This window comes from Catenulispora sp. GP43 (assembly GCF_041260665.1).
GTDB lineage: Bacteria > Actinomycetota > Actinomycetes > Streptomycetales > Catenulisporaceae > Catenulispora.
Genome location: NZ_JBGCCT010000013.1, coordinates 55,348 through 170,690, shown reverse-complemented (window position 1 = coordinate 170,690; position 115,343 = coordinate 55,348). Strand labels below are relative to the sequence as shown.

Annotated in this window: 100 protein-coding genes and 2 pseudogenes (2 of these 102 only partly in view); 47 read left to right on the top strand and 55 right to left on the bottom strand. The window is 70.1% G+C overall.

The genetic code is table 11. The features are described 5' to 3' along the window. Positions 1 to 607: the 3' portion of an acetylxylan esterase gene (locus tag ABH926_RS26145; protein WP_370368399.1), read on the top strand. 365 nt of this gene lie to the left of the window's left edge; 607 of the gene's 972 nt are visible here — the last part of the coding sequence; its start codon lies off the left edge, out of view; the stop codon is at positions 605 to 607. Here ABH926_RS26145 and ABH926_RS26140 read toward each other — a convergent pair. Continuing rightward, positions 604 to 2,103, bottom strand: a complete 1,500-nt coding sequence (locus tag ABH926_RS26140; protein ID WP_370368398.1) for a glycoside hydrolase family 43 protein — start codon at positions 2,101 to 2,103, stop codon at positions 604 to 606. The genes ABH926_RS26145 and ABH926_RS26140 overlap by 4 nt on opposite strands. Before the next feature lie 26 nt (positions 2,104 to 2,129). Then, positions 2,130 to 3,827 carry a hypothetical protein gene (locus ABH926_RS26135; protein WP_370368397.1) on the bottom strand — a complete coding sequence of 566 codons (1,698 nt, stop codon included), beginning with the start codon at positions 3,825 to 3,827 and terminating at the stop codon, positions 2,130 to 2,132. A 395-nt stretch (positions 3,828 to 4,222) separates the two neighbouring features. Here ABH926_RS26135 and ABH926_RS26130 point away from each other — a divergent pair, with 395 nt between their 5' ends. Then, a complete protein-coding gene (locus tag ABH926_RS26130; protein WP_370368396.1) occupies positions 4,223 to 6,430 on the top strand; it encodes a carbohydrate-binding module family 20 domain-containing protein in 2,208 nt (735 codons plus the stop codon). A gap of 13 nt (positions 6,431 to 6,443) precedes the next feature. On the opposite strand, the gene ABH926_RS26125 is transcribed toward ABH926_RS26130, so the two are convergent. After that, a complete protein-coding gene (locus tag ABH926_RS26125) occupies positions 6,444 to 7,097 on the bottom strand; it encodes a LysE family translocator (RefSeq protein WP_370368395.1) in 654 nt (217 codons plus the stop codon). Positions 7,098 to 7,360: 263 nt separating this feature from the next. On the opposite strand from ABH926_RS26125, the gene ABH926_RS26120 reads away from it, so the two are divergent. Continuing rightward, the gene (locus tag ABH926_RS26120; protein ID WP_370368394.1) at positions 7,361 to 8,332 is read left to right on the top strand and encodes an alpha/beta fold hydrolase; all 972 of its coding nucleotides are present in this window, start codon (positions 7,361 to 7,363) and stop codon (positions 8,330 to 8,332) included. 21 nt (positions 8,333 to 8,353) lie between these two features. On the opposite strand, the gene ABH926_RS26115 is transcribed toward ABH926_RS26120, so the two are convergent. Next, the gene (locus tag ABH926_RS26115; protein ID WP_370368393.1) at positions 8,354 to 9,097 is read right to left on the bottom strand and encodes a glucose 1-dehydrogenase; all 744 of its coding nucleotides are present in this window, start codon (positions 9,095 to 9,097) and stop codon (positions 8,354 to 8,356) included. A gap of 94 nt (positions 9,098 to 9,191) precedes the next feature. Here ABH926_RS26115 and ABH926_RS26110 point away from each other — a divergent pair, with 94 nt between their 5' ends. Next, the gene (locus tag ABH926_RS26110) at positions 9,192 to 10,082 is read left to right on the top strand and encodes a LysR family transcriptional regulator (RefSeq protein WP_370368392.1); all 891 of its coding nucleotides are present in this window, start codon (positions 9,192 to 9,194) and stop codon (positions 10,080 to 10,082) included. Between the two features lie 46 nt (positions 10,083 to 10,128). Here ABH926_RS26110 and ABH926_RS26105 read toward each other — a convergent pair whose 3' ends face one another. From ABH926_RS26105 to ABH926_RS26080, 6 genes are all read right to left on the bottom strand, one after another. After that, positions 10,129 to 11,037 (bottom strand): carbohydrate kinase family protein, encoded by a 909-nt coding sequence (locus tag ABH926_RS26105; protein ID WP_370368391.1) that lies wholly within the window; start codon positions 11,035 to 11,037, stop codon positions 10,129 to 10,131. 40 nt (positions 11,038 to 11,077) lie between these two features. Beyond that, positions 11,078 to 12,406: an alpha-glucosidase/alpha-galactosidase gene (locus ABH926_RS26100; protein WP_370368390.1), complete on the bottom strand. Its 1,329-nt coding sequence runs from the start codon at positions 12,404 to 12,406 to the stop codon at positions 11,078 to 11,080. 35 nt (positions 12,407 to 12,441) lie between these two features. Then, positions 12,442 to 13,350, bottom strand: a complete 909-nt coding sequence (locus ABH926_RS26095) for an SIS domain-containing protein (RefSeq protein WP_370368389.1) — start codon at positions 13,348 to 13,350, stop codon at positions 12,442 to 12,444. Between the two features lie 74 nt (positions 13,351 to 13,424). Further along, positions 13,425 to 14,240 carry a carbohydrate ABC transporter permease gene (locus ABH926_RS26090; RefSeq protein WP_370368388.1) on the bottom strand — a complete coding sequence of 272 codons (816 nt, stop codon included), beginning with the start codon at positions 14,238 to 14,240 and terminating at the stop codon, positions 13,425 to 13,427. After that, positions 14,240 to 15,238: a carbohydrate ABC transporter permease gene (locus ABH926_RS26085; protein WP_370368387.1), complete on the bottom strand. Its 999-nt coding sequence runs from the start codon at positions 15,236 to 15,238 to the stop codon at positions 14,240 to 14,242. The genes ABH926_RS26090 and ABH926_RS26085 overlap by 1 nt, the downstream gene beginning before the upstream one ends. Positions 15,239 to 15,247: 9 nt before the next feature. After that, positions 15,248 to 16,570 (bottom strand): ABC transporter substrate-binding protein, encoded by a 1,323-nt coding sequence (locus ABH926_RS26080; protein ID WP_370368386.1) that lies wholly within the window; start codon positions 16,568 to 16,570, stop codon positions 15,248 to 15,250. 360 nt (positions 16,571 to 16,930) lie between these two features. Between ABH926_RS26080 and ABH926_RS26075 the strand changes: the two genes are divergently transcribed. Next, positions 16,931 to 17,740: a DeoR/GlpR family DNA-binding transcription regulator gene (locus ABH926_RS26075; RefSeq protein WP_370368385.1), complete on the top strand. Its 810-nt coding sequence runs from the start codon at positions 16,931 to 16,933 to the stop codon at positions 17,738 to 17,740. 206 nt (positions 17,741 to 17,946) lie between these two features. Here ABH926_RS26075 and ABH926_RS26070 read toward each other — a convergent pair whose 3' ends face one another. The 3 genes from ABH926_RS26070 to ABH926_RS26060 all read right to left on the bottom strand — a co-directional run bounded on the left by ABH926_RS26070 (position 17,947) and on the right by ABH926_RS26060 (position 22,642). After that, positions 17,947 to 18,387: a hypothetical protein gene (locus tag ABH926_RS26070; RefSeq protein WP_370368384.1), complete on the bottom strand. Its 441-nt coding sequence runs from the start codon at positions 18,385 to 18,387 to the stop codon at positions 17,947 to 17,949. 81 nt (positions 18,388 to 18,468) lie between these two features. After that, entirely contained in the window at positions 18,469 to 21,069 is a 2,601-nt protein-coding gene (pepN, locus tag ABH926_RS26065) for an aminopeptidase N (protein WP_370368383.1), read from the bottom strand. Positions 21,070 to 21,211: 142 nt separating this feature from the next. Continuing rightward, positions 21,212 to 22,642 carry a DUF5123 domain-containing protein gene (locus ABH926_RS26060; protein WP_370368381.1) on the bottom strand — a complete coding sequence of 477 codons (1,431 nt, stop codon included), beginning with the start codon at positions 22,640 to 22,642 and terminating at the stop codon, positions 21,212 to 21,214. A 179-nt stretch (positions 22,643 to 22,821) separates the two neighbouring features. On the opposite strand from ABH926_RS26060, the gene ABH926_RS26055 reads away from it, so the two are divergent. Both ABH926_RS26055 and ABH926_RS26050 read left to right on the top strand, forming a co-directional pair. Beyond that, positions 22,822 to 23,694 (top strand): endo alpha-1,4 polygalactosaminidase, encoded by an 873-nt coding sequence (locus ABH926_RS26055; RefSeq protein WP_370368380.1) that lies wholly within the window; start codon positions 22,822 to 22,824, stop codon positions 23,692 to 23,694. 101 nt (positions 23,695 to 23,795) lie between these two features. Continuing rightward, positions 23,796 to 25,109 carry a cation:proton antiporter gene (locus ABH926_RS26050; protein ID WP_370368379.1) on the top strand — a complete coding sequence of 438 codons (1,314 nt, stop codon included), beginning with the start codon at positions 23,796 to 23,798 and terminating at the stop codon, positions 25,107 to 25,109. A gap of 37 nt (positions 25,110 to 25,146) precedes the next feature. Here the strand turns inward: ABH926_RS26050 and ABH926_RS26045 are convergent, their stop codons facing one another. Continuing rightward, complete coding sequence (locus ABH926_RS26045; protein ID WP_370368378.1) at positions 25,147 to 25,836, bottom strand: SDR family oxidoreductase; 690 nt, start codon at positions 25,834 to 25,836, stop codon at positions 25,147 to 25,149. Between the two features lie 111 nt (positions 25,837 to 25,947). Here ABH926_RS26045 and ABH926_RS26040 point away from each other — a divergent pair, with 111 nt between their 5' ends. The 6 genes from ABH926_RS26040 (at position 25,948) to ABH926_RS26015 (ending at position 29,776) form a co-directional block, all read left to right on the top strand. Then, the gene (locus ABH926_RS26040; RefSeq protein ID WP_370368510.1) at positions 25,948 to 26,421 is read left to right on the top strand and encodes a winged helix-turn-helix transcriptional regulator; all 474 of its coding nucleotides are present in this window, start codon (positions 25,948 to 25,950) and stop codon (positions 26,419 to 26,421) included. Positions 26,422 to 26,520: 99 nt separating this feature from the next. Beyond that, positions 26,521 to 27,027, top strand: coding sequence for a nucleoside deaminase (locus ABH926_RS26035; protein ID WP_370368377.1), 507 nt, complete (start codon positions 26,521 to 26,523; stop codon positions 27,025 to 27,027). 113 nt (positions 27,028 to 27,140) lie between these two features. Next, positions 27,141 to 27,392, top strand: coding sequence for a hypothetical protein (locus ABH926_RS26030; protein ID WP_370368375.1), 252 nt, complete (start codon positions 27,141 to 27,143; stop codon positions 27,390 to 27,392). Positions 27,393 to 27,609: 217 nt separating this feature from the next. Then, a complete protein-coding gene (locus ABH926_RS26025; RefSeq protein WP_370368373.1) occupies positions 27,610 to 28,395 on the top strand; it encodes a hypothetical protein in 786 nt (261 codons plus the stop codon). A 44-nt stretch (positions 28,396 to 28,439) separates the two neighbouring features. Further along, a complete protein-coding gene (locus ABH926_RS26020; protein ID WP_370368372.1) occupies positions 28,440 to 29,120 on the top strand; it encodes a hypothetical protein in 681 nt (226 codons plus the stop codon). Then, on the top strand, positions 29,117 to 29,776 hold the full coding sequence (locus ABH926_RS26015; RefSeq protein WP_370368371.1) for an HD domain-containing protein: 660 nt from the start codon (positions 29,117 to 29,119) through the stop codon (positions 29,774 to 29,776). The genes ABH926_RS26020 and ABH926_RS26015 overlap by 4 nt, the downstream gene beginning before the upstream one ends. A 32-nt stretch (positions 29,777 to 29,808) precedes the next feature. Here ABH926_RS26015 and ABH926_RS26010 read toward each other — a convergent pair whose 3' ends face one another. Continuing rightward, positions 29,809 to 30,258, bottom strand: a complete 450-nt coding sequence (locus ABH926_RS26010; protein WP_370368370.1) for a hypothetical protein — start codon at positions 30,256 to 30,258, stop codon at positions 29,809 to 29,811. A gap of 12 nt (positions 30,259 to 30,270) precedes the next feature. On the opposite strand from ABH926_RS26010, the pseudogene ABH926_RS26005 reads away from it, so the two are divergent. After that, positions 30,271 to 31,017: pseudogene (locus ABH926_RS26005) on the top strand (MFS transporter); the annotation flags it as partial. A 3-nt stretch (positions 31,018 to 31,020) separates the two neighbouring features. Here ABH926_RS26005 and ABH926_RS26000 read toward each other — a convergent pair. From ABH926_RS26000 to ABH926_RS25980, 5 genes are all read right to left on the bottom strand, one after another. Beyond that, a complete protein-coding gene (locus ABH926_RS26000; RefSeq protein WP_370368369.1) occupies positions 31,021 to 32,457 on the bottom strand; it encodes an arabinofuranosidase catalytic domain-containing protein in 1,437 nt (478 codons plus the stop codon). A gap of 47 nt (positions 32,458 to 32,504) precedes the next feature. Next, positions 32,505 to 33,530, bottom strand: coding sequence for an ABC transporter permease (locus tag ABH926_RS25995; protein WP_370368367.1), 1,026 nt, complete (start codon positions 33,528 to 33,530; stop codon positions 32,505 to 32,507). Continuing rightward, positions 33,527 to 35,176 carry a sugar ABC transporter ATP-binding protein gene (locus ABH926_RS25990; protein ID WP_370368366.1) on the bottom strand — a complete coding sequence of 550 codons (1,650 nt, stop codon included), beginning with the start codon at positions 35,174 to 35,176 and terminating at the stop codon, positions 33,527 to 33,529. The genes ABH926_RS25995 and ABH926_RS25990 overlap by 4 nt, the downstream gene beginning before the upstream one ends. Positions 35,177 to 35,178: 2 nt before the next feature. Beyond that, positions 35,179 to 36,330 (bottom strand): substrate-binding domain-containing protein, encoded by a 1,152-nt coding sequence (locus tag ABH926_RS25985; RefSeq protein ID WP_370368365.1) that lies wholly within the window; start codon positions 36,328 to 36,330, stop codon positions 35,179 to 35,181. A 101-nt stretch (positions 36,331 to 36,431) separates the two neighbouring features. Next, positions 36,432 to 37,475 carry a LacI family DNA-binding transcriptional regulator gene (locus tag ABH926_RS25980; protein WP_370368364.1) on the bottom strand — a complete coding sequence of 348 codons (1,044 nt, stop codon included), beginning with the start codon at positions 37,473 to 37,475 and terminating at the stop codon, positions 36,432 to 36,434. 251 nt (positions 37,476 to 37,726) lie between these two features. Between ABH926_RS25980 and ABH926_RS25975 the strand changes: the two genes are divergently transcribed. The 6 genes from ABH926_RS25975 to ABH926_RS25950 all read left to right on the top strand — a co-directional run bounded on the left by ABH926_RS25975 (position 37,727) and on the right by ABH926_RS25950 (position 50,796). Next, complete coding sequence (locus ABH926_RS25975; RefSeq protein WP_370368363.1) at positions 37,727 to 38,614, top strand: DUF4132 domain-containing protein; 888 nt, start codon at positions 37,727 to 37,729, stop codon at positions 38,612 to 38,614. Further along, complete coding sequence (locus tag ABH926_RS25970) at positions 38,611 to 43,614, top strand: DNA-binding protein (protein WP_370368362.1); 5,004 nt, start codon at positions 38,611 to 38,613, stop codon at positions 43,612 to 43,614. The genes ABH926_RS25975 and ABH926_RS25970 overlap by 4 nt, the downstream gene beginning before the upstream one ends. A gap of 58 nt (positions 43,615 to 43,672) precedes the next feature. Then, positions 43,673 to 44,839, top strand: coding sequence for an AAA family ATPase (locus tag ABH926_RS25965; RefSeq protein WP_370368361.1), 1,167 nt, complete (start codon positions 43,673 to 43,675; stop codon positions 44,837 to 44,839). Further along, on the top strand, positions 44,836 to 48,381 hold the full coding sequence (locus ABH926_RS25960) for a DUF5682 family protein (RefSeq protein WP_370368360.1): 3,546 nt from the start codon (positions 44,836 to 44,838) through the stop codon (positions 48,379 to 48,381). The genes ABH926_RS25965 and ABH926_RS25960 overlap by 4 nt, the downstream gene beginning before the upstream one ends. Continuing rightward, entirely contained in the window at positions 48,378 to 50,261 is a 1,884-nt protein-coding gene (locus ABH926_RS25955) for a hypothetical protein (protein ID WP_370368358.1), read from the top strand. The genes ABH926_RS25960 and ABH926_RS25955 overlap by 4 nt, the downstream gene beginning before the upstream one ends. Positions 50,262 to 50,343: 82 nt before the next feature. Next, positions 50,344 to 50,796 (top strand): hypothetical protein, encoded by a 453-nt coding sequence (locus tag ABH926_RS25950; RefSeq protein ID WP_370368357.1) that lies wholly within the window; start codon positions 50,344 to 50,346, stop codon positions 50,794 to 50,796. A gap of 40 nt (positions 50,797 to 50,836) precedes the next feature. Here the strand turns inward: ABH926_RS25950 and ABH926_RS25945 are convergent, their stop codons facing one another. The 7 genes from ABH926_RS25945 to ABH926_RS25915 all read right to left on the bottom strand — a co-directional run bounded on the left by ABH926_RS25945 (position 50,837) and on the right by ABH926_RS25915 (position 57,633). Further along, positions 50,837 to 51,667: a hypothetical protein gene (locus ABH926_RS25945; RefSeq protein WP_370368356.1), complete on the bottom strand. Its 831-nt coding sequence runs from the start codon at positions 51,665 to 51,667 to the stop codon at positions 50,837 to 50,839. 62 nt (positions 51,668 to 51,729) lie between these two features. Beyond that, positions 51,730 to 52,341 (bottom strand): GNAT family N-acetyltransferase, encoded by a 612-nt coding sequence (locus ABH926_RS25940; protein WP_370368355.1) that lies wholly within the window; start codon positions 52,339 to 52,341, stop codon positions 51,730 to 51,732. A gap of 71 nt (positions 52,342 to 52,412) precedes the next feature. Further along, complete coding sequence (locus ABH926_RS25935) at positions 52,413 to 53,132, bottom strand: GGDEF domain-containing protein (RefSeq protein WP_370368354.1); 720 nt, start codon at positions 53,130 to 53,132, stop codon at positions 52,413 to 52,415. A 15-nt stretch (positions 53,133 to 53,147) separates the two neighbouring features. Next, on the bottom strand, positions 53,148 to 53,363 hold the full coding sequence (locus ABH926_RS25930; RefSeq protein WP_370368509.1) for a DUF5999 family protein: 216 nt from the start codon (positions 53,361 to 53,363) through the stop codon (positions 53,148 to 53,150). A 169-nt stretch (positions 53,364 to 53,532) separates the two neighbouring features. After that, complete coding sequence (locus tag ABH926_RS25925; protein WP_370368353.1) at positions 53,533 to 56,508, bottom strand: AAA family ATPase; 2,976 nt, start codon at positions 56,506 to 56,508, stop codon at positions 53,533 to 53,535. Between the two features lie 168 nt (positions 56,509 to 56,676). Further along, positions 56,677 to 56,871 (bottom strand): hypothetical protein, encoded by a 195-nt coding sequence (locus ABH926_RS25920; RefSeq protein ID WP_370368351.1) that lies wholly within the window; start codon positions 56,869 to 56,871, stop codon positions 56,677 to 56,679. 150 nt (positions 56,872 to 57,021) lie between these two features. After that, complete coding sequence (locus ABH926_RS25915; RefSeq protein WP_370368350.1) at positions 57,022 to 57,633, bottom strand: sugar O-acetyltransferase; 612 nt, start codon at positions 57,631 to 57,633, stop codon at positions 57,022 to 57,024. Between the two features lie 122 nt (positions 57,634 to 57,755). Here ABH926_RS25915 and ABH926_RS25910 point away from each other — a divergent pair, with 122 nt between their 5' ends. Further along, positions 57,756 to 59,045, top strand: coding sequence for a peptidase S8 (locus tag ABH926_RS25910; protein WP_370368349.1), 1,290 nt, complete (start codon positions 57,756 to 57,758; stop codon positions 59,043 to 59,045). A gap of 124 nt (positions 59,046 to 59,169) precedes the next feature. Here ABH926_RS25910 and araA read toward each other — a convergent pair whose 3' ends face one another. From araA to ABH926_RS25870, 8 genes and pseudogenes are all read right to left on the bottom strand, one after another. Next, positions 59,170 to 60,663: an L-arabinose isomerase gene (gene araA, locus ABH926_RS25905; protein ID WP_370368348.1), complete on the bottom strand. Its 1,494-nt coding sequence runs from the start codon at positions 60,661 to 60,663 to the stop codon at positions 59,170 to 59,172. Next, entirely contained in the window at positions 60,660 to 61,370 is a 711-nt protein-coding gene (locus ABH926_RS25900; protein ID WP_370368347.1) for an L-ribulose-5-phosphate 4-epimerase, read from the bottom strand. The genes araA and ABH926_RS25900 overlap by 4 nt, the downstream gene beginning before the upstream one ends. Further along, positions 61,367 to 63,058, bottom strand: a complete 1,692-nt coding sequence (locus tag ABH926_RS25895; protein ID WP_370368345.1) for a ribulokinase — start codon at positions 63,056 to 63,058, stop codon at positions 61,367 to 61,369. Before ABH926_RS25895 ends, ABH926_RS25900 begins: the two co-directional genes overlap by 4 nt. Before the next feature lie 53 nt (positions 63,059 to 63,111). Further along, complete coding sequence (locus ABH926_RS25890) at positions 63,112 to 64,152, bottom strand: LacI family DNA-binding transcriptional regulator (protein WP_370368344.1); 1,041 nt, start codon at positions 64,150 to 64,152, stop codon at positions 63,112 to 63,114. Between the two features lie 58 nt (positions 64,153 to 64,210). Continuing rightward, positions 64,211 to 65,449, bottom strand: coding sequence for a multiple monosaccharide ABC transporter permease (gene mmsB, locus ABH926_RS25885; protein WP_370368343.1), 1,239 nt, complete (start codon positions 65,447 to 65,449; stop codon positions 64,211 to 64,213). Further along, complete coding sequence (mmsA, locus tag ABH926_RS25880; protein WP_370368342.1) at positions 65,449 to 67,074, bottom strand: multiple monosaccharide ABC transporter ATP-binding protein; 1,626 nt, start codon at positions 67,072 to 67,074, stop codon at positions 65,449 to 65,451. The genes mmsB and mmsA overlap by 1 nt, the downstream gene beginning before the upstream one ends. An 8-nt stretch (positions 67,075 to 67,082) precedes the next feature. Then, positions 67,083 to 68,216 carry a multiple monosaccharide ABC transporter substrate-binding protein gene (gene chvE / locus ABH926_RS25875; RefSeq protein ID WP_370368341.1) on the bottom strand — a complete coding sequence of 378 codons (1,134 nt, stop codon included), beginning with the start codon at positions 68,214 to 68,216 and terminating at the stop codon, positions 67,083 to 67,085. A gap of 252 nt (positions 68,217 to 68,468) precedes the next feature. After that, positions 68,469 to 68,678: pseudogene (locus ABH926_RS25870) on the bottom strand (integrase); the annotation flags it as partial. Positions 68,679 to 69,088: 410 nt separating this feature from the next. Here ABH926_RS25870 and ABH926_RS25865 point away from each other — a divergent pair. The 9 genes from ABH926_RS25865 (at position 69,089) to ABH926_RS25825 (ending at position 79,238) form a co-directional block, all read left to right on the top strand. Further along, on the top strand, positions 69,089 to 71,977 hold the full coding sequence (locus tag ABH926_RS25865; protein ID WP_370368340.1) for an AAA family ATPase: 2,889 nt from the start codon (positions 69,089 to 69,091) through the stop codon (positions 71,975 to 71,977). Positions 71,978 to 72,150: 173 nt separating this feature from the next. After that, complete coding sequence (locus tag ABH926_RS25860) at positions 72,151 to 72,354, top strand: DUF5999 family protein (RefSeq protein ID WP_370359720.1); 204 nt, start codon at positions 72,151 to 72,153, stop codon at positions 72,352 to 72,354. Positions 72,355 to 72,370: 16 nt separating this feature from the next. After that, on the top strand, positions 72,371 to 73,039 hold the full coding sequence (locus ABH926_RS25855; RefSeq protein WP_370368338.1) for a GTP cyclohydrolase IIa: 669 nt from the start codon (positions 72,371 to 72,373) through the stop codon (positions 73,037 to 73,039). A 228-nt stretch (positions 73,040 to 73,267) separates the two neighbouring features. Continuing rightward, positions 73,268 to 74,470 carry a branched-chain amino acid ABC transporter substrate-binding protein gene (locus tag ABH926_RS25850; RefSeq protein WP_370368337.1) on the top strand — a complete coding sequence of 401 codons (1,203 nt, stop codon included), beginning with the start codon at positions 73,268 to 73,270 and terminating at the stop codon, positions 74,468 to 74,470. 13 nt (positions 74,471 to 74,483) lie between these two features. Beyond that, positions 74,484 to 75,377, top strand: a complete 894-nt coding sequence (locus ABH926_RS25845; RefSeq protein WP_370368336.1) for a branched-chain amino acid ABC transporter permease — start codon at positions 74,484 to 74,486, stop codon at positions 75,375 to 75,377. After that, positions 75,377 to 76,384 carry a branched-chain amino acid ABC transporter permease gene (locus ABH926_RS25840; protein WP_370368335.1) on the top strand — a complete coding sequence of 336 codons (1,008 nt, stop codon included), beginning with the start codon at positions 75,377 to 75,379 and terminating at the stop codon, positions 76,382 to 76,384. Before ABH926_RS25845 ends, ABH926_RS25840 begins: the two co-directional genes overlap by 1 nt. Then, entirely contained in the window at positions 76,381 to 77,199 is an 819-nt protein-coding gene (locus tag ABH926_RS25835; protein ID WP_370368334.1) for an ABC transporter ATP-binding protein, read from the top strand. Before ABH926_RS25840 ends, ABH926_RS25835 begins: the two co-directional genes overlap by 4 nt. Continuing rightward, a complete protein-coding gene (locus ABH926_RS25830; RefSeq protein WP_370368333.1) occupies positions 77,192 to 77,902 on the top strand; it encodes an ABC transporter ATP-binding protein in 711 nt (236 codons plus the stop codon). Before ABH926_RS25835 ends, ABH926_RS25830 begins: the two co-directional genes overlap by 8 nt. Positions 77,903 to 77,966: 64 nt before the next feature. Further along, on the top strand, positions 77,967 to 79,238 hold the full coding sequence (locus ABH926_RS25825; protein ID WP_370368332.1) for an NAD-binding protein: 1,272 nt from the start codon (positions 77,967 to 77,969) through the stop codon (positions 79,236 to 79,238). Between the two features lie 6 nt (positions 79,239 to 79,244). Here ABH926_RS25825 and ABH926_RS25820 read toward each other — a convergent pair whose 3' ends face one another. Next, on the bottom strand, positions 79,245 to 80,504 hold the full coding sequence (locus ABH926_RS25820) for a M6 family metalloprotease domain-containing protein (RefSeq protein ID WP_370368331.1): 1,260 nt from the start codon (positions 80,502 to 80,504) through the stop codon (positions 79,245 to 79,247). A gap of 186 nt (positions 80,505 to 80,690) precedes the next feature. Next, positions 80,691 to 81,641: a LysR family transcriptional regulator gene (locus ABH926_RS25815; RefSeq protein ID WP_370368330.1), complete on the bottom strand. Its 951-nt coding sequence runs from the start codon at positions 81,639 to 81,641 to the stop codon at positions 80,691 to 80,693. Positions 81,642 to 81,742: 101 nt separating this feature from the next. Here ABH926_RS25815 and ABH926_RS25810 point away from each other — a divergent pair, with 101 nt between their 5' ends. From ABH926_RS25810 to ABH926_RS25775, 8 genes are all read left to right on the top strand, one after another. Next, positions 81,743 to 83,446: an ABC transporter substrate-binding protein gene (locus ABH926_RS25810; RefSeq protein ID WP_370368329.1), complete on the top strand. Its 1,704-nt coding sequence runs from the start codon at positions 81,743 to 81,745 to the stop codon at positions 83,444 to 83,446. 2 nt (positions 83,447 to 83,448) lie between these two features. Next, complete coding sequence (locus ABH926_RS25805; RefSeq protein ID WP_370368328.1) at positions 83,449 to 84,435, top strand: ABC transporter permease; 987 nt, start codon at positions 83,449 to 83,451, stop codon at positions 84,433 to 84,435. Continuing rightward, on the top strand, positions 84,432 to 85,424 hold the full coding sequence (locus ABH926_RS25800) for an ABC transporter permease (RefSeq protein ID WP_370368327.1): 993 nt from the start codon (positions 84,432 to 84,434) through the stop codon (positions 85,422 to 85,424). The genes ABH926_RS25805 and ABH926_RS25800 overlap by 4 nt, the downstream gene beginning before the upstream one ends. Next, positions 85,421 to 86,239 (top strand): ABC transporter ATP-binding protein, encoded by an 819-nt coding sequence (locus ABH926_RS25795; RefSeq protein WP_370368326.1) that lies wholly within the window; start codon positions 85,421 to 85,423, stop codon positions 86,237 to 86,239. The genes ABH926_RS25800 and ABH926_RS25795 overlap by 4 nt, the downstream gene beginning before the upstream one ends. After that, entirely contained in the window at positions 86,236 to 87,213 is a 978-nt protein-coding gene (locus tag ABH926_RS25790; RefSeq protein WP_370368325.1) for an ABC transporter ATP-binding protein, read from the top strand. Before ABH926_RS25795 ends, ABH926_RS25790 begins: the two co-directional genes overlap by 4 nt. Then, a complete protein-coding gene (locus ABH926_RS25785) occupies positions 87,210 to 88,469 on the top strand; it encodes an alpha/beta fold hydrolase (RefSeq protein ID WP_370368324.1) in 1,260 nt (419 codons plus the stop codon). Before ABH926_RS25790 ends, ABH926_RS25785 begins: the two co-directional genes overlap by 4 nt. A 33-nt stretch (positions 88,470 to 88,502) precedes the next feature. Further along, positions 88,503 to 89,723 (top strand): peptidase M6, encoded by a 1,221-nt coding sequence (locus ABH926_RS25780; RefSeq protein ID WP_370368323.1) that lies wholly within the window; start codon positions 88,503 to 88,505, stop codon positions 89,721 to 89,723. A 99-nt stretch (positions 89,724 to 89,822) separates the two neighbouring features. Continuing rightward, on the top strand, positions 89,823 to 90,767 hold the full coding sequence (locus ABH926_RS25775; RefSeq protein WP_370368322.1) for a dihydrodipicolinate synthase family protein: 945 nt from the start codon (positions 89,823 to 89,825) through the stop codon (positions 90,765 to 90,767). A gap of 95 nt (positions 90,768 to 90,862) precedes the next feature. On the opposite strand, the gene ABH926_RS25770 is transcribed toward ABH926_RS25775, so the two are convergent. From ABH926_RS25770 to ABH926_RS25755, 4 genes are all read right to left on the bottom strand, one after another. Further along, entirely contained in the window at positions 90,863 to 91,405 is a 543-nt protein-coding gene (locus ABH926_RS25770; protein WP_370368321.1) for an SRPBCC family protein, read from the bottom strand. Beyond that, a complete protein-coding gene (locus ABH926_RS25765; RefSeq protein WP_370368320.1) occupies positions 91,402 to 91,779 on the bottom strand; it encodes a VOC family protein in 378 nt (125 codons plus the stop codon). Before ABH926_RS25765 ends, ABH926_RS25770 begins: the two co-directional genes overlap by 4 nt. Then, complete coding sequence (locus ABH926_RS25760; protein ID WP_370368319.1) at positions 91,776 to 92,096, bottom strand: ArsR/SmtB family transcription factor; 321 nt, start codon at positions 92,094 to 92,096, stop codon at positions 91,776 to 91,778. The genes ABH926_RS25765 and ABH926_RS25760 overlap by 4 nt, the downstream gene beginning before the upstream one ends. Before the next feature lie 483 nt (positions 92,097 to 92,579). Further along, entirely contained in the window at positions 92,580 to 94,034 is a 1,455-nt protein-coding gene (locus ABH926_RS25755) for a glycosyltransferase family 2 protein (protein ID WP_370368317.1), read from the bottom strand. Between the two features lie 568 nt (positions 94,035 to 94,602). Between ABH926_RS25755 and ABH926_RS25750 the strand changes: the two genes are divergently transcribed. Beyond that, on the top strand, positions 94,603 to 96,021 hold the full coding sequence (locus ABH926_RS25750) for a glycosyl hydrolase family 28-related protein (RefSeq protein ID WP_370368316.1): 1,419 nt from the start codon (positions 94,603 to 94,605) through the stop codon (positions 96,019 to 96,021). A gap of 301 nt (positions 96,022 to 96,322) precedes the next feature. Here ABH926_RS25750 and ABH926_RS25745 read toward each other — a convergent pair whose 3' ends face one another. From ABH926_RS25745 to ABH926_RS25735, 3 genes are all read right to left on the bottom strand, one after another. After that, positions 96,323 to 97,396, bottom strand: a complete 1,074-nt coding sequence (locus ABH926_RS25745; RefSeq protein ID WP_370368315.1) for a hypothetical protein — start codon at positions 97,394 to 97,396, stop codon at positions 96,323 to 96,325. Between the two features lie 509 nt (positions 97,397 to 97,905). Next, positions 97,906 to 98,367 carry a peptidoglycan-binding protein LysM gene (lysM, locus tag ABH926_RS25740; RefSeq protein WP_370368508.1) on the bottom strand — a complete coding sequence of 154 codons (462 nt, stop codon included), beginning with the start codon at positions 98,365 to 98,367 and terminating at the stop codon, positions 97,906 to 97,908. Positions 98,368 to 98,506: 139 nt separating this feature from the next. Next, complete coding sequence (locus ABH926_RS25735) at positions 98,507 to 99,499, bottom strand: anti-sigma factor RsbA family regulatory protein (RefSeq protein ID WP_370368314.1); 993 nt, start codon at positions 99,497 to 99,499, stop codon at positions 98,507 to 98,509. A gap of 413 nt (positions 99,500 to 99,912) precedes the next feature. Here ABH926_RS25735 and ABH926_RS25730 point away from each other — a divergent pair, with 413 nt between their 5' ends. After that, complete coding sequence (locus ABH926_RS25730) at positions 99,913 to 100,254, top strand: STAS domain-containing protein (RefSeq protein WP_370368313.1); 342 nt, start codon at positions 99,913 to 99,915, stop codon at positions 100,252 to 100,254. Between the two features lie 36 nt (positions 100,255 to 100,290). On the opposite strand, the gene ABH926_RS25725 is transcribed toward ABH926_RS25730, so the two are convergent. The 3 genes from ABH926_RS25725 to ABH926_RS25715 form a co-directional block, all read right to left on the bottom strand. Next, positions 100,291 to 100,848, bottom strand: coding sequence for a type 1 glutamine amidotransferase domain-containing protein (locus ABH926_RS25725; protein WP_370368312.1), 558 nt, complete (start codon positions 100,846 to 100,848; stop codon positions 100,291 to 100,293). A 597-nt stretch (positions 100,849 to 101,445) separates the two neighbouring features. Next, complete coding sequence (locus tag ABH926_RS25720; RefSeq protein ID WP_370368311.1) at positions 101,446 to 102,444, bottom strand: PHP domain-containing protein; 999 nt, start codon at positions 102,442 to 102,444, stop codon at positions 101,446 to 101,448. 205 nt (positions 102,445 to 102,649) lie between these two features. Further along, positions 102,650 to 103,300 carry a glutamate-cysteine ligase family protein gene (locus ABH926_RS25715; RefSeq protein ID WP_370368507.1) on the bottom strand — a complete coding sequence of 217 codons (651 nt, stop codon included), beginning with the start codon at positions 103,298 to 103,300 and terminating at the stop codon, positions 102,650 to 102,652. Positions 103,301 to 103,583: 283 nt separating this feature from the next. Here ABH926_RS25715 and ABH926_RS25710 point away from each other — a divergent pair, with 283 nt between their 5' ends. Both ABH926_RS25710 and ABH926_RS25705 read left to right on the top strand, forming a co-directional pair. Beyond that, on the top strand, positions 103,584 to 103,907 hold the full coding sequence (locus ABH926_RS25710) for a hypothetical protein (RefSeq protein WP_370368310.1): 324 nt from the start codon (positions 103,584 to 103,586) through the stop codon (positions 103,905 to 103,907). 131 nt (positions 103,908 to 104,038) lie between these two features. Continuing rightward, positions 104,039 to 104,371, top strand: coding sequence for a MarR family transcriptional regulator (locus tag ABH926_RS25705; RefSeq protein ID WP_370368309.1), 333 nt, complete (start codon positions 104,039 to 104,041; stop codon positions 104,369 to 104,371). 157 nt (positions 104,372 to 104,528) lie between these two features. Here ABH926_RS25705 and ABH926_RS25700 read toward each other — a convergent pair whose 3' ends face one another. Together ABH926_RS25700 and ABH926_RS25695 are read right to left on the bottom strand one after the other, a co-directional pair. After that, the gene (locus ABH926_RS25700; RefSeq protein ID WP_370368308.1) at positions 104,529 to 104,651 is read right to left on the bottom strand and encodes a hypothetical protein; all 123 of its coding nucleotides are present in this window, start codon (positions 104,649 to 104,651) and stop codon (positions 104,529 to 104,531) included. Positions 104,652 to 104,769: 118 nt separating this feature from the next. After that, positions 104,770 to 105,207, bottom strand: coding sequence for an Hsp20/alpha crystallin family protein (locus ABH926_RS25695; RefSeq protein ID WP_370368307.1), 438 nt, complete (start codon positions 105,205 to 105,207; stop codon positions 104,770 to 104,772). Positions 105,208 to 105,316: 109 nt separating this feature from the next. On the opposite strand from ABH926_RS25695, the gene ABH926_RS25690 reads away from it, so the two are divergent. From ABH926_RS25690 to ABH926_RS25680, 3 genes are all read left to right on the top strand, one after another. Further along, on the top strand, positions 105,317 to 105,658 hold the full coding sequence (locus ABH926_RS25690) for a hypothetical protein (RefSeq protein WP_370368306.1): 342 nt from the start codon (positions 105,317 to 105,319) through the stop codon (positions 105,656 to 105,658). Between the two features lie 237 nt (positions 105,659 to 105,895). Next, positions 105,896 to 106,090 (top strand): DUF2304 domain-containing protein, encoded by a 195-nt coding sequence (locus ABH926_RS25685; protein WP_370368305.1) that lies wholly within the window; start codon positions 105,896 to 105,898, stop codon positions 106,088 to 106,090. Positions 106,091 to 106,714: 624 nt separating this feature from the next. Further along, positions 106,715 to 107,089 carry an SsgA family sporulation/cell division regulator gene (locus ABH926_RS25680; RefSeq protein WP_370368304.1) on the top strand — a complete coding sequence of 125 codons (375 nt, stop codon included), beginning with the start codon at positions 106,715 to 106,717 and terminating at the stop codon, positions 107,087 to 107,089. Positions 107,090 to 107,153: 64 nt separating this feature from the next. Here ABH926_RS25680 and ABH926_RS25675 read toward each other — a convergent pair whose 3' ends face one another. Beyond that, positions 107,154 to 108,221 carry an ATP-binding protein gene (locus tag ABH926_RS25675; RefSeq protein WP_370368303.1) on the bottom strand — a complete coding sequence of 356 codons (1,068 nt, stop codon included), beginning with the start codon at positions 108,219 to 108,221 and terminating at the stop codon, positions 107,154 to 107,156. 408 nt (positions 108,222 to 108,629) lie between these two features. Continuing rightward, a complete protein-coding gene (locus ABH926_RS25670; protein WP_370368302.1) occupies positions 108,630 to 108,833 on the bottom strand; it encodes a cold-shock protein in 204 nt (67 codons plus the stop codon). Positions 108,834 to 109,867: 1,034 nt separating this feature from the next. Here ABH926_RS25670 and ABH926_RS25665 point away from each other — a divergent pair. Beyond that, positions 109,868 to 110,128: a MerR family transcriptional regulator gene (locus ABH926_RS25665; RefSeq protein ID WP_370368506.1), complete on the top strand. Its 261-nt coding sequence runs from the start codon at positions 109,868 to 109,870 to the stop codon at positions 110,126 to 110,128. Between the two features lie 296 nt (positions 110,129 to 110,424). On the opposite strand, the gene ABH926_RS25660 is transcribed toward ABH926_RS25665, so the two are convergent. Both ABH926_RS25660 and ABH926_RS25655 read right to left on the bottom strand, forming a co-directional pair. Then, positions 110,425 to 110,559, bottom strand: coding sequence for a hypothetical protein (locus ABH926_RS25660; protein ID WP_370368301.1), 135 nt, complete (start codon positions 110,557 to 110,559; stop codon positions 110,425 to 110,427). A gap of 436 nt (positions 110,560 to 110,995) precedes the next feature. Further along, positions 110,996 to 111,511 (bottom strand): hypothetical protein, encoded by a 516-nt coding sequence (locus tag ABH926_RS25655; RefSeq protein ID WP_370368300.1) that lies wholly within the window; start codon positions 111,509 to 111,511, stop codon positions 110,996 to 110,998. 390 nt (positions 111,512 to 111,901) lie between these two features. On the opposite strand from ABH926_RS25655, the gene ABH926_RS25650 reads away from it, so the two are divergent. Beyond that, positions 111,902 to 113,950 (top strand): choice-of-anchor P family protein, encoded by a 2,049-nt coding sequence (locus tag ABH926_RS25650; protein ID WP_370368299.1) that lies wholly within the window; start codon positions 111,902 to 111,904, stop codon positions 113,948 to 113,950. Between the two features lie 263 nt (positions 113,951 to 114,213). Here ABH926_RS25650 and ABH926_RS25645 read toward each other — a convergent pair whose 3' ends face one another. Beyond that, positions 114,214 to 114,438: an STAS domain-containing protein gene (locus tag ABH926_RS25645; protein ID WP_370368298.1), complete on the bottom strand. Its 225-nt coding sequence runs from the start codon at positions 114,436 to 114,438 to the stop codon at positions 114,214 to 114,216. Positions 114,439 to 114,606: 168 nt separating this feature from the next. Then, on the bottom strand, positions 114,607 to 115,343 hold the 3' portion of the coding sequence (locus tag ABH926_RS25640; protein ID WP_370368297.1) for a PP2C family protein-serine/threonine phosphatase. Its footprint extends 535 nt past the window's final position; the window shows 737 of its 1,272 coding nt (coding positions 536-1,272); the start codon falls outside the window, past its right edge — the gene reads right to left on this strand; its stop codon occupies positions 114,607 to 114,609.

Here is a 115,343-nt window from a genome sequence, read left to right as displayed (position 1 = left end):
CGCCTGGCAGGTCGGGGACACCCCGGACGAGGGCCCGGCCGGCAACTCCCACCCGGGGTTCACCACGCGCGGGGTGCTGGACCGCGACACGTACTACTACCGGCGTCTGTACACCGACGCGGTGCGCGCGCTGGAGACCGCGCGGACGCATCCGTCCGTGGACCCGGCGCGCGTGCTGGTGGCCGGCGGCAGCCAGGGCGGCGGCATCGCGCTGGCCGTGGCGGGGCTGGCCGACGACGTCGCCGGCGAGGTGGCCGGGGTGGTCGCCGACGTGCCGTTCATGCAGCACATCCGGCACGCCACCGAGATCACCGACGGCTACCCGTACAAGGAGATCGCAGAGTTCTGCAAGGTCCACCGGGACAAGGTGGAGCGGGTCTTCGAGACCATCTCCTACGCCGACGGCGTGAACTTCGCGGCGCGCGCCACCGCCCCCGCGCTGTATTCGGTGGCGTTGATGGACGACATCTGCCCGCCCTCGACCGTCTTCGCCTCGTTCAACCACTACGCGGGGCCGAAGGAGATCGAGGTCTATCCGTACAACGGTCATGAGGGCGGCGGGGCCCATCAGGTAGCGCGCGCCTTGGAGTTCGCCGCGAGGATCTAGTCGATGTGGTCGATGTCGCCGATGTCCCCGATGTAGTCGATGTAGTCGATGTAGTCGAAGCGGACGGCTCCGCTGGCGGCATAGGCACCGATGACCCGGCCGGTGAAACCACCGGCCACCTCGGTGGACAGGTACCGGCCGTCCAGCTCGGCCAGCGCGGCGAACTCGCGATCCTGACCCTGGATGCCGAGCACGACGGTGTCCGGCCCGGTGCGGGGGTCCTGGATCTCGGTATTCGCGATCACGTCGATGCCCAGCACCACCGGCCCGGCGGGAACCGCCGCGGTCGCCACGACGGTGCGCAGCGGTCCGATCCGGGCGATCACCCGCACCTGGCCGGCCGACGCCTCGATCTCGTAATGGTGGCGCTCGTCGAGGCGGACGGCCAGGCCGCCGACCCCGTCCGCGGCGTCCGCCAGGGTCCTGATCCGGCAGGAGAGGTGCTGCTGGCGGCGGCCGAGGAACACGACGTCGGGGTCGTCGAGGGAGGCGCCTCGGGCACGCAGCGTCAGCCAGCCCGGCCGCTCGCCGGTCGTGCAGTCGCCGTCAAGTCGCTCGCGGATGGACAACCACTGCGGTGCCAACTGGCTGTCGTCGAAGTCGTCCCGGCCCGGCGCGGGCATCGTCGGCGCTCCGCTGGTGAGCTCGCCCACCACCGGCCAGCCGTCGTCGGCCCAGGTGACCGGGGCCAGGAACGTCTCGCGGCCCAGGACGTGCCAGCCGGGGGTGCCGCCGCCGGGGCGGACGCCGAGCAACACCATCCACCAGGATCCGTCCGGTGCCTGCACCAGATCGGCGTGGCCGGTGTTCTGGACCGGGTCGTCGGTGCTGCGGTGTGTCAGGATCGGGTTGGCCGGGCACGGTTCGAACGGCCCGCTCGGCGCCGGTCCGCGGGCGATCGAGACGCCGTGCCCGCGCTCGGTGCCGCCTTCGGCGATCAGCAGGTACCAGTACTCCCCGATCCGGTACAGGTGCGGGGCCTCCGGCGCCTTGGCGCCCGGCGTCCCCGACCAGAGGCGGCGCGGCTCGCCGAGCGTCTGGCCGGTGGCCGGGTCGAGGCGGATCTGGGAGACGCCGGCGACCGTGCACCAGCAGGCGCCGTCCTCGTCCCACGCCAGATCCGGATCGATCCCCGGCACCCCGGGCAGCATGACCGGCTCGGACCAGGGGCCGGCCGGATCGGTGGCGGTGACCAGCAGGTTGCCCTGGCCGGGGCTGGCGTTGGTGACGATGAGGTGGAACCGGCCGTCGTGGTATCGCAGCGTCGGGGCGTAGATCCCGCCGGAGGAGGCGGCGCCGGCCAGCGGCAGCTGACTCGGCCGGTCCAGCACGTTGCCGATCTGTGTCCAGGTCAGTAGATCGGTGCTGTGGAAGATCGGCACGCCGGGGAAGTACTCGAAGCTGGAGCACACCAGGTAGTAGTCCTCCCCCACCCGGCAGATGCTCGGGTCGGGGTGGAAGCCGGGCAGGACGGGGTTCGTGATCATGTCGCTCATGATGGCCTCGGTGGGCTCGGCCGCTCTCAGTTCCCTGTCCCGTACTGCTTGATGATGCCGTCGTAGAACGTGCGCAACGGATCGCCGCCGGCCGTGACCCAGGTGCTCAGCGCCGCCTGGTAATCCGCCACGGTCTTGCGGCCGTACTTCACGTCGGTGATGACCGACTCCAGCGCCGTGTTCGCCTTGGCGGTCTCTTCGGGCTCGGTGATGTTCATGGCGTAGAACAAGGGCTTGTAGGCGTGCTGGACGGCGTCGGCCTGCCAGGCCGCGTAGTCCTTGGTGATCTGGTTGTAGCCGGAGTTGAAGGTGATCGACTGGCAGTTGGCCAGCTGGTCGTAGGTGTCGGTGACGACCTTGTTGCCCTCGTCGTTGAGCGCCGGCCCGGCGGCGGTGACGGTGTAGGTGGTGCCTTCCCTGCCGTACCGGGACACCAGGTACTCCTGGGTGCCGAACGGCGCGGCCAGGTAGTCCGCGATCCGCAGCAGCTCCTTGACCTGGGCGTCGGTGAGCTTCTTGGTCAAGTACGAGAACATGCCGGCGCCGGCGCCGAGCCCGATCGAGGGCTTGCCGCCGTCGAAGGCGAAGACCTTGAAGCCCTGGCGCTCGTAGTCCCGGTTCGCGGCGATGCCGCTGAGCGCGTCGGCCTTGTTCCAGGCGCCGGTACCGCCCGCGGAGATGACGGACTTGCCGGCCCAGAAGCGGTTGTCGGCCTTGGAGGAGTCGCCGGACAGCGCGTCGGGGTGCATGTATCCGCTCTTGGCCACCTTGCTGGCGAAGGCCAGGTACTCCAGGAACTGCGGCTGCTCGTACTTGCTGATCAGCTTGCCGGAGCTGTCCTGCTTGAAGCCGGTGCCGGTGGTGGAGGCGGTGATGTTGAAGACCTGGAACAGGTAGACGCCGAGGTCGTCGAACGCGTACTGGCCCTTGGAGGTGTCGGTCAGCTCCTTGCCGAGCTCGAACAGCTTGTCGGCGGAGGTGACGCTCGAGGCGTCGATGCCGGCGGTCTTGAAGATGTCGCCGCGGTAGTAGATCATCCCGGCGAACAGGCCGGCCGAGGTCCACAGCGGGATGCCGTAGAGCTTGCCGTTCCACACCCCGGCCTGCCAGCCGCCGGTAGGGATGGCGGCGAGGTTCGGGTAGTCGAGGATCTTGTCCCCGGCCAGGTACGGTGTCAGGTCCTTGAAGTACTTGTCGACGCCCTCGGCGAAGTTCTGGATCCCCTGGGTGTTCCAGCCCGGGATGTCCAGCCAGTCCGGGACGTTGCCCGAGGCGAAGCGGGTGGCCAGCATCGTGGCGTAGGTGGTGCCGTCGGCGGGCTCGTCGGTCAGCGACGCCCCGATGGCCTGGTTCACCGCGGTGTAGTAGTCGTTGCTCGCCGGCGGCACCGAGCCCCACAGCGGGGTGACCGCCCGATAGCTGCCGCCGGCGCCGACCGGGCCGGTCACCGACTTGGCCGGGGTGGCCGGGAAGGCCAGGAACCCGGGATCGCTGGCCGCGCCGTTCACCCCGGACACCGGCGGGATGTCGGGCGTGACCAGGGTGGACGCCTTGTAGGTCGGCAGGACCGACTTGACGGCGGCGGGAGCCGCGGCACCGCTGGCCTTGGCCGCGGCCTTGCCGGAACCGCAGGCGGACAGCAGCGGCGCGGCGGCTATCGCGCCGCCGAGGGCCGCGGAGGTCTTGAACACCTGGCGGCGGGAGAAGACGTGCGGACTCGCCATGGGACCCCTCCATCGGGACGGATGTGTGTGTCTGGGCGCCGACCGCAAGACTGTCGAAGCGCTTCAACATTGCGACGAGGTTAAGCCCGCGACATGGTCGGCACAAGAGTGTCACGGCAAGCGAAGCGCTTCGATGACTTGCTCGCGGCGACCCCTCAAGCCCCGATGTCCGGGTGCGCCCCTTACCCGTCTTGCAATCAGGGGCCTGTCGGAGCCGGTGTCGTCGTGATGACCTGCGGCTGTCGCCAAGATCTCTTGCAAGTTTCAGAAAGTTGACGAAAGGACGTTGACTCCCTCGCCGGGCCGGGAGCACTCTTCCTGGTGCGCCTCCAGGTCAGCGGCCGCGGCCTTGCCATCCCGTCGGTTCTCCGAAGATCCCGAAAGGCTCCTCGTCCATGAGTTCGTCCCTACGGACGCGTCCGCGCGCCCGGACATCAGGCCTGGCCGCACTGGCCGCGGCGGGCGCGCTGGTCGCCAGCGCGGTCGCTTTCAGCACGTCTTTCAACCCGGCCCACACAGCGCGCGCCGCCGATGCCGCTGCCGCCGACTCCTCGGCGTCGTCGAACGACGTCATCGCGAACCTCTTCGAATGGAACTGGCCCTCCGTCGCCACCGAGTGCGCGACCGTCCTGGGGCCGAAGGGCTACGGCGCGGTGCAGGTCGCGCCGCCGCAGGACTCGATCCGGCTGGCCGGCTCGTCCCACTCCTGGTGGGACGTTTACCAGCCGGTGGGATACGACCTGAACAGCCGGATGGGCAGCGAGGCGCAGTTCGCCTCGATGGTCTCGGCGTGCCACGCCGCCGGCGTGAAGGTGTACGTGGACGCGGTCCTGAACCACACCGCCGGGTCGAACCAGACCTCGACCGACTCCTATGGCGGCGACTCGTTCAACCCGGCGACCTACACCTACGGCTCGATGGGCTATACGAGCTCGGACTTCCACTTCGACCCGCCGTGCCCGAACTCCGACCTGAGCATCAAGGACTGGAACAACGTCACGCAGGTCCAGGAGTGCCAGCTGCTGTCGCTGTCGGACCTGTACACCGAGCAGGACGACGTGCGCACCAAGCTCGCCGGCTACCTGAACAAGCTGGAGGGCTACGGCGTCGACGGCTTCCGGATGGACTCGGCCAAGCACATCGCGCAGGCCGATATGGCCGCGATCCTGGCCAAGACCAACGACACGAACGCCGGGATGCGGCCGTACGTCTTCCAGGAGGTCATGCCCGGCGGGAGCGGCGCGCTCGCGCCAGCGGCGTTCGAGGGCAACGGCAACGTGCTGGGCTTCGACTACGCCTACGGCATCCGCAGCGCGTTCCTCGGCTCGATCAGCAGCCTGCAGAACTTCGGGCAGGGTTTCGAGCCGTCGGCGTCGGACGCGGTCATGGTCACCAACCACGACCTGGAGCGCAACGGGACAGCGCTGAGCTATAAGGACGGCGCGACGTACACGCTGGCCACCGAGTTCGAGCTCGCGTACGGCTGGGGCAGCACGCCGTCGGTGTACTCCGGGTTCGACTACAGCGACAACGACCAGTCGCCGCCGGCCGACGCGAACGGTTTCGTGACCGGGACGGTGTGCGGGACCGGGGTGTGGGAGTGCCTGGACCGTAATCAGGGGGTGGCGAATCTGGTCGGGTTCCACAACGCCACGCGCGGGCAGGCGGTCGGGAACTGGTGGAGCGACGGGAACAACGCGATCGCGTTCTCACGCGGGTCGGCCGGGTGGATCTCGGTGAACAACGAGAACTCGACGGTGAGCAACAGCTACCAGACCGGGCTGCCGGCCGGGACGTACTGCGACTTGGTGCATGGGGACTTCGCCAACGGATCCTGCACGGGGCCGACGGTTGTGGTCAGCGCTTCGGGGACTGCGACGGTGAGCACTGCGGCCAAGGATGCGGTCGCCATCGATGTCGACGCGATGGTCGGGTCTTCGGGGCCGCCGCCGAGTTCTTCCTCTTCTTCTCCCTCCTCATCTCCTTCTTCCCCCTCCTCCTCGTCGACACTTCCGTCTGGGCAGGTCGCGGAGACGTTCACCGTGACCGGCGCCCCGAGCAGCGCCCCGATCTACCTGGTCGGTTCGCTGCCGGCACTCGGGAACTGGGCCCCGGCCTCGGCGATCCCGCTGGCGCAGAACGGTTCGCAGTGGTCGGCGACGGTCACGCTGCCCGCTTCGACGGCGTTCCAGTACAAGTACATCGCCAAGGACGCCAATGGGAACGTCACGTGGGAGCTTGACCCGAACCACAGCGCGACCACCGGCACCGCCGCCGCGACGCTGACGGACACCTGGCACGGGGCGAGTTCGACGGTGAGCGCGACGTTCTCGGTGAACGCTACGACGCGGTACGGGCAGAACGTCTACGTCGTCGGCTCTATACCGGCGCTGGGGAGCTGGAACACGTCGAACGCTGTCGCGCTGTCTTCGGTGTCCTACCCGGTGTGGAGCGCGACGGTGACGCTGCCGCCGAACACAGCGTTCTCGTACAAGTACATCAAGAAGGATCCGGACGGCTCGGTCGAGTGGGAGTCCGGGGCCAATCGCACGTACAGCACCGGGGCTTCGGGATCGGTGACGGTGAACGACAGCTGGAAGTAGTCGCCGGTCTTGCTCATCGGGCCTTCGCAGTGGTCGAGTGCGAGGGCCCGCTGACCGCCGCGGCGATGCCCAGCCCGATGTACACGCACCCGGCGACGATCTGCTGGCGCCGTACCACCTTCGGCTTGCGCAGCAAGGTCTGCGCGACGCCGCCGGCCAACGCCGCGTAGCAGCAGTCGCTGACCAGCGTGATCGCCACGACGAGGGTGCCCAGGACGAGCATCTGCGCGGCCACCGCACCGTGCCCCTGGTCCACGAACTGCGGCAGGAACGAGAAGAAGAACAGCGCCGCCTTGGGATTGAGCACCCCGACGACCACACCCTGGCCGTACAGGCGCGACAGGGGCTTGGGCGCCACGTCCCCCGCCTCGGAGGGCACCGACCGGTCCACCAGCCGCCGTACCCCGAGGTACACCAGGTAGCCGGCCCCGGCGAAGCGCACCACGTTGTAGGCGATCTCCGAGGTCGCCAGCAGCGCCGACAGCCCGAACGCCGCCGCGAGCACCAGCGCCAGGTTCCCGCACGCCACCCCGAGCCCCGAAGCCATCCCAGCCCGCCGGCTCTGGTCAACGCTGCGCGTCACAATGAACACCACCGCCGGCCCCGGCACCAGCGCGAAGATCAGCGCCGCACCCGCGACGAGCATGAGTTGCGACAGCGTGACCATCGGGCCTCCCGCGGTTGTTCGGGCGCGGTGCGGGGGTCACCGGCGCCAGGTGGGCGATTATGCGCGGGGGTGGGCTTCGGGGCCAGTGGTTTTCGGGGGCGGCGTGGCGGCGGTCAGGAGGACATGCCCTGGACCATCGGCCAGCAGATCGGCCGCTACGCGTGACGCCGCGCTGGGCCTTTGCCGGAACGGCAACGGCCTTTGGCGCCGCACGACGACCCAGCGCATGATCGCCATGTGTCAGCAACACCTCAGGAGGCATCATGAAGCACCGCGTCGTCGCGTCGCCGGCAGGACGGATCCATCTGGTGGAGCAGGGGGTCGGCCCGCTCGTGCTGCTGGTGCACGGCTTTCCCGAGTCCTGGTACTCCTGGCGGCGGCAGCTGCCGGTGATCGCGGACGCTGGGTACCGGGCCGTGGCGCTCGATGTCCGCGGGTACGGCCGGTCGTCGAAGCCCGCGGATCCGGCGGCGTATCGGATGGTGGAGTTGGTCGAGGACTGCGCCGCCGTGGTGGAGGCGCTCGAGGAAAGCAATGCTGTCGTCATCGGGCACGACTGGGGTGCGGGCATCGCGGCGAACGCGGCGCTGCTGCGGGCGGACGTGTTCCGGGCTGTCGGGATGCTGAGCGTCCCCTACGCGCCGCGCGGCGGGCCGCGCCCCAGCGACGTGTTCGCACAGATGGGCGGCGAGGAAGAGTTCTACGTCAGCTACTTCCAGGAGGCCGGGCGGGCCGAGGGTGAGATCGAGCCCGATGTGCGGGGCTGGCTCGCCGGGTTCTACGCGGCGCTGTCCGCCGACACCATGCCGGGGCCCGGCGAGCCGTCGCCGTACTTTGTAACAAGGGGTGGCGGCAACGGCGGCCGGCTCCGCGACCGCTTCCCCGCCGGCCGCCTCCCGGCCTGGCTCACCGAAGCCGACCTCGACCACGCCGCCGCGGAGTTCGAGCGCACCGGCCTGACCGGAGCGCTCAACCGCTACCGCGCCGTGGACCGCGACTGGAAGGACCTCGCCGCGTTCGACGGCGCCCCGATCACGCAGCCGTCCCTGTTCATCGGCGGTGCCCTGGACGCCTCCACCACCTGGCTGGCCGACGCGATCGAGGCCTTCCCGCACACGCTGCCCGCTCTCAGCGCCGCACACATCCTCGACGGTTGCGGCCACTGGCTCCAGCAGGAGCGCCCCGAGGAGGTCAGCCGGCTACTGGTCAGCTGGCTGGAATCCCTGCGGGACTGAGGCGGCAGAAGGAAGAGGGGATCACAGCTGTGTGACGCCACCATCCACGACCAGCTCCGCGCCGGTCGTGAAGGTGGCGTCGAACGCCAGGAACGCGAAAGCCTTCGCGATCTCCCGCGAATCCCCGACCCGCCCCATCGGGTTGCCGGCCCGAAACTGCGCCACGACCTCGTCGGCGGTCTCCTTCGGCATCACCTTGGCCAGGATCCCGGTGTCGATCGGACCCGGGCTGATCGCGTTGACCCGAACCCCGCGCGGCATCAGCTCTGCCGCCAGGCTCCGCGTCATCGACCGGACGGCGGCCTTGCTCGCCGCGTAAGCGCTGATCGCCTCGATGCCCTTGACGTTCGCCACCGACGTCGTCAGCACCACCGCGCTCCCCTCGCGCAAGAGCGGTGCAAGCTTTTGCACCGTGAAGTAAGCGCCTTTCACGTTCGTGGCGAACACCTCGTCGTACACCGCCTCGGTCATCGCCTCGAACGGCATGAAGCGCGTGATCCCGGCGTTCACGAACACCGCGTCCAGCGCCCCGAACTCCGCCTCGGCCCGCTCGGCGAGCGCCTCCAGGTCGGCCAGGTCGGCGACGTCGCCGCGCACCGCCACTGCGGCGTCGCCGAGCTGCTCTTGCGCGGCTTCCAGCGCCTCGGGCGTGCGGCCGGTGATCATCACCCGTGCTCCGGCGTCCACCAGCATCTGCGCCGTGACCAGCCCGAAGCCGCTGCTTCCGCCGGTGATGACCACGTTCTTGCCCTCGTATTCGTTCATGGACGCCAGTCAAAGCCCGGCCCCGGGCCGCCGTCCAAGACCTGGTCGGGATGGGGTCATGCCGCAGTCGTATGACCCGACGTACGCTGGACGAATGGATCTCGACCTGCGGCTGGTGCGCTACTTCACCGCCGTCGTGGAACACGGCGGCTTCGGCAAGGCGGCGGCCGCGGTGCATGTGGCGCAGCCGGCGCTGAGCCGCCAGATCCAGCGGCTGGAGCACGAGCTCGGCGCGCGCCTGTTCGACCGCACGCCGCAGGGCGTCAGCCTCACCGCGGCGGGTGAGGAGTTCCTGCCCTATGCACGAACCCTGCTGACCACGGCGCAGCGCGCGGCGCAGGCGGTGCGGGCCGCACCGGCCGGCACGCTCGTGATCGGCCATGTCGGCGACCTCGTCGTCACCCCGGCCGTGCGGGAGCTGCGCCGACGCCATCCCGGCGCGCTGGTCCGCAGCCGCCACCTGGAATGGCGCGACCTGGACGCGCTGGCGCAACACCGGGTCGACGCGCTGGTCACCAGGCTGCCGTTGCCGCAGGCCGCCGGCGGACTCCGCGTCACCGTGCTCTACGACGAGCCCCATGTGGCCGTGCTGCCACGCAGTCACCGGCTGGCCGGCAAGGATTCCCTCGACCTCGCCGATCTCGCCGACGAGCGCCTGGTCCCCTGCCGCTACAGCCCGGCGATGTGGGGCACACCGATTCCGACGGCGGCCGGGCCGCCGGCCGTGAGCGGCGAGGACAGCTTCGAGGACAAGCTCGAACTGGTCGCCGGCGGCCACTCGGTCGCCGTGCTCCCGGCCGGCGAGCGCCGCAGCACCTTGCGGACCGATCTGGTGACCGTCCCGCTGCACGGCATCGAGCCGTCCCGGGTCGTGGCCGCGACCCGTGCCGAGGACGACTCCGCGCTGGCGGAGTCGTTCCACGAGGCCGCTCAGGCCGCGATCGGCGGCGGCGCCAGCGGCTCGGAGACGCCGGTGGCGAAGTAGCGCGCCTCGAGTGCGTCCAGGGCGACGCGCACCGCGCCGAGCACCTTCAGCCAGGGCTGAGGCCGAGCGCGACGGCCTGCTCCCACGTCGGCTGAGCGGCGGTGCCGCCGAGGCCTTGCGTGGACAGGGCGCCGCAGGCGCACCCGACGGCGAGGGCCCGATCCAGGCCCTCGCCGTTGAGCAGCGCGGCCAGGAAGCCGGCGTCGAAGCTGTCGCCGGCGCCGACGGTGTCGACGGGCTCGAGCGGGGCGAGGCGCGCGGTGTGGGTCTGGCCGGCGTGCTGGGCCGCGGCGCCGTGGCGGCCTCGTTTGACGACGGGGGTGACGCCGCTTTCCGCGAAGGCCTTCAGCGCCTCGTCCACGGACGTGGTGCCGGTCAGGGCCAGGGCTTCGGCCTCGTTGGGCAGGACGTAGTCGCAGGCCTCGAGCAGGCCGGGGGCCAGCTGCCAGCGGCCGGAGGGGTCGTGGTTGGTGTCGAGGGAGGTGGTCGCTGTCGCGGTGCGGAACAGCTCTGGGAGGCGGGCCGCCAGGTTCGGTTGGAGGAAGTAGGACGCGGCGTGGATGTGCCGGGCCGGGGGCAGCTCCCGGGGGTCGAAGGCGGCCAGGCAGCCGGGGGCGGTGAGGATGGCGCGGTCGCCGTCGGGGCCGCCGAGGCAGACGGTCAGGGCGGTGGGCAGGTCGGGATGGCGCGTGACGGCGGTGATGTCGACGCCGGCGGAGGTGAGCGTGTCCAGGACGAAGTCGCCGGCGGCGTCGCGGCCGACCTGCGCGGCCAGCGCGGTGGAGATGCCGAGGCGGGCGGCGCCGTGGGCGACGATGGCCGCGGAGCCGCCGAGGGCGAGGGTGCCGGACGCCACCAAGGTCTCGGCCTGGCCATACGGCGGAACCGCTGGAGCGCCGGCGAGCAGGACATCAGGGTTCGCATCGCCGACGACGAGGAGATCGAAGGCGGTCACAGCAGGCTCAGCCCCGAAGCTGATGCTCCGCCGAACTCCCTCACCGAGCACCCCCCGCCACCACCGGCGCGCGCCGCAGCGGCTCGGGCAGCGCATCGCCGTGCGCCTCGACCATCGCGTCGCACAGGCTCCAGATCTCCTCGACCGTCAGCGTCGCGGCCGTCGCCGGGTCGGCCATCGCCGCGTGCCGGATGTGCCGGGGGTCGCCTTCCAGCGCCGCGGCCACCACCAGGTCGACCACGTTCAGGAAGTGCCGGTTCGGCGCGGCCAGTTGCGGCGGCAGTGCTCCGACGTGGTGCGGGTGCACGCCCAGGCGGTCCAAGGTCGCCGGGACCTCCACCGCCGCCCCCTCTGGCAGGTTGCTGATCAGGCCGGTGTTGGGAGTGGTGACCTGGATGGTGCGGGGTGTGCCGGTGACCAGGCTGTGGATGACCTGCGGGGCGTATTCGGCGGCGTCGCTCTCCCAGCCGCCGACCGGGTCGCCGCCGTCGGCGACCACCTTGCGCAGCTCCTTGTACTCGGCCAGGTTCTCCGCGCTGATGCCGATGTAGTCGCCGACGGGGATGCGCAGGCGGGCGATCTCGCTGGTGTGGCCGAGGTACCAGGGCACGTATTCGCTGGAGTGCTCGCTGGTCTCGGTCGGGTAGTAGCCCAGGCGGCGGTACATGTCGACGCGGACGCGGCGGGCCAGGTCCGCGTCGGCGGCGATGGCGGCGTCCAGGTCCGGGTAGAGGTCGCGGCCGCGGTGCTGCCAGCGCAGGATCCAGGCCTGGTGGTTGACGCCGGCGGACAGGACGTCGACCTCGTCGTGCGGGACGCCGATGATGTCGCAGAGTCCGCGCACGGTCCAGTACACCGAGTGGCACAGGCCCGCGACCTTCAGCTTCGGCGCGATCGCGGTCAGGTACTGGATGTTCATGGCCATCGGGTTGGTGTAGTTCAGCAGCCAGGCCTGCGGGCAAACCTCGGCCATGTCCTCGGCCAGGGACTTCAGCACCGGGAAGGTGCGCAGGGCGCGGAAGATGCCGCCGACGCCCAGGGTGTCGCCGATGGTCTGGCGCAGGCCGGCGGCGGCCGGGATCTCGAAGTCGGTGACGGTGGCCCGGTGCCCGCCGACGGCGATCATGTTGACCACCGCGTCGGCGCCGGCGAGCGCCGCGCGGCGGTCGGTGGTGGCCGTGACGGTCACCTCGGCGCCGGTGGTGCGCACGGCGTGGTCGGCCAGGGCGGCGGCGACCTGCAGGCGTTCGGGGTCGATGTCGTGCAGTGCTATGGCCGCTCCGGACAGCTCGGGGTAGGACAGGATGTCGTGCAGCAGCTGCCGGGTGAAGACCACCGAGCCGGCGCCGACGAAGGCGATGCGGATCACGCGGGATTCTCTTTCGGGAGATTGGTGGAGAAAGATCAGGCTGAGGCGGCGGTAGCGGCCGAGGCGTTGGGCGGGCGCAGGATCACCGAGCGGGTCAGGTGCCGCGGGGCGTCCGGGTCCAGACCACGCCGGACGGCCAGTTCCAGGGCCAGGCGCTGGGCCTGGACCAGCGAGGCGAGCGGGTCGAGGTCCTGGCGGACCCACAGCCCGCCGGTGGCACCGACCTGTTCGGCCAGGCCCTCGGGGGCGGCGCCGAACATCCAGACCGCTGAGTTCTCGTCGGTGATGGCGATCGGGCCGTGCCGGTAGTCCATGGCCGGGTACGACTCCGACCAGGCCAGCGCCGCCTCGCGCATCTTCAGCGCGGCCTCGGCGGCCAGGCCGGTGGTCCAGCCGGCGCCCAGGAACGTGAACTGGGTGCGGTCGGCCACCCCGGCCGGCAGCGGCCCGCCGACCGCCGTCTCGGCGTCGGCGATCGCCTGCGTCACGTCCTCGCCGAGGTGCGCGCGCAGCAGGATCAGGGTGGTGGTGGCGAAGCGGGTCTGGACCACCGAGCGCTCGTCGGCGAAGTCCAGCACGATCGTGGCGCCGGCCAGCGCCGGGGCCGGGGAGTCGGCGACGCCGGTGATCAGGGTGGTCGGCGCGGTCGCGGCGGCCAGGACGTCCAGGACCTCGGTGGTGGTGCCGGACCGGCTCAGGGCCAGAACGCGGTGGTAGTCGCGGCCGGCCGGCAGCTCGGAGGCGGTGAAGGCGTCGGTCTCCCCGGCGCCGGAGGCCTCGCGCAGCCCGGCGTAGGCCTGGGCCATGAACCAGGACGTCCCGCAGCCGACGACGGCCACGCGTTCGCCGGGCTCGGGCAGGCCCGCCGCGGTGCCGGCCAGCTCGGCGGCCCGCCGCCAGCTGCGCGGCTGGTCGGCCAGTTCGGCGGTGACGAAGGAAGACATGTGACTCCGTTCGGGGAAGACGTTCGGGTACGGCGAAAGAGGAGCGGCGGAGAGGAGCGGCGGGAAGGCGCGGTTCAGCCCTTGAGCCCGGACATGCTCATGGTCTGCACGAACTGCCGCTGGGCGATGAGGAAGCCGAGGATCAGCGGCGCGGTGGCCACGACGTTGCAGGCCATCAGCTCCTGCCAGTCGATGTGGTGCGCGCCCTGGAAGTTGATCAGCCCGAGCTGGATGGTGAACTTCGACGGGTCGTTGATCGCGATCAGCGGCCACAGCAGGTCGTTCCAGGAGTTGAGCAGCGTGAACACGGCCAGGGTGGCCAGCGCCGGCCGGGCCAGCGGCAGCACGATGCGGAAGAACACCCCGAAGGTGGTCAGCCCGTCGATCCGGCCGGCCTCCTCCAGGTCCTTGGGCAGGGACAGGAAGAACTGCCGCATCAGGAACACGCCGAACGCCGAGGTCAGGAAGGGCACGAACGCCGCGCCGAGGGTGTCGATGAGCCCCAGGTGGGTGAACATGAAGTAGGTGGGGATCATCAGCATCTGCGTCGGGATCATGATCGTGGCCACCAGCGTCACGAACGCCACGGTCCGCCCCCGGAAGGACAGCCGCGCATAGGCGTAGCCGCCGAGGGAGCACAGGATCAGGTGGCTGACGATCGCGATGCCCGAGACGATCGCGGAGTTCAGCATCCACCGCCCGACCGGCGCGTCGCGGAACAGCCGCACGTAGCCGCTGATGTGCAGCGCGGAGGGGAAGAACCGGGGCGGGAAGCGGTTGATGTCCGCGTTCGAGGTGAACGAGGCCAGCAGCATCTGTGCCAGCGGCAGCAGGAACACCAGGGACAGCGGCATCAGGAGCAGATGCCAGCGGCTGAACTTGCGCGTCATCAGAAGGCCTCGATCTTGCTGCGCCGGGCGTACGCGAACAGTCCCAGGGTGATGATCAGGGTGGCGCCGAACAGCGTGTAGGCGGCCGCCGATCCGTATCCGTAGCGGGAAAGGTTGAACGCCTGGTTGTAGATGAAGTAGACGATGGTCTGGCTGGCGCCCAATGGCCCGCCGTGCGTGGTGGTCAGGACCAGCTCGAAGATCTGCAGCACCGAGATGGTCTCCCAGACGCCGACGAACACCGTGACCGGCGCCAGGCTCGGCAGGATCACGTGCCGGAACTGCTGCCAGCGGTTGGCGCCGTCGATGCGCGCGGCCTCCAGGCAGTCGGTCGGGATGTCCTGGAGCGCGGCCAGGTAGACGATCACCGAGAACGCCAGGTCGGTCCACAGGTAGATCAGGGCTATGACCCACATGACCTCGTGCCGGTCGGCCAGGAACCCCTGCTGCGGCAGGTGCAGCACCCGCAGCAGGTTGTTCGCCAGGCCGAACTGCTGGTCGAACACGAAGTTCGCCAGGATGCCGGTGGCGGCGGCCGAGACGACCAGGGGCACGAACAGCGCGGTGCGGTAGAACGCGATGAAGCGGATCCCGCGGTTCAGCGCGATCGCCAAAAACATGCCCAGGACCAGCACCACCGGGACGTACAGGACAGTGAACAGCACGGTGTGGTTCACGGCCGACTTGAAGTCCGGGTCCTGCACCATCAGGCGGTAGTTGTCCCAGCCGATCTGGCGCGCCGGGGTGATGCCGTTCCAGTGCTCGCGGGAGATCAGGAAGGCCCAGGCCGCGGGGAACAGGGTCAGGCCCAGGATGATCAGGGTGGCCGGGGCGGCGAAGGACCAGCCGGTGAGGTTGGCCATGACGCGCCGGCGGCGCGCGGTCCACTTGGGCTTGGCGGGGGCCGCTCCATCGTCGATGTCTGCGACCGGGGCGTTCCGCCGCCGAGCGCCTCCCCCGGCCTTCTCGTGGTCGGAGATCAGGATTCCGTGTTTCATCGGCGCGCCTCAGTCCGCTTGCGCCAGCGCGACGTCGGCGGCCTTGGCCGCGTCCTGCAACGCCGACTTGGGATCGCCCTGCCCTTGCAGCACCTTGGCGATCGCCTGCCCGACGGCCTGGGACAGGCCGACGTAGCCGGGGACGGTCGGCCGGGCGGTGGTGGCGTTCTTCAGGTTGTCGAAGAGGGTCTGCGCGCCGGGGTACTGCTTGGCGTAGGCCTGGAACTCCTGGCTGGTGGCCTCGCTGCTGCGCAGCGGCAGGTTGCCGGTGGCCAGGTTGAACTGCGGGTCGGTCTCCTGCGAGGTCAGCCACTGCGCGAACTGGTAGGACCAGTAGGCGCGGTTCGCGTCGTGGTGGTCGTACAGGGTCCAGATGTCGGGGCCGGAGATCGTCTGGTGGTTGTCGCCGTCGAAGGACGGCAGGTAGGTGACGCCGTAGTCGAGGTTGGCAGCGACGTTGTCGGACAGCTGCCAGGGCCCGCTCATGATCATGCCGATCAGGCCGGACTTGAACAGGTCGGCGTACTTCTGGTCGTCCTGCGAGAGGTACACGGACTTGTCGGTCACGGCCATCTGCTGCAGGAACGTCAGCGCGGCCACGCCGGCGTCGGAGTCGAAGGCGGACTTGGTGTTGTCGGAGTTCAGGACGCTGCCGCCCTTCTGCCACAGCAGCGGCCAGAAGTGCCAGGTTGTGTCCTCGGTGCCGGAGACCGAATAGGCGGTGCCGTATATGTTCTTGGCCGGGTCGGTGAGCTTCTTGGCCGCAGCGCGGAAATCGTCCCAGGTCCAGTTGTTCGTGGGCTCGGGGATGCCCGCGGCCTGGAACAGCTTCTTGTTGTACATCAGGGCCAGGTTGTCCACGACCGCCGGGAAGCCGATCACATGGCCGTTGGGCGTGGCGGTCTGCCGGGCCGCCGGCGGGAACTCCTCCCACTTCACCGACGGGTCCTTGACCTTGTCGGTGATGTCCAGGGTGCGGCCGGACAGCTGCATCTGCGTGGCCCAGCTGCCGAAGTTGTACGAGATGTCCGGGTAGGTGCCGCTGGTGAAGGCGGCGGTCAGCTTCGGCAGCAGCTGGTCGGTGGTCGGCGCGCCGGGCGAGATGTCGACGGTGACGTTCGGGTGGGACTGGTGGAACTGCTTGGCCAGGCCCTCCAGGAGCTTCTCGGGGGCGACGTCCTGCCCGGTCCACACGGTGATGGTGACCGGCTTGGCCGGATCCGCGGCCGCCTTGGAGGAGGACGACGACGAGCAGCCGGCGGTCAGCGCCAGCGCGGCGACGGTGACGGCCGCGGCTGCCGAGCGGAGTGTGCGTGTCGTTCTTGGGTGCACGGGAGGCCTCCCAGGCGGAGAAGACGGAGGGAACGGGGACGGAAGAGTTCCGTCATTCAAGAACCCCGCACACCGAACTCACAAGATCCACGCACGTTTCGCTCACCGGGGATGCTCGCAGACGCACGCAACGTCGCGCGTTGAGCAAGTTCTTGGCAGCATCCGGGCGCACGCGTAGCATCGGGGGCAGTCGCCGTGCAAACGCGACGTCAGAGGTACGCCCATCCGGTATGTCGGCGCGTCCGCCGCGAGCCCGGACCGAGTCGCCAGGACCGCGTGCGCATCGCCGCGCGGCTTCCGAGGCGGGGTCGTGCCCACCAGCACTGTGGAGCTCACCGTGAGCCTCATCGATGCCCGCTGATGTCCGATCATCACAGCAAGCACATCCCGACCATGCACCGTTCCGACCGCGTCACCGCGATCCTGGACCGGCTGGCCTACGGCGGCAGCGTGGACGTCGCCACCGCGGCGCGCGAACTCGGCGTCTCCGTGGCCACCATCCGCCGCGACCTGACCCTGCTGGACGACCAGAACCTGCTGGTCCGCACCCGCGGCGGCGCGGTCGGCCGCGACGTCGCGTACGAACTGCCGGTCCGCTACCGCGACAACCACGGCCGCGCGGCCAAACAGGCCATCGCGCGCATGGCCCTGCGAGCCCTGGCCCCGGGCCGCCACGTGGTGGCGGTCAACGGCGGCACCACCACCAGCGAGGTGGCCCGGCTCCTGGCCACCCGCACCGAGCTGACGGTGGTGACCAACGCCCTGAACATCGCCGGCATCCTGGTCAACCGCCCGAAGGTGAAACTGGTGGTCACCGGCGGCGTGGCCCGCTCCAACTCCTACGAGATGGTCGGCCCCTGGGCCGAGACCATCGTCGGCCGCTTCAACGTGGACACGGCGTTCATAGGCATCGACGGCATCAGCGCCGCCAGCGGCCTGTCCACCCACGACGAGGTCGAGGCGCACACCAACGCGGTGATCATCGGCCGCGCCCGCCGCGTCGTGGTGGTCGCCGACGGCTCGAAGATCGGCCGCACGCACCTGGCACACGTGGTCGGACTGGACGCGATCGACCAGCTGGTGACGGACACGAGCGCCGATCCGGCGGAGCTGCAGGCGATCGCGGCGCAGGGGGTGGCGGTGCGGATCGCGGAGCCGGTGCGGCGGTGAGGGCTCTCGGCGGGCGGCGGGCTGGGGCGGCGGGCTGGGCGGCGGCGAGCGGCGGGCAGGTACTGCGGCGCAGGAGCGGCGGCCGGCAGCGGGATGGTGCGGCGAGCGATCGTGGCCCAGGCGGTCAGGCGCTGATGGCGCAGACGGTCAGGCGCAGATAGTGCTCTCGGTGCGCAGCGGGCTGCCGGGCCATCGCGCTGGTTCGGTCATGGCCGCTCCGGCTGCGGCCTCACAGGTTCCGACCGCAGGCCGACCGCCGAGTGCTGAAGGACCCCGGCCGGGACGTTCGCCCCGCCCGCGGCCCTCCGAGTCAGGGCGACGAGACGCTCACGGGCCTCCTGCGCGGGTTCGCCGAGCACGATCGCACTCAGCACGATCTCGAGCATGACGCAGTCGTACTCGTCGTCCACCGGGCGGTGACGCTCGCGGTCGCCCTCGGCCACGGCCTCGGTGATCCGACGGCCGCCGCCCTCCGCCGCGCCGAACGTCGCTGCGTAGACTCCGAAGCCCGTCCAGCTGCGGTGCAGGTAGACGACGTCCTCCTCGGCGAACACGTTCCACTTCTCGTCCATGTCCCGAGCGCGGTACCCGGCCTGGATCCGGTCCCAGTCGTCGTCGGACCAGATCCGGTCCGGCACAAGGGGCATCGGTCGAGGCCGCGACATCGGGTGGAGGCGCCGGAACGACGACCGGGACAACCGCTGGTGCTCAGACATCAGAATTCCCGCTCAGCACCCTGCGGCCCGGTCCACAGCCTGCGCCTGCAAACCCCGCGTGACCGTGTCCGCGGCCTCGATGACCAGCCGCCGCAGGGCCGGCGCCGGCTGTCGCGCGGCCAGCCAGGCGTCGGTGGCGTCCAGGGTGGCCTGCTCGATCGCGGAGGCCGGGTACAGGCCGGTGGCGATCTGGGCGGCGATCTCGTGGGTGCGGGATTCCCAGATGCCTTCCAGCACCGTGAAGTACGTCGCGAGGTACGGCTTGAGTAGTTCCTCGCGCTTGTCGGCCGGGACCGATTGGAAGCCTGCGATGACCGAGGCCACGGTGTGGTTGGCCAGGGTGTCCCCGTCCACGACCGACGCCCACGCCTCGGCCTTGGCCTCGGCGGTCGGCCGTGCGGCGCGGGAGCGGAGGGCGTAGCGCTCGCCGGTGGCGGTCTTGTCGCGCTCCAGCTCGGCCTCGATCTCCGGGACGTCCGCCTTGCCGCCGACCACCAGGGCCATCAGCAGGGTCCAGCGCAGCTCGGTGTCGACCGTCAGGCCGTCGAGCACTATCGAGCCCTCCAGCAGGGCGGCAATGGACGCCAGCTGCTCATCAGTGGCCGCATTCTCGGCGAAGGAGCGGACCCAGGCGAGCTGGAAGTCCGAACCGGGCTCGGCGGCCTTCAGGTGCTCCCAGGAGGCGTCGGCCACCAGCGCCTGGCCGGTCGGGCGCCACGCCGGGTCGGCGAACAGCTCCACCGCGGACTTGGCCTGCCGCTGCAGCAGCTGCGCCACGCCGATGTCGGACTCCCGGCCGATCCCGCTCAGCACCAGCTTGAGGTAGTCGCGCGCGGCCAGCTCGGCGTTGCGCAGCATGTCCCAGGCAGCGCCCCAGCACAGGGTCCGCGGCAGCGACTCGGCGAAATCACCGACATGCTCCGCCAACGTCGCCATTGAATGCTCGTCCAGGCGGATCTTGGCAAAGGTGAGGTCGTCGTCGTTGAGCAGCACCAGCGCCGGGCGGGCCTTGCCGACCAGGTCGGCCACGTCGGTGCGGGCGCCGGTGACGTCCAGCTCCACCCGGTCGGTACGCACCAACGCGCCCTCGACCATGTTGTACAAACCGATCGCCAAACGGTGCGGACGCAGCGTCGGGAACTGCTCGGAGAAGCCCTCCTGCTCAACGGCGAAAGAGGTGAAGTTGCCCGCGTCATCGACCTCATACACCGGCCGCAGAGTGTTCGGACCAGCGGTCTCCAACCAGAGCTCCGACCATGCCCTCAGGTCGCGGCCGGAGCTCTCCTCAAGCGCGGCGAGCAGGTCGGCCAACGTGGTGTTGCCCCAGGCGTGCCGTTCGAAGTATCGACGCAGCCCCTCGAAGAACTGCTCGTCACCGACCCAGGCCACCAGCTGCTTCAGAACCGAAGCACCCTTGGCATAGGTGATGTCGTCGATATTGCCCTTCACGTCCTCGAGGTTGCGGATCTCCGCGACGATCGGGTGCGTGCTGGGCAACTGGTCCTGGCGGTAGCCCCGAGTCTTGTTGGCGTTGGCGAACGTCGTCCACGCGTCCTTGAAACGGGTCGAGGCGACCTGCGCGTAAAAAGCACTGAAGGTGGCGAACGACTCGTTCAGCCAGAGGTCGTTCCACCACTGCATGGTGACCAGGTCACCGAACCACATATGCGCCATCTCATGCAGGATGACCTCGGCGCGCGTCTCGTACGAGATGGCCGTGACCTTCGACCGGAAGATGAACTCCTCGCGGAACGTGACACACCCGGGATTCTCCATCGCACCGAAGTTGAACTCCGGCACGAACAACTGGTCGTACTTCCCGAACGGATAGTCGCGGTCGAACTTCTCGGTGAAGAAGTCGAACCCCTGCCCGGTGACCTCGAAGATCTCCTCCGGACGCAGGTACTCGGCCAGCGATGCCCGCACCGCCACCGCCAGCGGGATCTTCTGCCCGCGCTTGGTGGTGTGCTCCGAACGCGCGACGTGGTACTTCCCGCCGGCCACGGCCGTGACGTACGACGAGATCCGCGGCGTCGGCTCGAAGACCCACACCGCGGCGCCGTCCCCGTGCGAGTGCGGCTCCGACTGCGACTGCGACTCCGGCGTAGGCGAGTTAGAGAAGACCTGCCACGTCTCCGGCGCCCGCACCGTGAAGGCGAAGGTGGCCTTCAAGTCCGGCTGCTCGAACACCGCGAACGCCCGCCGCGAGTCCGGTGAGGCGAACTGCGTGTACAGGTACACCTCGCCGTCCACCGGATCGAACATCCGGTGCAGACCCTCGCCGGTGTTCATGTACGCGCAGTCGGCGACCACCCGCAGCACGTTCTCCGTCCGCAGGTCCGTCAGCGCGATCCGGCTGTCCTGGAACGCCTCGGCGGGATCCAGGTCCCGGCCGTTGAACCTGATCGCGCGGACGTTCGGGGCGATCAGGTCGATGAAGGTCGACGCGCCGGGGGTCCGCGCGGTGAACACCACCACCGTTTCCGACGGATATGTCGCGGCCTCCGGATCGGGGGCCCCCGACCAGTCCAGACTCACCTCGTAGGACTGAACGTCCACCAGCGCCGCGCGCTCACGCGCTTCCTCGTGGGCCAGGTTCGTACCGCGCCTCACCGCATGGCTCCTTGTCGATCGTCATGAGTTCCCCCGATCCTGGCACGGCATCGGGATGAACGCTGGCGTTAACGGGAGCGCATGGTCGTGGACCGGCAGCCCGGCGACCGGGCTGCCGGTGAAACCGGTGAAAGTACTTAGCTCAGCAGGTCCCTGAGAAGGCGCTGTGCGCGTCCAAACCGGTGGCGGAGCGGTAGGCGGCGAACCCGGTGTAGGTCGTGCCGTGCCAGCCCCACTGCGCGGTGTCCGCGCCCGCCGCCGCAGCCGAGTAACGGTTGCCGTCAACGACGTCCCCCTGCCCGGAGGTCGAACGCGCGACGGTGCCGATCAGCAGGGTACCGGGGCCGGCGGCGCAGATCGTGTTGCCGGTGATCGTGTTGCCGCTTTCGTGGAACTGGATCAGGAACTCCGGCGAGCCGTCGTGGTCGGTGTTGTCGTTGCGCAAAGTGTTGCCGGTGAAGGTGTTCGCGAAGGACTTCCCGGTCTGCACTCCCCCGCAGTCCTGGCCGCCGTCGCAGTAGCCGCCGGTGGTGATGCCGACGTAGCGGCTGTCGCTGACCGTGTTGCCCTCGACGGTGACGTGGTCGGCGGCGCCGCGGGCGTTCTCGGCGGCCACCTCGATGCCGATGTCGTCGGCGTGCGCGGTGTTGCCGGCGATGTCGATGTGGGTGCCGCCGTCGACGTACACCCCGTCGGCGCAGTTGCACCAGCCGCTGGAGGACCAGTACGCGGGGTTGCCGGCGGAGATGATGTTTTCCACGGTGTTCCCGCTGATCACGCCGTTGCGAGCACGGTTGAGGTCGGTGTAGCGGTAGGCCGGCGGCAGCGTCGGTTCGAAGCCGATGGCGTCGATGCCGATGTTGTTGTCGTCGTGGATCCGGTTGCCGGCGATGCGCCAGCCGTCGACGTTGCCGTTGACCACGACCGACTCGCTCGCGCCGAGCTTGAGGTGGTCCACCTCGTTGCCGTCGATGGTCAGGCCGCTGATGGACCGCGTCGGGGAGTCGCCGTAGGCGGCGATGCCGTGCGCGTTCATCTCCATGCTGCCCAGCGTGCCGTTGTCGTTGCCCATGGCGTGCACGTGGTCGGCGGCTATCGTGACGCCGGTGTCGCCGCCGTGGACGTAGATGCCGATCGGCATAGCGTCGATGGCGGCGGTGCGGTAGCCGGTGATCTCCAGGCCCCGGACGGCGACCGCCGTGCTGTCGGCGATGTCCACCATCGCCGAGCGGCCGGTCGGGACCTTCAGCGTGGAGCCGTCCAGGACGGGGTGTTCGCCGGGGGCCGCAGTGACGGTGACGCCGGTGACGCCGTGCAGGCTGAAGCGCTGCGCGTAGGTCCCGCCACGCACCACGACCGTACCGCCGCCGCCGGACAGCGCGGTGACAGCGTGCTGAATCGTGGCGAACGGCGCAGCCTGCGTACCGCTGGAGGAGTCCGAGCCGCTCGGTGCGACGTAGAAAGTGGAAGTGCCGGCCGTGGAGGTGCCGGCCGCGTGCGCGGGCGCCGACAGCGCGGCAGATGGCAGGACCAGCGCGGACAACGCCGCGAGGGCCAGAACATGTGACTTCATACCGCCCAGAGCGTGGGCATCGCACTGGGCGCCGTCAACGAAAACTCAGCCGGCATGCGCGATTGGGCCCAGTCGCTCACGCGGGCTGCGCGTTTGGCGTCCACTGCTCGACGCTGCCGCGACGCCGCTGCTAAAAAACGGCCCACAACACGAGAACAGCCACATCTCGAGGAGGAATCATGACCCTGACTCCATCGGCCAAGCGCCTCGCCGCGTCGGCGGCCGGCGTCGCCCTGGCCGCCGCGGCGACCGTCGCGCTGGCCCCGGCCGCGTCGGCCACCCCCGCGCTGCCGAGCCCGGTCGCCTGCAACGGCTGCTGGCAGCCGAACGTGCATACGTCCTGGAACTGGGTGCTGTCCACGGTGCCCAGCGCACCGTTCCGCAACGTGCAGATGTACGACGTGGACGGCTTCAACAACACGGCCGCGAACGTCTCCGCCCTGCACTCCGCGGGGATCAAGGCGGTCTGCTACCTGTCCGCCGGAACGTACGAGAACTGGCGCCCGGACGCTTCGCAGTTCCCGTCCTCGGTGCTGGGCAGCGGCAACGGATGGCCCGGCGAGAAGTGGCTGGACGTCCGCGAGATCCAGAAGTCCCACAGCGTGCTGCGCACGATCATGGACGCCCGGCTGGACATGTGCAAGCAGAAGGGCTTCGACATGGTCGAGCTCGACAACGTCGACGGCTACACCAACAGCACCGGATTCCCGCTGACCGCCGCCGACCAGCTCTACTTCAACGCCACGCTGGCCGACGACTCGCACGCCCGCGGCCTGAGCGTGCTGCAGAAGAACGATGATGAGCAGATCCCACAACTGCTGCCCTACTTCGACGGCGCCCTGAACGAGCAGTGCAACCAGTACAAGGAGTGCACCACCGCGCAGAACGGCGACTACGGCTACGACCAGTACGTGGCCGCCGGCAAGCCGGTGTTCCAGGCCGAGTACAAGCTGGCGACGTCGTCGTTCTGTTCCAAGGACAACGCCAACGACTTCAACGGCGTGCGGTTCGACATCAACCTGGACGACAAGACATTCCAGCCCTGCCGCTGAGCTGACGGAACACCCGGGAAGGCGAGCGTGTCGATGAGGGGACACGCTCGCCTTCCCCTTCCTGCGCCCTGATTCGCCCCATATGTCAGTAACCTCATGGTATGCTGCCCCTGATCGTGTCCAGCCTGGCCGTGATGCTGGCCTGGACGTTCGCCGCCCGCAGACTGGCCCGGTGGCAGGTCAACGGCCCGCTGTTCATGGTGGCCGGCGGGGTCGTCGCGGGGCTGGCCGGCGGGACCGGCTTCGCCGAGCGCCTGGACACGCACCTGGCCGAGCGGATCGTCGAGCTCGTGCTGGCCGTGCTGCTGTTCGTGGACGCCACCGTGGTGCGCGGGGGCTTCCTGGCCGGCGAGCGGGGCGCGGTCATCCGGCTGCTGTTCGTCGCGCTGCCGCTGACGGTGGCTTTCGCCTTCGTCCTCGGACTGCCGCTGCTGCCGACGCACTCGTGGGCCGTGGTCTTCGTCATCGCCTGCGTCGTGCTGCCGCTGGACTTCGCCTCGGCGCCGCACCTGCTCAAGGACCGCAATGTGCCGCTGTGGGTGCGGCACGTCCTGGCGATCGAGAGCGGATACAACGACGGGCTGTTCTCCCCCGCGTTCGCCTTCGCCATCTTGCTGATCGGCGAATCCGGGCACGGCGGTTCGCCGGAGGAGGCGGTGCGGCAGGCGCTGCCGGCCGCGCTGTACGCCGTGCTCGTCGGCGTCGGGCTCGGCGCGGTCACCGGTGCGGCGCTGCGCTGGTCGGAGCGGGTGGGCTGGTCGAGTCCGGAGTCGGTGGGCATCGCCACGCTGCTGCTGCCGATCGTCACCTACTCGATCGCGGTGTATGTCGGCGGCAACGGCTTCGTCGCCGCGTTCCTGGCCGGTATCGCCTACAAGCGCGGACGCGTCGGGTTCCGCGCCAACGACGTACACCTTTCCGAATCCGAGTTCTCCACCGTCGACGCACTGGGCACCGTCTCGGCGCTGATCGTGTGGTTCGTCTTCGGCGCGGTCGCGGTGCTGGTGTTCCAGATCGGCGTGCCTGGCGACGTGATCCTGTACAGCGTCCTGGCACTGACGCTCATGCGGATGGTCCCGGTGTACCTGGCGATGCTCGGCACCGGCGCGACGTTCCTGGACCGCACGCTGCTCGGCCTGGTCGGGCCGCGCGGCACCACCTCGATCGTGTTCGGGCTCCTGGCCTACAACGCCGTCCGGGACGAGGATTCCGATCTGGCGCTGAGCACGATGACGATCGTGCTGCTGGGGAGCCTGGTGCTGCACGGGGTGGCGGTGCCGCTGGCCGTCCAGCGGGCGGCGGCCCTGCCAGGCCGCGGGTCGGCGGCGGACCAGCAGGACCAGCAGGACCAGCAGGACCAGCACGCCGGTGTGGAAGGGGTCGTCGAACGCGCCCCGGACGGCTCGGCCGACTGAGGCGGCCAGGTCCGGCCGCATCCCTGTTCAATCCCGGTCAGGCGAAGGTGCCGCTGGTCAGACCGGCGAGGCCGGCGCGAACGGATTCGGTGGTGGCATCTGCGAAGACCTCGCTGCTCCCGGCTTCCAGGGCGTCCAGGATCCGGCGGGCGATGTCGTCGGGCGCTGACTTGTCGACGCCGTCCAGGTGCGCGGTCATCGGGGTGTCGACGTAGGCGAAGTGCGCGCCGAGGACCTGCGTGCCCTGCGCGGCCAGCTCCAGACGCAGGGAGTTGGTCAGGCCCCAGAACGCCGCCTTGCTGGAGCTGTAGACGCCGGGCGTGGCGAGCCAGCTCAGGACCGAGTGGATGTCCACGACGGCGCCGCCGCCGTTGCCGGCCAGAATCGGCGCGAAGGCCCGGACCAGCTCCAGCGGGCCGAAGACGTTGGTCTCGAAGGTCTGGCGGATCTCCCGCAGATCGCCGCTGAGCAGCGAGCGCGGGCCGCTGATGCCGGCGTTGTTGACGAGCACGGTGACGTCGCGCGCGGCGGCCGCGGCGGCGTCGATCGCGGCGGGGTCGGCGACGTCGAGCCGGATCGGGACGACGCGCGGATCGCCCCAGTCGCGGTCACGGCGCGCGGCGGCGTAGACCTTGGCGGCGCCGCGCTCCAGCGCCTGGCCGACGAACTCCTGCCCCAGGCCGCCGGTCGCGCCGGTGACCAGGACCACGCTGTTCTCGAGCTTCATGACGGGCTCCCATCGGATACTTCGGTAAACTGAAGTGAGCTGCTTTCACCGTAGCATCTGACTATGGTCAACTGAAGTCAACTCGAAGGAGGCCGGCGCCCCATGAGTCACATGGAGCTCCACCCGCCCCTGGACGACCGCACGACCTGGTCCCCGATCGGCAACTGCCCGGTCGAGAAGGCGATGGCCGTGATCGGCAGCCGCACCTCGATGCTGATCATGCGCGAGGCGTTCTACGGCACCACCCGCTTCGACGACTTCGCCCACCGCGTCGGCATGGCCCCGGCCACCGCCTCGGCGAACCTCAAAGCCCTGGCCGAAGCAGGACTACTGTCGCGCCACCCCTACCGCGACCCCGGCGGCCGCACCCGCGCGGAGTACCGCCTCACCGAGTCCGGCCGCGACCTGATGCCCGCGATGTTCGCGCTGTTCCGGTGGGGACAGAAGCACGCCGGCGGACCGGCGGAGGCGGACATCGCGCACATCGGGTGCGGGGAGAGCGTCGAGGTGACGGTGGCGTGCCGGAAGGAGCACGAGGTGGGGCTGGACGAGGTCGAGCTGCGGAGTCGGCCGAGGGGTGTGTGAGCGGTTGCGGGCTGATCGGCGGCGGGTGGTTCGGGTTCAACGCGCTTGGGGCCTGTTATCCATGCCCCCACCCGCAGCCGCCTCCGATACGGTGCGCCGATGACCCCCGAACAGATGGTCCAGGCCGCGATCGAGACCGCCGAGGACGGGCTGGACGCCGGCGAACTGCCGATCGGCGCGGTGGTGGTGATGGGCGACCAGATCCTCGGCCGCGCCTACACCCAGGACCGCGGACAGAGTCGGCGCCTGGTCCATGCCGATCTGCTGGCGATGGTGCAGGCCGATGAGCGACTGGGATGGGCGCGCAGGCCGCAGCCGTTGCGGCTGGCCGTGAACCTGGAGCCGTGCGTCATGTGCTTCGGCGCGGCGATGACGCTGGGCGTCGCAGAGATCTACTACGCGCTGGAGTCCCCGGCCGACGGCGCCTCGGCGATCGCACCCCACTGGCAGCCGGCCAGCTTGGACCTTCCCGGCTATGCCGCGCCGGCGATGACCAGCGGCATCCTGCGGCGGGAAAGCCGAGAGCTGTTCCGCCGCTACTGCCGGACCGCGCCCGAGGGTGGGTTTCGGGGCTGGGCACAGTCCATCGGGAACCTGCCAGACTGATCAAAAGGTTGCCGCCGGAGCCACAGATTATTCCTGTACCTCCGGCGTTGCCCAGGCATTCATCGCAACATACTGTTTCCCTCCAAGATCCCTTTCGGAATGGGAGAGATGCCATGGGAATACTCAAAAGGCGGTCTGTGGCGGCCGCACTGATCGGAACAGCTGTCGCCGCAGCACTGTTCACAGGCGCCGAATCAGCTTCGGCGAACGTATGGCAGGAGCAGAACCTCTACTACAGTCTGGCTGCCTGCCAGGCCGATGGACGCTACGGTGTATCGCATTTAGGCTGGACCTCCTATGCCTGCGACGCCATCCACACCCCGTCCGGCGTGACGATTTATAACCTCTGGTCGCTTGACTACTGAGTTTGAATGCGTGATGTCGCGTACTGACAGGTCGTGTCCCTGTGGAGGTCTGACTGCCAAACAGCCCGAGTTCCACGGGCTGCCTCCAGCTCGCGCGGCGTCTGCACCGGCGGGTGTCCGCGTTCATCGGCTATACGCCAGCCTCGTCGCAGCTATGGACCAGTCCCGGGTGCTTTCGTAGGCTGCGAGTATCTGGCGGCGTTCAGGGGAGGGCGTCATGGCGGGGTTCAAGCGTCTGTTGGACGACCTGCGTGAGGGCAAGGACTTCGATGTCTACCTGACGATCGGCTTGGCCGCCGTAGTCAGTGCGCTGTCCCTGTTCGACGTCATCTCGACCGCGAAGATCTCCAGCCTTCTTCTCGCAGTCCTCGCCGTCATGGCGTACAACATCCTGGCAACCCGCGCGGCGGTTGACCGCGCCGGCGCGGCGACCAAGCGCGGTCCTGAACTCCTCGACGACTTCCCCGCTGAGCTGTCGGCCCGGCGGGAGGCGTCGGACGAGGTTTACCTGATCGGGATCAGCATGAGCCGGACCATTGAGTCTTCATATGCCGCCTTTGAACGCACCCTCCGCCGCGGCGGCCACATCCGGGTCCTGATGGTTAACGTCGATGCTGACGAGGCCTCGATCACCACCCAGGGGCAAGCCAGCAAGCCCAGCACAGAGGACATCCGCCACGACATTCGCCAGACTCTCGGCAAACTCCGCTCCCTCGCGGCGACCGCCATGGCGGCGAACAACCCCGGCGGGCTGGAAGTGCGCACCACGCGGTTTGCGTTGAAGTTCGGACTCAACTATCTCGACGTGGGGACGCCCAGCGCGGCACTGTACGTACAGCTCTACAGCTTCCGCCTGCCCGGCGAGTCCAGGCCGATGTTCCACCTGACCATGGCGGACGGCGAGTGGTTCGAGTGCTACCGATACCAGGCCGAAGCCCTGTGGGAAGAAGGAACCACGCAGGTCCTGGCGCCCGTACAGGCCGTCGGGGGTGCGGCGTCGTGACGTCGAACGCCACGCCATATCATCTCAGGGTATTGCGTAGGCTGGTGACCGCCTCCGCGAGCAGGGCTCAGCGCGACGTCTCAGGGGTACTAGCCGACATCGACGGGGCCGAGCTCATCAACAGCTGTCTCGACCAGCCCAACCATAGATTGCTCTCGATCATGGCCGCGCAGTCGTACCGGCACGCGAACGGCTTCGACAAGATCAGCTTTTCGCGCTTACCGGGATCTGACGTCCGGCTCCGGCTGCACATTTGGCCCGGGACCGCTGGCGCCCAAAGCGACCCGGACGCGCACAACCACCGATGGGCCTTCGTATCCCGTGTCCTCTGCGGTGCCTTGGCGAACTACAACTACGCCGTGGCCCACAAGCAGACCGGCGAGTTCATGCGCTACGTCCAGACCCCGTACACGCCCGAGGTCGGTAGTACCTTCGCATTCGTCGGCTGCGCGACCTTGACCCAATTGGATGCCATCCGTGTCGCGGAAGGCGGAACGTACTCTCTATCGGCGCAAGAGATCCACCGAGTCGTCGTCCCCGAGAACGGGTACACGGCGACCCTCGCCTTGGAGCTCGCACCGACGCGCGATACGGCGGATTTATACACCGCATCCAGCTTCAAGCAGACTGGAGTCGTCGTCGACTCTCCACGCTTCACCTCGGACGAAGTCCGCGACCGCCTTACCCTCCTCCGTGACAGACTGCACCAGGGGGCGGGAACTTGACTACGGACGATATGCCGCGCAGCCGGATGCTAGTGGCCGCCTTCCGAGCGGCCAGCATCCGGTCCGCCTCCCAGCCTGGCTTCGTGCACCACGCGTGGTATGTCCGCTATCACCTCGAAATCGTTGAGAAGCTGGCCCTCGAGCTGGTCGAGCATCACCCCCAGGCGGACCGATCCCTGGTGGAGGTCCTGGTCTGGCTCCACGACTACGGCAAAACAGTGGAACCCGACCGAGACCGGCAGGATCAGGCAACCCTCATCGCAGGCCGCAGAGAACTCACCAACCTGGGCTTTCCAGCGAAGTTCGTCGACCGAGCTGTCTCCTACGCCGAACTCATCGACATGTCAGCCGGAGCCGATCTGACAACGGCGCCGATCGAAGTACGCATCGTCTCCTCGGCCGACGGCTGCTCCCACTTCATCGGCCCGTTCATGCACCTGTGGTGGTGGGAGAACGCCGAGCGACCCTACGGCGACCTCATGGCCGAAAACCGGCGTAAAGCAGTCACGGACTGGAACCGCAAAATCGTCCTACCCGAAGCGCGAGCCGCATTCGAAGCGCGCTACCAGTTCCTTATCGAGCAGAGCGGCGACTTTCCGGAACGGTTCATCCACGATCCACGGGCCGTACCCCCAAGGGGCGGAGAAGCGCGGTGACAAATCTTTTCTGAAGCCGGGACGGTTCCCCATTACGGGGAGCGTTTGCCAGGCAGTTCGCGACACAGCGGCTGGGAGGGCGCTGTCGTGCCGGCGTCGGCCAGGGCGCCGGTGCAGGGGTAGACGATCGCGTAGTCGGGGACCTTGTCCCAGGCGACCCAGCCCATGCCGGGGGTCACCGGGGCGAAGTACAGGCGCGCGCCGGCGATGTGGCGGGGTGGGTAGTTGTGGAGGTTGATCTGCAGGGTGCCGTCGCCGAGCCAGCGCATGCCGGGGCGCATGTCGTTCAGGGCCGCCGCCCAGCCGCCTTGGCTCAGGTGCGCGGTGCGGGAGACGATGTCGGCTTCCATCAGGCGGCGGCGACGCTCCCACGTCGGCGCGACAGTGTGGGTCCAGACCCGGGCCAGGACGTCAGCCAGGCGGGTGGCCAGGTCGGTGCGGTGCAGCAGCGGCGGTAGCGGGCCGCCGTGGGAGACCTCCACCTGGGCGGAGGCGGCCTCGGCGGCGTATTGCTGACAGCGCTGTCGCCGCGCGTGACGCTGCTGGTCGGCGCCGGGTTGTATCTCACGGCGGCGGTCGGGGCGCGGTTCGGGCTCAGCGCCCGGCCGCAGCGGGCCTCGGGGCGGCCTTCGGTAGCCCAGACCTGGCGCAACAACGCGGTGCTGTGGTCCTCGGTCCCGCGCCGCTATGTGTTCCTGGCGCTGTGGGTGCCGAACGGTTTGATCGTGGGCTGCGAGTCGCTGTTCGTGTCGCTGTCGCCGCGGCACGCCGGCACGTTGTTCGCGTGCGCGGCGTTCGGCATGCTGCTCGGCGACATCGCGACGGGGCGCTTCATGCCCGCGAGCTGGCGCCGGGTCCTCGGCGCACCGCTGCGGCTGCTGCTGGCGGTCCCGTACCTGGTGTTCGCCTTCCACCCGGCCCTCCCGGTGGCGGCGCTGGCCGTCATGCTCGCGTCGATCGGCTACGCCGCGAGTCTGCTGTTGCAGGAGCGTCTCATGGCCCTGACCCCGAACGAGCTGAGCGGCCAGGCGCTGGGGCTCCAGTCCTCGGGGACGCTGACGATGCAGGGGGTCGGCGCGGTGGTCGCGGGTGTGCTGGCGCAGTGTTTCTCGCCAAGTGCTGCGATGACGGTGATGGCGGTGGCGTCGGTGCTGGTGACGGTGAGCCTGGCGCGAGGGCTGCGGCCCGAGCGGGTGGAAAGCCCGATCGAAACCGTGCCAGTCCTCGCGCCGGCATCGTAGGTGTCAGCCGAGCGTCCACTGCTGGTTGCTCTGCCCGTTGCACGTCCACAGCTGTACCAACGCGCCGTCAGCCGTGGAAGCCCCGGTCACGTCCAGACACAGCCCCGACTGCACGCCGGTGACCGTGCCGTTGCCGTTGACGTTCCACTGCTGGTTGGCCTGGCCGTTGCACGGCCAGATGATCACCTTCGTCCCCGCCGAGGTCCCCTGCCCGTTGGCGTCCAGGCAGTCGGTGGTGCCGGAGTCGGTGACCGTGAGCTGCCCCGACGAGGTATGGGTGAAGTTCTGCGGGCTCAGGCCGTTGCAGGAGTAGATCTGTACCTGTGTGCCGGCGGTCGTGGTCCCGTTCGGCACGTCCAGGCACTTGCCGGCCCCGACCGCGTGCAGGGGGCCGGATGCCGTGCCGGTGGTGCCGGCGCTGTAGCCGGCGGCGACGATGTTGGACTGGACCGAGTTCTCGGTGGCGTCCGAGGGGTAGCCGGAGGTCATCACGCCCTCGTAGAAGGTTCCGGCCGAGCCTTTGCTGTTGTCGCCGCCGATGCCGAGGATGATCGCGCCTTCCTTGTGCATCGGGTTGTAGCCCGAGACGTTCGGTCTGGGGCCGCTGTAGAAGGTGGACAGGGAGCCGGATTGTGCGTTGCCGCCTCGGATCGACCACTGGTTGGCCGTGCCCTTGATGATGGCGGTGGTGAACCGGTTGGTGATGCTTGGATCGTTGGCGTTGTAGCCCGCGTTCACGCCCGAGTACAGGCCGTTCTCCATGTCGGCCATGATCCAGGGGCCGTTTCCGGTGCCGTAGCCCCAGACTTTGATGGTGCCGAAGTAGATGGCCTCCATGTGGCCGTTGCCGGTGTCGTCGTTGCTGGTCTCGGCGTTGCCGTAGTCGAAGCAGCAGCCGCCGTCGGTGTGGGTGCCGTCGAAGATGGCGTACTCGCCCTCGGCCTGGTCGCCGGTGGCGATGCCGGTGGTCGAGTCGTCGCGGTAGCCGGTGCCCGGGGCGACGTAGACGCCGTAGGCCTCGTGGCCGTTCAGGGTCACCGGGGCGGCGGTGGCGGTGGCGAGGGTGTCCGGGCCGCCCGCGGCTCCGCCGGCGGGGGCGTCGGTGAGGTTGTTGCCGTGGCCGGACTGGTCGTAGATCACGGTGATCACGCAGGTGGTGCCGGAGCAGAACGCGTCCTGCGCGGCGGCGTCGGCGTAGCCGCCGGCCGAGGTCACGCCGATGGTCGACGTGGCGTTGTCCGAGGCGCGCCGTACCTGGTATAGCGCGCCGTTGTAGGACCCGTACAGTGCGCGGGTCGTGCTGTGCGCGGCCACGCAGGGGGTCCCGCCGGAGGCGTAGATGTCGCACGGCCCGGTGGTCGCGGCGCGCGCCGTCGGCGCGGTGGTGAGGACGCCGGCCACGAGCAGGGCCGCGGCGGCGAGGGATGGTAGTACTCGCATCTGAACTCCTTAAGGGTGGCTCGTTCCGATGGAGGGCGCCGCGGGCCTCATCTCCGGATCCTGCCGAAGAAGCGGGCCCGCAGCCGGTCGAGCAGGATCGCGGCGCCGAGCACCGCGCCCTGCACGACGGTCTGGTAGTAGGTGTTCACGTGCAGGGCGAGCAGGCCGTTGGCGATGAACTCCAGGAGGATGGCGCCGGCCGCGATGCCGACCATGCGCCCCTCCCCGCCGAACAGCGACACGCCCCCGACCACGGCCGCGGCGATCGCGGTGAGCTCCCAGCCGCTGCCGACCGAGGGGTCGGCCACGTTCATCCGGCCGATCACCAGCACGCCGACGACCCCGGCCAGGACGGCGCTGGAGACGTAGGCGCTGGTGACGCGTCTGGCGACGGGGATGCCCGCCAGGCGGGCCGCTTCCTTGTTGCCGCCGACGGCGTAGATCTGGCGGCCGACGTAGGTGCGCTCCAGGGCGAACCAGGCGATCGCGACCGCGCCGAGGAAGAACAGCGCGGGCACCGGCACCCGGCCGATGTAGTACTGGCTCAGGTTGCTGAACAGCGGGTCGATGCCGTTGATCGGGGTGCCGGTGGTGATGGCCAGCGCCATGCCCTGGGCGATGGTGTACGTGACCAGTGTGATCACGAACGGCGGCACGTTCAGCCGGGTCACCATGGTCCCGTGCCACAGCCCGACCGCCGCGCAGATCACCAGGGTCAGGACGATCGCCAGCGGCGCCGGCAGGCCCTGGTTGACGTTGAACCAGGCGGTCAGGATGCCGGCCAGCCCGGCCAGCGCGCCGACCGACAGGTCGATGCCGCCGGTCAGGATGACCACCGACTCCCCCACCGCCAGGATCCCGACCTGCGCCAGGTCGCGCCCCATCACCTGCAGGTTGCCGACCGAGGTGTAGGTCGGGGCGTTGGCGGCGATGATCGCGAAGACCAGCACGCAGGCCACGATGACGCCGGCCTCGGGCGATTCGGCCAGCTTGCGCAGCAGCCGGGCGGCGGCCGGCTGGCCGCGCGGCGGCGCCTGTTCGGGGGTCAGGGTGCTGCTGCTCTGTACTGTCATGGTGCGTCTCCGTGTTCTGAGGTGTCCGGCGACGAGGCTTTCGGCGTCGAGACGTCCGGCAACGGGGCGTCCGGCAACGGGGCGTCCGGCCGCGGAACGTCCGGCGACATCGGCACGGCCGGGGTGCTGCCGGCGGCGGCCGTCATGATCCGTTCCTTGGTGGCCTCGGCCCGGTCGAGCACCGCCGCCAGCCGGCCGTGGTTCAGCACCGCGACCCGGTGGCAGATCCACAGCAGCTCCTCCAGTTCGGAGGACGCCACCAGCACGGCCATGCCGCGCTCGGCGGCCCGGTCGATGAGCTCGTAGATCTCGGCCTTGGCCCCGACGTCCACGCCGCGCGTGGGCTCGTCCAGCAGCAGCAGGCGCGGTTCGGTGGCGAAGGCCCGGCCGAAGATCGCCCGCTGCTGGTTGCCCCCGGACAGCGCGCCGATCGGCTGGTCGACCGAGCGCATGCGCACGTTCACACTCGCCGTGATCCGCTCGGCCTCGGCCCGCTCGCGCCGGGGCCCGAGCAGTCCGCGGGTGCTGATGCGCCGCAGGATCGGGACGGTGACGTTGGCCCGGATCGGTGCGAACAGCACCAGGGACTGCTCCTTGCGGTCCTCGGGGATCATCGCGATCCCCGCGGCGGCGCCGTCACCGGGGCCGTGCGGGCGGTAGGGCGAGCCGGCGATCGTCATCGTCCCGCCGGTGGCCGGCTGCGCCCCGGCCACGGTGTGGATCAGGCGGCTGCGGCCGGAGCCCATCAGCCCGGCCACCCCGACGATCTCCCCGGCGCGCAGGTCGAGGTCGACCGGCCCCAGGCCGTCGGCGGTCAGGCCGCGCAGCGCCAGCAGCACTGCGGGGTCGGCCGGCTTGTCCTTCGGGCGGGCGTGCGCGACCTCGCCGCCGACCATCTCCCGGATCAGGCGCTCCTCAGTGGCCTGCTCCGGCTCCAGGTCGGCGACCAGCCGGCCGTTGCGCAGCACCAGGACCCGGTCGCTGACCGCGCGGACCTCGTCGAGGCGGTGCCCGATGAACAGCACCGTGCCGCCGCGCGCGGCCAGCTCGCGGGCCAGGCGCAGCACGTGGGCGCCCTCGACCGGGCCCAGCGAGGAGGTCGGCTCGTCCAGGATGAGCAGCTCCGGGCGGCGGCCCCAGGCCTTGGCGATCTCGATCATCTGCCGGGTGGGCACCGGCAGGGTCCGCACCTGGCGGCCGACCGGGACCGCCCCGGCGGCCAGGCCGATCTCGCCGAGCATCTCGGCCGCCTCCCGGCGCATCCCGGCCCGGTCGAGCAGGAAGCGCCGCCGGGAGCCGCGCGGACGCCGTCCCAGCACCAGGTTCTCGGCCACGGACAGCTGCCCCACCAGCGGGAACTCCTGGGAGACCATGGCGATGCCGAGCGCCGCGGCGGCCTCGGTGGAACCCGGCGCCAGCTCCCGCCCGCCGATCTCGATCTGCCCGCCGTCCCGGCGCACCGAGCCGGACAGCGTGCCCATCAGCGTGGACTTGCCGGCACCGTTCTCCCCCACGACGCCGACCACCTGGCCGGCGTACAGATCCAGCTCGGGCAGGTCGAGCACCCGCACCGGGCCGTAGGACTTGTGGACTCCCCGCAGCCGCGCGAGGACCGCGCGGCCCGGGGTGTCGACGGATGCTGTCATCGTCAGCTGATCCCCAGCTGCGTCTCGAGCGCCTGGTAGGCGGACAGGTCCGCGGAGGTCACCAGGCCCACGCCCGAGCTGAGCGTGGAGCCGTCGGACTCCAGGTAGGGCTTGATGATCGCCATCGTGGCGTCCTTGCCGAGCACCTTCTCGGCGGCCAGGATGTACGCGCCGGTGTAGCCCTGCTGGTAGGGCATCTGCACGACCGTCCCGGAGATGACGCCGGACTTGATGAAGCCCAGGGTCTGCGCGTCGGAGTCGTCGGAGACGATGTGCACGCTGCTGGACTTCCCGGCCGACTGCACGGCCTGCGCCAGCGCCGGCCCGTCGTAGGAGTAGACCCCGTACAGGCCGTTGACGTCCGGGTTGTTGGCCAGGATGGTCTCGGCGTCAGAGGTCGCGGTGGCCGCCGAGAGGTTGTCGTTGACCTTTTGCACGACGCTGACGCCCGAGCCCTTCAGCGCGTCCTCGAAGCCCTGGATGCGCTGCGTGGCGTTGGCCGCGGTCAGCGAGCCGACCAGCACCGCGACCTTGCCCTTGCCGCCCAGGACCTGCTTCATCGCCTCGCCGGCCTGCTGCCCGGCGGTGTAGTTGGGGGTGCCGAGGTACAGCGAGGCGGCGTCGGTCCCGGGCAGCGGGGAGTCGATCGCGAGCACGGATATGCCGTGCTGGACGTCGGTGTGGATGGTGCCGGCCGCCGAGGTCGGGTCGATCGCCGAGATCGCGTACCCGGTGACCCCTTGCGAGCGCAGCGTCTCCATCTCGGAGTTCTGCTCGGTGAGCTTGCCGTTCGGCGGCGCGAAGTACGTGCACTTCGAACCGGACAGGCCCAGGTCGGAGCAGCCCTTCTGGAAGCCGACCTGGCCGGCCTTCCAATAGTCGGCGGCGACGTTGACGACCATCGCGATGTTCACCCCGGACAGGTCCTTGCCGGCCAGCGCGGACTTCAGGGCCGCGTCGAGCTTGGCCAGGTTGTCCTGGTTGAAGGTGACGGAGCCGGCCAGCGCCGCCGGCGCCGAGGAACCGGCGGCGCCGGAAGTGCCGGCGGCCGGGGTGGAGGAGCCGCCGGAGGCGTTCTTGGAACACGCCGCGGCCGAGGCCACGAGCAGCGCGGCCGCGCAGGCGGCGGTGATGCGGATCTTGCTGGTGCCCATCCTGGTTCAGATCCTTTCGATAGCGTGTTAGCGGTAACATTTCGCGGTGACATTTCAGTGCCCGCGGCGCCCTCCTTCGCAGAAAAAGGGTTTCGCGGGTGTCAGGAAGCGGGCCGTGCCGTCGAGGCACGCACCACGAGAGCGGGATCGATGGCGGCCACCGGCCCGGCACCGCGCCGGCCCCGACGGCCGCCCGGACCCGCGGCGATCGCCCGGATCAGGGCCACCAGCGCGCGCCGGCCCAGCTCGTCGAAGTCCTGGCGCACCGTGGTCAGCGCGGGTCCGAAGAACTCGGCGTCCGGGATGTCGTCGAACCCGATGACGCTGACCTGTTCGGGCACCTGCCGGCCGGCGGCCTGCAGGGCCCGCATGAGCCCGAGGGCCAGGTGGTCGTTGGCACAGAACACCGCGCTCACCTCGGCGGCCCGGGCGATCCGCCGTCCGAGGTCGTAGCCGGTGCGGGCCGACCAGTCCCCGCCGTTGAACGGCTCGGGCACCGCCGCGCCGCGCGCCGTCAGGGCCCGCCGCCACCCGGCCTGGCGTTCCTGGGCGTCCAGCCAGCTGCGCGGCCCGGCCAGGTGGTGCACGGTGCGGTGGCCGAGGTCGAGCAGGTAGGAGGTGGCCCGTTCGGCCCCGGCCTCGTTGTCGACCGCGACCGCGCTCAGGGCGGCGTGCACCCCGCACCCGACGGCCACCAGCGGCACGTCCGAGGGCGTGTTCGCCAGCGCCTCGACCGCGGTGGTCTGCGGCGCGATGACGATGATGCCCTCGACCGCCTGGTCCCGCAGCCGCTCCACGGCCTCGAACACCGAGCGCCGGTCCATGGCGCCGAGCGCGGCGACGGTGACGAACCAGTCGTGCTGCTTGGCCGCCTGCTCGATCCCGTAGAGCATGGAGGCCGGCCCGTAGAGCGTGGTGTTGAAGCTGATCACGCCGAGCGTGTTGCTGCGCCGGGTGACCAGCGTCCGGGCCGCGGCGTTCGGCCGGTACCCCAGTTCCCTGATGGCGTCCATCACCCGGTCGCGGGTGGCCGGGCGCACGTTCGGACGCTCGTTGAGCACCCGGGACACGGTCTGCTGCGACACCCCGGCCACCCGCGCGACATCGGCCATGACCGGTGCGCGGTCGCCGAGGACGTTCTGCATGGCGCTTCACACCTCCGGTCCGACGTGCGCGATGGGTGGTTGCTTACGAGGCAGTGCCCTGGTGCGTGTGCGGTGGTGCAGGCGGTGCGTTGACGATTGTTAGCGCAAACATCTGGGGCGTCAAGAGCCTGCAACCTGTTCGCAACCCGGGGCGGGTCCGATCCGGTTTTGCCCTCTGTCGGTACCGGCTGAGAGCGTGTCCGCCATCAGCACGGGGATGCGATGGCGAGACCGAGTGAGGGGTGGGGCCGATGGCGTGGTTGGCCGCCGGGCAGGGCTATGAGATCACGCTCGTTGAAGGACGGGTGGCCGCGCGGGCCACGGCGGGCCGCAGTGCCGGCCGGCAGCTGAAGACGCTGCCGAAGGCGCTGCGGGACGATCCGGAGGTGGACCGGCTGCGACGGCTGGCCGAATGGCTGGACCGGCACGCCGCGGGCTGCGTCGCCCAGGTCGACACGTGGATGGCGTCCTCGCTGCCGGTGCCGACCGGGCTGCTGGCGCGGGTGTGGCCGGACCAGGCGTGGCAGACGGCGCTGCGGGACCTGGTGGTCGTCGGCGCCGATCCGGAGGACGTGGGCTTCCTGCGCGGGGTCACCGAGGACGGCGGGCTGCGGGTGGTGAATCTGGACGGTGAGACGGTGCGGCTCACCCCGCGGACCGTCACGCTGCCGCACCCGGTGCTGCTGCCGGATCTGGAGGACCTGCGGGAGTTCGCCGCCGAACTCGGGGTCGAGCAGCGGGTGGAGCAGATCTACCGGGCGACCTGGCGCAAGCCGGAGGACCAGGCGCAGGACGGCGGCCCGAGGGCCGGGGCGGCGCGCGTCACCGAGTTCTCCGGCGGCCGTTTCCCGTCGCGGTTCGTCCTGGCGGCCCGCGCGACCTCGCTGGGCTACCGGGTCAGCGGCGGTTCCGCGGACTGCCGGGTGCGCGAGGGCGGCCGCACGGTCGAGGCCTCGGTGTGGATCGGCGAGCCCTACTACTGGGACGACGACAGCCAGACCGGCGCGCTCACCTGGCACGGCGAGGACGGCAACGCGCTGGCACAGTCCGACATCGGGCCGGTGGCCTGGTCGGAGGGGATGCGGATGGCCGCGGCGCTCTACGCGGGCCGCGTGATCGAGGAGGGCAAGGACGCATGAGCGGCTCGCAGAACGCCACCACTGGAAGCCACGGCAGCAACAACGGCACCGGAACCAGTACCCTGACGCCCGAGGACGCGGCGGGCCTGCTGGCCGCCGGCGCGATCCTCCCGCCGGGCACCGCCGCCGGCGAGCGCGCCGTGTCGCTGACCGCGCGCGCCTACCGGCATCCCGCGCTGGACGACCGGGTCGTCGTCCGCCTCACACCGGGCGAGCTCGGCGCGGCCGAGGACGCCGCGGCCGGGTTCCTCGGGCTGGCCCCCGACGGCGAGCCCGCCGAGGTGGGGCTGGGTCTGCGGCAGTCGCTCGGCTTCCCGGAGTGGGTGCTGGTGCACCACCCGGAAGACGGGCACCAGGCTTTGGCGCTGCTGCCGGAGCTGGAGCGGGCCGCGAAGCAGGTGAAGTCGCGCCCGAAGGCCGCGTTGCAGGCCTACCAGGGGATCGCCGACCGGCTCGCCGCCGCGCTGCCGCACTTCCTGCCGACGTACTTCGAGCAGGTCGGCCGGGTGTTCCTGGGTGCGGAGAACGTCACCTACGCCTCGCAGATGTTCACCAAGGCCCGCCGCGCGGAGTCCACGCACGGCCTGGAGCTGGACGAGGACCGGCTCGACGAGGTCTTCCTGGAGTTCGCCCTGGCCGGCGCGCTGCCGGCGAAGGCATTGGTCGACTATGGCAAGGCCCTGGCGGCGCGGGTCTCCCCCGGCGAGGCGCTGCACCGGTACACGCGCCTGTGCTCGCGCCGCACCGCCGGCGGGCTGACCCCGTCGGCCCAGCTGGCCACCGAGCTGCGCCGCCTGGCCAAGGCAGCCGGCGCGGACGCGGCGGCCGTCGAGCGCGAATACCTGGCCGGCCTGCTCACGCTGCCGGCGACGCTGCGCGCGCCGGAGGGCTGGTGGAAGAGCCACCGGGCGGCGATCGTCTCGCTGCTGCGTCAGGATCCTGAGCTGCGGCGGGCGCTGCTGGACGTCATGCCCGGCGGCGACGAGGCGGACCTGCCGGGCCTGTGGCTGGCGATCCTCACCGACGGCGGCGCGATCGATGCGCTGTACGACGACGCGCCGCAGGACGCCGTGCGTCCCGAGGACGGCGCGGCGGGCTGGCTGAAGCGGTTCCAGTCGATGCGCTCCGGCTGGCGAGCCCGGGGGCGGATGCCCGAGCTCTACACCTTCGTCGAGCGCTGTCAGGCGCGGCTGCGCGAGGAGCTGACCGCCTCGGGCCAGACCCTGAACGCGCCAGGCGATCTGGACCTGCTGGACCTGCTGCTGGCGCTCGAGGTGCCGGTCGCCGACCCGGACGAGAACGGCCTGTCGTTGCCCCTGGAGGCGTGGGGAGCCGACGACGGCCAGCGTGATCTGGTCGCGCTGCAGGCCGACGGCCGCTTCGTCACGGCGTTCGCCCGCGGCACGCAGTCCTTCGGGGCCGACGACTCGACCCGCCGCGCCATCAAGAAGCTGATAGCCGCGCCGGGTGGCCGGATCCTGCTCGCCGACTGGGTCGCGACGGTCGCGCGGGAGTTCGCGGCCACCGGCCTGCCCGGGCTGCCGGCGGCGATGGCCCGGCTGGGCTGGCTGCCCGGCGAGGCGCTGGCGCTGGCCGAGGAGCAGGTGCGGGCCGCCGCGCACACCGACCTGGCCCCGGTGCTGGTGCGCACGCTGCGCGCCGGACTCTTGGACGAGTTCTCCTGGCCGGCGTGGGAGCAGGCGGCGGCCGAGCTGAGCAAGAACGTCGAAGACCTGATCGTCGCCGACGCCTGGCCGTACCTGATCGTCGGCGGTGCCACACAGGTCCGGGTGCTCGGCCCGGACGGCCCGGTGCTGACCCATGACCTGCGTATCCCGGCCGGCGACGCCTACGACAACCCCGGCTACCACTTCATCGACGGCGAGCTGCTGGTCATGTGGTCCTCCCGGGCCCTGGACGCCAGGCTGCGCGGCTACTGGCACCACTCGCCGGACCGGCTGTTCGCCGTCGAGCGGCCCGGGCGCGAGCGCGACGCCCGCAGCCAGCGGATGTACTACTACGGCCCGGGCCGTCTGGCGCGGAGCCTGCCGCTGGCCGGCGGCGGCCGGACCACCGGCGGCGCGCCGCTGCGGCCCGGCGACACCGCGGTCCCGGAGGACTCGGAGATCATGAGCGACGGCGTGTCGCACTGGGTCTGGACCTGGGACGGCAGCGAGCACGGCTCCTGGGGCTGGTACGAGTACGACCCGGCGAGCGGCCGGCGGGGCCGCAAGTCGGCGCCGGCGTTCCTGGCCGACGCGCTGCGCACCGCCCCGGCCGGCTCGGAGCTGGTCGGCGGCAGGATCATGCCCGCGGTGTCGGACCAGGCCGGCCCGACGGCGCGGCCGGTCGACGGGCTCGTCGGCTTCCGGGTCGTCAAGCTGCCGGACGGCTCGCTGCGCGGCGAGGACCTGGCCGGCGTGAGCGTGACCGCCCCGGCCGGGACCTCGGGCCTGAGCGGCGCGATCGTGTTCCCGGGCGACGAGGCCGGGCGGGGGCTGGTCGGCACCGGCAGCTACGACATCAGCATGCTGGACGCCGAGGGCGTCCTGGTCGCGCAGGCCAAGACCGACGGCAAGCCCGGGACCTACGCGAAGGGCACCCGGATCCTGCCGCCGGCCTCCTACTGGCGCTATCTGCGCCCGCGCGACGAGCAGGCCTCGCTGGCGCTGCGCCGGATCGACCGGGACACCGCCGCCGCGCTGCTGGCGGCCGGCGCCGACGTCGAGGGCATCAAGGGCATGAAGGGCATGAAGGGGGACGAGGCCAAGGCCGCCAGGCGGGCCCGGATCCGCGAGCTGCTCCCGGAGGTGAGCGACGAGGCGCTGCTCACGGGCATCGCCGGGATCGTGCGCCACGCGGCCAAGCAGCAGAACGGGCTGGACCAGGTCGCCGAGCGGCTGGAGCAGACGCTTCAGGGCGGGCTGGGAGAATCCGAGCTCGAGAACCCGGGCCCGACGGACGACGTCGTCGGCGCGGCGCTCGGCGGCCTGGTGAGTCAGCGCTATTACGGCTGGCGCCAAGCCGATCCGGCCCTGTTCGGGGTGTTGCGGATGCTGGCCAGGGAACTGCGGGACAAGCCGCAGCGGACCCGGCCGGTGCGGGTCCACCTGGATGGACCGGTCCTGCCGTCCACCGAGTTGTGGCGGGCCGCGCTCAATACCGCGCCCGCGGCGGCGCTGCGCTCGGTCTCGCCGTTCATCGAGCCCGAACACCGGGCCGCGCTGCGGGAGCTGCTGGCCGAGCTGGAGACGCTGGGGCTGGCCGAGCCCGGCGAGCAGTCCACGTGGCGGCGCTTCTCCGGCAACGTGCTGCGCTCGGAGCTGCCCTCGTCCGACCACCGGGAGTCCTGGCTCGGGCTGCTGCCGCTGGACGGCGGCGGTTGCGCGGCGTTCCTCGAATCCAACTGGGACTCCCCGCACTTCGAGTTCAGTGGCCTGATCCACGATCCGGCCGGTCGTTTCGAGCTGCCCGCGCCCTACCGGCTGACCAACCTGGCTCCGGTGACCGAAGCGCTCGCCGGTCGGCAGCCGGGCTGGCTGGCGGGCTTCCTGGCCGAGGCGGACACCCGCGAGGACCTCGCGCCCTGGTTCGCGGCCGCCGCCGAGGAGTTCGCCGCGCTCACCGGCGTCACGGCGGTCACCGCCAAGCTGGTGGTCGCCGGACTGCCGCGCGTGCACCGGCAGGAGCGCGGGTTCCTGCCCCGGGAGATGTGCACGGCGCTCGGGGTGAGCTCCGCCGAGGCGGCCGTAGCCCGGGATCGCCTGACGGCGCTGGGTTTCCCGGTGGCGATCGAGCTGGTCTCGGCGCTGCTCCCGGCGGACCCGGCCGCGTTGTGGACGCAGGGCCCTGATGTCGCGGCGGCCGCCGAGGTGTGGAACCGGGCCGTCGGCCGGCAGGTCGCGGTGCCCGAGGCGCTGAGCGCCGAGGCGCGGCGCTCGGTCCGCATCGACTGGGACGTGCTGGAGGCGCTGCCGGCCCTGATCGACCCGGCCTCCTCGCGCCGGCTGAGTACCGACCTGGCCTGGGAGATCCGGGGCGACCGGGCCCGTCCCACCGACGAGAAGGCGGTCGGCTTCGACGGCGAGAGCGTGGCCGGCGCGGTGGCGCTGGCCGCCTGGCTGGCCCACCGGCTCCCGGCCGGCGATCCGGTGCGGGCCGCGCTGCCGGCGGCGCTGGCGACGGTGCGCGACCGTCTGGCGAACCCGGACCTGCTGATCGACCTGCGCCGCTACGTGGGTCTGGAGGAGTTCCGCAAGACCGCCGGCACCCCGACGGAGGTCGGCGAGGGCTTCGAGCGGTACGGCGCGGTCCTCATGGCCACCCACGACAACCAGCCGGCGCCGGCGCTGAAGGTGGCACTGCTGGACGCCGCCGGCTCCGACACGTATATACCGGCCCTGCGGGGCGAGGACCAGCGACCCTTCGCGGCCGAGATCGCGCTGCGGCTGGCCCGCGACCCCCGGTTCGCGGCGCTGCTCGCCGACCCGGGCGACCCGGCCGCCGGGGTCCGGGACGCCGGGGGCACCTGGTTCCCGCAGGATCCGTCGCGCTCGGTGCCGGAGCTGGTGACCGAGGTGGCCAAGGAGCTCGGCGCGGGAGAGGACGCGGCCGCGCTGTACCTGATGCTGCTGGCGATGCCCGATCCGACCGACCGGAACACCGCGCGCTGGACCGGCTGGAAGCCGGCCCGGCTGAAGGCGGCGCGCGCCGAGCTGGCCCGGACCGAGGCCGTGGTCGAGGCGGCGCGGGCGCGCGCGGGCCGGTCGCTGTTCCTGCCCGGCGCGTGGGTGGACATCCGGTCCCCGCACACGCCGATGGAGGCGTGGAAGCTGCCGTTCTTCGAGGTACTGCTGCACGACCGGGGCGCCGTGGCCGGGGTGCTGGTGCCGACCGAGCCCGCCGCCGACCTGTACCGCCGGGCCTGGCAGCGGATCGGGGACGGCGACGCGCCGCGGTTCGAGGAGCTGCGGACCGCGCGGCGGGGGCGGCGCCGGTGAGGACTCCCCCGCATTCGCTGTTTCCTTTTCTGACATCGACGACAAGGCAGGATTGTCCATGACCGCCGCACCTCAGGCCCCGGACACGCCGGTGGCCCAGCTGCTGCCCGCCGAACAGCGCCACCAGGCCGAGCTCGCCTTCCTGGCGGCCCACGACTCCGGGCCGCGGCCGCCCGGCTGGCGGCTCACGCCGCGCTCGGTCGTCACGTTCCTGTGCGGCAGCGACGGCGAGCAGTTGAAGCTCGCCAAGGCCAAGCCGGACACGGACGTGCCGGACAAGCTGGTGATCGCCCGCAAGTTCGTCGGCGAGCGGGCCCTGGTCGAGCGCTGCGTCGTGACCCTGGCCGGGGAGCGGGGCCTGCTGCTGGTCGGCGAGCCCGGCACCGCCAAGTCCATGCTCTCGGAACTGCTGGCGGCGGCGGTGTGCGGGACGAGCCGGCTGACCGTGCAGGGCACCGCGGGCACCACCGAGGACGCGTTCCGCTACGGCTGGAACTACGCACTGCTGCTCGCGCAGGGCCCGACCCCGCAGGCCCTGGTCGACTCCCCGGTGCTGGCCGCGATGCGCTCCGGCCGGGTGGCCCGCGTCGAGGAGATCACCCGCTGCCTGCCGGAGGTGCAGGACGCGCTGGTGTCGATCCTGTCCGACCGGCACATGAGCGTCCCGGAACTGACCGGGACGCCGGAGGGCTCGGTCCCGGCGACGCCCGGCTTCACCGTGATCGCCACGGCGAACCTGCGGGACCGGGGCGTGTCGGAGATGTCCGCGGCGCTCAAGCGCCGGTTCAACTTCGAGACCATCGACCCGATCGCGGATGCCGATGCCGAGACCGAGCTGGTGCGCCGGCAGGCCCGCGCCTCGGTGCAGCGCGCCGGCGCCGCGTACGCGGTGGACGACGCGGTGCTGGAGGTGCTGGTCACGGCGTTCCGCGACCTGCGGACCGGACGGTCGTCGGAGGGCTGGGACGTCGAGCGGCCCGGGACGGTGATGTCGACGGCGGAGGCGGTGCAGGTGACGGCGGCCCTGGGCATCGCCACGGCGTACCTGCCGGGCGGGGACGTGCTGGACCTGCTGCCGGGCCACCTGCTCGGCGTGGTGCGCAAGGACGACCCGCAGGACCACGCGCGGCTGCTGGGGTACTGGGACGGGCCGGTGCGGCGGCGGGCGGAGCAGGGGTCGGCGACGTGGCGGCGGCTGTGGGATCTGCGGGAGACCCTGCGGTGACGACGACGGTAGCTGAGTCGACTCAAAGCAGCGGCGAGCTGACCGGGATCGATCCCCGCGACGCGGTGGCCGAGCTCGCCCAGAGCTCGGCGCCGTACCTGATCGGCGTGCGCCACCACAGCCCGGCGCTGGCGGCGGTGGTCCCGGCGCTGCTCGACGCGGCCGATGCCGAAGTGGTCTGCGTCGAGCTGCCGACCGACTTCCAGAGCTGGCTGCCGTACCTGGCCGACCCGGACACCATCGCCCCGGTGGCGTTGGCCGGCGCCGGATCGGACGGGTACCTCGGGTTCTATCCCTTCGCCGACTTCTCCCCCGAGCTCGCCGCGATCCGGTGGGCCCGGGAGCGCGGGCGCGAGGTCGTGTGCTGCGACCTGCCGCTGGGCGATGCGCGGTGGTCGGCCGGCGCCGAGCCGGCGCGCTCGGGCAGCGCGTTCGCCGACGCGCTGCGCGCGTCCGGGTCGGGGCGTGCCGGCGACGACTACTGGGACCGCGCGGTGGAGGTGCTGGCTCCGGGGTGCGCTCCGGAGGCGGTGCGGCGTGCGGCGCTCGGGGTCGGCTGGGCGTTGCGGACCGACAGCGGCGAGGCGGTGTCAGCGGTCGATCTGGCTCGCGAGGCCCATATGCGGGGCGTGATCGCGCGAGCCGGCGATGGCGGGCGGCGCGTGGCGGCGGTGATCGGGGCGTTCCACGCGCCGGCACTGCTTGGCCCGGCGGGCGACGGCGAGGTTCCGGGCCCGGCACAGGCGAACCAGACCTCGACCACGTCCCTGGTCCCCTACGCCTTCGACCTGCTCGACTCCCGCTCCGGCTACCCCGCCGGAATCCGCGACCCGCGCTGGCAGCAGTCTGTCTTCGCCGCCGGCGGCGACCCGGAGTCGATCCAGCTGGCGGCGGCGCGGGCCATCACCGACGTCTGCCGCTCGCTGCGGGCCGCCGGGCACACCGCCGGTACCGGCGAGGCGTCGGAGGCGCTGCGGCTGGCCGGCGACCTGGCCCGGCTGCGCGCACTGCCGGCGCCGGGACGCGGCGAGGTCCTGGAGGCCGTGACCACGGTCCTGGGCCAGGGCGAGCTGCTGGGGCGCGGCCGGGCGCTGGCCCGGGCGCTGGAGACCGTGCTGGTCGGCACCGTGCGCGGCCGGGTCGCGGCGGGCACGCCGCGCTCGGGCCTGGGCCCGTCGGTCGAGGCCGAGCTGGCCGGGCTGCGGCTGCCGGATCCGGACGACCCGGCGCCGCGCGAGGTCCGCCTGGACCCGCTGCGCTCCGAGCTCGACGGCCGCCGGGAAGTGCTGCTTCAGCGCCTGCTGATCTGCGGCGCCGGATACGGCGAGCCGGTCGAGGTGGCCGGGACCGGCGACGGCACCGCGCTCACCTCCCGGTGGCGGCTGGCGTGGACGCCGAGTGTGCCGGTGCGGCTGGACCTGGCCGGGGTCCGCGGGGTCACGGCGGCCCAGGCCGCCGCCGGGACGCTGCGCGAGCGCGCCCGCCGTCAGGCCGAGGACGGCGGCGCCACCTGCGCCGACCTGCTGGACGGGCTGCGGGCCGCAGCGTCCTGCGATCTGCCGGACCTGGTCCGCGCGCGCCTGGAAGACGCCGCCGGGACGCTGCCGGGCCAAGGCACGCTCCCGGAGCTGCTCAGCGCCTTGGACCTGCTCGAAGCACTGGTCGAGGGCCACCTTCCCGGGACCGGCGAGGCCGAGCGGGCGCAGGCCGCGACGCTGTCCGGGACACTGCTCGACGCCGCCGTCCGCGCCCTGCCGGGCCTGGCCGGCAGCGACGACCCGGCCGACGCCGCGGCCCTGGTCGCCCTCGCCGACCGCGCCGCCACCCGGCAGCTCGGGCTGCGGCTGGCCGACGCGCTGGACACCCTGGCGCGCAGCGGGTCGCCGCTGGTGCAGGGCGCGGTCGCGGCGGCGCGGGTGCTGCTGGACCTGGACGGCGCCGAGGAGGTCGGGACGCGGGTCGGCGGCTGGGTCGACGCCGCCGGCACCGGCGAGGGCCGGCAGCGCCTGGCCCGCCATCTGACCGGTCTGCTCACCGCGGCCGGACCGCTGCTCCAGGCGGCGCCGCAGGCTCTTGATCCGTTGCTGGACCGGGTCGACACCTTGGCCGACCGCGACTTCCTGGACCGGCTCCCGGCGCTGCGCGGCGGGTTCGACACGCTCTCGCCGGCCGCGCGCGGCCGGGTGCTGGCGACGGTGACCGAGCGCCTGGGCGACCGGCCCGATGTCACGCTGGCCGACGATCCGCGGCTGGTCGCGCTGTGGACCGCCGCCGACGCGGAGGCTTTCGAGGCGGTGCGGGCGCTGGGCGTGGTCCTGCCGGAGCGATCGGATTCGCAGCATTCTGAGTCCGGGGCCGAGATCGCGGAGGCTGAGTCACCTTCGGCGGATGCCCCGCGGGTCTGCGACGACCGGCACCGCATCCCCCCGCCCGAACGCTGGCGTCTGTTGCTCGGACGCCAGCCCGATCGGCTGTCCGCGGACTCGCGCCGGTACGCCCGCGCGCTCGACGAGCTCTACGGGACCGGGCGCGGCGAAGGCTCCGAGACCCTGGAGAGCCGGACCGGCGACGGCTCGGCCGGCGGACGCGAGGCCGCCTTCCCGACTGCCCGGGAGTGGGCCGAGGAACTGAACGCGTTGTTCGGCGCCGACGTCCGCGAGGAAGTGCTGGGCCGGGCCGCCGCGGCGGGCCGTACCGACGTGCTCGAGGAACTCGATCCGAACTCGGTCCGGCCCTCCGTCGAGCTGCTCACCACCATCCTCTCGCTGGCCGGCGGGCTGCCGGAGCAGAAGCTGGCCAAGCTGCGGCCGCTGGTCCGGCGGCTGGTGGCCGAGCTCACCCGGGAGTTGGCCACCCGGCTGCGCCCGACCCTGACCGGCCTGGCCACGCCGCGTCCGACGCGCCGCCCCGGCGGTCCGCTGGACCTGTCGCGCACCGTGCGGGCCAACCTCGGCACGGCACGCCGGCTCGAGGACGGCAGCACCCTGATCGTGCCCGAGCGGCCGGTCTTCGGCACCCGCGCCCGGCGCGCCGCGGACTGGCGGCTGATCCTGGTCGTGGACGTGTCCGGGTCGATGGAGGCCTCGGTGGTGTGGTCGGCGCTGACCGCCGCGGTGCTGGGCGGGGTGCCGGCGCTGTCGACGCACTTCCTGGCGTTCTCCACCGAGGTCGTGGACCTCACCGGCCGCGTCGCCGACCCGCTGTCGCTGCTGCTGGAGGTGCGGGTCGGCGGCGGCACGCACATCGCCGCCGGGCTGCGGCACGCGCGCTCGCTGGTGACGGTGCCCAGCCGGACCATCGTCGCGGTCGTCAGCGACTTCGAGGAGGGCTACCCGGTCGGCGGCCTGCTCGGCGAGGTCCGCTCGCTGGCCGCCTCGGGAGTGCACCTGATCGGCTGCGCGGCGCTCGACGACGCCGGGTCGGCCCGGTACTCGGTGCCGATCGCCCAACAGTTGGTCGCCGCCGGGATGCCGGTGGCGGCGCTCAGTCCTCTCGCCCTGGCCCGGTGGGTCGGCGAGCGTGTTCGTGGGGAGGCCAGATGAGTTTGCCACCGGTCGCGCCGGAGGTGACGGCCGCGGCGGTCGAGAGTCTGACGTCGCGGCTGCTGAAGAAGCTCGACGCGGCGGTCGAGCAGTACGGCGCGGCGGAGGCCGTGGCGGACGGGGAGACGGTGCGGGTGCACTGCGGCGAGGACGCCGTGGTCACCCTGGCGCCGGACGCCTCGGGGGTCGTCGCGCTGAACGAGCAGGCTCAGTGCACGTGTCTGCTGGCGCCCAAGTGCCTGCACCGGGCCGCGGTGCTCACGGCGTGTCCGGTGGCTGATTCGCAGGAGACGGGTGATGCTACGTCGGAAACCAGCTCAGAGGCCTTAGACGCTCCGGATACCCCTGATGTCCCAGCCATCGCGCAGGTTGCGGATGGTGCCCAAGCTGTTGAGGCCGCACTACCTGCCGGGCCGAGCCAGGCCCAAGTCGCCGCGGCGGCAGCGCTCTGGTCGGCGGCGGCATCGATCCTGGCGGCCGGGATCCCCGCTGCGGGAGCGGTTCCCCAGTCGGAGTTGCTGCGTGCCGCACACACCGCGCGCCTGGCGGGTCTGCACCGGCCGGAAGCCGCCGCGCTGCGGGTCGTGCGCGGACTGCGTGCGGCCAGGTCCCGCAGCAACGCGCACAAGCTCGGCGACCTTGTCAGTGACCTGGTTGAACTCCTGCTCACCGCGAATCTCGTGGCCGCCGCGAACCCCGACCCCGAGCTGGTCGGGACGGCCCGCCGGGCTTACGAGCCGGGCGGGAGCCTGCGGGTGCACGGCGTGTGCCGCGAACCGGTGCTCAGTGCGACCGGGTACGGCGGTGTGGTGACCCATGCCCTGGCCGAGGACGGACGCTGGTTCACGGTCTCCGACGTGAAGCCCGGCGGCGCGGCTCGGGCCCGCGGGGCCGCCACCGCACCGGTGGCGATCGGCGCGGCGGCCCTGGACCACGACCGGCTGTCCCGCAGCGGGCTGCTGATCGCCGGGGCCACGGTCTCGGCCGACGGCCGGCTCGGCGCGGGCAAGAACGTGCGCGCCACGCCGCTGACCGGGCAGGGCTGGTCCGGCCCGACGGTGGCCGCGCTGTTCGCCCAGCCGCTCGGGCCGGCGGTGCGCGCGCGGCTCGCCGGGGTTCTGGGTGCAGGTGGGGACGCTGAGCAGCAGGGCACGGATCTGATCGGCTGCGACGTGATGGTGATCGGGGCTTGCGAGGACCGTTTGGTGGCGCGGGTCGTCGACGGCGAAGTCGCGGCTGATGAGGGCGGCGCGGCGACCGGCCCGGTGATCCGGCTTGTCGCAGCTCACGGACATCCGGACTTCGCCCACACCGAGAATCTGCGCAGGCTCGCAAGTTATCCCGGGCTGCGCATCCGAGTCGTCGGCCGCCTGGACCCGGGCCGTCCGGCAACGCTGCGCCCCCTCGCAGTCGGCCCCGTCCCGGGCACCGAGGCCACACTCCAGCTGCCGGAAGCCTGGCAGGGTCACGCGGATCTCGGGTACGACCGGCTGCAGAGCGTCCACTTCCCGCCGCAGCCCGGCGAAGCACCCGTGTCGGCCGGCCCGGTCCCGGAGCCGGCGGACCTGATCGCCGACTCGCCGCTGTGGCGGCTTCGGCACGCCGTGGAACTCGCGGTGGCCGGAGGACGGCGCACGGTCGCAGAGTTCGCCCGGACCTCGGCACCCCACCTCACCCACCTGCGCCAGTCCGGTCTTCACGCCGCCGCGGACCGCCTCGCCGCGCTCACCGCCGAGGCGGACCGCCGTGGCCGGGACGTCTTCGGGCGGCTCGTCGATCCCGATCCCGACCGCTACGCACAAGCCTGGCTGGCCGCGGGGCTCCAGCTGGCCGGCACGGAGCGGGCATTGGTGCGAGCTTCCTGGGAGCACGCCGACTGAACAATTGAATTGCCTATTGTACCGACTGGCGTAGAGGACCCCTCCTCGGCATATCAGCGCTTTCGCCGTTAGGGTCCTGACCATGTTCTCCCGCTCGCGAATACCCGCAATAATCACTGCTTTGTGCGCCACGCTGCTCATCGCCGGATGCTCCAGCTCAGGCACCGTCGCCGGGAGTGGCTCGCCGAACACCACCACGGGAGCCCTCACCGGCGGCACCTCGGGCGGAAGTGGCGGTAACGGCGGGAACGACAGCACAGACGCAGGCTGCTCCGAGGCGACGTCGGCGATCCAGAATGCCATGAAGGCCGAGAACACCAACGACGTGCCGGCGGGATTGAAGGTCGCCACCACATCGATAGCGCAATTGCGAGACGCCGCGCAAACCACTCAGAAGCCCGGCGGCAAGGACGCGATGAACAAAGTCGCCGACGACCTGCAGGCGGTCGTCACCCAGGTGCAAAGCGGCCAGCAGCCCTCTATCCACCAGGCGCTCGCAGATGCCCAATCGGTCATGGACATCTGCGGCGCGTGACCCGGTCCGGCGTCTGCCGGAAATACTCACCGCGAATCCCCTACTCCGCCATGTGCCGCCGCCGCAGCTCCCCGCACAACCCCACCAGCGCCCGGGCCCGCGCGAACTCCGTCGGCGTGAAGTCCAGCGCCTCGCGGCTGACCCGCAGGGTGCCGCCGGCGGGGTCGGGCAGGGTGATCAGGGTTCCGGCGCAGGCCGGCTCCTGGACCTCGCGGGGACCCCAGGTGACCGCGCACTGGCCGAACAAGTCGTGCAGCGCGGCCGGCAGGCCCGCATCGCCGGCGGCCAGGCGCGCGGCCAGCGTCAGAACCCTGGCCGGGGCGTCGGTCAGGTCGTCCCGGGCGGCGCGGTCCACCAGCGAGACTTCCGCGCCGGCGGCGGAGACGGCCGCGGCGAGCGCCGCGGCGTCCACGGCCGGGGGCACGTCGAGCAGGAACTCGTCCAGGACCCCGTCGCCCAGCGGGTGGACCTGCAGGCCCACGATGTTGGCGCCGATCGCGGCCAGGTGCTCGCACACCGCGGCCAGGCTGCCGGGGCGGTCGCGGACCGCGGCCCGGACGCGCCACAGGTTCAGCTCTTCGTGCCATTCGGCCAGTGTCGGGTCCAGACCGTCGGCGGCCCGGACGGAGGCGAACGGGGTGTTCGCGCGCAGCCGGCCCGGTCCGTGGACACGCCACCACCACTGCAGTACCGAGGCCGCGAGCAGGGCCGCGCCTAAGGCCATCAGCAGCGACCATCCGTAGTGGCGTTGGCCCAGTACTTCGGTGAACAGGCCCGCGGTACCCACGGCGAGGAAGAGGACCGCGAGCTCGATGATCTCCCGCCGCCAGCTCCACTCGGGGCGGCGGCCATTACGACGAGAAGTCTTCATGCTTGAAGCGTCGCCGAACCCTGTTGCATGATCAGGTCCGGCTCGTCACAGGCACGTGAACCTCAGGCTGTCGAGCGTCCCAGGAATGTGAGACCGCCGGGTTCGGGGACGGTGATCTCGTGGAAGCCGATGCGGTCGTAGAAGGCCCGGGCATTGGTGTTCGCCGTCGACATCACCAGGTGCACCTTCTGCGCCCCGGCCTTGTTGAGCGCCGCGAACAGCGTGGTGAGCAGTGCTCTGCCATACCCGTGGCCCTGGTAGCCGGGCAGCAGGTCGATGTGCAGGTGCGCCGGGTAGTCCGCGAGCGCCGGCGTGATCATCATCTCCGGCTGGTGCAGGAACTCGGTCATCACCGCGTCCGGTGTGCCCGGTCCCCCGCCGGGCAGCGGGTGCCGGTCGGCGACCTCGGGGAGCCACTTGGTGCGGAAGTCGCGGACGAAGCGCTCGGTGTCGCTTGTTCCGAGCACGTATCCGACCGCGCGTCCGCCGTCGTCGAGCACGAAGGCCAGATCCGGTTCGAGCGTGGCGTAGGGGGCGGCGAACAGGTCCGGGAGCAGTTCCTGGTCCCGGTAGACGGCTCGTGCGTCGCCGCCGTTGTTGCCGGTGAGCATGCAGATTTCGTACAGCGCTTCGCGGTCTTCGGGCCGGTACTGACGGATGATCGCTGGGGACACGGCATCACCGTAGCGCGCACCACCGACAGCAGGCCGGGCCGTCTCAGCGATCAGGCCGGCTCGACCCGCTCTCAGCGTGTGGCCTGCTCCGCGACCAGACCCGATACCCGCACCTTGCCCGGGTGCCCCTCGTCCAGGGCCTTGTAGCGATGCGACCAGGGATGCCGCATGTCCGGGGTGTAGAGGTGCGGCGCCGCCCCGTACCGCTTGGCGTGGTACAGCGCGACGTCCGCGCATCGCAGTACGTCGGAGAAGGCGTCGCCGGCGATCGGGACGGCTATGCCCGCCGAGGCGCTCGGCACCAGCGTCACCGACCGGCTCTCGTCCAGCTTCAGGAACTGCGGCGCGCCCAGCGCGCAGACGATCGCTCTGACGTCGCGCACCACGGCGGCGGCATCGGCGGAGGGCAGCAGCAGCACGAACTCGTCGCCGCCGAGGCGGAAGGCGCGCGCGCCGACGTCGCGGCAGGCCGCCGCCAGCCGTTCGCCGACCGCCACCAGGTGGGCGTCGCCGACCTGGTGGCCCCAGGTGTCGTTGACGGTCTTGAAGTCGTCCAGGTCCAGCAGGGCCGCGGCCGGCGGCCGGCCGGCCAGGGCGGCGTGCTGGTAGTGGTGGCGCGCGGCGGTGCGGTTCGGGAGCCCGGTCAGCGCGTCGTGGTCGGCGAGCCAGCGGGCGTGCGCGGCCTCGCCGGCCGCGCGGCGCAGCCGGCGCCGCATCGTGGCCACGCCGGCCAGGAAGCCGGTGGCTCCCACCGGCGGGGCCGTCAGCAGCGCGAGGAGTTGGGAGTTCACCGCGGTTCCCGGGCCTCAGCCGGTCCGGCGTTGCGGTGCCACGACCCGGCCGTCGGGCAGCAGTTCACCGGTGTCGTCGAAGAGGACCACGCCGTTGCACAGCAGCCCCCACCCCTGTTCGGGGTGGCTGGCGACCAGAAGGGCGGCCTCGCGGTCGGGATCTTCGGCAGTCGGGCACGGCGGGGTGTGCCCGCACGTGCGCTGGGTAGGAAGGACAGTACGTCGACTCATGGCGTCGGTGCCCTTCGTGGCGATCATGATGGCCTCCTGCGTGGCCGGCCTTTCTTCACCGGTGTGGTGGAAACGGGATGGGGGGCGATACACAGCCCCACACATGAGGTTCGCTGCCACCCCCGTGGAGATCAATAAGTATCCAATTTTGCAGGGGTACGTAATTTAATCAACCCCTTTGGCGGCTCCGCGCACGTAGGACGCTCTGCACGTCTCCCCTGGTGGTCCCCAATTTCCGGAGCATCCGGGCCACATGCTGCTCCACGGTGCGCGGGGACAGGAACAGTGCCTCGGCGATGTCGTGGTTGGTGGCGCCCCGGGCGACGAGCTCGGCGACCTGCCGCTCGCGCGGGGACAACTCGTCGCCGTAGCCGCGCCGCCCGCGCCCGGCCGACTTGGCCAGGCCCAGGTCACGCAGGGTGCGGCGGCAGCGTGCGGCGTCGTAGGCGGCGCCGAGGCGGTCGAAGACGACCAGTGCCTCCTCCAGCCGGGCGGTGGCCGCCCGGGCGTCGCCGGAGCGGCTCAGCGCGGCGCCGAGGTACTCGGCGGCGCGGGCCGTCTCATAGGGACGTCCGATGTCCGACCACTCCTGTCGGGCGGCTTCGAAATCCGTGATGGATGCGGTGGCGTCCGTCTCGCAATGCAAGATGCCGCGGGCGGTGTGGAACTCGGCTGTCGCGGCCGGCGCGTCCCGTCCCCGCAGTCCTTCCTCCACATCTGCCACCAGCAGCCGCGCCGCGTCCCGGTGGCCGCAGGCCAGCGCCGCCCGGACGGCGACCGGGACCAGACCGGTGCCCCGGGCCCAGGCCCCGGCCCGCCGCAGGACCGCCAGCGCGGGCTCGGCGATCGCCCACGCGTCCTGCTCGGCCTCGGCGGCCAGCCGGACGGCGCACAGGCCGGCCGCCGCGCGCAGTCCCGAGGTCACCTGGGACTCCAACTCGCCGTAGGCCACGGCGGCGGTGAACAGCTCCGCCGCGCGGGCGCGCAGGCCGCGGGCCGCGACCACCTGGCCGACGGTGAGGGCTTCGTCGGTCTTGGCCATGGCGATGTCCGGATATTCCGAGCACAGCGCGGTGAAGCGGTTCTCGACGTCGGCCCAGTGGCCGGCCAGGGCGTCCAGGCGCAGCAGCGCGATCCGGCTGTAGCACTCCAAGCGCGGGAAACTCACCCGGGTCGCCAGGTCCCGGCTCTCGTGCAGCATCCGGGCCGCGCGCCGGTCGTGCCCGAGCTCGATGGCCAGCTCCCCGGTGTTGTACAAGGCGCGGACTGTCTGCCGCATCACCTCGTCGTCGTCGCTGATCCGGGGCAGTTCGTCGAGCAGGGCCCAGACACCGGGATCGCCCTGCCGGGCCAGCAGGGTGAGCCGGGTGGCCTGGGCCGCGGCGTGCACCGCCGGGTCCGGGCTGCGCGCGGCCTCGTCCTCCGCGCGCACCATCCAGGACCAGCCCTGATCGCCACCCTCGTCGCGTTCGTTCATCGCCAGCGCGACCATCGCGCGGGCGGCGCGGTCGGGCCGGTCGGCCAGTTCCTCAGCCGCGCGGGCCACCTCGCGGAAGCCCCCGCGGTCCCCGGCGTGGTTGACCATGAGCAGCCCCAGCGACAGCCGGATCTCGCCGCGGGTCGCGGCCGGCAGCCGCGGATCGGCCAGGATGCGGCGCAGCGCCCGGGCGTCGCTGACGTAGTCGACGCCGTTCACCGCGATGACGCCGAGCGCCAGCGCGGCCCTCGAGCGCCGGTCGCCGGTGACGCCGGGCTGTTCCAGGATCTGGTGCAGCAGGGCCGCGGCGGTGCCGGAGTCACCGAGCGAGTCGGCCTGGGACGCGGCCGCCTCGGCGCGCTCCAGCCAGGCCTTCGGGTCGCCGAGGTGCTGGCTGTGGTGGGCGATCTGGACCAGCGGCGGCGGGGCCTGGGCCTCCAGGACGGCGATGGCGCGGCGGTGCAGGCGGGTGCGCGCGGGCCCGGGCATCTGCTCGTAGGCGACCCGCTGGGCCAGCACGTGCCGGAAGTAGTAGCGGTCGGTCTCGATCTCCTGCAGCACCGCGACCCGCAGCGCCTCGGTCAGGCCCCGGGACGCCTGCTCCGGCTCCAGCCCGGCGACCTGGGCCAGCAGCTGTTCGGCGGCCGGGACGTCCAGGACCGCCGCGGCCTCGACCACGGTGCGCGCCGCCGCCGACAGCGCCGACAGCCGCTCCACGAACGCCTCACGCAGCCCGCGCGGCACGTCGGCGTGCTCCAGGTCGGCGATCAGGTCCCCGGGCGGTCGCGGGCCGCCCTGGCCGCCCTGGCCGCCCTGGCCGCCCTGGCCGCCTTGGCCGCCCTGGCCGGACCCGCCGGGGCCGCGTTCGGCCAGGGTGATCAGGTCCTCCTCGGCGGCCAGCGGCAAGCCTTCGCTGCGCTGGTACAGGACGGTGCCCAGCTCGGCGGTGGCGTGGGTTCCGAGCGCGGCGCGCGCCAGGGCCTGGACGTCCGGCCCGGACAGCGGGTCGAGGTGGATCGCGGCGCCGCTGACCCCGGGCTGGCGCCGGTAGGCCGGGCCCAGGACCGGCACGCCCGGCGGCAGGTCCTCGTTGCGGTAGGTGAGCACCAGGCACAGCTGCTCGGGCATGTCCCGGGTCAGCAGCAGGAGCAGTTCGCGGGTGGCCTCGTCGAGCCAGTGCGCGTCCTCGATGACCAGGACCGCCGACCCGAGCGCGGCCAGGAACGAGCGCAGCCCGTTGACCAGCTGGAACCGCTTGGCGTGGGCGTCGGCGGCCGGACGCGGCGGGGCGGGCAGCCCGGCGGCCAGGTCCGGCAGCAGCGGCGCCAGCACCCCGGCGCTCGGCGGCAGCTCGGCGACCGGCGGCAGCCACTGCCCGGCCTTGCGCAGCGCGTCGATAGCCGGTCCGTAGGGGTAGGGCTCGCGCAGCGGGTGGCACCGTCCGGTCAGGACCCGGCCGCCGGCCGCGGCGATCGCCGGACCGGCCTCGTGCACCAGGCGGGACTTGCCGATCCCGGCCTCGCCCTCGACCAGCACCACGGCCGGCGGATGCTGGACGGCGGCCAGCAGCAGGCCGGTCTCGCGCTCGCGGCCGACGAAGGCGAAGCCCGCTCCGGACCATGCCAAGGTCTCGGCGTGGTCCTCGGCGTGCCGGGAGGAAACCGCCACGTGATCACCTGTCCAGATTCCCTCTAAAGTAGAACAAGAGGTGGTCTTTGGCCACGTGGGATGACTGCTCGGGTACGGCGGGCGTAATCCGCTCGGCAAAGAGCCGGACCAGAAGTGGCTGGGTCTGCCCGCCGACGGCGTCGTCCGCCCGCAGACCGGGTTTCGGTATCAAATTTTGATGCTGCTGATGAATTCCGCTACGGCCGAAGTGCCCTGTCGGACGGTTGGCGCGACCGAGGTAGAAGCCAGATAGAACCCGAACAGTGCGCACACGATCGCGTGCCACACCTTCAGCTCGCCCTTACGGCACATCAACAAAGCGGCGACAGCAAGGACCACCAGAACCGATAAGGAAAGGGTCACGGCAGGTTCCTCCTCTGCGCCCTCCCGTACCCTGCATGCTGAAACGTAAAGCGACCGTCCCCCGTAAGCGTTACAGCATGCCACAAAAAGCTTATACGCAGATTTTTATATGAGGCCTTACAACAAGGGCCATGACCCCGCCACAGACGCCTACCCGCGAACCTCCCCGAAGTCCGCGCGCGTCTTGAGGTCCTCCTCGGTGATCTCGCGCAGGACCCGGCACGGGGTCCCGACCGCGACGGTCATCGGCGGGATGTCGCGGCTGACCACGCTGCCGGCGCCGATGACCGAGCCATAGCCGACGCGCACGCCCGGCAGCACGACCGCGTTGCTGCCGATCCACACCTTGTCCTCGATGACGATCGGCTCGGAGAAGCGGCCGAAGTCGACGCGGCGTGCCGGGTGCACCGGATGCCCGGTGGTCGTCAGGGTCACGCTGGGGGCGATCATCACGCCGTGCCCGATCCGGATGTCGACGTCGTCGACGAACGTCAGGTTCACGTTGCCGAAGAAGTCGTCGCCGATGTGCACGTTGCTGCCGAACCCGGCGTGGAACGGCGGCAGCAGCACGGTGCGTTCGCCGACCGAGCCGAGGATCGCCTCCAGCAGGGCTCTGCGTTTGTCCGGGTCGCTCGGCGGGGTGTGGTTGTACTCGAATATCTCCTCGGTGCGGCGCTGCGGGGCCTGGAAGGCGGCTTCGGTCTCGGTGTAGACCAGGCCGAGACGGATCCGTTCCAGGACTTTCTCACGGTTTTGAGACACTCCGAGTGCTCCGTTCCCTTCGAGCATTGACTCTCTTTGGCAAGGCTCGCATATTCCACGGTGGGGAGCTGGCCGCGCGACAGATGCGGCAACAGCCCGAACTTCCACCACCTGGAGGCGATATGAACGATCGTGTTCCCCCTCCCATCGCGAGATTCCTGCGGCGCTCCGGCGCCCGGATCGCGGCGCTCGGCGCGGCGTTGGCCCTGGTCCTGGCGGTCACCGCGCCGGCGGGCGCCGAGACCGCGGGCGCGGCCGCGGCTCGCGGGGCCCGGCCGGCCCTGGCCCCGATCGTCCCGTTCGGGTGCGCGAAGGTCATCGCGGGCAAGGCGCACTGCCTGGGGCGGGGCCGGCTGGCGCCGAACACGTCCGGGAGCCCGACCAGTTCCGGGCTCAAGCCTTCGGACCTGATATCCGCGTACAAACTCAGCGGCACCAACGGGAACGGGCGCACCGTGGCCATCGTCGACGCCTTCGACGATCCCAACGCCGCCTCCGACCTCGCCGCCTACCGCAGCGCGTACAGCCTGCCGGCGTGCACCGCGGCCAGCGGGTGCTTCAAGAAGGTGAACGGCAGCGGGCAGACCTCGCCGCTGCCGTCGGCGGACTACGGCTGGGCCGAGGAGGAGAGCCTGGACCTGGACATGGTCTCGGCGATCTGCCCGAGCTGCCACATCCTGCTGGTGGAGGCGGCCGGGGCGGACACCACGTCGCTGACGACCGCCGAGGACACCGCGGCGACGGCGGCCGGCGTGGCGTCGGTCTCCAACAGCTGGGGCGCGGCGGAGGACAGCTCCACGCTGGCCGCCGACTCGCACTTCAACCACCAGGGCGTGGCGATCACCGCCAGCTCCGGCGACAGCGGCTACGGCGTGAGCTGGCCGGCGTCCTCGCCCTACGTCACGGCCGTCGGCGGCACCAGCCTGAGCACCGCATCCAACGCCCGCGGCTGGACCGAGACGGCGTGGTCCAGCGCCGGCAGCGGCTGCTCGACGCAGGAGCCGAAGCCGACCTGGCAGACGGACACCGGGTGCTCGCACCGCACGGTCGCGGACGTTTCCGCGGTCGCCGACCCGAACACCGGCGTGGCCGTCTACGACACCGCGAACAGCTGCGGCAGCAGCTCCTGGTGCGACCTGCTGCTGGCTCTCGGCCTGGCCACCGGCGCCGACGGCTGGGTGCAGGTCGGCGGGACCAGCGCGTCCTCGCCGATCATCGCCTCGGTCTACGCGCTGGCCGGGAACACCGGCTCGACCAACTACGGCCAGCAGCCCTACCTGAACCCCGGGTCGCTGTTCGACGTGACCAGCGGGAGCAACGGCACCTGCACGCCGACGTACCTGTGCACCGCCGGGGCCGGCTATGACGGTCCGACGGGGCTGGGGACGCCGAACGGTACCGGAGCGTTCTGATACCCCTGGCACGATGACCCCGCACGACCACATCGCACGATCACACCGCACAACCACACCGCACAACCACACCGCACGATCAGCACGATGCCGCTCCGGCCCGCGGGCCGGAGCGGCATTCTCGTCAGAACCCCCGCGCCAGCCGGTAATAAGCCTGATTCCACCGCTGCTCCCGCGCGAACTGCCGTACCCGGGTCTCGGCGTCGATCACCAGCAGCTCGACCCCGACGATCTCGGCGAGGTCGCGCAGCACCTCGGTGCCCAGCGCCGAGGAGTAGACGGTGTGGTGCGGCGCGCCGGCGATCAGCCAGGCCTCGGCCGAGGTGCGCAGGTCCGGGCGCGGGGCCCAGACGGCGCGGGCCACCGGCAGGTTCGGCAGCGGCGCGGGCGGGACGACGGTGTCGATCTCGTTGGCCACCAGGCGGAACCGGTCGCCGAGGTCGGCCAGGCCGGCCACGAGCGCCGGGCCCGGGGCGGCGTCGAAGACCAGGCGGACCGGGTCCTCGCGGCCGCCGATGGACAGCGGGTGCAGCTCCAGCCGGGGCCGTGCGCCGGCGATCGAGGGGCAGACTTCCAGCATGTGCGCGCCGAGGACCAGGCCGGGCTCGCCGTCCAGGTGGTAGGTGTAGTCCTCCATGAAGGAGGTGCCGCCGGGCAGGCCGACCGCGGCGGCCTTCAGGGCGCGCAGCAGGACCGCGGTTTTCCAGTCACCCTCGCCGCCGAAACCGTAGCCGTCGGCCATCAGGCGCTGCACGGCCAGCCCCGGGAGCTGGCGCAAGGCGCCGAGGTCCTCGAAGTTCGTGGTGAATGCCTCGAATCCGCCGTCGACGAGGAAATGCCGCAGGGCCGCCTCGATGCGGGCGCCATAACGCAGCGAGGCGTGGCGCTCGGCGCCGGGCAGCAGTTCCGGGGCGACGTCGTAGAGGTCGCAGTATTCGGCGACGAGCGCGTCCACGGCCTCCTCCCCCGCTTGCTCGACCGCCTCGGCCAGCGCGTTGACCCCGTAGCCGTTCACCGACACCCCGAAGGTCAGCTCGGCCTCGACCTTGTCGCCCTCGGTGACCGCGACGTCCCGCATGTTGTCGCCGAACCGGGCCAGCCGCAGCGAGCGCAAAGCTGCCGCGGCCAGCGCGGCGCGGGCCCAGTCGCCGACGCGCGCGGCGACCGTGGGGTCGGACACGTGCCCGAACACGGTCTTGCGCGCGACGCCCAGGCGGGTCTGCACGTGCCCGAACTCCCGGTCGCCGTGCGCGGCCTGGTTCAGGTTCATGAAGTCCATGTCGATGCTGTCCCACGGCAGCGCGCGGTTGGCCTGGGTGTGCAGGTGCAGCAGCGGCTTGCGCAGCGCGTCCAGGCCCGCGATCCACATCTTGGCCGGGGAGAACGTGTGCATCCAGGCGATCACGCCCACGCAGTCGTCGTCCGCGTCGGCCTCCAGCATCACCCGCCGGATGGCGGCGCTGTCGGTGAGCACCGGACGCCAGGCCACGGGCACCGGTATCGCATCACCGGCGCCGAGGCGGGCGGCGACTTCGCGGGACTGCTCGGCGACCTGCCGCAGCGTGTCCTCGCCGTACATGCCCTGCGAACCGGTGAGGAACCAGATCTCGGCGGTCATCCCTTGACGTCCTTCTGTGAGGCGGACTGTGAGGCGGACCGGTCCGAGGACTGGCCGTAGACGTTCTGATAGCGGTCGTACAGCGAGGCGATGTCCTGCTCCCCGATCGGCTGGGGACGGCCGTGCGCGCGCGCCAGGTGGACCGTGCGGGCCACGTCCTCGGTCATCACCGCGGCCTTGACCGCGGCCTTGGCGTCCTTGCCGATGGCGAACACGCCGTGGTTGCGCATGAGCACGGCCGGGGAGTTGCTGCCGGCCAGGGTCTGGACGACGCCGCGGCCGATCGAGTCGTCGCCGATCAGCGCGAACGGCCCGACCGGGATCTCGCCGCCGAACTCGTCGGCCATCGCGGTCAGCACGCACGGCACCGCCTCGCCGCGCGCGGCCCAGGCCGAGGCGTAGGTGGAGTGGGTGTGCACGACGCCGCCGACCTCGGGCATGTGCCGGTAGACGTAGGCGTGCGCGGCGGTGTCGGAGGAAGGGGACAGGTCTCCCTCGACGACCTTTCCGTCCAGGTCGCAGACGATCATGTTCGCCGGCGTCAGCTCGTCGTAGGAGACCCCTGAGGGCTTGATGACCATCAGGTCCCGGCCGGGGACGCGCGCGGAGACGTTGCCGGCGGTCCACACCACCAGCTGGTAGCGGACCAGCTCGGCGTGCAGGTCGCAGACCTCTTGCCGGATCCGGGCTATGTCAGGGCTGCTCACTGGGATGCTTCCTTCTCATCTGTGCCGCTCTGGGTCGGCCCGCTCGGCGAAGCCAGAGCGCTGTTGCGGATCTTGCGCAGCCGGTGCAGCGTGCCGCCGGTGACACCGAAGGCATCGTGCAGAGCGCGGTATTCGGCGAACAGGACGTCATAGGCGTCGGCGCGCGCCGGATCGGGGACGTAGGCGGCGGTCTGCACCGCGCCCATGGCCTCGGCGGCGGCCGACACGTCCGGGTAGGCGCCGGCGGCCACGGCGGCGTGGATCGCCGAGCCGAGCGCGGGGGCCTGATCGGAGACGGCCACCGAGACCGGGCGGCGCAGGATGTCGGCGTAGAGCTGCATCAGGAAGCTGTTGCGCTTCAGGCCGCCGGCGACCACGAATTCCTCGACCGGCACGCCGCCGGCCTCGAAGGCCTCGACGATGACGCGGGTGCCGAAGGCGGTGGCCTCCAGCAGCGCCCGGTAGACCTCCTCGGGGCGGGTGGCCAGGGTCAGGCCGACGATCACGCCGGACAGGTCGTGGTCGACCAGGATCGAGCGGTTGCCGCCCATCCAGTCCAGGGCGATCAGGCCGTGGCCGCCGACCGGCTGGTCTTCGGCGGCGGCGGTGAGCGCGTCGTGGTCGCGGCCGGTGAGCCGGGTCCACCAGGCGAAGATGTCGCCGACCGCGCTCTGCCCGGCCTCGTAGCCGAAGGAGCCGGCGCTGATGCCGCCGTCGACGACGCCGCAGATGCCCGGGACGTCGGCCAGGACCGTGCCGTTGAGCACGTGGCAGGTGGAGGTGCCCATGATGGCCAGCAGCCGACCCGGGTCGACGGCACCCGCCGCCGGGGCGGTGACGTGCGCGTCGACGTTCCCGGCGGCCACCGCGATCCCCTCGGGCAGGCCGGTCCAGGCCGCGGCGCGCGCGCTCAGTCCGCCGACGCGCGAGCCCAGCGCGGCCAGGCCGCCGGGGTGTTCCAGGCGGGTGGTCGCGAAGTCGGCGAACCGGGGGTCCAGGACTGCGAGGAAGTCGGCGGAGGGGTAGGAGCCGTCCTGGAAGATCCCCTTGTAGCCGGCGGTGCAGGCGTTGCGGGACTCGCTGCCGGTCAGCTCCCAGACGATCCAGTCGGCGGCCTCGATCCAGCGTTCGCAGCGTTCGTAGATCTGCGGCGCCTCCTGGAGCACCTGCAGTGCCTTGGCGAACTCCCACTCCGAGGACTGCTTGCCGCCGTAGCGCGGGGCCCAGGTCTCGCCGCGCTCGGCGGCCAGGGTGTTGATCGCGTCGGCCTGGCGCTGCGCGGCGTGGTGCTTCCACAGCTTCGGCCAGGCGTGGGGCTGCCCGGCCAGGTCGTCGAGCTCGCACAGCGGGGTGCCGTCGGCCAGCGCCGGCAGCACGGTGCAGGCGGTGAAGTCGGTGGCGACGCCGATGACGGCAACCGGGTCCACTCCCCCGGCGGCCAGCGCTGCCGGCACCGCCTCGCGCAGCACCTCGCGCCAGTCCTCAGGGTTCTGCGACGCCCAGTCCGGCGGCAGCGGACCGGTGCCGTCCGGCAGCCGGTCGTCGATGACGCCGTGCCGGTACTGGACGACCGCGCTGCCCATCTCCTTCCCGTCGGCGACGCGCACCACGACGGCGCGGCCGGACAGGGTCCCGAAGTCGACGCCCACGACGTACTGCGCTGGAATGTTAGCGGTAACACTACTCATGGCCGGACGCGATCCCTCCGCGGTCACTGGAAAACGCTGCTGACGAAAACTGCTCACATGCGACGTGCGGTACTGCGCCGGACCACCAGCTCGGTGGGGATGACCGCGGCGGCCGGCGCGGCCGGGGCGGCGGCGGCCCCGATCTGGTCCAGCAGCAGCGCCATGCTGCGCCGGCCGAGCGCGGCGAAGTCCTGGCGCACCGTGGTCAGCGGCGGGGTGAAGAACGCCGCCTCCGGGATGTCGTCGTACCCGATGACGCTCACCTCCTCGGGCACCCGCCGCCCGGCCTCGTGCAGGGCCAGCAGCATGCCCAGGGCGATGTGGTCGTTGGCCGCGAACACCGCGCTCACCGCCGGATCGGCGGCCAGCACCTTACCGCGCTCGTAGCCCGAGGCCGCGCTCCAGTCGCCGGGCAGCGGGTCCGGGACCGGCGCCCCGGCCCCGGCCAGCGCGTCGCGCCAGGCGCGCTCGCGCTCCCGGGCCTCGTGCCAGTCCCCGGGTCCGGCCAGGTGGTGGACCGTGGTGTGGCCCAGGTCCAGCAGGTGCCGGACCGCCGCGAGCGGGCCCTCGTACTGGTCTATGGTCGCCGAGGCCACGGTCTGCGCGCCGGACAGCGCGACCACCGGCAGCATCGCGGGCAGGTGCCGGACCACCTGGTCGGCCGGGACGTGGCCGGGGATCAGGATGATGCCGTCCACGCCCTGCCCGCGCAGCCGGTCCGCGGCCTCGGCCACCGAGCGGCGGCTGGGTGAGGCCAGGCCGACCACCGAGACGAAGTAGTCGGCGTCCCGGGCGCTGCTCTCGATCGCGCTGACCATCGAGGCCGGCCCGAACAGCGTGGTGTCGAAGCTGACCACGCCGACGGTGCGCGAGGAGCCGGTGGCCAGGGCGCGCGCTATGGCGTTGGGCCGGAAGTCCAGCTGCGCCGCCGCGGCCAGCACCTTGGCCCGGGTCTCGGCGCTGACCCGCGGGTGGTCCTTGAACACCCGGGACACGGTCTGGTGCGAGACCCCGGCCAGTTCGGCCACGTCGCGCAGCCCCGGACGCCCCGCTCCGCGCGCCGTCTCGGCTGTGCGCACCCGCTCCTTGGTCACGTACCGCTCTCCTCGTCCTCGTGTCCCCGTGGTGCCCCGTCATGGCCGTCCGCGCAGCTTATCGAGCAGTTCCGGCCCGACGCTTGGCCCAGACGTCGAAGGCCACCGCGGCCAGCAGGATCAGACCCTTGACCAGCATGACCCGCTCACTGGGCTCGCCGAGCAGCGACATGCCGTTGTTGATGACACCCATGATCAGTCCGCCGGTGATCGCCCCGACCACCTTGCCGACGCCGCCGGTGACGGCCGCGCCGCCGATGAAGGCCGCGGCGATGGCGTCGAGCTCGAAGTTGGTGCCGGCGGTGGGCCCGGCCTGGTTCAGCCGGCCGGCGAAGATCACACCGGCCACCGCGGCCAGCACGCCCATGTTCACGAAGATCCAGAAGGTGACCTTCCTGACCTTGACCCCGGACAGCACCGCGGCCTGGGCGTTGCCGCCGATGGCGTAGACGTGCCGGCCGAACACGGTGCGCGAGGCGACCAGGCTGTAGCCCAGCACCAGGACCGTGAGCAGCACCAGCACCCACGGCAGGTTCTTGTACCGGGCCAACTGCACGACGACGCCCAGGACCACGAAGGCCATCAGCGCCATCTTGCCGGCGAACAGCGCGACCGCCTCGACCTGCTGGCCGTAGCGCTGCCTGGCGGCGCGGGCCCGCCACTGCCCGGCGACCGCCGCGAGCACCGCGACCACTCCGATGACCAGCGTGAACAGGTCGGCGCCGCCGAGCGTGCCCAGGCCGACGTTGCCCAGCACGCTGCCCAGGAAGCCGGTGGACAGGGTGCGCACCTGGTTCGGGAACGGGCCGATGCCCTGGTTGCCCAGCACTGTCATGGTCAGGGCCCGGAAGACCAGCATGCCGGCCAGCGTCACGATGAAGGCCGGCAGCCCGAAGTAGGCGACCCAGTAGCCCTGGAAGGCGCCGATCGCGGCCCCGGCGATCAGCGTGATCAGCAGCGCCAGCGGCCAGGCCATGTGGTGGTTCACCATCAGGACCGCCGATATGGCGCCGGTGACCGCGACCACCGAGCCCGCCGACAGGTCGATGTGCCCGGCGATGATCACCAGGATCATCCCGATCGCCAGGACCAGGATGTAGGAGTTCTGGACGATCAGGTTGGAGACGTTCTCCGGGGTCAGCAGCAGGCCGTGGGTCATGATGTCGAAGATCACGACGATCGCGGCGAAGGCCAGGTAGATGCCGCTGGCGCGGAGGTTGACGTCGAACCGGCGGGCCGGCCCGGAGCCGGTGGGAGCCGCCAGCTCCGTGGTGCTCGCGGGAGCGATGCTGCTCATCACTGATCACTTTCTTGGTCTGTGAGTGCTTCCGGCTCGGACTCCGGCGTCGGCTCCGGCACGGTCAGCAGTTCCTCGGCCGTGACGTCCGCATCCATCAGCGACTCGGTGGTCATCAGGGTCATGAGGCGCTCGGGCGAGGCCTGGGCCCGGTCCAGCACGCCGGTGATCCGGCCGGCCGACATCGCGTAGACGCGGTCGCAGATGCCCAGCAGCTCGGGCAGTTCGCTGGAGATGACCAGCACCGCCTTGCCGGCGTCGGCCAGCCGGTTGACGATCGTGTAGATCTCGAACTTGGCGCCGACGTCGATGCCGCGCGTGGGCTCGTCCAGGATCAGCACGTCGGGGTCGGCGAACATCCACTTGGACAGCACGACCTTCTGCTGGTTGCCGCCGGAGAGCTTGCCGGTCACCGCGGTCACCGCCGGGGCCTTGATGTTCATCTCGGCCCGGTAGCCGTCGGCGACCTTGTACTCCTCGCGCGGGTCGACCAGGCCGGCCTTGGCGAGCTTGGGCAGCGCGGCGGCGGAGATGTTGCGCTTGATGTCGTCGATGAGGTTCAGGCCGTAGCGCTTGCGGTCCTCGGTGGCGTAGCCGATGCCGTGCGCGATGGCGTCGTCGACGCTGCGCACCCGGATCGGCTTGCCGTCTTTGACCAGCCGGCCGGAGATGTCCACGCCGTAGCTGCGGCCGAACACGCTCATCGCCAGCTCGGTCCGGCCGGCGCCCATCAGTCCGGCAAGACCGGTGATCTCCCCGCGGCGCAGCGTCAGGTTCGCGCCGTCCACGACCTTGCGGCCGCGCTGGGTCGGGGAGAACACGGTCCAGTCCTCAATCCGCAGCACCTCCTCCCCGATGCTGGGAGTGTGCTCCGGGTAGCGGTGCTCCAGGTCGCGGCCGACCATGCCGGTGATGATCCGGTCCTGGGACACCGTCTGGGTGTGGAAGTCGAGCGTCTCGATGGTCCGGCCGTCGCGCAGGATGGTCACCGCGTCGGAGACCGCCTCGATCTCGTTCAGCTTGTGGGAGATGATGACGCAGGTCACGCCCTCGGCCCGCAGGCCCCGCAGCAGGTCCAGCAGGTGCTCGGAGTCGGCGTCGTTCAACGCGGCGGTCGGCTCGTCCAGGATCAGCAGCCGCACCTTCTTCGACAGCGCCTTGGCGATCTCGACCAGCTGCTGCTTGCCGACGCCGAGGTCGGAGACCCGGGTGGTCGGGTTCTCCTTCAGCCCGACCCGGGCCAGCAGCTCGGCGGCCTCGGCGTTGGTGCGGTGCCAGTCGATCAGACCCCGCCGCACCCGCTCGTTGCCGAGGAAGATGTTCTCGGCGATCGACAGGTGCGGGGACAGCGCCAGCTCCTGGTGGATGATGACGATGCCGCGGGCCTCGCTGTCCCGGATCCCGCCGAACGCGCACGGCTGCCCGTCGAAGGTGATCTCACCGTCGTAGCTCCCGTGCGGGTAGACGCCGGACAGGACCTTCATCAGCGTCGACTTGCCGGCGCCGTTCTCCCCGCAGATCGCGTGGATCCGGCCCCGCTGGACCTCCAGGTTCACGTCCTGCAGGGCCTTCACGCCGGGGAACGTCTTGGTGATCCCGGCCATTTTCAGGATGACGTCGTCCATGGCCGGCTCTAGGACAGCTGAGCGGCGGTGTAGTAGCCGCTGTCGATCAGGACGTGCTGGTAGTTGTCCTTGTAGACGGTGTCGAAGTCCAGCACCTCGGTCGGCACCACCTTGGAGCCGTTGTTGTAGTCGGTGCTGTTGGTCGGCACCGACTGGCCCTTGAGCACCTCGTCGGTCATCGAGACCGCGAGGGCGGCCAGCTTGCGGGTGTCCTTCCAGACCGTCGCGTACTGCTCCCCGGCGATGATCGACTTCACCGACGCCACCTCGGCGTCCTGCCCGGTGACGATCGGATAGGGCTGCCCGGTGGTCCCGTACCCGGCGGACTTCAGCGCGGACAGGATGCCGATCGACAGGCCGTCGTACGGCGAGAGCACACCCTGCACCTTCGCCCCGGAGGAGTACGTCTTGGTGATCAGGTCCTCCATGCGCTTCTGCGCGGTGGCCGGATCCCAGCGCAGGATGGCGACGGTGTTGAAGTCCTTCTCACCGCTCTTGATGACGAGCTTGCCGCTGTCCAGGTAGGGCTTGAGCGTGTCCATCGCGCCGCGGAAGAAGAACGGGGCGTTGTTGTCGTCCGGGGAGCCGGCGAAGACCTCGATGTTCACCGGCCCGACCGGCGGAGTGGCGGCGTCGGTGCCGTCCTCCTTCTTGAAGCCCAGGCCCACCAGCAGCGAGGTCGCCTGCTGCACGCCGACCTTGTAGTTGTCGAAGCTGGCGTAGTAGTCGACGTCCGGGGACTTCATGAGCAGCCGGTCGTAGGCGATGACCTTGATGCCCTTGTCGTGCGCCTCCTGCAGCTGGTTGCTCAGCGCGGTCCCGTCGATGGAGGCGACGATGAGCACCTTGGCGCCCATCGAGATCTGGTTCTCGATCTGGTTGGCCTGAGTGGGGATGTCGTTGTTTGCGTACTCAAGGTCGACCTTGTAGCCGAGCTTCTCAAGGCCCGCCTTCACGTTGTCGCCGTCATGGATCCACCGCTCCGAGGAGCGGGTGGGCATCGTGACGCCGACCAGGCTGCCCGCGGCCGACCCGCCGCCGGCCGCGGCCTTGTCCGCGGTCTTGGTCGAGGACCCGCAGGCCGCGAGGGTCGCGGCCAGGGTCAGGCCGGTGACGGCGGCGGCGATCTTGCTGAGGTTCACGTCGCTCCTGGGACTTGATCGGAAATTGGTCGGGGTGAGTCGCCGCTGTCGACGACGGCTTCGTGGGACGAGAGTGTTACCGGTAACTCAAAGGCTGTCAAGGGCGGGGCGGGCGCGGGGAGATCAGGTAAGGCGGGGGCTGCGCGCCTGCCGATAATGTCGTCCACGCAGGTCAGGAGGCGTGTTGGTACTCGTGTATGATGCCGCCGAGTCGGTCGTGTCGGCGGATGTCGAGGTCGGTGACGCGCTAGCGAGATCCATGACCAAGTTCCGCGCCGCTTGGGCAACCCAGGTTGCGGCGGGATGTGCTGTGGTGCCCAGCACACGGACCCGCCGGGTGGCGTGCTCGATGACGGCCAGGATGTACTGGCGCTGCCCGGTCAGTGCGACGGTCTCGATGAAGTAGCACCCGAGCAACGTTTCGGTCTGGCTACGCAGGAACGCGGCCCACGTCCTGGCAGTGTGCTCGGGTGATCGCGCCGGCCGGCGGGGTCCGCCTGGTCAGTCCGTTGACGGGGAGGTCGGGCAGGTTTCCGGTGGCGTCGGTGAAGCTCGCATCGCCGTCGCCGGACGTGAACACGTGGCCCTTGCGCCGCCAGTGCCCGCCTGGATATGGGCACGCGCATATCAGCCTCCTGGCTGGGACGTTGGGGGATGTGGCCCGAAACGGTATGCGATCCCGCGTACGCGCGCCTAGAGCTGAAGGCACATTCGGCACAGCCGTGCTCCGGCGAGCTCGTCATCGCACGCGGAGGTGATCCGCTCGTCCCCTCCGGGACGCGCTTCGCGCGCACTCGAGACCGTACGCTCCTATGATTGGTCTTGATCTCAACCCGAAGCGACGGGCAGCAGTGGAGGAGACGGGCGATCGCGTGGGCATCGCCGACCATGACAACGACGACAAGGTGTCCTCCATCGGAGGTTTCGCGTTCGTCGGGCGTCGGCACGAAGTCGGGCTGGTACTGGCCGCGCTGCGCCGTCCGCCGGCCATCGTGCTGGTCGAGGGCGAAGCGGGCATCGGCAAGACCCGCCTGGTCCACGAGGCTGCGAAGACGCTGGTCGGGCAGGGTACCCGGGTACTGACCGGCTTCTGTCATCCGCTGCGCGAGCCCTCGCCGTACGGCCCGGTCGTGGACGCGATGCGCAAGGCCGGCCGGTGGCTGCCTCCGGTCGAGGACATCCCCCGCAGCGCCGGAGCGTTGGCCTCGTTGTTGCCGGACCTGGCCGACCGGCTGCCGAGCCCGCCTCCCCGCGCTTCGGACGCCCGCGCCGAGCGCCACCAGGTGCTGCACGGCCTGCGGTCCGTCCTGGGCGCGGTCGGTCCCGCGGTGCTGGTGATCGAAGACCTGCACTGGGTCGACGAGGCCACCCGGGAGATGCTCCTGCTGCTGTCCCGCGACATGCCGGAGCACCTGGGCTTGGTGCTGACGTTCCGCGGCGAGGACCTGCCGCCGAACATGCCGCTGCTCGGCTCGGCGTATCGACGCCAGCCCGGCACCGGCGGAATCGAGATCCACCTCGAACCGCTGTCGGCGCAGGCGGTCCAGGAGTTGGCGCGCGACGCCCTCGGCGACCAGGCCTCGACGGCTCTGGGAAACGTCCTTTTCGACCGCAGCCAGGGCGTGCCGCTGGTCGTTGAGGAGGACCTGATCACCTTCAGTGAGCACGGACCGCACCACGGTTGGAAGTCCGCCGATCTGGAGCTGACGGAGCTGCCCCGAGGGCTGCGCGAAGCGTTGACGGAACGACTGGCCGTCCTGCCGCCCACCGCGGTGGCTGTGGTGGAGGCTGCCGCCGTCCTCGGCGTCCCCGCCACCGAGGACCTCCTCGCCGAGGTCGCCGGCCTGGATTCCGAGCAGGGCTCGCAGGGCTTGACCGAAGCCCTGCGCGCCACGATCCTGCGCGAGACCGGGCCGGCTCGCTACTTCTTCCGGCACGTCCTGGCACAACAGGTCGCCTATCGGCGGATACCCGGCCCGCTGCGCAACCACTTGCACCGGCAGGCGCTCACCGCCCTGCAAGCCCAGTCTCCGCCGCCGCTGGTGCAGATCGCCCATCACACCTGGATGCTCGGCGACCGCGAGGCCTGGCGGGGCCGGGCGGAAGCCGCCGCGGAGCAGGCGATCGCGTTCGGGGACGTGGGCACCGCCGCGACGTTGCTGCGCCGCATCCTCGACGAAGCCGGCCTGCCCGATGATCTCCGGTCCCGCGCTGCCCTCGCGCTGTCGGGAATCGCTATCAACGGCACCGACTTCGTCACCAACGCCGAAGTGCTGCGCCGCATCCTGGCCGATCCGCACTTGCCGGTGGCGACCCGCGGCGAAATCCGCCTTTCGCTGGGCATCGTCATGGTCGGCCATGCCGGGGATCGGGCCGGCTTCGAGGAGATCGCGCGCGCCGTCGATGAACTGGCCGACCGCCCCGACCGCGCCGCCAGGGCCATGATCGCCCTGGCCATGGACGAACGGAGCGGCGGCCCGGAGCAGGCATGGGCCTGGCTGGAGCGGGCCGAGACCGCCGTCCGGCACGGCCCGGACGAGGCGGTGCGGGCAGCGGCCCGGGCGACGCGGCTCACGCTGCTCGCCCGGGAGGGTGACCCCGGGGTGTGGGCGCTCCTGGACCGGTTGCCGCGGCGATCCGACGACCCCGAAGTGCTGCGGCAGATCGCGCGTGCGCTGTACAACACCGGTGAGATCGCCATCGAACTCGGGCACGATCGACGAGCCGCCAGGCTGCTGGCCGAGAGCGGCGGCCTGGCCCACCAGGGGAGCCCCTACCTGGAGTCCTACAGTCGGACCGCCCTGCTCCGCCTGGAAACCCTCGCCGGCGACTGGTCGAACGTCGAAGAGCGTTTCACCATGCTTCGCCGCGAATATCCGGACATCACGATGACCGCCACCGACGAAGCGTTGGTCCTCGCGGCGCTGGCCGCCGCGCGCGGACAGCACCGCCGTGCTCTGGAGCTCTTCTCCGTCGCCGCGGCCTACGGCGAGACAGAGTCCCAGGTGACGGTCGCATTGCGGGCCGCCGCCGGACTCACCGCGGTACACCTGGCTCAGGGCGCCGTGCAGAATGCCTGGTCGATCGCGGGGAACGCGGTCGCGACCCTGCGTGGGGTGGCAGCCTGGGCCAGAGGCACCGGCCTGGTCCCGGTCGCCGTCGAGGCGGCACTGTCGTGCCACGACCGCGAGGCGGCCGAACGGCTCGCCGCCGACGCCGAACGCGGACTCGGCGATCGGGACGCGCCCGCGGCGACAGCCGAACTCCACATGGCTCGCGGCATTCTCCTGGGCACGGCCGACCCGGCTGCCGCCGCCGAAAGCTACAGCCGTGCGCGGCAGTCGTGGGTTGACATCGGACGACCGTACGAAACGGCCCGCGCTGACGAGCGACTCGGCGTCGCACTCGCCGCGGCAGGCGACACGCGGGCCGCGGCCCGGCTGACGGAGGCTCTGGCCGTGTACGAACGGCTCGGCGCCACCCACGATTTCGCCCGCTGCCAGCGCACTTCACGAGAGCTCGGACTGACCGAGCCTGTGCCGCGCGGGCGCCCGAGCTACGGCGGCGAGCTGTCCCCGCGCGAACGGCAGGTCGCCGAACTCGTGGCCCGGGGCGCCACCAACCAGGACATCGCCCACGCGTTGTTCCTCTCGCCGCGCACCGTCGAGCAGCACGTCGCGCACGTTCTCAAGAAATTGGGTGCCACCAGGGGGCACGTCGGCGAGGCGTTGAGGTCCGGAAGAGACTTAGATACGGGTTGACTGCGTACCCCTGTAAAAGCGGTCCCCGATTGATACCGCAGGGTGACGAGGGCGACGGTTGGTACCGGGGGATTCGCACCACCACCAGCCACGTTCCAGCCCCGGCGGTACCGACCATGATCACCATCGAGCAACCAGAACCCACCCGGACCCGGGCGCGGCCCGCGCACCGGCTGTGTTCCCACCAGCCGGTCTGCCCGACCGCCGACGCCCCGGACCGCGAAGCCGCCCGCCATGTGGCCAGCCATCCTGAGCAGGGGTGGGCGCTGCTGTGCAACGGTGTCGTCATCTTCGACGACACCGGAGAGTTGCTTCCCGACGGCCGTGTCGTCGCGCCGCACCGGCTGAGCACCGTCTCGTCGCCGCGCGTGGACTGATCACGAGGGACGAGCCGTGCCTGCCTTCGCCGCGGTGCTCCTACCTGCGGCCTTGGCCGCTTCCGGCGGCTACGCCGCCGGCTGGGCCGCGCTGCGCCGTCGCTTCCGGCACGCGGTCGCCGAAACGGCCCAAGCCCGGTGGCTCGCCGACCACGACACCCTCACCGGGCTTCCCAACCGCACGACCGCACTCCGCCGCCACCAGCAGGCGGTGGCCGCCGGCCGGCCCGTCGCCGTCGCGCTGGTCGACCTGAACAACTTCAAGGCCGTCAACGACACCTGGGGCCACCAGGCCGGCGACACCCAGTTGGCGGCCGTCGCCGACCGGCTGGCCGCGGCCGGCCGGAAGATCGGGGCCCTGGCCTGCCGCCTCGGCGGGGACGAGTTCGTCCTGCTGCTGCCGGCGGCGGATCCCCGGACACTGATGCACCAGGTCTCGGAGATCTCCGCGACGGTGAGCGCGGCGCTGCCCCTGGCCGTCGAGGAGAACCTGACGGTCATCACCCACCCCGGCGCCTCGGTCGGCGTCGCGGTGCCCGAGCCCGACGATTCCTTTTCCGACCTGCTGCGGAAGGCTGACCTCGCCCTCTACCACGCAAAGAGCCGTGGCACAGGCACGCACCTTTACGCACCGGGTCTACGCCAGCCCCCTTCGCATCGGGGCACAACGATCGCCGCGTCCTGACGGCACCTCCCTCTTGACGACCACCTGGGAGTAGTGCAATATCACGCATCACACATCGTGTTTGTCACATCGGTGGCGTGCGGGGCCCGGCCACAAAGCGGCTCCCACCTCGCCGAATCGTCGCTGAACCCTGGCCGAAACCCTGGCCGAAACCAGCCGCCACCCGCACCGGTCCCCGGCCGAACCCTCGCCGTCCCTCGTTCCACTGCCTCGCACAGGAGCGTTCCCGTGACCAGACACACCACCCCCACTCCAACCTCCGCATCCCGTACCCCCTCCCGCCTGCTGGCACTGACCTCAGTCCTCACCGCGGTCGCGGCCGCCACGACCGGCTGCAGCGGACTGCTCGGCAGCAGCAAAGGAAGCGACAGTAAGGGCCCGATCATCCTGGGCATGGACATCCCTCTCTCCGGGAGCAGCGCGGACATCGGCCCGTACATGCGCAACGGTGCGCAGCTCGCAGTGGACGAGATCAACGCCTCGGGCGGCGTTCTCGGCCGGAAGCTGCAGCTCCAGGCGGAGGACGACGCCTGCGACCCGAAGACGGCGGTCGCAGCGGCCGACAAGCTGGTCGCGGCGGGCGCGAGCGTCTCAGTGGGCGGCTACTGCTCAGGGGCGACCCTGCCCACGCTGCCGATCTTCGACAAGGCGAAGATCCCCATGATCATTCCGGCCGCCAACTCCAACCAACTCGTCGCCCAGCACCTCCGGCACGTGTTCCTCATCAACGGCACCGGCAAGCAGCAGGCCGCCGCCGCCATCGCCTGGCTGACCAAGGACGGGGCGCAGAAGGTCGCCGTCATGGACGACAACACCAGCTATTCCAAGGACATCGCCGACCTCACCTACTCCCAGCTCGGCACGGCCGCGGGCGGTCCGGCGAAGGCCACCGAGCAGGCGGTCAACCCGGGCGAGAGCGACTACAGCCCGAACGTCACCAGCGTGCTGAAGTCAAACCCCGACTACATCTACTGGACCGGCTACTACCAGGAAGGCGGTCTGCTCATCCGCCAGTTCCGCCAGGCCGGGTACAAGGGCAAGTTCCTCGTCGCCGACGGCGCGGTGGACCCGAAGCTGGTGCAGATCGCCGGCGCCGCGAACGCCGAGGGCGTCTACGCGACCATGACGCAGACGCCCCAGACCACTCCGGGGGCCGAGAGCTGGATCGCTTCCTACAAGCAGAAGTTCGGCGCCGAACCCGGCCCGTACTCGACCCAGTCCTACGACGCCGTCCGGGTCGCCGCCGAGGCCGTCAAGGACGCGGGCAGCACCGACGGGGACAAGGTCACCGCCGCGCTGGAGGGCCTGAACGGCTTCAAGACCTTCGCCGGGCCGCTGAAGTTCACCTCCGACCACACCCTGAGCAACGGCGGCTTCGTGATCCTCGTCGTCAAGAACGGCGATTTCGTCCTGCAGGACTCCCTCAACTAGGCCGGGGGTCCGCATGGCACAGCTCATCTGGAACGGGTTGTTCGTGGGTTCCTTCTATGCCCTGGTCGCCCTCGGCTACAGCATGGTCTACGGGATCATCAAACTGCTCAATTTCGCCCACGGCGATCTCTACATGCTCGGAGCGTTCGTCGGGTACGCGATGCTCAGCTCACTGGGAGGAGCGATCCCCGGCGGTTCGCTGGTCTCGCTGTTCCTCGTGCTCGCGCTGGCGATGCTGGCGACCGGTTTGAGCGGCGTCGCGCTGGAGCGGGTGGCCTATCGGCCGCTGCGCGGAGCACCGCGGCTGTCACTGCTCATCACCGCCGTGGGCGCGTCTTTCGCGCTGGAGTACGGCGTGAGTCTGGCCGCGGGCCCCGACCCGCGGGTCTATCCGGTCCGTCTCGACGGGACCAGCATGTCGGTGCTCGGCGTCCGGGCCACCGTGCAGCAACTCGTGCTCATGGCGGTGGCCGCCGGACTGATGGTGGCGCTGAACGCCATGGTCATGCGCAGCCGGCAGGGCCGGGCGATGCGCGCCATCGCCCTGGATCCGAAGGCGTGCCTGTTGATGGGCATCGACGTCGACTCGGTCGTCTCCCGCACCTTCTTCATCGGATCGGCCCTGGCGGGGGCGGCCGGGGTCATGTCCGGCGCCTACTACGGGAAGATCGACTTCCTGATGGGCTTCATCATCGGGCTCAAGGCGTTCACCGCCGCCGTCATCGGCGGGATCGGCAACTTGAAGGGCACCATGCTCGGCGGGCTCGTCCTGGGTCTGCTGGAGTCCTTCAGCACAGACTGGTTCGGAGGCCAGTGGCGGGACGTGTTCGCCTTCGGATTCCTCATCCTGTTCTTGACCGTGCGGCCGACCGGCCTGCTCGGCCAGCGTGTGACGGAGCGCGTGTGATGGCGGCCGCCCAGAAACCACAAGTGATCGCCCGGCTGCTGGCCAGTCGGCGAATCGGCTGGAGCGGGCTGGCGATCGGCCTGCTCGCCCCGTTCGTGACCGCCACTCCGTACGCGCTGAACGTGATGACCAGCGCGGCCATCTTCGTGATGCTCGCGGTCGGCCTGAACATCGTCGTCGGCTACTGCGGACTGCTGGACCTCGGCTTCGCCGCCTTCCTCGCCGTGGGCGCGTACGTCGGCGGAGTACTCGCGACGCGGCTGAACATCCCGCTCATCGCCACAGTGCCGGCCGTCATCGCGGCGACTGTGGTGGCCGGAGTGCTGATCGGAGCCCCGACACTGCGGCTGCGCAGCGACTATCTGGCCATCGTGACCCTCGGCTTCGGCGAGATCATCCGGATCACCGCGAACAACCTGGACATCACCGGGGGCCCTTCGGGCATCTACGGAATCCCGGGTCTGTTCGGCGACACCCTGTCCGACCCGGCCGTCTTCTACTACACCACGCTGGTGATCGTGTCGGTCGCGGTGCTGTTCGCCGCCCGGCTCGGCACCTCCCGGATCGGCCGCGCCTGGCGGTTCGTCCGCGAGGACGAGGACGCGGCCGAGGCCAGCGGGATCAACACCTACCGGGTCAAGCTGGCCGCCTACGTGGCCGGTGCCGTCTGGGGCGGCCTGTCGGGCGTGCTGTTCGCCGCCCAGCTCTCGGCGATCTCCCCGGCCAGCTTCACCTTCCTGCAGTCCGCCCTCGTCCTGATGGCGGTGGTGCTGGGCGGTATGGGCTCGACCCGGGGTGTCGTGGTCGGAGCCGTCGTCATCAGTCTGCTGCCGGAGCTGCTGCGGGGCCTGGCCGACTACCGCTTCTTCGTTTTCGGCGTGCTCCTCATCGTCATGATGCTGCTCCGCCCGCAGGGCCTGTGGCCGCACCGCTCGCGCGAACCCGACGACCAGGTGGTGCGGGGCGGCGCGGATGCCGCCCGCGTGCCGGCGAAGGAGGAACCGTGATTCTCGAAATCAGTGGTCTGCAGCTGGCCTTCGGCGGCGTCCAGGCCGTCGACGGCCTCAGCTTCTCAGTCGGCCAGAGCGAGATCGTGTCGGTCATCGGCCCCAACGGTGCCGGCAAGACCTCGGCCTTCAACTGCGCCAGCGGGTTCTATCGGCCGACCGCCGGCACCGTCAGGCTGGCCGGTGAACAGGTGGCGGGCCTGCGCCCGTCGGCGATCGCCGCCCGCGGCCTGGCTCGCACCTTCCAGAACCTGCGGCTGTTCGGCGAGTTGTCGGTGCTGGACAACGTACGGGCCGGCACTCACCTGTGGCTGAAACAGAGCGCCCTCGACGCGATGCTGCACACCCCCCGCTACCGGCGCAGCGAGCGGGAGAGCAGCGACGAGGCCCACAAGTGGCTGGACTTCGTCGGGCTCCGCGGGAACCGCGCAGGTCTGGCGGGCCACCTGCCGTACGGCGAACAGCGCCGGGTCGAGCTCGCCCGCGCCCTGGCCAGACGGCCGAGAATACTGCTGTTGGACGAACCGGCCGCGGGGCTGAACCGCGGTGAGAAGGCCGAACTGCTCACCCTGATCCGCCGGATCCGGGACCTCGGTGTGGCCATCGCGCTCATCGAGCACGACATGGGCCTGGTCATGGAGGTGTCCGAGCGGGTGATCGTGCTCAACTTCGGCAGGGAGATCGCGGACGGCCCTCCGGCGGACGTCCGGCGCGACCCCGCCGTCATCGAGGCCTACCTCGGCAGGGACGCCGACGACGCCGAGATCCACGCCGCTCGTGCCGAACTCGCAGGAGACGGGACCCACGATGCTTGAGATCCGCGGACTCGACGTCGAGTACGGAGCAGTGCGGGCGCTGCGCGGACTCGACCTCACGGTGGGCGAAGGGGAGATCGTCGCCCTGCTGGGCAACAACGGCGCCGGCAAGACCACCACGCTGTCAGCGGTGTCCGGACTCGTGAAACCCGCCGCCGGCCGGATCGTCCACGCAAGCCAGGACATCACGGGGATGGCCCCGCCGAAGATCGTCGCCCGCGGGGTGGTGCACGTCCCCGAGGGACGGCGCGTCTTCAGCACCTTGACGGTGCACGAGAACCTGCTCGTCGGCGGGTATCTGGTCCGCGATGGTGCCGAACTCGCGCGCCGGGTCGACGAGGTCTACGAACTGCTGCCGCGGCTGGCCGAACGGCGAGCGCAGCAGGGCGGGACGCTCTCCGGCGGCGAGCAGCAGATGCTCGCGATAGGCCGGGCCCTTGTCGCCCGCCCCGGTCTTCTCCTGCTCGACGAACCTTCCATGGGCCTGGCCCCGATCATGGTCGCCGCGGTGATGGACGTGATCAGGGACATCAACCGCGGCGGCACGGCGGTACTGCTCGTCGAACAGAACGCCACGGCCGCGTTGAAGATCGCCCACCGGGGCTGCGTGATCGAGAACGGGGAGAAGGTGCTGGAAGGCACAGCGGCCGAGTTGTCCGCCGACGCCCGGGTCGTCGAGGCCTATCTGGGCGGAGTCGCGTGAGATGTCTGACCACCCCTCGGAACGGCCTGTCCGCGAAGGGGGTGGTAGCCGCTACCGTCCCGTCATGGACGGATCAAAGGTGCTGGTCATCGGCGGGCTGGACACGGCGCGGCGGGCCTGTGACGCCCTGACCCGCCGCGGCCACGCCGTGGTTCACCTCCCGGAGCCGACCGAGGCGGGCCTGCGCACGGCACTGGGCCCGGACGTCGGCGCGGTGGCGATCGTGGTGCGCGGCGATGTCGTGGCACTGCGCTACGCGCTGCTGGTCGAGCACCTGCGGCCCTCGATCCGGCTGGTCGTCACGGTCTTCGACCGCACCGTGGCCGACCAGTTGGTCAGAGCCATCCCCAACTGCCGGGTCACGTCGCCGGCGGACATCGCCGTCCCGGTCCTCACCGCCGCCTGCCTGAACGACCGGTTGGCGGCGACCGACACCTCCGAGCCGGTTCCGCCGGCCGTGGCGGAAACGCCGGAGGGCGATGCCAACACCCTTATATGGCAGCACCGCCCCTCCCGGATCCGCCGCGTCGCGCGGGCTCTGGCCGGCCAGGTCCGCTCGCACGACAACGCCAGCCAGATGCTGCTCGTCGGCTTGGTCGGACTGCTGGCGGCGCTGACCGCCGAATGGCTGATGGCCGCCCGCGTGCTGCACCAGGACGGGCCCGAGGCCCTGTACACCGCGGCCCGTCTGGTCTCCACGGTCGGCATGGTCGAGAACGGACGGGCACCGGGCTGGTACCTCGTGGTGTCCAGCGCCGGCATGATGCTGACGATCACGTTCGCCGCGTTGTTCACGGCGGGGATCGTCGAGCGGTCCTTGTCGGTGCGCAGCGCCGGCATCATCGGGGCCCGCACGGTACCGCGGTCGGGCCATGTGGTGGTCGTCGGCCTGGGCCAGGTCGGGCTCCGCCTGTGCCTGGCGCTGCGCCGGCTGGGTGTTCCGGTGGTCGCCGTCGAACGCGACCCGCAGGCGGCGAACCTCCGCCTGGCCAAGGCCGCGAGGATACCGGTGCTGATCGCCCACGCCGAAGACCGCTCGGTGCTCGACCGGCTGCGGCTGCCCAAAGCCCGCGCCCTGGCCGCGATGGGCGCCGAGGAACTCGACAACGTCGAGGTCGCCATCGCCGCCTTGGCCATCTCCCCCGACCTGCGGGTGGTGCTGCGCGCCGGCGACAACGACGTCATCACCGAGACCCGCTCGCTGTTCCACATCGGAGCGGTCTGCGACATCTCCGCGATGACCGCGCTCAGTGTCGCTGACGCGGTCATCGCGGAGAATTCGGCTGCGCCCGTCGGCGTGAGAAGCGATGCGGCCCTCGGACGCTGCGCCTGCTGACAGTGGTCACATGGAGGTGTCCACAGTGTCACCGTTGGAGTCGGACAGGCCGCTCACCACCGAGATGGTGACGTTGGTGCTGGAATCGGTGAAGGTCTGGCCGGGCTGCCAGGTGTCCATATCCAGCGCGGCACAGCCCGCGGGGGGCGCCGCGGCGTCGGGGTCGGCCACCACCCGGATCGGCCCGGTACCGGTGGCGACGGACCAGTCGACCTTGTAGATGAGCACACCCGTGGAGCAGAGGCTGGGATCATTCAAGGCAGACCTTCGCGACTCCACGACATAGGCGGAGGTCGGACCGGTCTTGAGTACCACGATCCGCCATCTGCCGCCGACCGGCGCGTATTCGACCGGGTTCAAAGGGGTGCGCAGCGATGTGCCCGGCGCGGTCATGCAGGAGACCTCGCTGTCACTGGTCCAACCGAGCTTCCAGGACTGCCAGCCGAAATACTGGTTCCCCGGCCCACCGATATCGCCCATGATGTCCCAGCCCCCGACGAACTGGTGCGTGTCTCCGGTGAAGGAGTACAGGTCGGGGAGCCCGAAGGTATGACCTGTCTCGTGGTCGGCGATGTGGTAGCTCCACGATCCCCAGATGTCCTGACCGAAGGTGACAGCCCATTTGACCGTCGTGCCCTCGACGACCACGCCGGGGTTGCCGGAGTCCCAGATGTAGGTGGGCGAGTTGTTGATCGCCGTCGCGCTGCTGGTCGGCACGATGTAGAACATGTCGTACTGAGACAGGTCGACACCGGCGTCCGCGGCGGCTGTGACCGCGTCCAGCACGTACTGCTGCTGGCCGGCGTAGGCCGGGGTTCCCGGCCACCCGTAGGCGGTGGACGCCGACGGCATGCGCAGCCACCGGTTCAGCGGCGCCTGGATGTCAAGCCACGTGTGGCCGTAGGAGGCGTTCCACATCCAGGCGGCGGCAGGCGAAAGCCGGTTGTAGTAGGCGGCGAGGCTCCCGGCGCCCTGGGCGTCCGGGAAGTCCACGTACAGCATGCCCACTCGAAGGGTCTTGTAGGCGGCCGCGCCGGTGGGGTCGAAGGGCACCTGGAACCGATCGGGGTCGGTGCCGGTGGTGTTCTGCTGGCCCTCGTCGGTGTAGCCGGTCGTGCCGGTGAACGCGCACGCGGACGTGCTCCCGTTGTACGCGTGGGCGGGGCCGGCAGGGACGACGACCAGGGCGAACACGGCGAGCAGGGTTGACAGGACGGATAGGAGCGCGGTGCGTGGGCGGCGTCTCGCGCCCTCTGGTAGGGTCATGGAAGACTCCTGAATCAGGATTCGATGATCCGGGCGGCCAGGGCCCGGGTGAGCGCGTCCCCGTGGTCAAGGCGAGAGTGATCGCCGACATTCAGGTGCGGTGAGCGCACCGTGCGGTGGTTCGTTCGGCCGACGGTACGAGCGTGGGAGCGATGTCGGGAGACAACAATTCCCCATAGCAGCGCCTTATGTACCCGCGCCCAGCCAAGACCGATAAGCCGGACTCCGCCGCACCGCCGCCCGATGGGCCGCCTCGGCGTTCTCCATCAACACCCTCGCAGCCTCGGAGCCCGCGAACGGCCCCGCCGCGTGCCACGCCAAGAGATGCCGGTACCACAACGGATCCCCGGCGATGGGCCGCACCACGACACCCGGTGACTCCGGGAACGTCGCCTGGCACAGGCTCAGCGCGTGGCCGGACCGCACCAATTCCTCGACGACCCGCCCTTCTGCCTCGTGGACGGTGCGCAGGGTCCGGCCGGCGGCCGTCAGTACCGCCGTGCAGTACTCGCGGGTGCGGTCGGCGTCGGGCCGCGGTGCGACCCAGTCCTCGTCTTCGACGTCGGTCAGGTCCACCACTGTGGCCGGCGCCATCCGGTGACCGGCCGGCAGTGCCACGAAGACCGGTTCGGTGACCACGGGCGCCAGCACCACTTCCGGCGGGGCGGTGATCTCATAGCCGGGGCTGTCGCCGACCACTGCGATCTCCAGACGGCCGTCGGCCAGGTCGTCCAGCAGCGGCAGCGGCGAGCCCTGCAGACGTGAGCACGTCTCGGCCTCCGGGTACAAGTACCGGACCGCGTCCAGGACGCCGCCGATCAGCGAGGAGTTCACGGTCCCGACCCTGATCCGGCGTCCGGCGGGTTCGGTCCGCGCCGCTCGCGCCGTGACCCGCGCCAATTCATCCATCGCCGGGAGCACCGCGCGGGCCCGGGTCAGAACCACTTCGCCCAGCGCCGTCGGCGCCACACCGGTGGCCGAGCGGGTGAACAGCGGCGCGCCGAGGGCGGCCTCGATGCGCTGCAGCTGCGCCGACAGGCCGGGCTGAGTCATCCGCAGCGCGGCGGCGGCGCGGGTCAGCGAGCCGGACTCGGCGACCGCGCAGACGACCCGCAGGTGGCGTATCTCGAGTTCCACGGAGCCTCCATAACGCGGCGTTGGGGGGATCTGAGGTCTCCCCGCACGGATCCGGCCCCCGCATTCTATGTGCAATATCACACGGCAGTAAGGGGATCGTCATGGCCGGGAGAAACCGGGCTGTCGCGGCGTTGACAGTGACAGTGCTGCTGGTCGCCGGATGCGGCAGCGGCGGAACGGGGCGGAGCGGTTCGCAGCCGGACGCGGCGCGGCCGACGGGGCCCGCCGCGAAGGCCGGCGGCACGCTGCACGTCCTCGCGGCGACCACGTTCGAGCACCTGGACCCGGCACGCAACTACGTCACCGACAGCGAGGACGTCAGCCGCCTGATCTACCGGACGCTGACCACCTACGCGGCCGCACCCGGCAGCGCCGGCGGCAAGATCGTGCCGGACCTGGCGACGGATCTCGGGACGCCCACGGACGATGCGAAGACCTGGACGTTCCACCTGAAGGACGGCGTCGAATACGAGGACGGCACCCCGATCACGGCCGCCGATGTCAAGTACGGCGTCGAGCGCTCCTTCGCGGACATCCTGCCCGAGGGTGCGCCGTACGCCCGGATGTGGCTGGTCGGCGGCGACAAATATCAGGGCCCCTATAAGGACAAGAACGGACTGGCGTCGATCGAGGTCCCGGACACCAAGACCATCGTGTTCCACCTGAACCGGCCGGTCGCCGATTTCGGGTCCACGGTCTCGCTTCCGGTCTTCTCCCCGGTGCCGCAGGCCAAGGACACCGGCGTCGACTACGACCAGCACCCCGTCTCCAGCGGCCCCTACAAGATCGATTCCTACGATCCGAAGGCCAAGCTGGTCCTGATCCGCAACACTTCCTGGAGCGCGACCACGGACCAGGTGCGCAAAGCCCTGCCGGACCGGATCGAGTTCGAGCTCGGTCTGGACACCGCCGTGGTCGACCAGCGCATGATCGCCGCCGCCGGTCCGGACGCCGACGCGGTGGCGCTGGAGCCGATCGGCGCGGCTTCGGTGGCCAAGGTGCAGAACGACCCGGCGCTCAAGAAACGGCTCGTCGTCTCCGACAGCACCAGCTCGCGTTTCCTTTCGCTGAACACCACGCACAAGCCCCTGAACGACGTGCGGGTCCGGCAGGCCGTCGCCTTCGCCCTGGACAAGGACGCGCTGCGGCTGACCCGCGGCGGCCCGATCGCCGGCGACCTCGCCACCGGCCTGATCCCGCCGAGCGTCGCCGGGCACGTTCCCGACGACCCGTACGCGACCCCCGGCGGACAGGGCGACCCGGCCAAGGCCAAGCAGCTCCTGACCGAGGCCGGTTTCCCCGGCGGCATCGACCTGACCCTCGACCTGCCCGGCACCGCGACCGGCAAGGCGCAGGGCGAGGCGATCCAGGAGTCGCTCGGCAAGGCCGGGATCCGCGTCAAGCTCAACGAGGTGCCCTCGTCCTCGTACTGGTCCACCGAGGAGACCGTGGCGCAGGAGCACGACATGGTCATCGACGGCTGGACCCCGGACTGGACCGGACCGTCGACGCTGCTGCCGATCATCCTCGACGGCCGCCTCATCACCGCCCAGGGCAACAACAACCGCGCGATGTACTCCTCGCCCGAGGTCGACAAGCGCTTCGACGAGATCGCCGCGATGGGCGACGTCGCCGCCGCCGACCAGGCGTACGGCGAGCTGTCGAAGCAGATCATGGCCGACGCGCCGATCGTGCCGTTCCTGTGGGACAAGGCGGCGGTGCTGGTCGGCCCGCACGTGGCCGGCGCCTACGGGCACGTGGCCTACGTCGGCCGCCTGGACCTGGTCTCCCTGGGGCTGTCCTGACCATGTCAGAGCTCGACGAAGACACGAGCCCCCGCCCGGCCGGACCGGATCTGCCCGCCGGCCGGGCGGGCCGGACCCGGGGCGGCCGGGATGACAGGGCGCGGGGAGCCCGCGTTCTCCACAGCATCCTGCGCCGCCCCGGAGCCCGGGCCGGTCTGGCGGTCATCACCGTCCTGGTCCTGGCTGCCGTAGCCGCTCCGCTGATCACCGGCCTGGCCGGGACCTCCCCGACCGCCTTCGACCGGTCCGCGGTCGACGAGGCGCTCGGCGGCCTGCCGACCGGCCACCTCGGCGGCGTCGGCGCGCACCACCTGCTCGGCGTCGAGCCCGGGAACGGCCGCGACGTCCTGGCCCGCCTCGTCTACGGCGCCCGCGTCTCGCTGCTGATCGCGCTGGCGGCGACCGCGCTGTCCACCGGGCTCGGCGCGGCCCTCGGCCTGGCCGCCGGCTACTTCGGCGGCGTGGCGGACACCGTGGTCAGCAGGCTGGCCGACCTGGTCATGTCCTTCCCCGCGCTGATCTTCATGATCGCGCTGATGGCCGCGGCGCCGGGCGTGAACCGGCAGTTGCTGCTCATCACGGTTCTCGGCTTCTTCGGCTGGCCATACGTCGCGCGCATAGTGCGGGCCCAGGCCATGATCCTTCGACACACCGAATTCGCCGAGGCGGCCCGGGCCCTGGGCGCCGATCGCACAGCCCTGCTGTTCCGCGAGATCCTGCCGAATCTGGCCGGACCGATCCTGGCGGTCGCGACCATGTCCATCCCCAGCTGCGTGGCCGCCGAGGCGGGCCTGAGCTTCCTCGGTGTCGGGGTCGAGCCGCCCACGCCGTCGTGGGGCCAGATGATCGCCTCGGCCGTGCCCTGGTACTCCACCGACCCCGTCTACTTCGCCCTGCCGTGCCTCGCGCTGTTCGCGACCGTTCTGGCCTTCAACCTGGTCGGCGACGCGGTCCGCGACGCCCTGGATCCCAGGAGCCGCAAGCGGTGATCTCCTACACGCTCAAACGACTCGCCGCGGCCGGGCTGATCCTGGTGGTCATCTGCGCCCTGACGTTCGTCATCTTCTACGTGACCCCGGCCGACCCGGCGCAGGGCGCCTGCGGCAAGGCATGCACCCCCGAGCGGCTGTCGCAGATCCGGCACCTGCTCGGCATCGACCGGCCGCTGTGGTCGCAGTTCTTCTCCTACGTTCACGGCATCTTCGCCGGACGCACCTTCGGAGGCGGCCCCGACGCTCTCCGCTGTCCCTTCCCATGCCTGGGCTTCAGCTTCCAGAACGACCAGCCGGTGACCTCGGAGATCGCCGAGCGGCTGCCGGTCAGCATCGGGATCGCCCTCGGCGCCGCGGTGCTGTGGCTGGCCGTCGGCGTCACCGCCGGCGTGGTGTCGGCGCTGAAGGCCGGGACGTGGTGGGACCGCGCCGCCATGGTCGGCGCGCTCGGCGGACTGTCGCTGCCGATCTACTTCACCGGCCTGGCCTTGCAGTTCCTGCTCGTGACCAAGCTCGGCTGGCTGCCCTATCCCACCGCGGTGCCGATCACCGGCGACCCGGTCGGCTGGTTCGAATCCATGGTGATGCCGTGGATCACGCTGGCGACCCTGTACGCGGGCCTTTACGCCCGCATCACCCGAGGCGAGGTTCTGGAGAACTTGGAACGCGACTTCGTGCGCACGGCGCGCGCCAAAGGCCTGCCCGAGCGCACCGTCATCCGCCGGCACGCCATCCGGCCCGGGCTGACCCCGATCGCCACGATCTTCGGCATGGACCTCGGCGCGCTGCTCGGCGGGGCACTGATCACCGAGACGGTGTTCGGGCTGCCCGGGGTCGGCAAGCTCGCCGCCGACGCCATAGCCGCCGGCGACCAGCCGGTGATCCTCGGGGTGACGCTGCTGGTCGCCGGGTTCATCGTGGTCGCGAACGTGGCCGTGGACCTGCTGTACGCGGCGCTGGACCCGCGGGTGAGGAGCGCGGCGTGAGCCTGCTGGAAGTCTCAGAGCTCGAAGTCACCTTCCCCGGCGGGGTCCGGGCCGTGGCCGGCGTCTCCTTCCAGGTCCGGGCCGGCCGCGTGCTGGCCGTGGTGGGCGAGTCCGGCAGCGGCAAGTCCGTGACCAGCCTGGCCGTCATGCGGTTGCTGCGCGGTGCGCGGATCGGCGGCGGGGTCCGCTTCGACGGGATCGACGTGCTGGGTGCGGACCGGCGCGTCGTCCGGTCGCTGCGCGGGGACCGCATGGCCATGGTGTTCCAGGACTCGCTGTCGAGCCTGAACCCCTACTATCCGGTGGCGTTCCAGATCGCCGAGGCGTACCGCGCGCACCGGCGGACCACCCGCCGGGCTGCGCGCGACATCGCGATCAGCATGCTGGAGCGCGTCGGCATCCCCGAGCCGGGGCGCAGGGCCCGGGACTATCCGCACCAGTTCTCCGGCGGCATGCGCCAGCGCGTCATGATCGCGATGGCGCTGTGCCTGGAGCCCGAGCTGCTGATCGCCGACGAGCCCACGACCGCGCTGGACGTCACCGTACAGGCGCAGATCCTCGAACTCGTCGACGGCCTGCGTCGTGAGTCCGGCACCGCGGTCATGCTGATCACCCACGACATGGGTGTCGTGGCGGGCATGGCGGACGAGATCGTGGTGCTGCGATCCGGACGGCTGGTCGAGAGCGGCGGCGTCCACGAGATCTTCCATCACCCCGGTGCGGACTACACGCGTGCCCTGTTGGCCTGTGTGCCCCGGCTCGTCGGGCCGGTCCCGCACCGCCTGCCGACCGTCCCGTCCCTGGAGGTCTCGTGACCACGCCTCTTCTCCAAGCGCGCGACCTCGTCAAGAGCTACCCGGTGCGGCACGGGCTGACCCGCCGGCTGGCCGGACACCTCCGCGCCGTCAACGGGGTCGGTCTGGACGTGCACGCCGGTGAGACCGTCGCGGTCGTCGGCGAGTCCGGGTGCGGCAAGTCCACCCTTGGCAGACTCCTGATCCGCCTGATCGAGCCGTCCGCCGGGACCGTCGCGTTCGAGGGCCGCGACCTCGGGACGCTGGAGGCCGAAGACCTCCGCCGGGCCCGCCGCGCATTGCAGATCGTCTTCCAGGATCCGAACTCCTCGCTGAATCCGAGGATGACTGTGCGGCAGATCCTCGACGCTCCGTACCGCTACCAGCGCATCACCGCCGAGGAACCGGTTGAGGCACTTCTGGAACGGGTCGGCTTGCGCCCCGAACACGCCGACCGGCACCCGCACGAGTTCTCCGGCGGCCAGGCCCAGCGCGTCGGCATCGCCCGGGCGCTGGCGCTGCGGCCCAAACTCGTGGTCTGCGACGAACCCGTCTCGGCGCTGGACGTCTCGGTGCAGGCGCAGATTCTGAACCTGCTGCGCGACCTGCAAGACGAACACGGGCTCTCCTACGTGTTCATCTCGCACGACCTCGCCGCGGTCCGGCAGATCTGCACCCGCGTCGCGGTGATGTATCTCGGCTCCATCGTCGAAGTCGCCGATCGCGACGCACTCTTCGGCAACGCCCTGCACCCCTACAGCCACGCGCTTCTGTCTGCGGTGCCGGTGCCCGAACCGGACGCGGAACGCGCCCGGCAGCGCATCGTGCTGCACGGAGACCTGCCGAGCCCGCTACGGCCGCCGAGCGGCTGCCCGTTCCGCACCCGCTGCTCCAAGGCGGCCGACATCTGCGCCGCCGAGCAGCCGCCACTCGTCGAACACAGCCCAGGCCATCTGGCCGCCTGCCACTTCCCCGGAGAGCGAACCACTGTATGAGGCCGCACCTGACCGACCACGTCTTCACCGTCCCGCTCGACCACGACGATCCCGCCGGCCCGACCATCGAGGTCTACGCCCGCGAGGCCGTCGATCCGGCGCGGGCGTCGGAGAAGCTGCCGTGGCTGCTGTATCTGCAGGGCGGACCCGGCGGGAAGTCGCCCCGCCCCCTCGGGGGCGCGCCGAGCTGGCTCGCCCACGCGCTCAAGACGCACCGGGTCCTGCTGCTCGACCAGCGTGGCACGGGGCGCAGCACCCCGATCACCGCGGCCGCCGCCGCACACTTTCCCTCCGGACGGTCGCTGGCCCGACACCTGGCCCTGCACCGCGCAGACTCCATCGTCCGCGACGCTGAGCTCATCCGGCGCGCTTTGTGCGGTGACGAGCCGTGGGAGACGCTCGGGCAAAGCTACGGCGGATTCGTCACCCTCACCTACCTGTCGCAGGCTCCTGATGGGCTCCGCGCGTGCTACATCACCGGAGGCGTGCCGGGTCTGGACGCGACCGCCGATGACGTCTACGCACGCACCCTGCCGCGGATCGCCGCCAAGAACGCAGAGTTCTACCGCCGGTATCCACAGAACCTCGAACTGGTCCGCCGGATCGCCGACCTGCTCACCGCCTACGACGTCCGGCTTCCGGACGGGGACCGCCTGACCGCGCGACGGTTCCGGCTGCTCGGGCTCGTCTTCGGTATGGGCGACGGCTTCGAGCGGGTCAGCTACCTGTTGGAGGAGGCGTTGGACCCCTTCGGACGGCTGACCGATCTGTTCCTGCACCAGGTGATGCAGCAGACCGGCTTCGTCGACAACCCGCTGTTCGTGGTGTTGCAGGAGGCATGCTTCGGCCAGGGTCCGTACCGCACGGGTTGGGCGGCGGAACGGGCCGTGGCCGGGTTCCCGGAGTTCGCCGACGACGCCGACCCGCTGCTGTTCACCGGCGAGACCATGTTCCGCTGGATGGTCCGGGAGATCAGGGGGCTGCGTCCGTTCGCCGAGGCCGCCGAACTACTCGCCGCCCGGACCGACTGGCCCGCCCTCTACGACGCCGGCCGGCTGGCGGCCAACCGCGTACCGGTCATGGCCGCGGTCTACCACGACGACATGTACGTCGACGCGGAGCTGTCCCTGCGCACTCTGCACACCCTGGGCTCGGCGCGCGCCTGGGTCACCAACGAATGGGAACACGACGGCGTCAGCGCTTCCGGGGGCGCCGTTCTGGCTCGACTCATGGATATGGCCGCAGGGCGTGTCTGAGGCCACGACAGCAACCTCACGAAAGGAAGAACCATGCGAAACCTCCGTCCGACCACCCGCACGACCCCCCGTCCCGCCGGACGGCTGGCGGCCGCCCTCGTCCTCGCCCTACCGTTCGCCGTCGCCGCGCCGGCCTCGGCCGCCTCGGCGCGCGCGGCGCAGCACCACGACCCCGCGTCCGACTGCGCGCTGACCGGTACCACCGGCTGGACCGACGAGGGCCACAACACCGACTACACGCAGTTCCAGCGGCCGAGCGGGCACATCAAGGTCGCGATGCTGTTCGTCGACTTCCCGGACGCGCCGGCCACCGACGAGACGTCCGGGTACTACAAATTCCTGGCCCCGGCCGCGCAGTACATGTCCGACTTCTCCTACGGCAAGGTCCATCTGGACATCACGCCGATCAACCACTGGCTGCGGATGCCACAGGACTCCGCCACCTACGGATTCCAGCGTGGCATCACGTGGGACCAGCAGGCGCTGTACATCAAGCAGGCCGGCGAAGCCGCCGCGCCGTACACGGATCTGTCGAAGTTCGACATGGTCTACGTGGTTCCCACCAAGAACGCCTCGGCCATCACGTTCTCCCCGGCCTACCTCTATGACCCGGCCCACCCGAACCTGGTGGTGAACGGCAAGGAGATCAAGTGGGGCGTGACGCTCGGGCAGGACATGTACCACTGGGGACCGAAGGTCGCCGACCACGAGACCGGGCACACGTTCGGCCTGCCGGACCTGTACGCGTTCAGCGGCACCGACATCCACCGCTTCGTCGGCGGGTTCGACCTGATGGGGAACATCGCCGGCGACGCCCCCCACCACTTCGGTTGGGAGGACTGGAAGAACGGCTGGATCGGCGACGGCCAGGTCTCGTGCCTGAACTCGCCCGGCATCATGACGACCTCACTTCGCGCGCTGGAGATCCCCGGCGGCAAGAAGATCGCCGTGGTGCGAACCGGGGCGACCACCGCCTATGTCGTCGAGTCGCGCCGTGCGCTCGGAGTGGACGGCGCGGTCTGCAAGCCCGGCGCGGTCGTCTACAAGGTCGACTCCTCGACACCGACCGGCGCCGGCCCGATCCAGGTGCAGGACTCCTCGCCCGGAGCCCCGAATACTGCGGCCTGTAAGGAAGCCGTGGACTTCGGTGCATTGACGACCGGACAGACATTCACCGACGCTGCCGCCGGGGTGACGATCAAGGTGGACACCTCCACCCCGCTCGGCGACACGGTCACCGTGACCAAAGCCTGAGCACTGACTCAGGGCCCTGGCGGACCCGCCGACTCTCACTCCGCATCTCCGCCGAGTGACACACCAGATAGCGCGCGACCAGACAAGGAACCAATGAGCATGTCCCTCCCCCATCGTCAGCCCTGGCACGGCGTCGTCGTCGCCACCGCCCTGCCGTTCCGCGACGACCTGTCCGTGGACCTCGACGCCTACGCCGAGAACCTGCGCGGCCTCATCGACGCCGGGTGTGACGGCGTCTGCCCGAACGGCTCCCTCGGCGAATACCAAACCCTCACCCCTGAGGAGCGCGCGGCCGTCGTCCGTACCGCCGTGGACACCGTCGGCGGCGACCGCGTCCTGGTCGGCATCGCCGCCTACGGCGCGCTGGAGGCCCGCCGCTGGGCCGAGCAGGCCGCCGAGGCCGGAGCACACGCGGTCATGCTCCTGCCGCCGAACGCCTACCGGGCCGACGAGCGGGCGATCGTGGAGCACTACCGGACAGTCGCCGAAGCCGGCATCCCGATCGTGGCCTACAACAACCCCATAGACACCAAGGTCGACCTCGCCCCCGAGCTCCTCAAGCAGCTCTTCGACGCCGGCTACATCAAGGCGGTCAAGGAGTTCTCCGGCGATGTCCGCCGCGCCTACCGCATCAAGGAGCAGGCACCGGAGCTGGACCTGCTCGTCGGCGCCGACGACGTCCTGCTGGAGCTGGCGACCGCCGACGCGGCCGGCTGGATCTCCGGCTACCCGAACGCCATCCCCCACGTCTGCAACGAGCTCTACCGCGCAGCCACCGAAGGCGACCTCGCGACCGCCCTCCCGCTCTACCGCCAACTGCACCCGCTGCTGCGCTGGGACTCGCACACCGAGTTCGTCCAGGCCATCAAGCTCTCCATGGACCTCACCGGCCGACACGGCGGCGTCTGCCGCCCGCCGCGCACCCCACTCCCGCCAGAGCACCACCAGGCCATCAAGGCCGACACCCTCCGCGTCCTGCCACTGGAGCAGACGGCAAAGACGAGTCGGCTGGTAGCGGCGACGCAGGCCCCTGCCAGTTCCTAGTACTCCACGCGGGCTGCTGCCTGGCACGGACATCGCCGCGACAGCAACACCGTTCAGGATCCCAACCCCACCGCCGGCGTCGCGAAAAGCCAAGCTCACGGGCCGAACGTTGCATATTTCTCCAACACGGGGTCCTCGCCGAAGTGCTTGGCGAGTGCTCGCAGAATCCGTTCCATGGTGGCGCCGTAGCCGATGATGTAGCGGGAGACAAAGCGAAACAGGGGGTTGTAGATCTCGCCGTGCTCGGTGACGGTAACGAGGCAGCCTTGCGCCCTGGGCTCGATCGTCCACGTCCACGTGCCGCCGAACGGCAGTCCGGTGTCTGCGATGCGGGTGACGAACCGCCTGGGTGCGTCGGCCTCCACCACCTCGTAGGTGATCTTCCCGTGGCGGTCGTGCTCGATCCACCGGGCCCGCCCGTCCACCCCGTCCAGCGATTCGGCCCGGGTGAGACCGGGCCGCCAGGCGGTGAAGCCGTCGGTGTCAGTGATAACGCTCCATACGGCCTGCGGCTGTCGACCCAGGCGCAGGCCACGACTGGCCTCGTGGCGCAGCGGCAGCCGGCGACCGATCAGCGGGACGGCCGCCACTGCCGCGAACAGAACCCCGGTGGCGATCAGCAGCACCCACACCGTCATGCCTCCGGTTCGCCGGCACGGCGTGATCCCTGAATCAGGGTCAGAACGTTCCCAGCCGGATCTGTGACCTGCGCCTTGAGCACCCATCCGTTGTCGGTCGGGGGCATCACGACTTCACCGCCGAGCTCGGCGGCGCGACGCACAGCCAGCTCGAGATCCGCTACCGCGACGCCGAGCGTCACAGCGGCCCCCTCGGCCTCGACGATGCTCCCGCGCAGCCCTCCAGGCGTCTGCACCAGCGAGTAACCCGGCCCCTGGGGCACGATCTCCCAATCCAGCAAGTCTCCGTAAAAGCGCCGCAGATGCTCGTCGTCCGGGCCGCTGATGTCGAAGTGCACCACCGCGTTCGCCTGGCGCACGGCCTGATCGCTCATGTCGCGTTCTCCTGTCCTTCTTCGCTCTCGCCGCTCGGGTCGACGGCCGGAAACACCTGGATGAGAAGCTCGGCAAGCTGGTACAGCCGTTCCGGCACAGCTCGGTAGAGCCGAAAAGTGCCGTCGACCCTCATGGTCACCAGCCCGTGCTTGCGCAGCACCTTGAGATGTTCAGACACGCTGGCCGGGGCCAGCTCAAGCAGCTCGGCCAATTCCCCGGCGCCGCGCTCTCGGCCCCACACCTCGAACAGGATGCGCCGCCGATGCCTGCTGGCCACCGCGCGGAGCAGTTCGTCAAGGTCATCCGGCTCGATCATGACCACCATGATACTTCGTAGAAAAACGAAATAGCAAGGTAGTCGCCCCGAACAAGGAACCCCGCGGACATGGCCGGGTGGTAGCGGCGGCCCTTCCGACGCGCCGATACCGCGGCGGGTCACAGCGGTCCCCACAGCAGCCGAGACGTTGAGGGGATCAGGTAGGTGCCGTCCGGCCGGGCATGTGATTCGAGCCGGGACTTGTAGCGGAGACGCAACTCGGCGAGTCCGGACTGGTCCAGCTGGGAGACCGTGGGTTCGACTGGTTGTGGACGGGCCTGGGCTCACGCAGGACTCGACCACACCTCCTGACCGGGCAAGCCCGCCAGAACCGCGAAACAGGAGCGAATCAACCCGCTTTGCGAAACCTCTGGGAACAGCGCGGAAGCGCACCGGCCACCGGTCGGCAGGCCATCGCACCCCACGGAGACACCCCCGACCATCATGGCCGTACCCGTGGCGGGCGGGGGTATCCGACACTCCTCACTGGCGCCAGGGTGGAATTTCGCCATGCATCTGCTCGCCGCTGGGCAGGGCCAGGAGCACTCCGAGGGGGTGGCGGCGGCTGAGGCGGACGGCGGCTGCGGCGACGCCGGACAGCACGAAGATCGCGATCAGAAGCCATGCGATGCCGAGCGCGACGCAGGCGAGGGACAGACCCACAGCGGCGGCCAGGAGGAGGGCGAATCCCATCGCCGTGGTGATCGCCTCACGCAGGCGGCGCCCCCGGCTGCGCGTGCGTTCCCAGGTCGCCTCGGTGCCGACGAGCAGATCGATTATGGCTTTGATGTAAATCACATTGAGAAACTGGTCGAAGAGCAGCTCCGGCACGATCAGGGCGGCCAGTAGCAGCGACTTCCACCCGCCGTGTTTGGCGGCCCACACGCGTTCGAAGGCGGCAATGGCGGTGATCGCGAGCCAGAACCACGGCCACCCGGGGAACCCCTTGGTGAAGGTGTAGTACAGCAGAGCAGTGAGGAAGAAGGGGATGAAGGCCACGCTCAGGTAGGTGAGCAGTTGTCGGCCGATGTAGGGCAGGGTGACGCGGGTGATGCCGTAGGCCGCGAGGTTGCCCAGGGCGCCGCGTTGCCAGCGCAGACGCTGGTAGTAGAGCCGGGACCAGGTGGGCATGAGCTCCGTGCCCACGATGCAGGCGCGCGGTGACACGCAGCGGTATCCCAGGCGTTTGAGCGCGAGGGTCAGTTCGTTGTCTTCGGTGAGCGCCTCCACGTCGTAGACTCCCCGGCCTCGCGAGAGCACACCGTGGGCGCGCGCTGCTTGGACGTGGCGCAGGGCGTAGACCGGGTAGAGGGATGCGGTGCCGGTCAGGACGTCGGCCCGGCCATGGCGGCGGTAGAGTTCGCGGCCGTACCGCACGTACTCGTTGTTCTGCAGGTGGCAGACCAGGCCGCGCACGGGGTAGCCGAAGAAGACGGCGCCCACGCCGCCGACGGGCGCCTGGTCCGGCTCCTGGCTGCGCAGGCGCCGGGCTGCTTCGGCGATGAACTGGGGCGACAGCGAAGTGTCGGCATCCATGACCATCACCAAGTCCTCGTCGGACAGTTGCGGCAGCAGTTCGGCAAGGACCTGGTTGAGCGCGCCTGCCTTGGCCTGGGTGTTGGCAACCGTTTCGACGACCTGCGCGCCGTGCGCGGTACTGATTTCCGCAGTACGGTCGGTGCACCGGTCGGCAACCACGATGACCTCGTCCGCAGGCCTGGTCTGGGCCGCGAGCGACTCCAGGGTCTCGCCGATGAGGGCTTCCGCGTCGTGGGCGGGCACCAGCACGACGATCCGCTCCGCTCCGGCGTGGCGCAGGTCCGCCATGTGGTCGGTCTTGGTGCGACCATCCCGGGTCAGGTTCCTGGGCCTGCGCACGAAGGCGGGCCCCCACGCCTCTTTGCGAGCCCGTCCCCGCATCGATTCCGATTGGCCCACCGCCGACTCCTCAGCATCCCGCGGCTCCACCTAGCCGGGCCGGGGCCCACGACCGCACTCATCAAGATTCTCGCTCCGGGCCGCTCTGCCGGCGCGGTGCTTGACCCGAACAGAGCAGCACGTTCATCACTTTGAGTTTCTCCGGCCGACAGTTCACGCCGGCCCAGCAGGTGAGGATCGGGAAGGTATGGCGTGCCCTGACAGGCGCGGAGGTGTAGAGCGGTGAGGCGATGGTGGTTCAGCCAGCCACAGGCCGGCGAAAGCACCGGCCGGCCAGCAGTTCACGCACCGCGACGAGTTGACACGGAAGGAGTCCTTTACTATAAGCATCCAAAGCGTTACCTTATGTAATGAAGGCTAGGGGGTAGCCCGCGTCGCAGAACGCGTCCGCGTTTTCCCGGCAAGCCTGTACCGGAAGTCCGTGTCCCTGGCGCCGCTTTGCCGCGACCAGACTTCCCTTGAGACCTCAGCGAACGTTCAGATCGACTCACTCGGCCGACCGCCGGTCCAGCGGCCGCTATCCCAGCTGCAACCCTCACTGAAAACGCGAGCCTGGACGGAGACCACCATGGCCAGCACCTACTGGTTCAACGTCGTGGACTACGGTGCAACCGGCGACGGCGTCACCGACGACACCACCTCGATCCAAAACACGATCAATGCGGTGCCGTCCTCTGGCGGAACCGTCGTCTTTCCCGCAGGCACCTACAAGACTTCCTCGGCGCTGACGGCCCGCTCCAACCTGATCCTGGAAGGCGTAAGCGACGGTTCGTCGGTAATCGCACAGAGCAGTACAACGGCCCACGGGCTGACCGGTTCGGACATCACCCGGTTGACCATCCAGGACCTGACCGTCCAAGGACCGGGCAGCGGCACGGGCAAAGGGATCCTGCTCACGCGCTCGGCCAACCCCGCGACCGTCTCGTTGGCGTTCGCGCGCATGACCGTGAAACAGTTCGGCGACACCGGGATCGACCTGTCCAACCCGATCGTGTCCACCTTTGACGGCGTGACATCCGCCAACAACGGCAACCACGGCTGGAACATCCACGGCGTCTCCGGAGGCGCCGCGGGGACCAGCTGCTCGTTCGCCTCCTGCTACGCAGACACCGTCACCAATGCGGGCTTCTACGTCGACACCATGGCCTACTGCTCTTTCGTCGGTTGCGCAGCGGACCACTGCGGGATCGGCTACGACGTGACCGGCGTCGGCAGCCAGGGCATCAGCTTCACCGGATGCGGCGCCGAATCCGCCGTCAACCGCGGCACCGGATACAACGGCTACAGCTGGAAGATCAACGGCGCGATCGGCGTGGGCCTGTACAACTCCTTCACCTACAACAACCCCAACGTCAGCATCTGGGTCACCGGCGCCGCACGAGCCGTCAGCATCCTCGGATTCGCCGAGAACACCCCCACCGGCACGGCGGTCAACTCCGTCAAGGTCGACACTGGCTGCTCGGCGACCCTCGGCGATGTCAGCAACGTCGCGCCCCTGTCGCTGGCGGGCTACACCAACATCATCAACGACACCGCCGGCGGCACCGTGGCCAGCGGGTTCGTCTACGGCTCTGACTCCGCCTACTACGAGGGCAACGTCTCCAGCGCCACTGCACCGACGTTGGCCGCGCACCTGACGCGCAAGGACTACGTCGACGCGAAAGTCAACCCCGCCCCCGTCACGCTCACCGACGCCCCCACCATCGCCACCAACGCCGCGCTGGGAAACCTCTTCCTGGTCACCTTGAGCGGCAACAGAACACTGGGCACCCCCACGAACCCCACCAACGGGCAACGCATCACCTGGGAACTCATCCAGGACGCCACCGGCAGCCGGACCCTCACCCTGAGTTCCGCTTTCGGCCTGGGGACCACCATTTCCTCGACCACCCTTACCACCACACCGAACAAGCGGGACTTCCTCACCGCGGTCTACAACGCCACCTCCGCCAAGTGGTATGTGATCGCCTTCGTCAAGGGCTACTAAGCTGTTCCGAGCAATCGTCAGCTACAGCGTGTGACAGGTGTAGGCAGCCTGCGCGGCACCCGCGACCTCGGCCCGTTCCAGCACACTGCCCGGCAGGTGCCGAACCTACCGGGCACAAGGCCGATGTGACGGCCGAGGCGAGCTGCGCGCAGTTCTCGGTCAGGGCCGAGACGCCCGCACCGTCGGAGTCAGGCCGCCTCCCTGCGCAGATCTCATACCTCGAACATGCGCCCATCCCGGGTACTTGTCACCGTGCCTGAACTCGAGAGGAACCTCCAGCCGGAAGCGAAGGCGTGGACGGTCATGAGTCGGCTACTGAATCGGAAAGTGAACTGGTTCCGAAGCCGAACCATTTGACGATCACATTAAGGGGATTCCCGGCAACGACTTGGACCGAGAGTTGGCTTCCCTTATTGACCGGGAATATATGCGGGCCCCCGGAACTGAACATTCGCAGTCCGTACATCGCCTGGGTGTAGACCTTTACAGTTGCGGGATTTGACTCGGGGAAGTGCACGGACAAGATCCCATCGGTGGGCGCGATGACGTTGATGCCGGCCTCCAGCTCGCCCGGGAGAAGCATTCTCGACTTGAGCAGGCCAACTTGTCCCAGGACAGACAGGTTCCCGATCTCCAGGTCTGGACGTTCGACCATGACGACGGTGGTCAGGGTGTGGGTCAGGGTCACGCCGGAGACGGTCACCTTCGCCTGGAGCATGAAGCCGGTGGGTTCGGTCAACCCCTCGGGTGTCTCCCATTCGCGGACGCCGGAAACCACTTCCGATCTGTTCCGGCCCCAGAACATCGTGTACTCGGCGCCGGCGCTGCCGTCCCACTTCAGCTCCGCGGGTTCGCTGTTACCAACCATCACGCTGGTCGGGCGGAAGTTGCGGAAGAAGAACTCGGCCGGGAACTTGGCCACCACGTCGTCGGTGGTCTTCTCGGTGAAGGACCCGTTGGTCGGGGAACTCTCCTCGATGATCTTCAGGTCCGCGTTGCCGGTGGCCTTGTTGACCTCGATCTGCGAGATGACCAGGGTGACGGCACGTCCGGTGACGTTGACCGGGCGATCGGTGGCGAACTCGAAGACCTGCCAGTCACCATCGGCGTACCCGGAACGGGCAGTCCAGCCCGTCGCACCGATCACACCAGAGGTGAGTTGGCCACGGTTCTCAGTCAGTGCCGAGTCGCCAGCACCGATGCGGATCCGGACCGTGACCTTTCTGCAGAACACCGGGCCCGAGGCCCCGACACCGACCGTGATATCCAACCGGCCGATCACCGGCTGCGCGGCCGTCGAGACGGTCAGGGGGTCGGGATCCGGCTCGACGTCGAAGGACAGCAAGGAGCTGGCGGACAGGATTCTGGTACCCACCGGAATCAGGGTCCTTTCAGTCACTGGGCTTCAGCTGGAGGTACGGCATGACGATCGAGTCCACTTGCAATGCCGTGTCGAAGATGAGCCCGGGTCGGTGGGCTGCTTCGTTGTTGGTCGCCGGGGGGGGCGGGCCACGGCCCCTGAGCAATCTCCAGAGCCTTGCGAAGGTCGCTGACGGAAAAAGGCATGGCTGAATCAGCTCTCCATGCTTGGCGAAAAGTAGAAATCCTCACAGGACAACGGCAGAGAAGAGCCGTAACCGAAGGTAATCATCAGACGCTCGGAAGTTAGCATCGCCCGCCCGATGAGCAAAGAGGTGCCGGGCATAGGGCGATCACGTGGCGGGAACCCGTCGGCAACACTCGGTGAGTCCGACTGGAGTCGGCGACGCTCCTGAATGCGTGATCTGACATACCAGGGCCACCTGGCGGCGCCGCCACTGCCGCGGCCCCAGCCGCGGTTCCCTGCGGAGCCGTCCACGGCATGAAACCGCAACGGGCTGCCTACTACGACGGAACCACCAACACCTGCCCGGGATAGATCTGGTCGGGGCTGGTCAGCATCGGCTTGTTGGCCTGGAAAATCGTGTCGTACTGGTTGGGGTCGCCGTACTGTCGCACGGCGATTTTCGACATGTTGTCCCCGGGCTGAACGGTGTAGAACGTCGCAGTGGGCTGGGGATCGAGCGCGTCCGCGTTCGCCGCCGAGACCCCTGCGACGTTCACCGCGGCAACTATCACCTTCGCGACCGTCTCCGCATCCGCCACTGAACCGGAAAGGGTCACCGTCCCCGAACCGTAGTCGAAGTCGACCTGAAGGTCGGACGTGTCGAGGCCCTGACTGCTGACATAGCTCTTGATCGCGTCGGCGGCCGCCTGGCTGGCAGCTGTCGGATCGGAGGCGGCCCGCGCGTCGGAGGCACGCAGCAGCTTCTGACCGGTGGCCGGATCATGCGAAACTATCACGATTACTCCCTAGGATGGCATTAGGAGCTAAAGTCCCATTTCCCGTCCTACCGGTACCGGCCGCGGCGCAAACCTCAGCCCGGACCGGGTGTCTCAGCGTCCGTTCCCGGCCGAGCTTGAGCCCGCCGGCCGGTGTGTACCGCTAGTCCTTGCGCGGTTCGCGGCCGTCGATCGCCCCGAGGCGGCCTCGGACGACGGTCCCCAGTCCCGGCACCGACCAGATCTGCAGCAGGTCGCAGACCTGGTTCACGATCCACAGCCCGGCCTTGCCGCGGGTGGCGATCGAAGGCCGCCGCCGCCCGGCCAGCGGATCGGTGATCACCCCGCCGTCCCGCACCTCGCACACCAGGTCTGTGCCCTCGTGCCACAACCGCAGCACGCCGCCGCCTCCCCCGTACTTGATGCTGTTCGCCGCCAACTCGCTGACGACCAGGGCGGCGTCGTCTACTCTGCGGTAGCCCTCCAGCGGCTTCGCGAAGTCCGTCACGTGATCGCGAAGCCCGCCCAGACTTGAGAGGTCAAACACGACCTCCCACACCGCGGACGACGGTTCCTCGAGCGGCTCGCCGAACGCGGCCGGGAAGTCAGGCCCGCGATAGGGGTGCCCGGCATCGCGCGCCCCGGCGCCGTCGGCGATCACGTCCGGATGGCTGCCGTAGGCATGCTCGATGACCGACGCCGGCAAGGCGTCGACGTCGTAGGGGCACAGCAGCCACCAGCCCGGACCGCCGTCGAAGGCCGTGTTCACGAGTCGTTCGTGCAGTCGGCACTCGGCCATCTCGCCCGGGGTACGGCCGGCCCACGTCGCCTCGCTGATCCCGCGGAAACCGCGCGCCGTGGAGGCGTTCTTGTCGACCCAGTCCTGCCACGCCGGGATGATCCGCGCGGGATTGCGGCCGACGTTCACGATGTCCAGGAACTCGACGCGTCCGGCATCGCGCCCCAGCTCCTGTCGCAGCAGGTCAGCACGGGCCTCGGCAACGGCGACCAGGACGGCCTCCCCCGCCTCCAACCCGGCGCGGACGAAGGCGCCGACGCCCCTCACGAAGTGCTCGTCGCCAGAGTACAGAAATGCCTCGTGACGAAACGGCTCCGCCGGAACGGGCGCCCGAGCGGCGAAGGGAAGCACACTCATATTCTCATCTCACCATGGACAACCGGATCGGGGTCTCCCTTTCAGCCCCGCTTCCAGCACTGGGTCGCGCTCAGACGGTGACGTCCACCGATGTCCGCTCCGGCACCTACTAAACGAGCACACCGACAACGGATTCTCAGCGCCCTCCGTCGAGCCGTTCCCGGAGCCGCCCGAGGCCGAGCGCTCAGCTCGGCCGGCAACGGCTCGAGCGCCTCCGGCCATCCGCCGGTGTGTCCGTTCGCAGTCCGCATAAGCGGTGGCCGCGGGACCCTTCTCAGGGTCGACAACACACGATCCGGGATTCGCGATAAGTAGTTCAGCCATCAGTTGACAGAGCCGCGCGAGATACCGAAAGCTTATGTCGCTACCGTTGGCAGCCCCACGCCGGAGGGGCCGAGTATCAGGAGCCGGTCATGGAGTTCTCCAGCACTGCGAGCCAGGCCACGGGTCCCGTGGTGCTCACGGTCGCCGGCGATGTGGACCTGGCCGCCCACTCGCGGTTCGAAGCCGACCTTCAGGAGGCCTGGGACGCCTCGACCGATCTGGTCATCGACTGCTCGCAAGTGACCTTCCTGGACTCCATGGGACTTCGCGTCCTGGTGCACGCGATGCAGCGCGCCACCGCGAACAACCGCAGCATCGTCCTCGCGGCACCGTCGGACCCCGTGATCCGGGTCCTGGACCTGGCGGGTATCAGGAGTTTGTTCACCGAGGTAGGACCGATCGCGGACGCTGAGCCCGACCTGGCTGACTGAGTCCCAGCTCCGCGCTTACGCCGGGTCCGCTCCGGGCTAGCGGTCGGCCGCACCGTTCGCGAACTGCTCGACGATCTCTTCACAGAAGGCCGGAAGGTCACCGGGATTGCGACTGGTGATCAGCGCACCGTCGACGCAGACTTCCTGGTCGACCCATCGCGCGCCGGCGTTCAGCAGGTCGGTGCGCAGGCTGGGCCAGGAGGTGACTGTGCGTCCGCGCACCACGTCCGCCTCGGCCAGCATCCACGGACCGTGGCAGATCACCCCGACCGGCTTGCCCGCCTCGAAGAACGCCCGCACGAACCGGACGCTCGCCGGATCGGTCCGCATTTTGTCGGGGTTGGCGACGCCTCCCGGGATCACAAGACCGTCGAAGTCGTCGGGCTTGGCATCGGAGGCATCGAGCTCCGAGCGGATCGTGCCGCCCTTGTCGTCATGGCGCATCATCTGGATCTCGCCGGCTTCGGGCGAGATGAGCGTCGGCGTACCACCGGAGTCCTTCACCGCCTTCAGCGGTCGGGTGAGTTCCGACTCCTCTACACCGTCAGCGAACAGGAACGCTATTCGTTTACCCGTCAACTTGTTCGCACTCACGGGTTTCCTCCTTCGCCGGAAACGATCAGGTTGAGACCCGGCCCAGGTGCCCCGCCCCATAGGGGTCAAACAGGTAAAATGAGGTACGTAGGGCGGAACGCTGCTTCCGCAGCCGGTTACAGGTACATCTCCTCCAAAAGAAGACGGCTCCGGGCCACTTGCCCGGAGCCGTCTGGCACCTCGGCGCCGAGGTGCCAGGCGAGACCCCAGCGGGCAGTGCAGGACCGCCGCCCCGTACTCGATACTGCCGAGGACCTCGGCTACCCGCTTCAACGCCGCTTCAACGACTGAGGCAGGAAGAGCCTGCCTACCGTCGTCCATACCACCGGCGCCGGCCTCCCCCGGTCGCGGCGCCGCCGGCCACGAACCCGATGAGCCACAGCACGAGCACGGCCATGGCACGCCCCTTCCGAGTCTGCGCACCGGCGACGACAGACGCCGGCCTTTTCGCCGCTTATGTCCCCTTTGGCGATAGCCAAATGGGGCGAAACCACTGCCTATGGCAGCGAGATCCGGCGCGCGTCGCCCGATCGGCGGGGCTGATGCGTCAGGTCCCTTCACACTCGGCCGATGCGGGCTCGACGGCCAGGCTCCGCGTCACCCCCGGCTCGTCCAGCGCCGCAGCTTCGCGAGCGGCCACGTCGTGATCAGCCGGTCTTCACCCAAGCCGAACCGGGCCGCGCGCGCGTAGCCCGAGGACTGCCAGTGCAGTTGCTCGGGCGCATGGGCGTCAGTGTCCACGGCGAACAGACAGCCTGCAGAAGCGGCCAGCTCAAGCAGGTCATCCGGTGGATCGCGCCGCTCGGGGCGGCAGTTGACCTCCACCGCGGTCCCGGACCACGCACACGCGGCGAACACGGCTGGGGCGTCGAAGCGCGACTGCGGACGGCCGCGGCCCGTGACGATCCGGCCCGTACAGTGGCCGAGGACGTCGACATGCGAGTTCTGTACCGCGGCCAGCATGCGCGCGGTCATCGGCTCGGGTTCCGAGCGCAACTTGGAGTGCACGGACGCCACGACCACGTCCAGCCCGGCCAACAACTCCTCCTCCTGATCGAGCGAGCCGTCCTCCAGGATGTCGCACTCGATACCGGTCAACAGCTGAAAGCCGGGATCCAGTCGTGCGTTCACAGCGGCCACGGCCTCCAGTTGACGCCGCAGCCGCTCCGGGCTCAGGCCGTGGGCGATGGTCAGGCGCGGCGAGTGGTCGGTCAGGACAGCCCACTGATGACCCAGGGCGCGGGCCGCATCGGCCATCTCCTCCACGGGGCTGCCGCCGTCGGACCAATCGGAGTGAAGATGGCAATCCCCCTTACTCGCGACCACCAAGGCCCAGCCGGCATCCGCACCCGGTCCGACCTCATCCTCCAACCGGGCCAGATACGCCGGCACACCACCGGCCGACGCCTGCGCGATCACTTCGGCGGTCACCTGTCCCACCCCGCGCAACCGCTGAAGTTCGGCCATGTCGGCGGGCCCGGGCGGCAGATCGCGGATGGCGTCGGCAGCCGTATGAAAGGCCCGCACCCGGTAGGGAGAGGCGCCGCGCCATTCCAGCAGGAACGCGATCCGGATCAGCGCCTCGACCGGGTCCATGCCCCCATACTCACCCGTCCTGCCGCTGCCTGCACGTGGAGACGTATAGCGCGTCTGCGAACGGTTCCGCCCGCAACTCACTCGAGGGCAGCGCAAGGAGATGGTCAATGCCGTCAAGGCCCACGGAAACAGGAACCACACCGCGAAGAATGTGCGCGGGCCAGGCGGTGAAGACGCATTCGGGATTCTGCATGAGGTGCTCCGTTTATGGCACGGCCAGCCAGTCGACGACATCTGAGAAGCTTTGGCGCCTGCCGTAGACGAGCCGTTGCCGGTCGGCGCTGGTGCCGCGTTGCCGGAACCGGTTCAGCAGCCGCTCAGCGAGCTCTTCGTCGCCGGCGGCGGCCAGACCGGGCCGGCTACGGCGCGCCAGCCGGTCCAGTGCGGTATCCGCCGGCACGTCCATGCCCGCGTCCGGATCGAGCACCCAGCCGCGCAGCCCGTCTGTCGCGACGGAGCGGTGGTACTTCTCCAAGCGGGGCCGGTCCACGTCCGGCCACGGGTGCCCGCGGCGGGCTTCGGCCAGCAACGTCGTCGCCAGAGAACGCAGGAGCACCGCGTACAACAGGACGACTTCGAGGTCGGGGTTGACGTCGGCGATACGGATCTCAAGGGTCGGGCAGTGTTCGGAGGGCCGGGAATACCAATAGATCATCTTGCGGTCCAGGAGCGGCCCGTCCGTGGTCAGGCTGTGGGCCATCCGCTCGTACGCGGCCTCATCCAGGATCGGGGCCGGCTCCACGGTGGGCAGGGCCTTGACGTCGAAGTACCGCCAGCTGGCACAGCGCATGTCCCGTCCGGCCGAGAAGGGCGAGTTCACGCACAGCGCCTGCAAGGCCGGAAGCCAAGGACGCAGAACGGCCGGACACCACCGCCGAGCCGGCGGAACAGATGATCAGCCACGCTTGGTAGAAGGACCGTCAGAGCATGCCCGCCTGCGACACAGCGGACCCGCGACCTGGTGATCCCGCCGACCTGGACCGACGCGCCGACCAGGAACGAGGGACCGAACAGCTCTTGCCTGCGTTTGCTCCCAGCGCCACGATGACGGCGGTGCATACCGCGCCGAGCTTGGCGAGCAGCCACGGGCGGCATGCGTTTGCGGGCTTCCAGCGGAAGTGCTTGACCGCGTTCGTACGGTGGACATCGCGCTCGAAGCGGTCCGAGCCGTGCTCGGACTCCACGTCAGTGTGAACGCGACGAGCCCGGCTGCCCGGCCTGGTCCGACGCGACGCCTGGAGCTGGAAGCCATGGCCAAACCGTTCGGCACGGCTCGCATAGCCTTCACTCTGATTCCCTGGAGCGACAACACCTTGGTCATCCTCGACGAGCACCCGCTGCTGGGGCCCGGTGCACGCCTACAGGGGCCGCTGAGCGAGTGCTTCCTGCATGTGCGCAACCGCCGCCTGCTGACCAACCTCGCGCGAGTCACGGTCACGAACCACGAGACCGCCCACTGGTGACGGTCCCGCACAGGCTCCTCGGAGTCGCCCCGGACAAACCAACCACGGGGAGACATCTCCATCAGCGAAAGCACGCTGATTCAGACGTGGTTCGAATCGCGCGTTTTTAATCTCGTGAGTTAGCGTGGAGTATGGGCGAAACCGAGAACAACGGTTCGTGGACCATACTGACCGCGCATGGGCGCGCTCTGGTCGAGATCGTCGCCCGCCCCGACATCCGGATGAGGGACCTGGCCGAGGCCATCGGCGTCGTCGAGCGCACCGCGCAGGCGATCGTGGCCGACCTGGAGCAGGCGGGTTACGTCACCCACGAGCGGGTGGGCCGCCGCAACCGCTATAGCGTCGATCTTGATCAGCCCTTTCGGCACCGCGCCCAGAGGGGCCATCACGTCGGGCCGTTCCTGGCGATGCTGTCGAGTCTGCCCGAGGTCACGGACTCGGCCGCGGCGGGGAATTCCGCGTAGGAAAGGCCGGGATCGGCCGGCCTCGAATACGGCCTACCGATGTCGCGCGCCGGGTTTGACCCACCCCGGTCTGATCATCTGATCCGGGTTTGATCTTCGGTATGCCGGTCACATGACGACTTGGTGAGAGGAGCGCTACAACCTCGTGGCATACCTCCTAGCCGAGTACGAGTCCTTCTACAACGGGCACCGGCCCCACCGATCCCCCGGCCAGGCCGCGCCGCTGCGCCCATTCCCGGACAACGCCGTCGACCTCGACGCCCTCCGAATCGCCCGTCACGACAGGATCGGCGGCATCCTCCACGAATACCGACTGCCGTTCCCGCCTCTGGTGTCCGCGCAAAAGGGGGTGGCGGCCACCAGAGGCGATGGCGACATGCCGTATGGCGTGTCAGGGGTCAGGCGTTGATCGCCTTCTTCTCGGCGGAGGTGGTGATGGCGACCTTGCGGGGCTTGGCCTTTTCGGCGACGGGGATGCGCAGGGTCAGCACGCCGGTGTGGTATTCGGCCTTGATGTTCTCGGTGTCCAGGGTGTCGCCGAGGAACAGCTGGCGGGAGAACGCGCCCAGGGGTCGTTCGGAGATCTCCACCTTGGCCTGGCCGATCGCGGTGGGGCGGCGTTCGGCCTTGACGGTGAGGACGTTGTGTTCGATGTCGATGTCGATGGCGTCCTCGGACACGCCGGGCAGGTCGAAGCAGACCACGAACTCCTCGCCCTCGCGCCAGGCGTCCAGGGGCATCGGGTTGGGGCGGGTCCAGGTGCCGGCGGCGGTGGTCCCGAGAAGCTGCTGGGCGATGCGGTCCAGGTCACGGAACGGGTCGGTGCGCATCAACATGGGGGTCACCTCCAGGTGAGTGGTCGACCGGGCGGTCGACTCGCTGACGACTTCAGGTATAGCATGTCATCAGAACGACGACAAGCCTCCATGTCGGCGAAAGGGTGACATGATGAACAGGCAGGTCAATGGTTCGCAACAAGGCCAGGACGAGCTACGGGCGATACGAGAACAGGCAGTCGGCGCAGCGCTGGGGAAGGTGCTGAGTGCAATGTCCGCGGCGCGGCGGCCCGCGGCGTCAACGGCGTCCACCGACCCGCCGCTGACTGGTTCCCAGGTGCTGGCTGCGCTGATGCTGCTGCGTGAGTCGCGCGCAAGGGGCAGGCACTTCGAGCCCGAAATCGTCGATGCCGCCCGGCATCTGGGCACCAGCTGGGCCGAACTGGTCCCGGTCTTCGGCGTTGCCAGCCGGCAGGCCGACGAGCACCGCTACCTGCGTCCTCGGCTATGAGACAGCGCCGAGACAGGGACCATGTCGCAGCGATTGACCGCCGAACTCGACGGACAGGCGCGAGCGCGACCGGGGATCAACCCACCCAGGAGCGGCAATGTGTCGCCGCGCCGTCCCGTACCCAATCCAGGTGACATTGGGTGGTCACGGCCGTGTCCGACGGTCGTGTCGTAGTGGAGGCGACTAGCTTTCCCTGACAGCAGGGTTGCACGGCGACACCGCGAGGAGGCACCCGTCATGGTCCTGTCCGTATCCGGCGTGCTGCTGCTGAGCCTCATCACGCTGTTCCTGTGCCGCAAAGACGGCCTGAAGGCCTGGCACGCGGTCGTGTGCGCGCTGCTGGGGTTCTACCTGGCCTTCACCTCTATCGCCCCGAGCATCCGGCAGGGCACCTCTTCAGTGGCGGCGTTCATCAGCAGCATCAAGTTCTGACCCTCCGGGCACGGGGCCTGCCACGGAGTCAGGACTGGTGCGGCGAGAATCTTCCAGTTCGGCCCGGATCCACCTCAGCGGGCTGCCGAAACACAACTGCGCCATCGACTTCCGAAAATCTACACTCGTTGGAGTAGACATACGCCACTAGCGTGGGTAAGGTTTCTCACGTAGCAACGAGCAGGCGAGCGGCGCGGCAGACACGAACTGCCGCGAGAGCAGTGGCAGGACGGCAATGGGGTTCCGGTGCCAGCAGTGGTGGTGGGCGCCGGGGCCGCCGTGGCAGGACACGAAGAAAAGCGGACCCAACACCATCAGGATCGCCCAGGCACAGGTCAGGCCCGGGTGGGCGCGTCAGTCCCCGGACGGAAGGTGATTTCCGGTCACACCTCCGAGATCCCCGCACCTGGCTGCGTCAAGCAGCCTGGCGGAACCAAGTAGGCCGGTGGTTCCGCCGGTAGGTAGATGGTGTTGATCCCCCAGGGGCCCGGTGCCACACGGCACCGGGCCCCTCCTCGTGTCACAGGCAGACTCCCGGACCGCATCGGAGCCGAAGTCGACCATCCGGGCCCGTCGACGTCACAGTGTCGGCATTCGTCGGATGGCAGGAGGGTGAAGCGCCGAATGCGCGCCGGAGTAATCGAGCGGCGGGTGCCGATGACACACGTCGGGACGGCCGCCCCGGTTCTGGTGGATCTTCACTGGGCCGCTGCCACGCCGTGGTCGGTCCGCGTCGGGTTCCGCCGGGACGGCGAGCAGGTGTTCTGGAGGTTCGGGGTGGACCTGCTGGCCGCCGGGCTGGTGCAGCCGCAACCGGGCGGGGCCGAGGACGGGCCGATGCTGGTCTGGACCTCCGGGGAACAGCGCGAGGCGACTCTTCTGGGCACAGTCGAGGACTCGGCGGGGCAGGCTTCCTGGTTGGAGGCCCGGACCTCGGATCTCGCCGAGTTCATGGCCGACGCGCTGCGGGCCATAGCCATCCGGACCGCGGCAGCGTAGCCGGCCTTCGGCAAGCAATGGTCCTCGACGTGGCGGCGGCACGGCGAAGGTTCGCATAGTGCGCTTACCAAGGCCCTTTGGCCACGACGACGGAGGCGTCGTCGTGGTGCTTGCCGGCGCTGCGCAGGAGGTGGCCTGCGATCACGGCTGGGGAGTGCTCGAGGACTCCGGGAAGAGTCGCGGGGTTCCACCGTCCGCTCAGACCGTCGGAGTGCAAGACAACTGCGCTGCCGGCCGGCAGCGGGTGGGTAGAGGTTCGCAGGGTGCGCATCCGGTGCCCAGCGATCCCCGGCAGAATGGGCAGGCCGGCCTTGGACGTAGGTGTCACGATCGCAGCGGCGATTTCGCCTACGCCACAGAAGAGCACCCGCGCCCGGTCCGGCTCGATGCGTGCCACGGCCACCGCGGCACCCCGGATGTCGGCCAGCCGCCGGTGGATCTCTCCCATCACCTCCTCCGGCGATCGGCCCGGGCCCGCACGGAACGCATGGATCGCGGCCCGGGAGGCCATCTCGGCCAGGGGGCCGTGGCCGAGCCCGTCACAGAGCATCACCAACACCGCCCGCCCCTGGCCGGCCCCGGACGACGCCGGTGTCCCGGTGTCGTCCAAGCGCACCGCCCAGCCGTCCCCACACTCCCGCGCCCCGCTGATGGGCCGGGTCACTCCTTCCACCACCAACTGCGGCAGCCCATCGCCCTCATCTGCGAGGACGGACCGCACATCCAGAGGCCAGAACCGGGCCAGCATCACCGTCCCCTGCCCGAGGATGGAGTGCATGTCGAAGGCATCAGCGAGACGGGCGATCGTTCCCAGGCCGATCCCAAGGGTGCCGGCGGTGGAGTGGCCGTCGCGCATGGAGGCGGCCACGTCCGCCATCCCCGGCCCACTGTCCACGGCCAGGAACTCGATCCCGGTGTGCTGCGCGGTCCGCACTGTTCGCAGCAGGATCGTCCCGGCGACGGCGTGCACAGCCAGGTTGGTGACGGCCTCGGACACCGCCAGGACGACCTCGCCAGCCCGGTACTCCCCCAGCCCAATACGTTCGGCCAACCGGCCGGCGGCACGCCGGGCACCTGTGAGATCGTCGCGGAACCAGGCCACGTCCTGCGTGTCCAGCAGCAGAAAACTCACGGCGTGAGCCCGGCGGCGCCTACCAGAGTGTTGGACCGCTTGATGCCGGTACGGCTGTGATCCATGACGTCTCCGTAGAAAGAGGCCGATCAAAAGGGTCCCGCTGGTCCTTCAGGAAGCCGTCCTCCCAAGGAGGGATCGTCACTCCCCCGCCAGGACCATCTAGGGCCAAGGCCGCGCCGTGCTGCCATGACCCGGTATCAGGCAGCGCCTCGGCGACGCCGCGACACATAGGTAACGCGGGCTGTCCTGCGGGTGCGGACGACATGTGCGGAGCGGCTGCGCTGGTCGCGGCCCGCGCCGGCGCAACTGTTACGACGCGGGCGTTCGATCACGGTGGTGCACTTTGCCCGGGCCGGGCGGGAGCGCGATACAGGCGAAATCCTCGCGGCAGGTGCCGCGGGAAGCTCAGAGCGGGCGGATGTTCTCGGCATGCGGGCCTTTAGGGCTCTGCGCGATGTCGAACTCGACCCTTTGGCCCTCAAGCAGCTCGCGGAAGCCCTCGGCGCTGATGTTCGAGAAGTGGGCGAACACATCAGGGCCGCCACCGTCCTGCTCGATGAAACCGAAGCCCTTTTCCGCTTTGAACCACTTCACGGTGCCAGCAGACATTTATGCGTCTCCTTTGGTGGGGTCTGTGCCGAAACCCGCGTTGTGCGCGTTTCGCGCCGCTGCGATGACGACCACTCCGGAGCACCGGGAAAACAAAGACGTGCCTGTCGGCTACACCCGGCAGGCACACATAAGTTCATGGGAACCACAACTGCAACACCACTCACCGTAGCATTCCCGGCGTCAGTACGGACGTGATTTCGGCGAGGAGCTGGCCTTCCAGACGATCCGAATCAGCCATCGCGCCCGCCGGCACCGCTGCGCGTCACCGGATCGGCCTACCCGGTCTCCATCTTCGACGAAGAGGCCGGCGGAGCCGTCGGACCGCGTCCAGGAGCTCCGCAGACCACCATCGTGCCTGCCCAGGCCATATACGGCAGGCCGCGGTTCGGCAGCGTTGGAAGCTTGGAGGAAGGACACCTCTGGCGCCGGTGGGCGAAAATCTATCGCAGCCGGGGTAGACATGAGCATGTCGTGTGGGTAGTGTTCCTGTCGTAACCACAGCAGGCGAGGATGCGCGGCAGACACGAACTGGCGCGAAAGCAGTGGCAGGACGGCAATGGGGTTCCGGTGCCAGCAGTGCTGGTGGGCGCCGGGGCCGACGGCCGGGCCGGATATGGCCCGGGGCTGCCGAGCAGTACCGCAAATGCAGTAGGTAGTAAGCAGTACCGCAGGTGAAGAAGCAGTACCCCGTTTGGCAGGACACGAAGAAAAGAGGAGCGAACACCATCAGGATCACCCGAGCGCAGGTCAGGCCCGGGTAAGTAGGTCAGTCCCGGATGGGAAGGTGATTTCCGGTCACACGTCCGAGATCCCCGCGACAGGTCGTATCAAGCGGCCACGCGGAAACAGTAAGCCGGTGTGTTCAGCCGGTAGGTAGATGGTGTTGAACCCCCCCAGGGCCCGGTGCCGCACGGCACCGGGCCCCTCCTCGTGTCCTGCCGACAGAGCACACAGAAGAGGTGCAAGTGACAGGCAGTACCAGCTCCAACCCGGCCGATCGGCTGGACGATGACGATTACCCCGCCTACACCATGGGCCGGGCCGCCGAGATGATCGGCGCCACCCCCGCGTTCCTGCGGGCCCTGGGCGAGGCGAAGCTGATCGTGCCGCTGCGCTCCGAAGGCGGCCACCGCCGTTACTCCCGCTACCAACTGCGCCTGGCTGCCCGCGCCCGCGAGATGGTCGACGCCGGAACCCCCATCGACGCCGCCTGCCGCATCATCGTCCTGGAAGACCAACTCGAGGAAGCCCAGCGCCTCAACGCCGAGCTCCACCGCTCCGACCCAGCATGACCGAAGCGCCCCGGGTTCAGACACGGCAACGGCTTTGACAGCAGTTCAGAGGCTTCCCTTGACCTGGCTGTCAAACGGACGAGCACGGCACGATCCCGGTGCGGTTCAGTTTGATGCATCGCCAGATCGCCCACAGTCGGATGCGCCGACAGCCTGTGCGTTTCGGCCAGTCGCGGCGTAGCGCCGCGACTGGCCAAATACGCGCTTCCCAGCATTTCCCGAACGGCCGGGCGGTTCGAGGAAGTCCCTGCCCTGACTGTATGCCAACGCCAGTCAGGTATGCCTCGGAGCGGCACTCACTTCACACCAGCAGCCAGCCGCCACTGCGATCGGCGCTCCTCGTATCGCCAGCCGTGCTCCTCGTTGAACCGCGTGTCGTCCCGGCCTCCATCCTCGGTGACCTGCGCGACGTGACTGTAGACGAAGACCACGTCGGGATGCTCGTCGAAAGCGCGCGCCGGTTCCGCCAGGCAGTCCTTCGTCAGTAGGTCGCCGAATGCACCGACCGCATGCCATCATCGGCGACCGCCACCTGCGGGTCGTCCTCGACCGGTACACGGAAAACTACAACGCCGGACGGACGCATCAAGGCCACGGGCTGAACTTGCGCGCATCCCTGGACGACCCGGACGTCATCCCGATCCGCTCAACGGATCGCCCCATCGCTTGGGACGCCGATCAGGCCATTCAACGTGCGATTGAGTTTCAGCACCGCTCGGCGGAATATCCGCACCCGACGCGATCTGGTAGAGGGTAGGAATCCTCATGACGGGCTGACGATCGGCCCCGAGGAGATCCGGGACGCCGTGGAGCGTCGAGTGCGCGCGGGCTTTGATCTTGTTGAGGTAACGCGAGCCTGATCGGCTCTCAGAGCCCGGTGATGGTGAGCGTCAGGGCGAGGTCGAGGCTGGGGAGGCCGGCCGGGCTGCTGCAGGCGGCGAAGGCGGTGTTCAGGGCGGTGTATGTCTGAACCACAGAGTCTCCTGAAAACTCCCCGGAGCTGACTGTGCCGGTGAGGGTTATGACGGTGGTGGAGTTGCCGCGCACGATGGTCGCCGTGTAGGGGATCGTCGAGGATTGGCCGTCGTTCCAGGCGATCGTGTGCGTACCGGTCAGGCTGATGATCTGCGTGCAGCTCACGGGCGCGACGACTGCCACGTCCAGCTCACCGGCTGTCGCGGCGGAGCCGACAGCCAGACAGCTGCCGGTCGGGCTGAAAGCGTCGATGACGTTCAGGTCCTCGTCGTTGGTCACGGTGGTGGAGCGGAGGGTGTTGGTCAGGCCGGGGCTGAAGGTGGCGTGGTCCCAGCCGGTGCAGGAGATGGCGGTGACAGCGGAGTGGGCGGGTGCCGCCGCTACCAGTACCGACGTGCCCACAGCCATTGCCGGCACGGCGAACCATGACACGAGCCGTTTCCTGTCCACGGGTTCCTCCGAGGTCACTGAATAAGGATTCTGATTTAGCGCAAAACCCTAGTCCGTCCGCCTGGCCGGAGCAACGCCCGCCCGAGCCGTTCGACATCTCCAAGTCGGAGGTGTGTCAGGCCCCGCCAGGCCGACAGCACCAAGGCGTACGGCCCCACGCTTCCGACGCCTTCCGTTCGGCGAGCCTATCTCAGAGCTCTTATTCGCTCGCTTTCGCCACCTTGGCTCCTGATGGTCGCTTGATTAGCGTCACGAGGGCATCAGCTCCAGCCCCAGCTGCGGGGTTGGACTATCGGGCCCTTTCAGCCGGCGTTCAGGCCGGCTCGGGCCGCCGCACAGGGGGTGTCCATGTACAAGATCCGTGTATTCCGCACCGCCATGCCCAGATGGCTGGCTGTTCTTCTGGCGGCCGCTTTGGCCCTTCTCGGGGTCGCAGTGGTCTCCGCGGCGCCAGCCTCCGCCGCGTCGGGCGTCGTGGTGCAGGTCGGCTACGCCGACAACGCGCGCGCCAACCCGAACAACTTCCCGACGCCGTGGGCAGGCTCGCCCGGGACGACGTTCGACGGCTGCACCGGCTGCACCTACGACGCGGGCGCCGTGCGTGTCGTGAACAACACGGCGATCCCGCAAACCGTCGACTCGGTCATCGTGAAGGTCAGTACCTGCACGTTCGACATCTGGCAGCACGGCACCGTGTTGCAGCCCGGGCAGCAACTGATCGTCACCCAGACCAATCCCGTCGCCGCCGCGGTATGCGGCGGTACCAGTGGATCGTTCGACACCTCGGACATCGGGGTCGACGGCGCGGCGACGAACTGCACACCGGACGGCGTGATCCCCGAGGTCGACGTGACGATCGGCGGCGTGACCAGCGCGCTGTCCGACACCAAGCAGGTGCTCAACACCGGCGGGATCGACCTGGCGGCCTGCCCGAGCGGCACCAACGAATCAGCTCAATGGTCGCTGATCGGCACCCGGTGCCCCAGCGCCATTCTCGCCCTCGGTCCCGCGACCCAGACCGACGATGTCGGCACCACGGCCACATTCCAGGCCACGCTCACCAACTCCTGCGGCGACCCCCTGCAGAGCGTCACCATCACCTTCACCGTGCAGTCAGGGCCTAACGCGGGGCTGACCGAGACCGCGACGACCGATGCCAACGGCGTGGCGACCTTCTCCTATACCGGTTCCAGCCCCGGCACCGACATCGCCATCGAAACGACCGCCAATCCGGCTGGCACGATCACCTCGAACACCGTGACCGTGGTCTGGCAGAAACGCCCGTCGTTCCTGACCATCACCGGAACACCGACCAGCGACTACCACGACCCGGGCACCGTATCGGCGGTGCTGACCGACAACGGCGGACCGGCAGCCGGACAGACGATCGTCTTCACGCTGAACGGATCCGAATCCTGCTCGGCGGTCACTGACGCCAGCGGAACGGCGTCCTGCCAGATCACCCCGCAGGAGCCCGCGGGCTCCTATCCGCTGACCGCGACCTTCACCGGCAACGCGACTGACCTGGGCTCCTCGGCGACCGCCACCTACACCGTCGACCTCGAACAAACCACGCTGACCTACACCGGACCGGCCAAGGCCGCCAACGGTGTGCCGCTCACCCTGTCCGGCGTACTGCGCGAGGACGGCGGCCCGGCGATCGCCGGCCGCACCGTCACCTTCACCCTCGGCTCCGGGACCTCGGCCCAGTCCTGCACCGGCACGACCGACGGCAACGGAAACGCCTCCTGCACCATCGCCTCCGTCAACCAGCCGGCACCCACCACCTCTGTCCCGGTCACCGCGGTCTTCGCCGGCGACGCGTTCTACCTGCCGGCCACGGCCAGCGCGACCCTGAGATTCCAATACATGACCGGCCGCGCCTTCGGGCTGTCCGCCAGCGGCCTGGTCGCGATCTCCCCGGTACCCGACACCGGTCCGATCCAGACGGCGTCCGCCGGAACCTTCGGGCCGCCGTGCGTCGCCAACATCGGCGGACTGATCAGCGCCGACACACTGTGCGCGCAAGTGGTCACATCCGTCAACCCCGGCACCTCGACCACGACCTCCTCGGTGCAGGACGCCACCATCGGCGTGCCGGGCCTGCCGGTGATCAGGATCGGTCTGGTGCAGTCCTCGTCCAAGACGACCTGCAGCGGATCGACCGGCAGCGTCACCATCACATCAGTCAGCGTCGGCGGCATCCCGGTGAACGTGAACCTGCATCCCGGCGCCAACACCACCGTCACCGTGCTTGGCGTCACCCTGACCTTCAATGAACAAAGCCCGGTGCCCGGAGCCGACCAGGGCCTGACCGTCAACGCCGTCCACATCAACGCACTCGGCTTGCTGAACGTGGTGATCGGCTCCTCCACCAGCGACATCCACAACTGCTAGCCACAGCTCTTCAAAAGCGTTTTCCGGCCAAGGGCCGCCCGGCGAACGCCGGGCGGCCCCGCCATCCGACCGCCATCTGCGGGTCGTCCTCGAGCAGTACGCGGAGCACTACAACAAAGGACGTTCGCACCACGGCCGCGGGCCGGATACGACGCCGCAACATAGACCCAGCAGCGCCGGTGGCGGAGTTTCTGACCACCACAGGTGCGCTCTGACCTACTGCACGGCTTGCCACGGAATGTTCTGAATGTCGAAGATCTGAGTCACCCCGGCCAGCTCCAGCACCCGGCGCACCGCCCTCGAGGGCACCAGCGTGAATGTCGTGGCAGCTGTGCGGCCTGCTGCATCATCGTCACAGCCACCCGCAGCCCCATCGAATCGAAGAACGCCACTTGCGAGCAGTCCAACACCACATCGCCTGCCGCCACCAACGGTTCCAGCGTCTGCGCCAACTGCTGACGGGTGGACATGTCCACGTCGCCGGACACCTCCACGATCTTTACTGAGTCCTGCTCGCGGACCCGACAGGAGAATTCCGGTATGGCTGCGAGGTTACCCAGGTCTTCCCGCTGTCTGGGGGACTGGCCCGCGAGTTCTGAGATCACTGATCGCCGACCCATTCCGATGGGCTGAGGTTGGCGGCGGATCCTGGCGGATCAGGCGTGCCGTCGCGGCGTGCCGAGAGCGAGCAATGCGGTGTCGTCGTCGACGCCGTCGCCAAGGCTGTGCAGCAGGCCGGTGAGGGCCTGGATGAGAGCGGGCGGCGGGTTGTCAGCATGGTCGGTGGCGAAGGCGAGCAGGGCGTCTTCCCCGTACAGGCTGGTGCGGTCTTCGCCGGTGCGGGCTTCGGTGAGGCCGTCGGTGTAAAGCAGGAGGGTGTCACCGGGGTTCAGCACGATGTCGGCCGCAGTGAAATGCGCCTTGGGCAGAATGCCGACGAGGAGGCCGCCGGGGGTGCGCAGATAGTCGGCCGTGCCGTCGCCGCGCAGGACCACGGCTGGTGGGTGGCCGCCCGAGGCGAGGTGGACGGCGACTCTTCCCGTCACCGGGTCGGGTTCGAGGGTGCCGTAGATGGCGGTGCAGTAACGCGGGTCGGTGCTGCCGGTGTAGCGCTCGTACAACACCTTGTTGAGAGTGGTCAGGGCGGAGGTGGGGTTGGGGTCGTGCATGGCGGCGGCGCGCAGGGTGTAGCGGGTCAGTGAAGTGACGGCGGCGGCCTGGGGCCCCTTGCCGCACACGTCGCCGAGGAAGAAGGCGAAGCGTCTGCCATCGATGGGGAATACGTCGTAGAAGTCCCCGCCGAGCTGGTCCGGGGAGGCCGTGTGGTAGTGGGCGGCCGTCTCCATACCCGGGATCTGCGGGAGGGTGTCGGGAAGCAGTGACTGCTGGAGCA

Bases quoted from the DNA above. Each gene is read 5' to 3' on its own strand.
- ABH926_RS26140 (WP_370368398.1), bottom strand. From the start codon at position 2,103: ATGAGCGACATGATCACGAACCCCGTCCTGCCCGGCTTCCACCCCGAC.
- ABH926_RS26135 (WP_370368397.1), bottom strand. From the start codon at position 3,827: ATGGCGAGTCCGCACGTCTTCTCCCGCCGCCAGGTGTTCAAGACCTCC.
- ABH926_RS26130 (WP_370368396.1), top strand. From the start codon at position 4,223: ATGAGTTCGTCCCTACGGACGCGTCCGCGCGCCCGGACATCAGGCCTG.
- ABH926_RS26125 (WP_370368395.1), bottom strand. From the start codon at position 7,097: ATGGTCACGCTGTCGCAACTCATGCTCGTCGCGGGTGCGGCGCTGATC.
- ABH926_RS26120 (WP_370368394.1), top strand. From the start codon at position 7,361: ATGAAGCACCGCGTCGTCGCGTCGCCGGCAGGACGGATCCATCTGGTG.
- ABH926_RS26115 (WP_370368393.1), bottom strand. From the start codon at position 9,097: ATGAACGAATACGAGGGCAAGAACGTGGTCATCACCGGCGGAAGCAGC.
- ABH926_RS26110 (WP_370368392.1), top strand. From the start codon at position 9,192: ATGGATCTCGACCTGCGGCTGGTGCGCTACTTCACCGCCGTCGTGGAA.
- ABH926_RS26095 (WP_370368389.1), bottom strand. From the start codon at position 13,350: ATGTCTTCCTTCGTCACCGCCGAACTGGCCGACCAGCCGCGCAGCTGG.
- ABH926_RS26090 (WP_370368388.1), bottom strand. From the start codon at position 14,240: ATGACGCGCAAGTTCAGCCGCTGGCATCTGCTCCTGATGCCGCTGTCC.
- ABH926_RS26085 (WP_370368387.1), bottom strand. From the start codon at position 15,238: ATGAAACACGGAATCCTGATCTCCGACCACGAGAAGGCCGGGGGAGGC.
- ABH926_RS26075 (WP_370368385.1), top strand. From the start codon at position 16,931: ATGTCCGATCATCACAGCAAGCACATCCCGACCATGCACCGTTCCGAC.
- ABH926_RS26070 (WP_370368384.1), bottom strand. From the start codon at position 18,387: ATGCCCCTTGTGCCGGACCGGATCTGGTCCGACGACGACTGGGACCGG.
- ABH926_RS26060 (WP_370368381.1), bottom strand. From the start codon at position 22,642: ATGAAGTCACATGTTCTGGCCCTCGCGGCGTTGTCCGCGCTGGTCCTG.
- ABH926_RS26055 (WP_370368380.1), top strand. From the start codon at position 22,822: ATGACCCTGACTCCATCGGCCAAGCGCCTCGCCGCGTCGGCGGCCGGC.
- ABH926_RS26050 (WP_370368379.1), top strand. From the start codon at position 23,796: ATGCTGCCCCTGATCGTGTCCAGCCTGGCCGTGATGCTGGCCTGGACG.
- ABH926_RS26045 (WP_370368378.1), bottom strand. From the start codon at position 25,836: ATGAAGCTCGAGAACAGCGTGGTCCTGGTCACCGGCGCGACCGGCGGC.
- ABH926_RS26040 (WP_370368510.1), top strand. From the start codon at position 25,948: ATGGAGCTCCACCCGCCCCTGGACGACCGCACGACCTGGTCCCCGATC.
- ABH926_RS26035 (WP_370368377.1), top strand. From the start codon at position 26,521: ATGACCCCCGAACAGATGGTCCAGGCCGCGATCGAGACCGCCGAGGAC.
- ABH926_RS26030 (WP_370368375.1), top strand. From the start codon at position 27,141: ATGGGAATACTCAAAAGGCGGTCTGTGGCGGCCGCACTGATCGGAACA.
- ABH926_RS26025 (WP_370368373.1), top strand. From the start codon at position 27,610: ATGGCGGGGTTCAAGCGTCTGTTGGACGACCTGCGTGAGGGCAAGGAC.
- ABH926_RS26000 (WP_370368369.1), bottom strand. From the start codon at position 32,457: ATGCGAGTACTACCATCCCTCGCCGCCGCGGCCCTGCTCGTGGCCGGC.
- ABH926_RS25995 (WP_370368367.1), bottom strand. From the start codon at position 33,530: ATGACAGTACAGAGCAGCAGCACCCTGACCCCCGAACAGGCGCCGCCG.
- ABH926_RS25990 (WP_370368366.1), bottom strand. From the start codon at position 35,176: ATGACAGCATCCGTCGACACCCCGGGCCGCGCGGTCCTCGCGCGGCTG.
- ABH926_RS25985 (WP_370368365.1), bottom strand. From the start codon at position 36,330: ATGGGCACCAGCAAGATCCGCATCACCGCCGCCTGCGCGGCCGCGCTG.
- ABH926_RS25980 (WP_370368364.1), bottom strand. From the start codon at position 37,475: ATGCAGAACGTCCTCGGCGACCGCGCACCGGTCATGGCCGATGTCGCG.
- ABH926_RS25975 (WP_370368363.1), top strand. From the start codon at position 37,727: ATGGCGTGGTTGGCCGCCGGGCAGGGCTATGAGATCACGCTCGTTGAA.
- ABH926_RS25970 (WP_370368362.1), top strand. From the start codon at position 38,611: ATGAGCGGCTCGCAGAACGCCACCACTGGAAGCCACGGCAGCAACAAC.
- ABH926_RS25965 (WP_370368361.1), top strand. From the start codon at position 43,673: ATGACCGCCGCACCTCAGGCCCCGGACACGCCGGTGGCCCAGCTGCTG.
- ABH926_RS25955 (WP_370368358.1), top strand. From the start codon at position 48,378: ATGAGTTTGCCACCGGTCGCGCCGGAGGTGACGGCCGCGGCGGTCGAG.
- ABH926_RS25950 (WP_370368357.1), top strand. From the start codon at position 50,344: ATGTTCTCCCGCTCGCGAATACCCGCAATAATCACTGCTTTGTGCGCC.
- ABH926_RS25945 (WP_370368356.1), bottom strand. From the start codon at position 51,667: ATGAAGACTTCTCGTCGTAATGGCCGCCGCCCCGAGTGGAGCTGGCGG.
- ABH926_RS25930 (WP_370368509.1), bottom strand. From the start codon at position 53,363: ATGAGTCGACGTACTGTCCTTCCTACCCAGCGCACGTGCGGGCACACC.
- ABH926_RS25910 (WP_370368349.1), top strand. From the start codon at position 57,756: ATGAACGATCGTGTTCCCCCTCCCATCGCGAGATTCCTGCGGCGCTCC.
- araA (WP_370368348.1), bottom strand. From the start codon at position 60,663: ATGACCGCCGAGATCTGGTTCCTCACCGGTTCGCAGGGCATGTACGGC.
- ABH926_RS25895 (WP_370368345.1), bottom strand. From the start codon at position 63,058: ATGAGTAGTGTTACCGCTAACATTCCAGCGCAGTACGTCGTGGGCGTC.
- mmsB (WP_370368343.1), bottom strand. From the start codon at position 65,449: ATGAGCAGCATCGCTCCCGCGAGCACCACGGAGCTGGCGGCTCCCACC.
- mmsA (WP_370368342.1), bottom strand. From the start codon at position 67,074: ATGGACGACGTCATCCTGAAAATGGCCGGGATCACCAAGACGTTCCCC.
- ABH926_RS25845 (WP_370368336.1), top strand. From the start codon at position 74,484: ATGGCACAGCTCATCTGGAACGGGTTGTTCGTGGGTTCCTTCTATGCC.
- ABH926_RS25840 (WP_370368335.1), top strand. From the start codon at position 75,377: ATGGCGGCCGCCCAGAAACCACAAGTGATCGCCCGGCTGCTGGCCAGT.
- ABH926_RS25830 (WP_370368333.1), top strand. From the start codon at position 77,192: ATGCTTGAGATCCGCGGACTCGACGTCGAGTACGGAGCAGTGCGGGCG.
- ABH926_RS25825 (WP_370368332.1), top strand. From the start codon at position 77,967: ATGGACGGATCAAAGGTGCTGGTCATCGGCGGGCTGGACACGGCGCGG.
- ABH926_RS25820 (WP_370368331.1), bottom strand. From the start codon at position 80,504: ATGACCCTACCAGAGGGCGCGAGACGCCGCCCACGCACCGCGCTCCTA.
- ABH926_RS25810 (WP_370368329.1), top strand. From the start codon at position 81,743: ATGGCCGGGAGAAACCGGGCTGTCGCGGCGTTGACAGTGACAGTGCTG.
- ABH926_RS25805 (WP_370368328.1), top strand. From the start codon at position 83,449: ATGTCAGAGCTCGACGAAGACACGAGCCCCCGCCCGGCCGGACCGGAT.
- ABH926_RS25785 (WP_370368324.1), top strand. From the start codon at position 87,210: ATGAGGCCGCACCTGACCGACCACGTCTTCACCGTCCCGCTCGACCAC.
- ABH926_RS25780 (WP_370368323.1), top strand. From the start codon at position 88,503: ATGCGAAACCTCCGTCCGACCACCCGCACGACCCCCCGTCCCGCCGGA.
- ABH926_RS25775 (WP_370368322.1), top strand. From the start codon at position 89,823: ATGTCCCTCCCCCATCGTCAGCCCTGGCACGGCGTCGTCGTCGCCACC.
- ABH926_RS25770 (WP_370368321.1), bottom strand. From the start codon at position 91,405: ATGACGGTGTGGGTGCTGCTGATCGCCACCGGGGTTCTGTTCGCGGCA.
- ABH926_RS25765 (WP_370368320.1), bottom strand. From the start codon at position 91,779: ATGAGCGATCAGGCCGTGCGCCAGGCGAACGCGGTGGTGCACTTCGAC.
- ABH926_RS25760 (WP_370368319.1), bottom strand. From the start codon at position 92,096: ATGATCGAGCCGGATGACCTTGACGAACTGCTCCGCGCGGTGGCCAGC.
- ABH926_RS25750 (WP_370368316.1), top strand. From the start codon at position 94,603: ATGGCCAGCACCTACTGGTTCAACGTCGTGGACTACGGTGCAACCGGC.
- ABH926_RS25735 (WP_370368314.1), bottom strand. From the start codon at position 99,499: ATGAGTGTGCTTCCCTTCGCCGCTCGGGCGCCCGTTCCGGCGGAGCCG.
- ABH926_RS25730 (WP_370368313.1), top strand. From the start codon at position 99,913: ATGGAGTTCTCCAGCACTGCGAGCCAGGCCACGGGTCCCGTGGTGCTC.
- ABH926_RS25720 (WP_370368311.1), bottom strand. From the start codon at position 102,444: ATGGACCCGGTCGAGGCGCTGATCCGGATCGCGTTCCTGCTGGAATGG.
- ABH926_RS25705 (WP_370368309.1), top strand. From the start codon at position 104,039: ATGGGCGAAACCGAGAACAACGGTTCGTGGACCATACTGACCGCGCAT.
- ABH926_RS25695 (WP_370368307.1), bottom strand. From the start codon at position 105,207: ATGTTGATGCGCACCGACCCGTTCCGTGACCTGGACCGCATCGCCCAG.
- ABH926_RS25690 (WP_370368306.1), top strand. From the start codon at position 105,317: ATGATGAACAGGCAGGTCAATGGTTCGCAACAAGGCCAGGACGAGCTA.
- ABH926_RS25685 (WP_370368305.1), top strand. From the start codon at position 105,896: ATGGTCCTGTCCGTATCCGGCGTGCTGCTGCTGAGCCTCATCACGCTG.
- ABH926_RS25680 (WP_370368304.1), top strand. From the start codon at position 106,715: ATGCGCGCCGGAGTAATCGAGCGGCGGGTGCCGATGACACACGTCGGG.
- ABH926_RS25670 (WP_370368302.1), bottom strand. From the start codon at position 108,833: ATGTCTGCTGGCACCGTGAAGTGGTTCAAAGCGGAAAAGGGCTTCGGT.
- ABH926_RS25665 (WP_370368506.1), top strand. From the start codon at position 109,868: ATGGGCCGGGCCGCCGAGATGATCGGCGCCACCCCCGCGTTCCTGCGG.
- ABH926_RS25655 (WP_370368300.1), bottom strand. From the start codon at position 111,511: ATGGCTGTGGGCACGTCGGTACTGGTAGCGGCGGCACCCGCCCACTCC.
- ABH926_RS25650 (WP_370368299.1), top strand. From the start codon at position 111,902: ATGTACAAGATCCGTGTATTCCGCACCGCCATGCCCAGATGGCTGGCT.